The following is a 113,017-nucleotide window of genomic DNA, read 5'->3' as shown; positions in this document are numbered from 1 at the left end:
GACCCGCGGAGCCCGCAGTCGCTGACCCACCGGCTCGGCGCCAGGTTCAACGCCAGCGTCTCCGCGGCCCGGGTCGCCGAACTGCTCGCGGAGTGGGGCGAGGCCGGCCTCCTCTACGAGGACGCCAACCGGTACGTCCACGTCGTGCCCCTGGGCACCAACGCGGAGCTGACCCGTCTCGGCGGCTGCGCCCCGGACCTGACCCGGGACTTCGCCCGGGCCCCCGGCCCCGCCTACGAGGACGCCTCGTGATCGCCGCCCGCAAGCCGGTGATCGACCTCTGGCGGGACTACCGTGACCACGCGCGGACGCTCCCGGGCATGCACCTCGGCAGCGTCGCCGTCGCCGACGCCGCCGTGGACGCGGCGCACACCGCTCGCGAGCTGTACCGCACGGGCGTGCGCAGGGCCGAGTTCAGCACCCTGGTGGACCTGTCTGCCGCCGCCGAGCCGATCTGCGCCGTACGGATCCTGGACCTGGTCCGGGAGCTGACCGCCTGGGGCGTCGTCGTCGACTGGCGCGTGCGCCTGCCCGCCGCGGGGTCGTGCCGGTCCGGCCCGTCGGCGTTCACGCTCAGCCATCTCTACCCGCCGTCCGGGATCGAGGGACCGGACGACGCGGCGGAACTCCGCTCCGCCTGGGCCGAGGGCTTCTTCCTCGGCAAGTGCCTCGTCCGCAACGGCCCCGGCTTCCTGGAGATCCGCGACCACCGGGCCGGTGTGCTGAACCGGATCGTGATCGACGAACCGGACTACCTCGCCGGGGTGGAGGCGGTCCGGTCGGCCCCGACGGCCGACGGCGTCGCCCCTCACGTCCGGGCCGATCTCGCGGCGGAGTCCCTCCTGGTCGGCGTCGGCGACCTCTGGTGGTGGGCACCGCACCGCCCGCACCGCTGGCCGCAGCCGCCCTTCCGGGTCTGACCCGCCGCCGACCGGGCCCCCCGCTTACGCGGGCTCAGAACACGGGCAGGGCGGCCAGCGTCGTGCCGTCCATGAGGAACACGCGGTTCGCGTCCCCCGTGATCCAGTAGCGCTCAGGGTTCTTGATGATGCGGAAGACCCACGGCGTCCGGTTCTCGGCCGACAGGTCGACGACGTTGATGCCTGCCTCCGTCCTGTTGACGGTGACCGACCACAGGCCGTTGCCCTGGACGACGAGCGGGCTGGGCGGGTCGCATTCGAGGAGGCCCCCGAAGTTCCAGTCCGTTCCCCGGCCGGTCCGGAGGTCCAGGCGGAGGGGGAGCGTCAGAACCGTCGCGTACACGTGGTCGCCGTGGATGGTCGGCGGGCCCCAGAAGACCGGGGCGCCGTTCGGCGGCTTGGGGTTCTCGGCCGTCCAGAGCTCCTTGCCGTCGACGACGTCGACGACGGTGAGGTTCTTGCCGGTCACGCACAGGGTGCGGCCCGACACGGCGACTTTGGCCCGGCCGTTGGCGGACTGCTTGCGGCGGTCCCATGCCGTGCGGCCGTCGGTCGTGTCGAGGGCGACGACGGTCCCGTCCGCCGCCGTGACGACGAGCCGGCCCTGGGCCGCCAGGCCACGGGAGGCGGCCTCCTTGCCGAGGTCCGCGTCGACGGAGGCGGTCCAGCGGATCTTGGCATCGGACCGGCCGATGCTGCGCACCCGGCCCTGCTTGGTGATCACATAGACGGCCTCGTCGTCCGCGGCCAGGAGGGAGGCGGCCTCGGCGGGAGCCGTCCACTTCGGCTCGCCGGTCGAGGCGACGAAGGTCACGAGGGTGCCGTCGCGGTCGGCTGCCGCCACCAGCCGGTCGGAGAGGGACAGGTAGCGGTGGGCGGCCACGACCTTCCCGGCCGACCACCGCAGGGTGCCGTCGGTGACGCTGCGCGCCTCGATGCCGCCCTTCGGCGCGCCGACGATGACGACGTCCCGCACGGGCAGGGGCGCGGGCGCGTCGGCCGAGACGGCCGAGGAGACGCTCCAGAGCGGCTCGGGTGTTTCGCCGAGCACGTAGTCGCCCTTCTTCGCGTCCAGGACCGCGGCCGTCGGGGTCGGCACGGCGGGCGGGATGTCGAAGGGACCGGGCCGGCTCGCCAGGCCCCACCAGGCCGCGGCGCCACCGCCGACCGCCAGCACGGATCCGCCGACCGCCAGGCCCGTCAGCAGGCGGCGCCGGGAGACGGGGCGCGGTGCGACCGCGCCCGGCACGGTGGTCAGCCGGTGCAGGCCGTGCTCCCGGGCCGTGATGTCCTGCGCGATCGCTCCGTGGCGCCAGGCACGTTCGGCTCCGAGGGGCGGGGCGGAGGACCGGACGAGCTGGTCCGGCAGCGGCCGCGACGCCGGGTCCTTGGCGAGGCACGGGCCGATCAACGGCTGCAGCGCGGGCGGTACGCGGTCCAGGCGCGGCTCGCCGTGGACGACCTCGTACTGCACGGCTGCGACGTGCGAACCCTCGTACGCGTGCCGTCCGCTCGCCGCGTACACCAGGACCGCGCCCAGGGAGAAGACGTCGGCCGGCGGTCCGACGCGCTGCCCGAGCACCTGCTCGGGCGCGCCGTAGCCCGGGGTGACCGGGACCTGGCCGGTGGCGGTGAGGGTGAGGCCGTGTTCGGGGCGGGCGATGCCGAAGTCGATGACGCGCGGGCCCGTCGCGGTGAGCACGATGTTGGCGGGCTTAAGGTCCCGGTGGACGAGGCCGGCGCCGTGGATGTCGCGCAGCGCCCCGGCGAGCGCCGCCGCCAGGGCCCGGACGGCAGGCTCGTCCAGCGGTCCGTGGGAGCGTACGGCGTCGGCGAGGGTCGGCCCGGTCAGGAACTCGGTGGCGATCCACGGCCGCCCGCCCTCCGTCCGGGCGTCCAGGACGCGGGCCACGGACCCGCCGCCGACCGCCTGGGCCATCAGGGCCTCGCGGACGAACCGCGCGGTGAGGTTCGGGTCGTGCGCCAGGTGGGGGTGCAGCACCTTCACCGCGGCGGCGTGCCCCTCGCCGTCCTGGCCGACGTAGACCTTGCCCATGCCTCCTTCGCCGAGGACGGCGAGGATGCGGTACGGGCCCAGTCGGATCGGGTCTCCGGATTCCAGGGGCTTCATGGGGTGCGAGGCTTTCTGTGAGCTCAGGCGAGGGGGTACGCGGCGACGTATTCGCCGCCGATGGCGATGAGCCGCTTGGCGGCCGGGTCGGCGAAGTACCGCGCCCTGGCGGCTTTGAAGGGCCGGCTGAGGGCGCCGGTCCGGATGTCGGCGGCCACCAGCGCGGACGAAGCCCCGTCGTAGGCGTACACGTACGAGATCCCCACCGCGGGCGGGGCGGCGAGGTCCTCGGCCCTGACCGTGCGGGTCTTCTCCGCCCATCGCAGGGTGCCGTTCGCGGCGTCGAGCGCGACCATGCCGCGGTTCTCCTCGACCGCGTACACCACGCCGTCCTTGACGGCCGGCGGGCCGAACCGCGCCGTCGGGGTCTGTCCCGCGAAACGCCAGGCCGCCTTGCCGTCGGCGAGGCCCAGCGCCACGAGTTCACCCGCCGACGGGTAGACGTGCCGGTCGTCCACGGCCAGGTGGGCCCGGTTCAGGACCGGCTGCGGGCTCTGGAGCGGCTTGTCCCACAGGGCCCGGCCCGTCAGGGCGTCGTGCACGACGAGGCGCGGCTCCCGCTCCGCGGACTGCTGGACGAGGACCAGGTGCCCGCCCACGGCCCGGGCGGACAGGAAGTGCAGGTGCGGGGACCCGGCGGGGCGGGCGGGCAGCGGGACCTCCCAGAGCTTTGCACCGGACCGGGTGTCCACCTTCAGCAGGAACCACGTCTGGTCCTTGCCGAAGCCGTCGCGGGTGTGGGTGCCGCGGCCTCCCACCAGGTAGACGGCGTCGCCGGTGGCGCAGAGCAGCTGGGTTCCGTAGAGGATCGCCCGCAGGTCCTTGAGCACGCTGAAGGGCGGGTCGGGCTTCCCGGTGGCCGGGTCGACCGTGGAGACGCCGAGCGGCTCGGCCTCGTCGAGGGTGTAGTCGGCGGCGTAGATCTTCGTGCCGTCGGTGGCGGTGCGGCGCATGAAGTAGACCGAAGGGTCGGGCCACTTGGCCGCTCCCGTCGCGGGGTCCAGACCCTTGACGCCGTACTCGCCGACGACGAGGAGACCGTCCAGGGTGAGCGGGGCGGGCGGGATGAGCGGGTCGGCGTAGCTGACGGGCTCCTGCCAGAGCAGGTCCCAGGCGGGTGCCCCCGCAGTGGTGGCGGGCGGTTTGGGGGCGGCGGGGTCCTGGCGGCCGAGCCAGGCCCGGGCGCCGGCGCCGGCCGCTGCCGCCCCGAGTACGCAACTCCCGCCGAGCGCGAGCAGCCGGCGGCGGGAAATACCGGAGGGCGATGGGGGAGGTGACTGGCCGCTGCTCGGGAGGGTCGCGGCGAGGGCGTGCTCCGGCGGGGCGGGCAGGCGGTGGGGCGCGTCGTTCCAGACGCCGCCGACGCGGCGGGCGATCTCCCGGAGGAGGGGCTCGGGGAGGTGGGCGGCGAAGCCGTCCCGCCCGGGGTGCAGGGCAGCGGCGAGTTCGCCGGTGGTGGGGCGGCCGGCGGGGTCCTTGTCGAGGCAGCGGGTCAGGACCGGCAGGAGGGCCGGCGGGACTCCGGTGAGGTCGGGGTCGGCGTGGCGGACGCGGTACATGAGGTCGGCGTGGCCGCCGCTGCCGAAGGGGCCGTGGCCGGTGGCCGCGTAGGTGAGGACGCCGGCGAGGGCGAAGACGTCGCCCGCGGAGGTGTGTTCGAGGCCGGTGGCCTGCTCGGGGGACATGAAGGCGGGCGTGCCGGCGGCGGTGCCGGTACGGGTGAGGCGGTCGTCGCCGAGGGCGCGGGCGATCCCGAAGTCGATGACCTTGGGACCCTCGGCGGTGATCATGACGTTGGAGGGCTTGAGGTCGCGGTGGACGACGTCCGAGGCGTGCAGCTGGGCCAGCGCCGCGCACAGCAGGGCACCCAGGGCGCGTACCGCGGGCTCGGGCAGCGGTCCCGCGACGGAGACGGCCTCGTCGAGGGGCGGGCCGAGGACGTACTCGGTGGCCAGCCAGGGGGTTTCGGCGAGCGGATCGGCGTCGAAGACACGGGCGCCGTGGACGGGGCCGATGACGCGGGCCGCGTCGACTTCGAGGCGGAAGCGGGTGCGGACGGCGGGATCGGTGGCGATGTGGGCGTGCATCGTCTTCAGCGCCGCCGTGCGGCCGGTGGCCGATCGGGCGAGGTAGACGGTGCCCATGCCGCCGCTGCCCAGGCGGGCGAGGAGGCGGTAGCCGCCGAGCGCGTGCGGGTCGTCGTGCGTCAGCGGGGTGACTGCGGTGTGCATCAGAGGGTGGTCCGGGAGGCGGGAACGGGGAGTTCGGCGGCGAGGAGCCCCGCCGACTGGCGTGCGAGGGCGACGACGACCGGTGCCGGCAGGGGCATCGGACCGGTCGGGTCGGGGTGGGTGAGGAGCTGGTGCGCTTGCGGACGCCGGGCGGGGTCGCGGGAGAGGCAGGCCGTGACCGGCTCGCGGAGGAAGGCGGGGAGTTCGTCACGTTCGGGAACGGTGTGGCCGGTCGCGGCGTAGGCCAGTACCGCCCCCAGCGCGTACATGTCGCCCGGCGGGCGGGGGCGGCCGCCGGCCGCCTGCTCCGGGGCGAGACTGCCGGAGTCGAGGCCCGGCAGGCCGCTGCGCTGCCCGCCGTCGGGAGCCGCGGCCCGTACGGCGCCGAAGCAGCTCAGGCGGGGGCCGTCGGTGGTGAGCAGCACGGCGGCGGGGGACAGGCCGGCGTGCGCGACGCCCTGCGCGTGCGCGGTGGCCAGCGTCCGGGCGAGGGCCGCGACCAGGGCCCGTACGACCGGCCCGGGCAGCGGCCCGCCGTGGGCGCGCAGGGCGGCGGGCAGCGAGAGGGCGGGGACGTACGGGGCCGTGCACCAGGGCAGCTCGGCGGCGCCGCCGCCGACCTCGTCGGCCGCCAGGAACCCCGGTATCGAGAGCCGGCGCGCCCCCTCCGCCTCGATGGCCCAGCGGGTCGGGTCGGTGTCGGGGCGGGGAAGCCGGGCGAGAAGGGTACGGCCGTCCCCGTCGGCACTGCGGACGACGACCCGCCGCTCGGCAGCGGTGGTTTCCGGCTCGGCGTCGAGCCGCGCCAGAGCGATGTACGACCCGACCCGCAGGGGGTCGCCATGACGCAGCGCTTCCATGCGCGATCCCTCCCCGTGTGTGTCGATCTCCGGCCACCCTACTCAGGCCCCCGGGCGGGCCTACGTGGGGAACCCGCCGCACCAGGCGTGTTCGATCAGGCATTTCGGGACGAAGGGCGACTCGACGCCGAACGGCAGTTTCCCGTCGTAGGCCAGGCATGCCATGGCGGGCGGCCCCAACACGACCGCGCCCTCGATGTCCTGCGTGCGATCCCCGGTCAGCGTCCAGTAGCCCTTGTGGAGGTTCAGCGCCTCCAGGCGGTCGTCTTCCGGTGGATCGGCGCCCGTAGAAGCACCGCGAACCACGCTCCGCTGTCCGTTCGTCCGAGCTTCCTGGCTCTGGCTACGTCGGGAACTCGCCCACCCAGTCGCGGGTGAGGAGATGGTGGGGAAGGTATCCCGATTCCACGTTGATGGGTATTCCGCCATCGTGTGCGTGGCAGGCGAGGGCCAGAGGCGCCAGAGCAAGGTGTCCGTCGGGCTTCTCTGCTCGCTTTTCGTCGACGGTCCAGTAGGCCTTGTGGAGTTCGAGTGACTGTACGAGGAACTCGTTGAAGCCGTCCGGGTCGTTGGTAATCAGCAGGTAGAAGAGGTTGACGGGCGGTGCCAGCACGGTCTGGAGCAGGCCGTGCGGGGTGAGGGTGGCGGCGTCCGGCTGTGACATCTCGACGGCGAGGGTGAGTTTCTCCACCAGGTCGGAGCCCTGAAGCCAGTAGGTCTGGAGAGCGTCCACCCAATGCCGGACGAAGATGTCGTAGCCGCTGGACGCGATGCGGTTGAGTGGAACCTCCGCAAGTGCGTTCAGCCGTTCCCGATCGCGGCACACCATGGCGATCCAGAAGGTGGTCAGCCACGTGCCCAGGTCGGCGAAGCTCGCCGGGCCCTGGGCCGGCAGTGTGCGCATCTCACGGTTGATCCGACACTCCACGGTGCCTTCATCCGCGCACACGGTGGCGAACACGGCAGACCCGAGCTGCAGCGTGTTGACCACGGCCTCCCATGTCTCCAGCCGCTCCGCGGTCGGATCCACCGTGCAGCGCGCCCCGAGGTGCAGGAGCGCGTCGTTGAACACCATGGGGAGTGAATTCGGGTACTCCTCCAGCTCGTCGATGTCCCGAGCCAGGCTCACCCAGAGACGCTCGGCCCACTCCTCTTCCGTGGCAGCCGGGGTGAAATGCCGACTCACGGTCACGCGTCGAACTCGCCGCGCCAGGCGAAGTCGAGGAGGGCCTCGGGGAGGTAGTCCGTCCGGGTCTCGATCGGGATGCCGTTGGCCTTGGCCAGGCAGGCCATCGCCAGCGGGGCGATGGCCACGACACCCAGGATGTTGCGCGCACGGTCCTCGTCGGCGGTCCAGTACTCCTTGTGCCACCGGACGGCGTCGGCCAGCGCCTCGTTGAAGCCGGCGGCGTCGTTGCGCAGGTACCGGTAGAGCATCATGATCGGCGGGTACCGGAGCTTGCCCATCTCCTCTGCGTCGATGACGCGTGCCTGGTCGGGAGCGCTCAGGTCCACGGCGCGCACCAGGTGCGTGCGCAGGTCGTCACGGCGGAGCCAGAAGCTCTGGAGGGTCTCCACCCAGGCGTAGGTGTACTCGTCCAGGGCTCCGCCGAAGTCGCGCAGCAGGGACACGGGCACCCGGGCCAGCATGTCGAGGCGGGCTGCTTCACGGGTGATGACGGCGAGGTAGAAGGCGTCGAGCCAGGTGTCCGCGTGAAGGTAGGTCTGCGGTCCGGTGGTGGCGAGGTGGCGCTCCTCCTGGCGGATCTTGCAGGTGACCGTCTCCCGTTCGGGATCGGTGGCGGCGAAGACGGCCGAGTGGACCTGCATGGCCAGCAGCCAGGATTCCCACGTCTCCAGCATGACGGAACCGGGGTCCCCCACGGTGCGGACGAGGGCGACGTTCAGCGACTCCATGACGGCATCCGACCTGGAGCTGTGCGAGGTCTCGATCCCCTCCAGGGCTTGGGACAGCGACTCCTCCATGACGGGAACCACCGCCGCCATCTTGTCCTTGCGATAGTCCTGGCGAGGCACGATCACGGACGGTGTCTCCTTTGTCATATCTTGAAGAATTCGAGGACGGCCCCAGCGTACTTATTGCCGCCGTCCGTGGCCTTGACCATGCCGTACTCGAGGTTTCCGTTGTCCAGGGCCGTCTTGAGTTCCGTGGCAAGTTCCGCGTTCGTCCACACCTTGCCCGCGGCATCGGTCACTTCCAGGTCCGGCCGGCGCTTCATCTCGGCGATGATCGTCCGCAGGTACGGCTCGGTTCCCTGCTTGACCATGAAGCCCTTGGCCGGACCGAAGCCCTTGCGCCAGAGGAGACTGGACGAGGGCGCCTTCGCCTCGATGACCATCAGCTTGCCGTCCGGGCGGCGGTACAGCTGGTCGAACATGTTGGCGCCGTTGGGCGTCTTGGGCAGCGGCTGCTCCACCGAGCCGGGGAACCTCTCCGGGACCACGTGCAGCCGTGCCGCCTCCTCGCCCAGGCGTTCCGAGAACGAGGTGTTGTTGGAGGTGCCCTCGCCCCATCGCTCGGTCATGCGCGTGTCGAAACGCTCCTGCGCCTTGGCCAGTTCGGCCAGCGTATCGGCGGTGGGAGCGGTCTTGTGCGCACGCTCGGCGTTGGCGAGGTCCACCGAGACCTTGCGGTCCCGGGCGACGTCGTCGAGGTGGTCGATGGCGGGGTGGTTCTCGTCGCGGACGAGCGGGTCCTTGCCGAACTTGGTCTCGGAGCCGGCGGACGGGAGACTGTTCTTGGAGATCCAGGCCCCGTCGCTGTCCTTGGCCAGGATGGGCAGCTCGACCCCGTCGATCTTGGTCTGGACGCTGTGACGATGCCCGTCCACCCGGTAGTACTGCTCGAACCACGCCTTGTCGTCATTGGCCTTCTGGACGAACTCGTCCTGCTTGGCCTTGACCTGCTCGGGGGTCAGCTGCTGCCCGGACGTGGGGGGCGTCGGCCCGCCGTCCTGACCGCCGCCCGGGGACGTTCCGTCGCCCGCTCCGCGGGCCGCGTCGTCGCCCAGCTGCGGGATGTCGTCGAAGCCGTTGGGACCGCGACCGCCCAGCGGATCGTGGGTGCCGCCCGTGCCGCCCGGGCCGTCGCTGTGGGTGGCTCCGGAGCCCGGGCCGTCCGCGTGGGTGCCGGCCGTGGACGGGGAGTCCGGGCGGGTGCCGCCGGGGTTGTTGAGGTCGTTGCGCGGCATGTTGTCCGGGGCGTGGCCGCCCTGGGTGTGGTCGCCCGCGTGGCCGCCGGGGGTTGTGTCGGCGCCGCCTCGGCCGCCCACGCCGGCCAGCTCGTGTTCCGGGACCCTGACCGGGGTGGTGTCGACGCCGCGCGGGCCGTTGTCGATCGCGTGGACCGGGTCGGAGATGTCGGAGCCGAGGCGGACGGCGTCGTCGCCTCCGCGGCCGCCGACGCCGGCCAGTTCGCGTTCGGGGACCTTGACCGTGGCGGGGGAGTCGACCTTCGGGGCGTCGGTCCGCGGGACGTCCGCGCCCGCGTCCGGCTTGCCCGTCGGGGCGTCCTTGACGGACTGGTCCAGGGAGCCGTCCGCCTTGAAGATGTTGCCGTCGGGGTCCATGAACTTCGGCGGGCCGTCCACCGGGAGCTTGACCGTGCCCGGCGGGAAGGTCGTGGTGCCCTCGGGGAGCTTGATGTTGCCGTCGGGGAGTTTGATCGCGCCGTCCGGGACGGCCGAGCCCGACGGGAGGTGGATCGCGCCGTCGGGGAGGTGGATGGCTCCCTCGGGGAGGGAAACCGCGCCGTCCAGGTTGATGTTCGGGACTTCGACCTTGCCCATGCCCCTCAGGCCGGCCATCACGTCGCCGATCTTCGAGAAGCCCGCGCCCGCGCCCTTGAAGATGTACGTCATCGGGTCGATCGCATGGCCGGCCTTGCCCGCGAACGACAGGGTCTTGGCGACCGCGCCCGCCTTGCCGGCGCCGGAGACGGCGCCGCCCGCGCCGCCGGTGAAGATCGTGGTCACGACGTTGAAGGTGACCGCACCCGCCGCGCGGGACGGGTTCGAGCCCCACTGGTCCCAGGCCAGGAGCGCCTTGCCCGTCTCCTTCATCGCCGTACGCGAATCCCGCAGCCACGAGGGCAGTTTGTCGTCCGGCGCGGCGAGGAAGAGGGGGCCGACGCCCGGGATCGTCGAGATCGCCAGGCCGGTGCCCAGCTTGGCCAGGCCCGTCCAGGACTGCTTGAACACGTCCCAGCCCTGCAGGCCGACCAGGCCGCCCAGGCCCTTGAGGGTGCCCCAGACGCCGTCGACGACGATGCCCTTGCCGAATTCCCAGGCGTGCTCCCACACCTGCCACGCGGGGATGGACTCCTCCACCGCGTCGCCCCACGGCAGGGACTTGGCCTGCTTCATCGCCTCGGCGTCGTAGCCGTACATGTCCTTGGCGTTGGAGCCGTCGTTCACCCGCAGCGGCTTGCCGCCCACCAGTGCGACGATCTTCGCGTAGGCCGCCCGTTCCACTTCCTGGAACTCGGCCCACACCTCGGCGATCTCGTTGCGGCGATCGAGGTTCTCGTCGATCAGGTCGCCGTCTTCACGCCACTTGTCGTCCTTGTCCGTCTTCTCGCGGAACGCTTGCGCTTCCCGCTTGAGGTTCTCCAGCTTCTTGACGATGGGCGCGGCGTCGCGGGAGTACGTGCCGAGTGCGCCGGCGATCGTGCACATGTCGGAGCTGAGCTTCAGGCCGAGGTCGGAGACGGGCTTCGTCGTCGCGAAGAGCTGGTCCGCCTCCGGCGCCTGGTAGAACGCCTGCAGGCCGCCGAAGCTCGTGTGGACGTCCGACGCCTTCGTCGAGACCGTGGCCCCGCCCGACGAGATCGCCTTCACCTTCTCGTCCAGCGTCGGCAGATGGCCCGTGAAGACCGGCACCTCGGCCGGGTCGACCGGCGCGTTCCCGCTCACTTCTTGGCCCCCGTCTTCTCACGCAGGATGTCGAGGTTCACGGACCTGGCCGCGTCCTGGGCGGCCTTGGCCTGGTCCAGGTCGCCCTCCAGGTACTCGTTCGTCGCCGCCACCGCGCCGAGGATGCACGCCTCGATCCGCTCGGCCATCGACTTGAACTCGGGCTTGCGCGCCGTCAGGTACTCGCCCAGCGCGGCCGCCACCGGGCCCATCGCCTTCTGGGACAGGGGCGGCGCTCCCACGGGCACCGGGCCCTGCAGCTTCGTCTCCGCCTGCGAGCCCGGGACGGCCGTCCCCGCGGCCTGGGCCGCCTCCGACATGGCTGTGAGCAGCGCGTTCAGGGCCTTCTCCAGCTCCCCGGCGTTCCCGCCGACGGTCTTCAAGTGGCCCTGCACACCCTGCGGCTTGATGTCCCATGACGTCATGGACGACCCACCCCCGTGAACCCGACTTCCCTACTGACCCGCCGACCCGCTGCCCCGCTGACCCGTAGAAACGATCCTGCTCAGCCGATGTTGTCGACCGCTGCCTTCGCGCGCTGCAGCGTCTGGCGCGCCGTCGCGTCGTTCTTCTCCAGCGTCGTGTTCAGCAGCTGGATGATGTTCTTGACCTCCTGCGAGGCGTTCTTCCAGCGCAGTTCCTTGGCGTGGTAGTCGTCCGCCACGCCGTCCGCCGCGAAGTCCGACATCGCCGCCGCCACCTGCGCCTCACGCGCGGCGATCACCTGCTCCAGCTGGCCGATCACGCCCTTGATCCCGCCCTGCACCTCCGTCGAGGCGCCCACGTCGTACGCACGACGGTCCGTCCCACCACTCGACATGCCAACCACACTCCCCGTTGAAGTTGAAGAAAGAAGAAGACCCGGAACCCCGCGGGCTCAGCGGCCGCGGAAGCGGGCGGCGTCGAAGTTCGCCGAGCCCTGCGTCTGACGGGCGTTCTCGCCCTGCTCCTGGTCACCCGACCCGAACGCCTGCTCCATGCCCGACTGGCCGCCCAGGATCGCCGCCAGCGAAGCGTTCAGCTCCTTCGCGATCCCGTCCGCCCGCAGCTTGAACGAGTCGAACGCGACCTTGCCCTGCCCCTGGAACTTGCCCTCCAGCGGCTGCGCCGCAGCCACCAGCTGCTTGACCAGCGACCCCAGGTCGGTATTCGAGTTACGCGACCCCGACATCAGGTTCGTCAGAACCTGAGTCCCCATGTCGAACTTCATGCCACACTCCCCCGCACTCTCGAGCGATCAACAATCAGCCATCAGTATGACCAGTTCTATCAACATACATCGCACCTGCAACTAGCAACGAGCCAGTTGTGACTCACTCATGACAAACCGCCAGGCATCTTCACGAGCCCTTCAGATGCCCCGTCAGCCGCTCGAAGACCGCCCACCCCGTCAGGTCCGACGGGTCCCCCGGCAGGGGGTAGTAGTACCCGGGGCGGGACTTGGGCCCCAGCCGCACCGGCGGTTCGGCCAGCGGCGTGTGCCGGGCCCGGTCGTCCGGCATGCCGCGCACCTCCTCGGCACCCAGTACGAAGGCCAGCGGCACCCCCGGCCCCTCGAAGCGCGGCGGTACCAGCAGATCACGCCGGGCTTTGCGGAGCTGTACGAGCATCGACTGGAGGCGGTGGCGGGTGACGAGGGCCTCCGCGACGCGCGGGAGGGCGTCCAGCGGCGGCTCCTCGCCGTCGCCGTAGCCGAGCGCCATCGTCACGGTCTCCTCGACGCCCGCCTTCGTACGGCTGATCCGCACCGTGGCCAGTCCCGGCCGCTCCGGGCTGCCGACGACCACGAACCACGTCGGCTCGGGGGCCCGCGCGAACGCCACGTCCGTCAGCCGGCCGGGCGACCAGGGGAGGTTGGCGGGCTCGGCCGTGCCCCACCCGGCCGGCGGGGCGCCCGTCAGCTCGCGCCACGCCGTCTCCAGGGCCCCGCCGAGGACCAGCCGGTCGTCCGCGGGGTGGATGGTGCGGAAGGTGAGGGCCAGCTGCCGTTCGCCCGTGTTCACCGCCTCCTTGTACGCGGCCGCGACCGGTGTCCGCGGGTCCTCCTCGGTGGCGTCCGGTGACACGAGCGTGGCGAACATGCCCTCCTGCCAGCGCAGCACCGCGCCCGAGAGGCCGTCGTAGTAGCCGTCCCGCTGGTCCTGCACGACCCACCGCGAGGGCCAGTCCGGCATGTTGGCGAGCACCGCCGGGGACAGCACCGTCCCGGGCGGGGTGACGATCTGCAGGCCCCGCTCGGCCGCGGCGGCGGCCCGGAAGGCGTCGGAGAGCCAGGCCGTCATCGAGACGACCGGGCGGTCCATGATGACCACGGCGACGTTGCGGGTGAGCACGTCGACGGCGGGCTGCGCCGCGGCGGGTGTCGGGGCCACGCTGATCCCGTCGCTCTCCACCACCGCCACCGACCGCGCCGCCTCCGGCGGCCAGGCGCTCCCCCCGGCCAGCGAGGACAGGCGGGCCGCGAAGGTGCCCGCGAGGCGTTCGGCCTCGGGTACGCCCGTGGTGGCGCGGGCCTCGGTCCACCAGTAGGGGACGCGCGGCGGGGTGGCGCCGAGCAGCCGCTCCGCCTCACCCTCGACCTGTACGAGCAGGGGAGCCTCGACCGAGACGAGCGGCCGCCCCTGTTCGTCGCAGAGCTGGATGACCGCTCCCTCGCCGGCGGTGTCCACCAGCTTGTCGGGGCCGCCGGAGAGCAGACCCGCGAGCACCGTCCAGGGGGCGGGCATCTGCTGGGTCAGGGCTACGACGTCCTTGGTCATGTGGTCCTGCCGCCTTTCACTCGGGTGCGTACACGGTCTGGATCAGCCGGTTGGACTGGCCCCTGCGGACGAGGACGCCCCGGCCGGCCGGCTGCTGGGAGGCGTACACCCCCGGGAACAGCTGGCCCTCGCTCCGGTCGCCCGCCATGACGACCGCCGAGGCCCCCGATTCGCGCAGGCCCTGCACCAGCGGCTCGTACATTCCGCGCGAAGCGCCCGCGACGCGGCGCGTCAGGACGAAGTGCAGGCCGATGTCCGCCGCCGACGGGATGTAGGGGACGAACGGGGCCAGCGGCGACTGTCCCGCGGTGGTCAGCACGTCGTAGTCGTCGACGAGGACCACGATCCGCGGCCCGCCGCCCCAGCTGCCCGGCTCCAGGTCCTCCAGCGGGACGCTGTCGTCGGGCATCCGCCGCTCCAGCTCGGTGGCGATGCCCGCGGCCAGCCCCGCGCACATCTTGGCGTTGTAGGCGTAGCCGCCGTTGAACTCCTCCGGGACCACGCCGCGCAGGCTGCGCCGCGGGTCCATGATGGCGAAGACCAGTTCGTCCTCGCCGTAGCGCTCGATGAGACCGCCGGCGATGGTCTTCAGCAGGTTGGTCTTGCCGCACTCGCTGTCGCCCATGACCAGCAGGTGCTGGTCGTGGTGGAAGAGGTCGAGGAGCACGGGCGCCAGCGCGCTCTGGTCGAGGCCGATCGGCACCCGCTTCGGCTCGGCTACCGGGCCCGGCAGCAGGTGCGGCTCCAGCACGTGCGGCAGTACCCGCACCGGCTGCGCGGCGTCGCCGCTCCAGGTGGCGCGGATCATACGGGCCGTGCGCTCCAGGACGGAGCCCAGCTCCGAGGTGTCGGTGAGTCCGTCGGTGCGGGGCAGCGCCACCTGCGCGAACAGCTTGCCGTCGGTGAGGACGCGGCCCGGCTCGTCGGGCGCGAGGGTCTCGGCGAGTTTGCGCTCGATGCTGGACTCGCTGGGGTCGTTGAGGCGCAGCTCGACCCGGGTGCCGAAGTTCGACTGGACGGCGATGCGGACGTCGTTCCAGCGGAGCATGCCCGCGACGACGTGGATGCCGTAGCCGCCGCCGCGCTTGAGGATGTCGACGACGGCGTCGTCGAGGTCCTCGAAGTCGTCGCGCAGCGCGCCGAAGCCGTCGATGACGAGGACGATCTCGGCGGAGGCCAGCTGCGGCAGCCGGCCGGCCGCGTGCAGGGTGCGCAGCTGCTCCACGGAGTCGATGCCGTGCTCGCGGAAGAGGTCCTCGCGCAGGGCGAGCATGGTGCGCACCTCTTCGACGGTGCGGGCCGCGCGCTCGCGGTCGGCGCGTCCCGCGATCCCGCCCACGTGCGGCAGGCCCGACAGGGCCTGGAGGCCGCCGCCGACCAGGTCGAGGCCGTACACGCCGACCTCCTGCGGGGTGTGGGTCAGCGCGAGCGAGAGGACCAGGGTCCGCAGCAGGGTGGTCTTGCCGGACTGCGGGCCGCCGATGACGGCGGCGTGGCCGCCCGCGACGGTGAGGTCGAGGTACCAGCGGCCCTGCCACTGCTTCGTCGGGTCGTCGAGCAGGCCGAGCGGCACCGCGAGCCGGTCGCGGCGCTTGGCGAGCTGCATTCCGCGCACGCCCACGTCGAGGGGGCCGGCGACGGAGTCCAGGGAGATCGCGTCGGGCAGCGGCGGCAGCCAGATGCGGCGCACCGGACCGGCGGCGTGCTGCAGCTGCTCGACGATGACGCCCATCTCGGTGGGACCGGTCTCGCGCCGGCGCGACGAGGGTTCCTGGCCGCCGGTGCCCTCCTTCTCGGACGGGGAGTTGAAGGCCCCGTACTCCAGGGCGAGCGGGCCGCTGTCCTCGTCCTCGGCGCGCTGTACGGGGCCCCGGTAGGCGCCGGAGACGTAGCTCGCCTTGAAGCGTTCGTAGTGGCTGGTGTCGACCTTGAGGTAGCCGAAACCGGGCAGCGGCGGGAGGTGGAAGGCGTCGGTGGTGTCCAGGACGGTGCGGGACTCGTCGGCGGAGAAGGTGCGCAGGCCCAGCCGGTACGAGAGGTAGGTGTCCAGGCCCTTGAGCTTGCCGCCCTCGATGCGCTGGCTGGACAGCAGCAGGTGGACGCCGATGGACCGGCCGATGCGGCCGATGGACAGGAACAGGTCGATGAAGTCCGGCTTGGCGGTGAGGAGTTCGCCGAACTCGTCGATGACGACGAACAGGTGCGGGAGCGGGTCCAGGTCGGGCCGGCGGTCGGCGCGCAGCGCGGCGTAGTCACCGATGTCGGCGACGTTGCCGGCGTCCTTGAGGACCTGCTGGCGGCGCTTGACCTCGCCGGCCAGCGAGGCGTGGACGCGCTCGACGAGCCCGGCCTGGTTCTCCAGGTTGGTGATGACGCCGGCGACGTGCGGGAGGTCGGCGAACGGTGCGAAGGTCGCACCGCCCTTGTAGTCGACGAGGACCAGGGCGAGGTCCTCCGGCGGGTGCGTGGCCACCAGGGCGAGCACGAGGGTGCGCAGCAGCTCGGACTTTCCGGAACCGGTCGCGCCGACGCACAGGCCGTGCGGGCCCATGCCCAGCTCGGAGGACTCCTTGAGGTCCAGCAGTACGGGCTCGCGGGCGTCGCTGATGCCGATGGGCACGCGCAGGAAGGCGCGTTCGCCGCGCGGGGCCCACAGGCTCGCCAGGTCCAGGCGGGCCACGTCGTCGATGCCGAGCAGGTCGGCGAAGTCGACGGGCCCGGACAGCGGGGCGTCGATGAGGGACTCGGCGGACAGGCGCAGCGGGGCGAGCATCCGGGCGAGTCCCTCGGCGAAGGGGATGCCCACCTCGTCGACGGTGCCGTGGGCGCTGATGGGCTCGTCCTGGCGCAGGTCCTCGATGAGGACCTGGTCGCCGTCGACGGTGATGCGTACGCCGACGTGCCCGGGCTCCTGGATGCGCTGTTCCAGCAGGTGCAGGACGGTGACGCCCATCTCGCGCAGGCCGACCGCGTCGTCGGGGCGCGGCAGTTCGACGGCGTCCTCGCCGTGTCCGTCGGTCACGACGAGCAGCCGGGACGTCATGGACAGGGCGTCCTTGCCGGACAGCCCGCGGCGCACTTCTGCGGCGTAGGAGGCCCGGCGGCGCAGCTCGGGGCCGATCTGCCGGGCGAGCTGGTCCGCGGAGGGGGCGATGCGGCGGGCGGCGACGGGGCCGTCCAGCTGCTCGGTGTCGAGGAGGTGCGGCATCCACTTGGCCCACTCCCAGTCGGGGAGCCGGTCGCCGGGCACGGCCAGTGCGATCGCCACGTCGTCGGGGGCGTGCATGGCGGCGGCCTGGACCAGCAGGGCGCGGGCGACGCGCAGGCAGTCCTCGCGGGGGCCGATGACGCTGACGTTGCCCACGCGGTCGAGCGGCACGGTGAGCGGGAGTTCGGTGCCGTTGCGGAAACGGGCGGTGAGCGCCGAGGCCTCGTTGAGCATGAAGCGGTCGGGCGGCGTGAGGACGGAGGAGCCCTGCTGGCCGATCTGGAGGTCGCGTACGGGCATCTCGCCGGTGCCGACCCGCACGCGCAGGAAGTCCCCGTCGGCCCGGCGGCGCTCCCACAGCCGGGCCGGGTCGCGGACGATGTCGTACAGGGCGTGCGGCGGCGGGTTGAGCACGTCGGCGTGCTCGCCGCGTTCGCGTTCCTCGGCGGATAGCTCCTCGCGCAGGTCCTCCAGGTAGGCGAGGTAGGCCTCGCGCTGGGTGCGGCGCGTGCGCTGGGCCTTGCCGCGCTGCGAGAAGACGAGCGCGACCGAGCCGACGATGGTGACGACGAGGATCAGTGCGCCGAGCGCGGCGAACTGGCTGTTGCGGACGACCGTCATCATCACGACGGACGACATGACGCCGGCCACGGGCAGCAGCGACATCGCGATGCTGCCCGCTTTCCCCTCGGGGAGGTTGGGCGGGGCCTCGATGGTGCGTGCGGCGGGCGGCGCCGGGGGCCTGACGGTCCGCGCCGGGCGGTGGATCAGTCGGGTACTCATCGTCAGTGGCGCTTCTGGGAGAGCTGGAAGACGTCCGCGGCGAGCCGGGCGGCGGTCTGCCGGGTCGAGTGGGCGAGCAGTTCGGTGCGGATGCGGCCGCCGTCCGCGAGGTGGCGGTCGTAGGGCAGGACGTGGACGCTCGGCCCGGCCGCCGCCAGGGTGCGGACCGCGTCGGCGAGGTCGACTCCGCAGTGCGGCGACTGCTCCGTGATGACGACGGAGGTGCCGGCCAGCATGTGCGGGGGCAGGCCCTGCATCCACTGCAGGACCGCGTACGTGCTGCTGACGCCGTCCAGGGTGGCGGGGGTGGCCAGGACGCGGGCCTGGGCGGCGGACAGGGCGACGCGGGCGACCTCGGCGGGGAGCGTCTCGCAGTCGACGACGGTCACGCCGAAGTAGCGGCGCAGCGCGACCATGGCCCGTTCGTAGGAGGGGGTGTCGAGCATCGCGCCGATCTGGCCCTGGCTGCCGGGCAGCAGCCAGGCGTTGTCCCGGAGCTGGACGAGGTAGCCGGTGATGTCGAGCAGCGACATCTGGGGCTCGACGATGCCGGCGACGTCGCCGGTGGTCCAGCGCAGGGTCTCGGCGCCGAGCCGGATCGGCAGGGAGCCGAGGGCCGGGTCGGCCTCGACGAAGAGGACGGGGTCCTGCCGGTAGTGCGCGTACGTGGTGCCGAGCAGGGCGGCGACCGTGGACTTGCCGGCGCCGCCGCGGATGGAGGTGACGGCGATCTGGCGGCCGGTGGTGACGGGCTGCTGGAGCAGTTCGGCGGCCCGGGTGGCTTCGGCGACCTCGCGGGCGGCCGACGAGGAAACGGTTCTCCGTACGGCGCGCAGGACGCGGGCGGTGAAGGGCTCGCCGTGCCGGGGCTTGCGGCCGGCTCCGGAGAGCTGCCGGTCCACGGCGGGCTTGGAGTCGGGGGTACGGGCCCGCTGCCCGTGGCCTGCGGCGGCGTACGCGGCATGCGGCTGCTGCTGCTGGGGCTGCTGCGGCTGGGCTTGGGCCTGGGCCTGGGCCTGGGGGTGCGGGTACGGCCGGGCCTGCGGCGGGAGGCTGCCCTGGGGGCCGGCGGGCGCTGGGGCGGCCGTGCCCGCCCCGGGGTGCGGGTGCCCGTACGCGGGAGCCTGGCCGGGAACCTGCCCGCCGGGGCCGGCCGCCGGCCGCTGCCCCGCACCGGCGCCCTGCGGCCCGGCCTGCGACCCGGGGCCCGCGCCCTGCGACCCGGCGCCCGGGCCCTGTGCGGCGCCCGGCTGCGCCGCGCCCTGGAGGTCGCGCAGGACGTCGCCCTGCCAGTTCTCTGCGTTCGGCATGTCTGCCCCTGCCCCTCTTCCTCAGAACTTGTTGAGCAGCTGCCCGTACACGCCGAACACCCCGACGGCGAGCGGGAAGAGCCCCACCATGCCCACCGACTCGACGAGGTCGGCCGTGCGCCGCAGCCGGACCTGCACGTGGTCCGGCGGCTGCACCGCGAGGGCGAGCAGCGGCAGCAGCGCGGCCACGACCAGCACGGCGAGCGGACCGGCGCCGCCGTCGTGCCCGGTCCACAGCATCACCAGGCGTACGACGAGCAGGGCCGCGGCGGCGATCAGCGCCACGACCTCGGCCACCAGCGGGAACGCGCGCGCCCTCGACAGCAGTACGACGGCGACCAGCGACGGCAGCGCGACCGTCCACACGGAGGGCTTCTCGGCGAGCGTCAGCAGCCAGCCGGCGGCCGCCGCGGAGATCGCGGTGACGATCGTGGCGAGGGCGAGCCCGCGGTGCGTGGCGGCGAGGGCGTTGCCCACCTCGTGGCGGCTGACGGAGGCGCCGCCGGAGCGGCGGTCGTCCAGGGCCGTGAGCCCGGAGGCCATCAGGGCGAGCCGCGGCAGCAGGCCGAGCAGCACCACGGAGACGAGGGCCATGACCGCGCCGAGCCGGGCCGGGTCGTCCTGGACGGCGGCGACGGCCTCCCACAGGGCGGTGATCACGGCGGTGGCCACGGCTCCGAAGAGCCCGCCGCGGCCGAGCGGCGAGAAGTGGCCGAGCAGTGCCAGTGTCAGGACGAGTGCGCCGGCGACGGCGGCGAGCCGCGCGGTGCCCGGCCAGTCGTGGGCGTCCGCGGCGGTCCACGCGGTGAGGACGCCCAGGCCGCCGGAGGCGAGCAGGAGCGCCGTCGCGAGGCCCCGGTTGCCCTGGCCGATCCGCGAGACGAGGGCGCCGGCCGCCATCAGGACCAGCGTGACGGCGGCCAGGCCGCCGGCCAGTGCTCCGAGTGCGAACTCGTGCCGGGCGAGCAGGGCGGCGGTCACCGTGAAGGCGACGGTCGCCACGCCCGCGCTGCCCCGCCGGGCGGCGGGACGCCAGCGCCAGGCCTGGAGGTCGAGGTCGTCCGAGACCAGGTCGGTGACGTCGTGGACGACGGGGGCGGGCGGTGCGGAGTGGCTCCTGACCAGGCGCAGGACGGCGCCGTCGGCTATGCCGGCCGTCGCGAGCGTGCTGTCGTGCGGCAGCGCGGAACCGTCCGGCGCGATCAGCTGACGGGTCAGCGGCCGGGACGCGGCCCGGTCGTCGAGCAGCTGGAGTATGTCCGGGAGCAGTTGGCCGATCGGGGTGTCGGACGGCAGGACCATGTCGGCACGGCGCCGCTCGCCGATCAGGGTCACCCGGCTGAGTTGCGCCCGGGAAGTCGTTGCTGTGCTCACCACTTGCGGGAACCTATCATCGCGGGTTTGCGACCTTTCGGGGCCAAGGGGGACATGGCGCTGCTGCCGGACCGTGAACTCTCCCGGATCTGCACGCCTGATGCTTCTTCCTCTACGACTGCACCGGTCCCGGCGACTGGGCCGAGTGCGAGGGCGTCGGCTGTGACGTCTTCTTCGGTGGTTTCGGGGACTTCGACGCGGACGGGCTCACCGGAGCGGACGGCTGCCGCGATGTCGTGGGCTGCCCGTACGGCTGCAACTGCCCCTGCTGTTGCTGTTGCTGCTTCTGCTGTTCGGCCTTCTGCTTCGCGAGGGTGTGCTGGACGAAGGACCAGCCGACGCAACCCGCGCACAGGACGGCCGCGATGGCGATGCCCGCGAACAGCTTTCCCAGCCGCTCGTCCGCCGTGCGCCGCGCCCGCTGGGCGCCGAAGAGCAGGGCGTCCCTCATCCTGCGGCGGCGTACCGCCACCGACTCCAGAAGCTGGCTGTCGTAGTCCCGTGCCATCTGTCGTCCGTCGCCCCAGTCCCGGCTCGTCGAGCGCCCGCCACCGCTCCAGGGCGCGGCTCCTGAGCGTGCGCCATGCCGAGCCCCCGTGTTTTGCCTCTGCAACATAGAGCATGTGTGCGGATCGAGCACATCCGGACCGGGGAGTGAACCGGGCACGCTGCCGGCCCGGCCCGTGACCGGGCACTGAGGGGCGCTGAGGCGCACCGACCGGGCGGCACCGGCGGCCACCGGCGGCAACGTCCGTCGTAGCGTGGGCGCTTCGAGGCGGCGCGCCACACACACCCCAGGGAGAGCACATGACCGGTCAGGCGGCACAGCAGGTCGAGCAGTCCATCCAGGACGGTCCGGACGTCGTGGTCCGCACGGCGGGCGAGGCGGACGTCGAGACGGCGGCCGCGCTGTTCCGCGGTTACCTCGACTTCTACGAGGTCGACATCGAGGACGCCGACGCCCCGCGGGCGTTCCTGGCGGAGCGGATCGCGAAGGACGAGTCGCTGGTCCTGCTCGCCGACGTGGCCGGCGCCGGTACCGTCGGCTTCGCGCAGGTCTACCGCGCCTTCTCCTCCCTGTCGTTGACGACCGCCTGGATCCTGAACGACCTCTACGTCGCCCCCTCCGGCCGCCGTACCGGCGCCGGCCGGGCGCTGCTGCGCGAGGTGCTGCGCCGGGCCCGCGCCGCCGGGGTGGCGGGCGTCCAGCTGGAGACCGCGTACGGCAACAGGGTCGCGCAGGGGCTCTACGAGGCGGAGGGCTTCGTCCGAGAGGAGTTCCACGTCTACTTCCACGACTTGGGCGGCGTGACTTCGACCGAGGGGTGAAACATTCCCGTACGGCCGTCGCGTCAATGGAGTGGGACGGACGCGAGGGGGAGTGGATGCGACAGGGTCGCAGGGACGGGTTCCGTGAATTCGAGGCGGGCCGGTCGGGGCACCTGTACCGATCGGCCTGTCTGCTGGCGAGCGGGGACACCCATCTCGCGGAGGACCTGGTGCAGGAGACCCTGGGCCGGATGTACCTGCACTGGGGCCGGATCGCCCGTGTGGACAATCCGGCGGCGTACGCGCAGACGGTGCTGGTGCGGGCCTACCTCACGCACCGGCGCCGCCGGTCGGCGGGGGAGCGCCCGGTCGGGCGGTTCCCCGACACGGGGGCCGTGGCGACGGGCGGCGGCGATCCGGCGCTGCGGATGACCCTGCTGGAGGTGCTGGGGCGGCTGGCGCCCAAGGACCGGGCGGTGCTGGTGCTGCGCTACTGGGAGGACCGCAGCGTCGAGGAGACCGCCGACGCCATGAACGTCAGCTCGGCGGCGGTGCGTACGCGCACCTCCCGGGCGCTGGCCCGGCTGCGGGAGGAGCTGGGCGGCAGCCTCGGCGCCTTCGCGGAACTCTGAGGGCGCCGAAGGCGCCGAACCCTGCACGCCCCTGCACGCCCCCTGCACCGCCCACCCCCACCCTTGAAGCGGAAGGTCTAGTTCCTCATGCCCTTTGAAGATGATCTCGGTGCGGCCCTCCGGCAGGCGGGGGACGGCTTCACGGCCGACCGGCACGCGCTGGTGAACGCCGGCGAGGAGCGCGGCCGGCGCCTGGTGGCGCGCCGCCGGGCCGCGGTGGTCGGCGGATCCGTGCTGGCCCTGGCCCTGACAGCGACGGCCGGCGCCTACGCCGGCGGCCTCCTCGGCGGCGCGGGCGGCGCGGACGGCGTCGCGGTCGCCGCGGCGCCGACGCAGGACGGTGGTTCGGGCACGGACGGTGCGCCCGACGCGGGTGCCGGGAACCCGAGGGTCGGCAGCGGCGCGGTCACCGGGGAGCAGATGATCGCCCATCTGAAAGCCGCCTTGGCGGGCGGGCAGTTGACCGCCGCGACGGGACGCGGCACGGACAGCGACAGGGGTCCGGCGGCCTCCGGCGTGTACGACGACGGGAAGGGCAAGGCGGCCGTCGGCGTCGCCCTCTCCCGGGTGGACCCCGACGGCAGCCACGCCGGCCAGCTCACCCAGTGCGGGGACAAGAACCTCCAGGGCTACGACGACTGCCGGACCGAGAAGCTGCCGGACGGTTCGAAGCTGCTGATCCACAAGGGGTACGAGTACGCCGACCGCCGGGTGGACACCAAGTGCTGGCGGGCCGTGCTCGTGACCCCGCAGGGCTTCATGGTGGCCGTCTCGGAGTGGAACTCCCCGGCGGAGAAGGGCGCGGGCATCACGCGGCCCGACCCGCCGCTGGGCAGTGAGCAGCTGAAGGCTCTGGCCACCTCGCCGGCATGGCTCACGGCGCTCAACGACCTGCCGGCCGCCGAGCGGGAGCCGGTCCGGCAGGGTGGCGAATCGGGCGCGGCGCTCAAGGACCGCAACGCCGGCGACGCCCTGGAGTCGCTGCTGGCGCCGTTCGGGATCCCGATCGCGTCCAAGGGCGGGCAGGAGGAGTACGGCTACGCCGTGCTCGACGACGGCAAGGGCAAGTCCCTGGTCCAGCTCAACGTCTCCAAGGGCGAGAGCACCTCGGGCTTCGCGGGCGCCGACGTCACCGTTCTGCCCGACGGCACCAGGGTCAAGGTCACTCAGGGTCCCGGCGAGAAGGGCAGGGGCGTGGCCCAGTGGACCGTGGCCACCCTGCGCGAGAACGGCGTCCGCGTGACGGTCTCCGCCTTCAACGCCGCCAACCAGAGCGGCGCCGCCACCCGCGAGACGCCCGTGCTCACGCTGGACCAGCTGAAGCAGATCGCACTCGCGCCGGGCTGGAACCGTGACCGCAACTAAGGGCTGTCCCGTAATCCCCGGCGGGCGCACGACGACAGCCACGGCACCTCGCCGCGTTGTCGGAACGCCCGCATACGCCCAGTATCAGCACGCTCCTGCGCCTTGCGATGCACCGCATCTGACGCCGTGCGCTGATCCACCGGGGACTACGGGACAGCCCTTTGGGGTCAGGCTCCCTCGGGAGTGATCAGGCAGAAGGGATGGCCGACGGGGTCCTCGTAGACGCGGTAGCCGATCGGCTTGTCCGAACCGTCCAGCAGCGTCGCACCGAGGGCGAGCACCTGGGCCTCAGCCGTATCGAGGTCCGTGACCAGCACGTCGATGTGCATCTGCTGAGGACGCGCGGAATCCGTCCACCGAGGCGCGCGAAAGTCGTCCACCCGCTGGAAGAGGACCACCGGTGCGCCCGCCGCGTTCTGAAGCACGACGAAGTCGCCCGTGTCCGCCCGCCGCGAGAGCGACAGCAGCTTCTCGTAGAAGCCGGCGAGCTCATCCGGGTCGGGGCAGTCGATGACCACGGTGTACAGGTGTCCGATCATCCGGCTCACTTTGCCACTGTCCGCGAGCGGGCCGAACGGCAGGTGCCCGGCCCGAAGTTGAAGAACAAGAGGCCTGGCTGCGGGAGGAGTCACTTGGCGTCGGCGTAGCACTCCACGACCGCCGTCGTGAACGGGAACCGGACCGGGGTGTCGCCGAAGGCGATCCGGCCGGCCCGGTCGCCGGCGGCGCGGATCGCCTCCACGACGGCGTCGGCCTCCTCGGCCGGGCAGTGCACCATCACCTCGTCGTGCTGGAAGAACACCAGCTCCGCGCGCATCCCGGCGGTCGCCTGCCGCAGGGCCGCGAGCATCAGCAGGGCCCAGTCGGCGGCGCTGCCCTGGACGACGAAGTTGCGGGTGAACCGGCCGCGGGCCCGGGTGTTGGTGGAGGCGTAGCTCGGGGTCCAGCCGTCCTCCCGGTCCCGGGAGGTCCCGGCCTCGCCCTCGGGCTCGCTGCCGCCGGGGTCGACGCCCCCGTCGCCGGCTTCGTAGCCCTCGCCGGAGCCGGCGGGCGGCGGGCAGGTGCGGCCCAGCCAGGTGCGTACGAGCCGGCCCTCCTCCCCGGCCTTCGCCGCGTCGTCCACGTACGCCACGGCCCGGGGGAAGCGGCGGCGCAGCGCGGCCAGGTTCTTCAGGCCGTCCCCGGAGGTCTGCCCGTAGACGGCGCCGAGCACGGCGATCTTGGCCTTGTCGCGGTCGCCGGAGAAGCCCTGGCGGGAGACGGCCGTGTAGAGGTCCTCGGGCCGGCCGGCCACCTCCATGAAGGCGGGGTCGCGTGAGATCGCGGCGAGCACGCGCGGTTCCATCTGGTCGGCGTCGGCGACGACGAGCCGCCAGCCCGGGTCGGCCACGACGGCCCGGCGGATCACCTTCGGGATCTGCAGGGCCCCGCCGCCGTTGGTGACCCAGCGGCCGGTGAGCGTGCCGCCGGGAATGAACTCCGGGCGGAACCGGCCTGCGTGGACCCAGTCGCCGAGCCAGCTCCAGCCGTGGGCGGTGTAGATCCGGTACAGCTTCTTGTACTCGATCAACGGCTCGACGGCGGGGTGGTCCAGCTCCTGGATCTCCCAGCGGCGGGTGGACTTCAGCTTGATCCCGTCCTTGGCGAAGGCCTTGATGACCTCCGCGGGCAGGTCGGGGCGTACGCGTCGGCCGAAGGCGGCCGAGACGCGGTCGGCCAGCTCGGCGAGGCGCCGGGGCTCCCCGCCGCCCGCGTACCGCTCGCCGAGCAGCTCGGCCAGCAGGGCGCGGTGCACGTCGGCCCGCCAGGGCAGGCCGGCCCGGTTCATCTCGGCGGCGACGAGGAAGGCCGCGGACTCGGCGGCGACGAGCAGCCGCATCCGGTCGGGGTGCGCGGTCGCGTCGAGCCGCCCCGCCTGGTCGGCGTGGACGGCGAGCAGGGCGTCGAGGGAGAGCGGGGCGGGCTGCGGGTCGAAGAGCGAGTCCTGGGCGCGCGGGTCCGCCGCGCGCTGGGGCGGATCGGGCGGCACGGGGGCGTTGTTCAGCCGCGCCCAGGCGGCGGCGGCCGAGCGGGGCTCGCCGGAGCGGCCCTCGTGGCCGAGGAGCAGCAGCTCGGCGTCCTCGATGTCGTGGCACCGCTCGACGCGGACGCCGGCCGCGAGCAGGCGCGGGTACACGGCGGCGGTGGACCGCCAGACCCAGCGGGTGCCGGCCGGGGCACGGCGGATCGCCTCGGCGGGATCACGGACGCGGAGCGGGGCCGCGTCCGCCCGGGCCGCGTCCGCGGGGTGCACGGGGGCGGCGTGCCACCACCCGTCGCCGTCCTCGGCGAGGGCCCACCGGGGAGTGCGGTCGCTCATGGGTGCGAGTGTCCCACCGGGGTCCGACAGTGGCGCCGCGCCGGGCCGGCCCCCGCTCCGCGCCTCGGGTGCCGGCGGCCGTGCGGTCTTGGCGCCGGCCTCCGGGGCCGGCCGCGGGGAGCGGCCCGGCGCGCACCGCCCGCGGAGCGAGGCCGCCCGCCGGGCAGGGGACGCGAAGGCGGACATGCCAAGCTGAGAGGTGTGAAAGACCTTTCCGAGACCGTCGACCGAGCCTTCGCCGCAGCCCTCTACGCCCAGGACGACGCCGGGCTGGACACCGGGGCCTCGCTGCTCGTCGCCGATTCCCGGAGCTGGCCCGGGGTGGGCCGCGAGCTGCTGGCGCGCGGGGAGGCCTACGTACGGCAGGGCTGGGAGCGGGGCTGGCGGCCGGCCGACGTGCTCCGGCTGGTCCGCCGGGACCTCGACGAGCGGCACCTGCGGATCACCGGGGACCTGATCGCCGCCGAAGGGCGCCGCTACGCCCGGCTCCCGGAGCGCTGGAGCACCGCCGAGGTGTGGTGGAAGAGCGACGAGGAGTACGCCGACGGGCTCGCGCAGCGGGAGCGGGCCGACCGGTTCACGCTGGCGACCGCCTTCCTGGAGGTCCTGCGGCTGCTGATCCGGCTGCCCTCCGTCGAGCCCGTGGGTCCGCTGCCCGGCGACCCGGTCGACGCCCTCGCGGAGCACGCCCACATCGAACCGCGCATGCTGGCCCGCATCCGGGCCCTGCTCGCCAAGGCCGAGGCGACCACCTACCCGGAGGAGGCCGAGGCGCTGAGTGCCAAGGCCCAGGAGCTGATGGCCCGGCACACCGTGGACGAGGCCCTGCTGGCCGCGCGCGGAGGCGGCCCGGCGCGGGTGCCGGCGGCCTGCCGGATCGGTGTAGAGCCCCCGTACGAGGAGGCGAAGGCGGTCCTGCTCGACGCGGTGGCCACCGCCAACCGCTGCCGGGCGGTGTGGAACAGCGGCTTCCAGTTCTCCACGGTGGTCGGCTTCGAGAGCGACCTGGAGGCGGTGGAGCTGCTCTACACCTCGCTCCTGGTGCAGGGGACGGCCGCGATGACCCGCGCCGAGGCCGCGCAGCGGTCGGGCGGACGCAAGCGGACCAAGACCTTCCGGCAGTCGTTCCTGCTGGCCTACGCCAGCCGGCTCGGCCACCGGCTCGCCGCGACCGCCGAGCACACGGCGACCGAGGCCCCGGACAACCTCCCGGCCCTGGTGGCGCGCGACGTGGCGGTCACCTCCCGGGCCGAGGAGATGTTCCCGCGGACCACCACGACCCGGCTGCGCGGCGCCACCGACCACGCGGGCTGGGAGGACGGCACGGCGGCCGCGGACCGGGCCCACATGGGCGGCCGCCGCCGCCCGCTCCCCAAGTCCTAGCGGTGCGCGAGCGCCCCGTTCTGCGGTGGGGCGGCGTCAGGGGGCCGTACCGGCGGATTCGGTGTGGGCGGTGTGGACGGAGCGGGGGACCGGGCCGGCGGGGCAGCCGGCCTCGCTGCGACGCGGTCCCGGACGCCCTCCGGCCCTGGGGGCGGACCTGTCTGTGATCACCGGAACACCCCGCGTGCACGTGCATCTGCGCATGCAGCAGGGAGTGAACACAGCTATGATCCGGTGGAGTTGACATCTGCACTATCGGGGGCTTCCTGTGGACCACGCGTACAACGGGATGGCAGCTGCAGAACTCGCTTCCTTGTTTGAGCTGACGTGGCAGAAGAGCAGACACAGCAACTCGCAGGGTTCCTGCGTGGAGTTCGCGAAGCTGCCCGGAGGCGACGTCGCCATGCGCAATTCGCGCTTCCCGGACGGTCCGGCGCTCGTCTACACGCCGGCCGAGATACAAGCCCTGCTCCTGGGCGTCAAGGACGGCGAGTTCGATCACCTGATCGGCTGACGGAACAGCGCATTCATCAAGCCATGCACGTGCACTGGCCGGGACTGATCGCAGTGATCGGTCCCGGCCAGTGGTCGTGTACGGGTGGCTCAGTCGTGGAGCAGGAACAGCGCCCAGACCACCTTGCCGGTCAGCCGCCCCGCGAGCGGGTGCCAGCCCCAGCCGTCGCTGTACGAGTCCACCAGGAACAGCCCGCGCCCGGACTCCAGGTCGAAGTTCTCCTCGGTCCGCTCCGGCGAGAACGCCCCGCCGGGCCGGTCCTCGCTGGGGTCGCGCACCGCGCACACCAATCGGGTGCTCCACCGCATCAGGTGCAGCCGTACCGGCGGCTCCGGCTCGGCGTCCGGCCCCCGCGACTCGTCCGGCAGGGCGTGCCGCAGCGCGTTGGTGACGAGCTCGGAGACGACCAGGGCGACATCGTCGAAGCGGCCGTCGAGGCCCCACTGGGTGAGCGTCGAGCGGGTGAAAGTGCGCGCGCCCCGCACCGCGTCGAACCGCGCGGGCAGAGCGCATGAGGCGGACCCGGAGACAGCCGTGGGGTCGACCGGGGGAAGCCCCTGCCGTAACGGCTCGAGCATGGTCGATCCATTCGTCCCCATGCGAGGCACTCCCGGGATTCGCGGACGAAGCGGTGGCTTGTGTCCAAAGAGAACTGCGGGGTGGGTCCCGCGCCGGCGCGAAGAGCACGCAGGTGCGCGGGGACCATCGTTCCGAATGCTCGGGCCGGATGCAAGGGCAGATGCACGTGCACGCGCCGGACCTGTCCGCTCACGTGACGGTTCTTGCTCATTTCTTCCTACGCATACTTACGGACTTCTTTCCCCGGAGAAGGGATTCCGTTACAGAACGAGTACGACCCGATGCGTTTTGGTGGCAGACTGCGGCCCCTGGGGTACGGGGGCCCCTGGACGCCGCGCACACCACGCGCACGCCAATGCGATGGGGAGGGCAGTACTAGTGACCGCAGAAGCAAGCGGTTCTGTGGTGCGCCGCATCCTCCTGGGCTCCCAGCTCAGGCGACTCCGAGAATCCCGCGGCATCACCCGTGAGGCGGCCGGCTACTCGATCCGCGCATCCGAATCGAAGATCAGCCGCTTGGAGTTGGGAAGGGTGAGCTTCAAGGCAAGGGACGTGGAGGACCTCCTCACGCTCTACGGGGTCACGGACAGCGCCGAGCGCGAGTCCCTCCTGGGGCTGGTCCGCGAGGCCAACGCGACCGGGTGGTGGCACAGTTACGGTGACGTGCTGCCGGGCTGGTTCCAGACCTACATCGGGCTGGAGGGCGCCGCGTCGCTCATCCGGATCTACGAGGTGCAGTTCGTCCACGGCCTGCTGCAGACCGAGGCCTACGCCCACGCCGTCGTCAGCCGCGGCATGCCCGGCGCCACCGCCGCCGAGATCGACCGCCGCGTCGCGCTGCGCCTGGAGCGGCAGAAGGTGCTCGTGTCCGAGAGCGCCCCCGTCTTCCACGCCGTCCTCGACGAGGCCGCGCTGCGCCGCCCGTACGGCGACCGCAACGTCATGCGCGGCCAGTTGGAGCACCTCATCGAGGTCTCGCAGCGGCCCAACGTGCAGCTCCAGGTAATGCCCTTCTCCTTCGGCGGGCACGCGGGCGAGAGCGGAGCCTTCACCCTGCTGCGCTTCCCCGAGTCCGACCTGCAGGACATCGTCTATCTGGAACAGCTCACCAGTGCCCTCTACCTGGACAAGGACGAGGAAGTGGGGCAGTACGGGCGGGCGATGGAGCGGCTCCAGGCCGACTGCCCCGACCCCGACCGGACCCGGGATCTTCTTCGCGGCCTACTCCAACTGTCTTGATCCGCACGTAGTATGACGTCTGATCAGTGCATGATGACCGATCGGTCTCCGGTGCAGCGCACGGGTGCGCGCTCGCAGTAAGGGATGGCATGTCCATATTCAGCGACCTCGCTCACCAGTACATCGACGGCGAATGGCTGGCCGGCAACGGTTCATGGGACATCATCGACGTCAACCCGTACAACGGGGAGAAGCTCGCGGCCATCACCGTGGCCACCGTCGAGCAGGTGGACCAGGCGTACCGCGGCGCCGAGCGCGCCCAGCGGGCCTGGGCCGCCACCAGCCCGTACATCAGACGCGCGGTCCTGGAGCGCGCCCTGCGGATCACCGAGGAGCGCGAGAAGGAGATCGTCGAGGCGATGATCGACGAGCTCGGCGGGACCCGTCCCAAGGCCGAGTACGAGGTCCGCCTCGCGATGGAGTTCATCCGGGAGTCGCTCCAGCTGGCCGTCCGCCCCGAAGGGCGGATCCTGCCCTCGCCGGTCGAGGGCAAGGAGAACCGGGTCCAGCGGCTGCCCGTCGGCGTCGTCACCGTGATAAGCCCCTTCAACTTCCCCTTCCTGGTCACGTTGAAGTCCGTCGCCCCGGCCCTGGCGCTGGGCAACGCGGTGGTCGTCAAGCCCAACCAGAACGCCCCCGTCGTCGGCGGCGGCGTCATCGCCAAGATCTTCGAGGACGCCGGGCTGCCCGCCGGCCTGCTGAACGTCCTCGTCACCGACATCGCCGAGATAGGCGACGCGCTCCTGACGCACCCCGTCCCCAAGGTCATCTCCTTCGCGGGATCGGACCGCGTCGGCCGGCACGTCGGCGCGATCGCCGCCCGCCACTTCAAGCGCACGGTCCTGGAGCTCAGCGGCAACAGCGCGCTCGTCGTCCTCGACGACGCCGACCTCGACTACGCGGTGGACGCGGCCGTCTTCAGCCGCTTCGTCTACCAGGGCCAGGTCTGCATGGCCGCGAACCGGATCCTCGTCGACGCCTCCGTCGCGGAGGAGTTCACCGAGAAGTTCACCGCGCGCGTGCGCGCCCTGAAGACCGGCGACCCGCACGAGGCCGACACCCACATCGGACCGCTGATCAACTCCTTCCAGGCCGACGCCCTGACCGCGCTCGTGGACCAGGCCGTGGAATCCGGTGCGCAGGCGCTCGTACGGGGGTCTACGCGCGGCAACCTGGTCGAGCCGACCGTGCTCGCCGGGATCCCCGAGGACTCCCCGCTGCTGGGCCAGGAGATCTTCGGCCCCGTCGCGCTGCTGGTGGTCTTCGACGGCGAGGACGAGGCCGTACGGCTGGCCAACGCGACCCCCTACGGGCTCAGCGGCGCCGTGCACACCCGGGACGTCGAGCGGGGCGTGCGCTTCGCCCAGCGGATCGAGACGGGGATGATCCACGTCAACGACTCCACGATCGGGGACGAACCGCTGGCCGCGTTCGGCGGGGAGAAGGCCTCGGGCCTGGGCAGGCTGAACGGCGAGGCCACGGTCGAGGCGTTCACCACGCAGAAGTGGATCTCCGTGCAGCACGGGCGGACGGCGTTCCCTTTCTAGGTCACCAGGCGGTGTCCGGCGGATCAGGATCGGACAGCCCCTAGACTCGGCCGGGCGTAGGCAGCCGCCCGGGGGAGAACGAGTTGAGCAACATACCGGAGACCGGCCGGACCCCTCGGGTCCAGAACCGGCTCGTCGTCATCCAGGTCGTGGTCTTCTCCCTGCTGCTCACGCTGGGCGGACGGCTCTGGTACCTCCAGATCCGCAACGGCCAGGAGTACACGGACGAGGCGAAGAACAACCACGTCCAGCAGGTGGTCCAGCCGGCCGTGCGCGGCTCGATCCTCGACTCGCGCGGGGTTCCGCTCGCCGACAACGCCACCCACCTGGTGGTCTCCGCGAGCCGTACCGAGCTGCTGAAGATGAAGGACAAGGGCAAGTCCGTGCTGACCCGGCTCGCCGGGGTGCTGGGCATGGACCCGCAGGAGGTCGTCGACAAGGTCCGCCTCTGCGACTCCCAGACCAAGCAGCCCTGCTGGAACGGCTCGCCCTACCAGCCGATCCCGGTCAGTGACGAGGCGACCACGGAGCAGGCCCTGCAGATCCGCGAGCACCCCGAGGACTTCCCGGGCATCACGGCCGAGGCGACAGCGCTGCGCCGCTACGCGGCCCCCGACCAGGCCAACACCTCCCAGGTGCTGGGCTACCTCTCGCCGGTCACCGACGAGGAGATCGCCAAGGCGAAGAAGTCCGACTCCCCCTACCTGCGCTCCGACCAGGTGGGCCGTTCCGGCCTGGAGCGCACGTACGACAAGGAGCTGCGCGGCAAGGCCGGCATCACCCGCTACGAGGTGGACAACCTCGGCCGGGTCATCGGGCAGGGCCAGACCGACCCGGCGCAGCCCGGCTCGAACATCGTGACCTCGATCGACTCCCGCGTGCAGGCGGTCGCCGAGCGGGAGCTGAACAACGCGATGATCGACGCCCGCAAGGTCCACGACAAGAACACCGGCCGCAACTACGAGGCCGACTCGGGCGCGGTCGTGGTGATGGAGACCAAGACGGGCCGGATCGTCGCGATGGCCTCGAACCCGACCTACGACCCCAACGCCTGGGTGGGCGGCATCTCCGCGAAGGACTACGCCTCCCTCACGGACAAGGAGTCCAACTACCCGCTGCTGAACCGCGCGATCCAGGGACAGGCGGCGCCCGGCTCCATCTTCAAGGTGGTCACCTCGACCGCCGCGGTCAACGCGGGCTATCCCTTCAACAACCGCTACCCCTGCCCCAGCTCGTACTCGGTGGGCAACCAGACCTTCACGAACTTCGAGTCACAGGGCCACGGCGACATCACCATCGGCCGGGCCCTGGAGGTGTCCTGCGACACGGTCTACTACCTGATCGCCGACCAGGAGTGGAAGAAGGACGGGGGCATCAAGCCGAAGAAGGACCCGAACGACTGGTTCCTCAAGACGGCCCACGAGTTCGGCCTGGGCAAGCGCACCGGCATCGACCTGCCCAACGAGGTGCCCGGCCGGGTCCCCGACCGCAAGTGGAAGCAGGACTTCTTCGACGCCAACAAGGACGCCTGGTGCCGGGACGGCAAGAAGAACGGCAGCTTCGCCGAGAAGATCGCCTACGAGAACTGCCGCCAGGGCAACCAGCTGCGCGAGGGTGACGCGATCAACTACTCGATCGGGCAGGGAGACACCCTCGTCACCCCGCTCCAGATGACGTCCGTCTACGCGGCCATCGCCAACGGCGGCACCCTGCACCAGCCGAGCGTCGGCAAGGCGATCGTCAGTGCCGACGGGACGTCGGTGAAGGAGATCGCCCCCAAGGAGCAGGGCAAGCTCCCGATGGACGCCAAGACGCGCGACAACATCGACAAGGCCCTCGCCGGCGTGGCCACCGACGGCAGCGCCGCCTGGCGCTTCGGCGGCTGGCCGCAGAAGCAGATCCCGATGCACGCCAAGACCGGCACGGCCGAGGTCCAGGGCAAGCAGACCACCTCGTGGTTCGCCTCCTACACCGAGGACTACGCGATCGTCATGACGATCTCCCAGGGCGGCACCGGCTCCGGCGCCTCCGGACCGGCCGTCCGCAAGATCTACGAGGCGATGTACGGGCTCGACCCGACGGGCAGGCAGGACCTCTCCAAGGCCCTGCTCCCGAAGCCGGCCACGGCGCTGCCCGCGATTCGGCCGGACGAGGAGAACGCGTCGAACCGAGCCGGGAATTAGGACAGCATCTGACCGCAAGGCTCCGTAGCGTGTGGGTTGTCGGGGGAGAGGCCCCCGGCAACACCACGCAGAGGCGGTCCGGTCATGGCCCAGATTTCCACCGAGGTCCTCGGCGACGAGCGCGGCACGCTCCTCGCCTTCGTCGAGTCCCAGCGCGCGGCGATCCGCGAGACCCTCCTCGGGCTCGACGAGGAGCAGGCGGCGAGCCGCCCGAGCGTCAGCGAACTCAGCCTGTCCGGGGTGCTCAAGCACGTGGCCGAGTGCGAACTGGCCTGGCTGCGCATGGCCCAGCAGCGGCCCAACGAGCTCCAGCGCACCGAGGAGGACCGCAGCGAGTCCTTCCGGCTCGTGGACGGCGAGTCCGTGGCCTCGGTCCTGGCCTTCTGGGACGGGATCCGGCAGGAGACGGAGGCCTTCGTCGCGGCGGTGCCGAGCCTGGACGTCACCTTCCCGCTGCCGCCCGCGCCCTGGTTCCCGCAGGACGGCAAGGTCTCCATCCGCTGGATGCTGCTGCACCTGGTGGAGGAGTTCGCCCGGCACGCGGGCCACGCGGACATCGTCCGCGAGTCCATCGACGGCACCAAGGCCATGGGCTAAGGGCTGTCCCGTAATCCCCGGTGGATCAGCGCACGGCGTCAGATGCGGTGCATCGCAAGGCGGAGGAGCGTCCTGATACTGGGCGTATCCGGGCGTTCCGACAACGCGGCGAGGTGCCGTAGCTGTCGTCGTGCGCCCGCCGGGGATTACGGGACAGCCCTTAGGGGGTGTCCGGCGGATCAGGGCAGGGGCTTAGCCTGGCCCCATGTCAGCGATCCGGCTTCTTGTCCTCGGCGCGGTCCGCCAGCACGGGCGGGCCCACGGGTACCAGGTGCGCAACGACCTGGAGTACTGGGGCGCCCACGAGTGGTCGAACACCAAGCCGGGATCCATCTACCACGCGCTGAAGCAGATGGCGAAGCAGGGCGTCCTGCACGCCCACGAGGTGGCGCCGAGCGCGGCGGGCGGACCGCCGCGCACCGAGTACGAAGTGACGGACGCCGGCCGTGAGGAGTACTTCAGGCTGCTGCGCGGGGCGCTCTCGGCGTACGACCAGAAGACGGACGTGCTGTCGGCGGCGATCGGATTCATGGTCGACCTGCCGAGGGACGAGGTGCTGGCGCTCCTGCGGGAGCGGCTGGCGAAGCTGGCGGGCTGGCGGTCGTCGGTGACCGACTACTACACGCCGGAGGGCGGCCCGGAGGCGCTGGGACACATCGGCGAGATCATGCACATGTGGGTCCACTCCGCCGATGCCGAGGCGGAGTGGACGCGGGGGCTGATCGCCCGGGTCGAGGGGGGCGCGTACTCCTTCGCGGGCGAGGGCGGCGAGCCCTTCGTGGGGGTCCTGGCGGAGGGCCAGGAGAACCCCTACCTCTAATCAAGTTTGACTAGCCCGTGAGGGGGCACTACCTTTGCGGCTCGTGGTAATCAAATTTGACTAGTGAGGGGAGTGGCTTTGCGATCTCCGTCGAAGGCGTCCACAAGCGGTACGGCGACAAGCAGGCCCTGGCCGGGCTCGACCTGGACGTGGCGCGCGGCACCGTGCACGCCGTGCTCGGCCCCAACGGCGCCGGCAAGACCACGGCCGTGCGGATCATGAGCACCCTGCTCCGGCACGACGAGGGGACGGTCCGGGTGGCGGGCCACGACGTGGCCGCGGACCCGGCGGCCGTGCGCTCCCGCATCGGCCTGCTCGGCCAGCACGCGGCGCTCGACGAGGAACTGGCCGGGCGGCAGAACCTGGAGATGTTCGGCCGCCTCCACCACCTCGGCGCGCGCCGGGCCGGGCGGCGCGCCGACGAGCTCCTGGAGCGCTTCGGCCTCGCGGACACCGGCCGCAAGGCGGTGAAGCAGTACAGCGGCGGAATGCGGCGCCGGCTCGACCTCGCCGCCTCCCTGATCACGGACCCGGAGGTGCTGTTCCTGGACGAGCCGACCACCGGCCTCGACCCGCGCGGCCGCGCCGAGGTGTGGAGCGCCGTCCGCTCGCTGGTGGGCGGCGGCACGACCGTCCTGCTCACCACGCAGTACCTGGAGGAGGCCGACCAGCTGGCCGACCGCATCGCCCTCGTCGACGGGGGCCGGGTCGCGGCCGAGGGCACGGCCGACGAACTGAAGGCCCTGGTCGGCGCGGACCGGATCGTCGTGGTCCTGCGGGACGCGGCCCACCTGGCCCAGGCGGCGCGGCTGCTGCCCGAGCCGGCCGTCGACCCCGACACCCTGACCCTGAGCTTCCCGGTCCAGGACCGGATGGCGGGTCTCGCCCGGACCCTGCGGACGCTGGAGGAGGCGGGCGTCGAGGCGGCCGACCTGGCCGTCCGGCGCCCCACGCTGGACGAGGTGTTCCTGCACCTGACCGACCGCGAGGAGGTGGCCGCGTGAGCGCGGTCTGGGTGGTCTCGGACTCCTGGACGATGACCCGGCGAGAGCTGGCGCACTGGGCGCGGCAGCCCGTGCAGATGGTCGTCGGCCTGGTCTTCCCCGTGATGATGCTGCTGATGTTCGGCTTCCTGGTGGGCGGCGGCCGCGGGATCGACGGCGAGTACGTCGAGTTCCTCGTGCCGGGGATGCTCGCCCTGACCATGGCCTTCGGGCTGGAGGCCACCATGACGGCCGTCACCCAGGACCTGAACAAGGGGGTGATCGACCGCTTCCGCGCCATGCCGATGTCCTCCTCGGCGGTCCTGGTGGGCCGCAGCACCGCCGACATGCTCCAGTCGGCGGTGGGCCTGCTGGTCCTGGCCGCGGTCGGGCTGCTGCTCGGCTGGCGCTGGCACGGCGGCGCGGCGGCGGCGCTGCTCGCCTTCGGGCTGCTCCTGCTGCTGCGCTTCGCGATGCTGTGGATCGGGATCTGGCTCGGCATGGTCGCCGGCCGACCGGAGCTGGTCCAGGCGGTGCAGATCCTGGTGTGGCCGGTGGGCTTCCTGTCCAACGCGTTCGCCACGCCGGAGTCGATGCCGGGTTGGCTGGGCGTGGTGGTGGAATGGAACCCGCTCTCGGCGACGGCCACCGCCGTCCGCGACCTGTTCGGCAACCCGGCCGCGGCGCCCCCCTCGTGGGCCGCCGACCACGCGGGCCTGCTGGCGGTCGCCTGGCCGCTCCTGCTGCTCGCGGTCTTCTTCCCGCTGGCGGTGGGCCGCTACCGGGGGCTGAGCAAGTAGCCCGCGAAAGCGGGGTCTGGGCAAGCAGCCCGCGAAAGAGGACTTGCACCTCACGCGGCGTGAGGAACCACAGTGAAGGGCGTACCCGAGCAGAGGAGGGAAGAAATGGGCTACTCCGTGGGCCAGGTCGCCGGTTTCGCCGGGGTCACGGTGCGCACCCTGCACCACTACGACGAGATCGGGCTGCTCTCCCCGGGCGGCCGCAGCCACGCGGGACACCGGCGGTACGACGACGCCGACCTGGACCGGCTGCAGCGGATCCTGTTCTACCGGGAGCTCGGCTTCCCCCTCGAAGAGGTCGCGGTCCTGCTGGACGACCCGCGATCGGATCCCCAGGAGCATCTGCGCCGGCAGCATGCCCTGCTGACCGACCGGATCGCCCGGCTCCAGCAGATGGCCAAGGCCGTTGAGCACGCCATGGAGGCGAAGAAGATGGGCATCAACCTCACGCCCGAGGAGAAGTTCGAGGTCTTCGGGGACGTGGACCCCGAGAGCTACGCGCAGGAGGTCGAGGAGCGCTGGGGCGACACCGAGGCGTACGCCGAGTCCCAGCGCCGCGCGGCCTCGTACACGAAGGACGACTGGCAGCGGATCCAGGACGAGTCCGCCGAGTGGGGCCGCCGGTACGCGGCGGCCATGGAGGCCGGCGAACCCGCCGACGGCGAGGCCGCGATGGACCTGGCCGAGGAGCACCGCCTGCACATCCACAAGTGGTTCTACGACTGTCCGTACGAGATGCACACGTGCCTCGGTGAGATGTACGTGGCGGACGAGCGGTTCACGGCGTTCTACGACGCGGTGAAGCCGGGCATGGCCGTACACCTGCGGGATGCGATCTTCGCGAACGGCGTGCGCAAGGCGTAGGCGGAAAGTCACGTACGCGACCCCCGCCGGTACCTGGAACCGGGCGGGGGTCGTGTGCGTTGATAATTGAAACCGTCCCCACCCTGCCTTCCCCCCGATCCAGGAGAGCCCGGAACCCGTGTATACGCTTGCGCTCGGCCCTGAGTGGCTGTCCCCGGACTACCTGATCTCGCACTTCGGCCTGATCGGCATCCTGGTCATCGTCTTCGCCGAGTCGGGTCTCTTCGCCTTCCTGCCCGGCGACTCCCTGCTCTTCACCGCGGGCCTGCTGGTCGCGGACGGGCAGTACATCAAGCAGCCGCTGTGGCTGGTCTGCACCCTGATCGTCGCCGCGGCGATCATCGGCGACCAGGTCGGCTACATGATCGGCAAGTTCTTCGGGCCGAAGCTCTTCAACCGTCCGAACTCCAAGCTCTTCAAGCGGGAGAACCTGGACAAGGCGCACGAGTTCATGGACAAGCACGGCCCCAAGGCCATCGTGCTCGCCCGCTTCGTGCCGATCATCCGCACCTTCGCCCCGATGGTCGCGGGCGCCGGCACGATGAAGTACCGCACCTTCCTGACCTACAACATCATCGGTGGCATCGGGTGGGGCGCGGGCGTCACCGTCGCGGGCTACTGGCTCGGCCAGATCGAGTTCATCAAGACGAACGTCGAGGCGATCCTCGTCGGCATCGTCCTCCTCTCCGTCATCCCGGTGATCTTCGAGGTGCTGAAGGCCCGCAAGGAGAACAGGGCGAACGCCGGCCAGGCACCCGACGCGGTCGCCGCCGGCGACGGCAGCGGCCCGCAGTCCCCGGGCCAGCGCGGCCGCCACGCCAAGCGCTGATCCGGCCACGCCGGAGTCACCGCGTACGCCCCCGCATGCGGGGGCGTACGCGTGTCCGGGCGCCGGTCAGAAGCCCCGGGTCCGCTTCGCCGCCCGGCGCTTGGCGGCGCTCGCGGCGCCGGGGATGCGCATGAACAGACGTGAGGCCTCCGAGCCCAGGTTGACCCCGATGGCGATGGCCAGTGCGATGGCCGCGGCGTTCACCAGCGAGCCCAGGCCCTCGTTCAGCCGGTTCTCGGCGATCAGCAGCAGCCCGTAGTACGTCGCCGAGCCGGGCAGCAGCGGGCCGATGGCGGCCGTCACGTACGGCAGGGCGGAGGCGAAGCGGTAGCGGGAGAAGAGCTGTCCGAAGAGGCCCACCAGTCCCGCCGCGACGCACGTGGACGGCACCGGTGGGATCCCGCCCGCGTAGTGCAGCGCCCCGAAGGTCACCCACGCCACTCCGCCGTTGAGGGTCACGATCCACACCGTGGAGCGCTCCTGCTGGAGCAGGATCGCGAAGGTGAAGACCAGCACCATGGAGGCCGCGATCTGGATCAGCGGCCGCTGCTGGATCTGGAGCACCTCTTCCGGCCGCGGCGAGGCGTCGAACTGCAGCCCGACGTAGAGCACCACCAGTACGCCCATGATGATGCCGATGAAGAGGTACATGACCTCCAGGAGCCGGGCCGAAGCGGTGATGTAGTAGCCGGTCAGACCGTCCTGCACGGCCGCGACCAGGGCTCGTCCCGGCAGCAGCGCGAACAGCCCGCCGGTGATCACCGCGGAGGCCTTGACGTCGATCCCCGTCATGTTCAGCGCCACCCCGATGGCGGCGGGCGGCATCGCCGCCACCACGAACTGGTAGAACTCGGGAAGCCCGCGCCCGGCGCACAGCCAGGCCAGCCGGTCACCGAGGACGGCCCCGATCGCGGCGGCGAAGAAGACGAGGACCCCACCGCCGACGAGGGTGGAGGCGGCCCCCGCGAGCAACCCGGCGGAGGCGGTGAGCATCCAGCCCGGGTACGGGTGCCGGTTGCGGCGGATCTCGGCGAGGCGGCGGTAGGCCTCCTCCAGCGACACGTCGATCTCGTGCGCGCTGATGTCGTCCACGAGGCGGAACACCGCCGCCAGCCGGTTGTAATCGGTGCCCCGGCGCCGCACGGTCCGGTTGGCCGACACGGGGTCGCCCACCAGCGAGGGGTGGTGGGTGATCGACAGCATGGTGAAGGTGACGGTCGGCTCGCAGCGGTCCAGCCCGTACGAGCGGGCCACCGCGAACATCGCGGCCTCCACGTCCTCGGCGCCCTCGCCGCCGGCGAGCAGCAGCTCGCCGATGCGCAGCGTCAGGTCGAGCACACGGCCCACGGCGGGGCCGGCCTCGCTCTGCCGCTGGACCAGCTCCGGTACGGGCCGGATGTCGACCGGCATGCGCAGCATCGTGCGCATGCGGTCCTGCCAGGGCGATTCCGTCATCCGCACGACGGGGAAGCCCTGCCCCGGGGTGTACGCGGGCGGGGAATGCGCGGCCCGATAGGTGGCGGGGGCGGCGAAGGCCGACCCCTCGGGCTCCGGCCGCACCGGCTCGGCGCCCGCCGGAAGAGCGAATTCCGAGGTGGGCTGGTCCTCCTCCGGGGATTCCGGCCCGACCCCCGGCGGCGGCGTGAAGGCGCTGTGCGCCTCGTCGGACAGGGGCTTCCTGTCTTCTGCCCCGTCGGCCTGCGCCACGCGTCCTCCAGTCCGTGATCACCCGGAGCATCAGTATGCGGAATCGTTTCCTCCCTCCGCATACCCAGCCCGGCCGCACCGCCCGGGAACACGACGGCGGGCGGCACCCCCAAGGGATGCCGCCCGCCATGTCACAGGGGCGCGGGGGCAGACCCCCGGCCCGTCACCGCCGCCGAGCCTGAGCTCAGTGGTGGCCGCCCTGCGCCTCCAGGCGCTTGTACGAGGCCTCGATCTCGGCCTCGGCCTCGGTGCGGCCGACCCAGTTCGCGCCCTCGACGGACTTGCCCGGCTCCAGGTCCTTGTAGACCTCGAAGAAGTGCTGGATCTCCAGGCGGTCGAACTCGGACACGTGGTGGATGTCGCGCAGGTGCTCCACACGCGGGTCGGAGGCCGGCACGCACAGGAGCTTGTCGTCGCCGCCCGCCTCGTCCGTCATGCGGAACATGCCGATGGCGCGGCACTTGATCAGGCAGCCCGGGAAGGTCGGCTCGTCAAGGATGACCAGCGCGTCCAGCGGGTCGCCGTCCTCGCCGAGGGTGTTCTCGACGAAGCCGTAGTCGGCCGGGTAGCTGGTCGAGGTGAAGAGGCGACGGTCCAGACGGATCCGGCCGGTCTCGTGGTCCACCTCGTACTTGTTCCGCGAACCCTTGGGGATCTCGATGGTGACGTCGAACTCCACGTCCTGCTCCTCCATGATCAGCTTCATTGCTTCGAGACGGCATTGATTCAACTGCGTGCGCGTCCGGCCCAGCCCTGTCGGGTGGGGTGCCATGCTCGCGGCAAGACGCAGTGGTTAAGTGTCCCTCACGCATATGTGTGATCGCGAAAGGGGCTGGTCCGAGGTGCCATTGGTCAAGACGTGGCAGCTCACCGCGGGTGCGGCCGTCGCCGGCCTCGCCCTGTCGGTGGCAGCGGTGGCCGCCGCCGGTCCGTGGGACTCCGGCCAGCGTAAGGCCGAGCGGGACGCAGCCGCCTCCTGGGGCCTTACGGGTGGCGCAGATCACGGTGGAGCGGCCGGCTCCGGGCCCCTCCCGCAGGCCGCGCCCAGCGCCCCGGGCGTACTGGGAGCCGTCGGCCCCGGCGTACCGCGGGGGCAGGCCGCCGCGGCCGGACCCGCGGACGGGCTCGCCGCCCGGCTGCGGCCGCTGCTGGCCGACCCGGCGCTCGGCACCGTCCGTACCGCCTCCGTCGTGGACACCGCCACAGGACAGGTGCTCTTCGAGTCCGGCGCGCGCGAGGCGATGACCCCCGCCTCCACCGTCAAGATCGCCACCGCGGCGGCCGCGCTGGCCGCGCTCGGGCCCGAGCACCGGATCAGGACCACCGTCGTGCCCGGCACCACCTCCGGACAGATCGTCCTGGTCGGCGGCGGCGACCCCTCCCTCACCGCGAAGAAGAAGAGCCCCGCCGGATCCGGCGGCAGCCTCGTCGCCCTGGCCGCGGACGCCGCCCAGGCACTCAAGGCCGCCGGCACCGACACCGTCACCCTCGGGTACGACGACAGCCTCTACACCGGCCCCGTCCGGCACCCGATCGGCGTCAACCCCAACATCGCCCCCGTGACCGCCCTGGCGGCCGACGAGGGCCGCCCCGACGACTCCACGTCCGGGCCCGTGGACCGCACCGACGACCCCGCCAGGGCCGCCGCCCGCGCCTTCCGCACCCTCCTGGCGGAACGCGGCATCAAGGTCGGCGCGGAACCGGTTCGGGCCAAGGCCGCCGCCGGCGCCCAGCCGCTGGCCGTCACCCAGTCCACCCCGGTGGCCGGGCTCGTCGAACGGATGCTGACCAACAGCGACAACGACATCGCCGAGGCCCTCGCCCGCCAGACCGCCCTCGCCTCCGGACAGCCCGCCGGCTTCGAGGGCGCCGAGAAGGCCGTCACCGCCCGGCTCGCCGGCCTCGGCGTCGACGTGAGCGGCTCCCGCTTCGCCGACGGCAGCGGCCTGAACCGCGCCGACAAGGTCAGCGCCGGCCTGCTGACCGGCCTGCTCGCCAAGGCTGCCGACCCCCACCACCCCGAGCTGCGGCCCGTCCTCACCGGGCTCCCCGTCGCCGGCTTCACCGGCACCCTGCGCGCCCGCAACGCCGGCACCTCACCGGCCGCCGGGCTGGTCCGCGCCAAGACCGGCACCCTCACCGGAGTGAACTCCCTGGCCGGCACCGTCGTCGATTCCACGGGCAGGCTCCTCGCCTTCGCCTTCCTCACGGCGAACAGCCCCGGCCCCGAGGGCGCCGAGAAGGGCCTCGACAAGCTGGCCGCGGCCGTCGCGGCCGCTCCGTAGGGGGTCCGCAGGAGGGCTCGCCCACGTACGGTTGACGCATGACGAGCATCAGTGGTGCGGAGATGGTCGACTGGAACCTCGCGGTGGCGACCGCGACCCGGCTGGTGCGACCCGGCCCGGAGGTGACCCGGGACGAGGCGCGGGCCGTCGTCGCCGAACTGCGCGGGCACGCCAGGACCTCGGAACGGCACGTGCGCGAGTTCACCCGGATGATCCCCGACGGCGCCGCCGTCCCCGACACCCCCGTCCTGGTCGTCGACCGGGCCGGCTGGGTCAAGGCCAACGTCGCCGGCTTCCGGGAGCTGCTCACGCCGCTCCTCGGCAAGATGCAGGAGCGCCGCGCCGGCGCCCCGGGCGGAGCCGTACTCGGCGCGGTCGGCGGCAAGGTCACCGGCGTCGAGCTGGGCATGCTGCTGAGCTTCCTGGCCTCCAGGGTCCTGGGGCAGTACGAGACCTTCGCGCCCGTCTCCCGCGACCTGCCGGCCTCCGCGTCGGGCGGCCGGCTGCTGCTCGTCGCCCCGAACATCGTCCACGTGGAGCGCGAGCTGGAGGTGGCCCCGCACGACTTCCGGCTGTGGGTCTGCCTGCACGAGGAGACGCACCGTACCCAGTTCACGGCCGTCCCGTGGCTGCGCGCCCACCTCGAAGGCGAAATCCAGACGTTTCTGGGTGCCACCGAAATCGACCCGATGACGGTCCTGGAGCGCATCCGGGAGGCCGCCCAGTCCTTCGCCGGCGCCCGCCCGGACGCCGAGCACGGGGACGAGGGCCGCTCCCTCGTCGAACTCGTGCAGACCCCCGAGCAGCGCGAGATCCTCGCCCGCCTCACCGCCGTCATGTCCCTGCTGGAGGGGCACGCCGACTTCGTCATGGACGGCGTCGGCCCCCAGGTGGTGCCCTCGGTCGCCGAGATCCGCGAGAAGTTCCAGCAGCGCCGCGCCAGCGGAGCGGGCCGCCTCGACGCCGCCCTGCGCAAACTGCTCGGCCTCGACGCGAAGCTGCGCCAGTACCGCGACGGCGAGCGCTTCGTGCGCGCCGTCGTGGGCCAGGTCGGCATGGAGGGCTTCAACCGGATCTGGACCTCGCCGAACACGCTGCCCACCAAGGCGGAGATCGACCGGCCCGCGGACTGGGTGGCCCGGGTCCACGGCAAGGGGAGCGAGGGGGGCGGAGAGGACCGGCAGGGGTGATTTCGGGGAGCACGGGCCCGCCCCGCACCGCCGGGGCGGCTCCACGGCGCGCCCCGCCGCTTCCCTCCCGTTCACCCGCGCCACACGTGACGGAGAGGCCTAAACATGTCTCCCTGGGGGAAGCAGCATCACCCGTCCGAGGGACCGTGAGCCGTATAAGGGCGTGCGATGCTCGGGGAACGGCTCGGTTCTGTCACCATCGACGCACTCTGAGTGACAACCTCCCGTTCCGCGGGGGCAGCCGGGCAAGCACCTCCCAGCACACCACCCCGAAGCCTCCGAGGCATCCGAACTCCATCGAAGGGCACCGGACATGGGTCCCCATCCTGCGGTCGCGGCGATACGCCTGGCGGTCCGCCGCGTACTCCACGACGTCCTCACCGAGCTCACCGACCGCCCCCGGACCCCGTCCGGAGCCGTCCCCTGCGCCGACCCTCGCACCGGCGCGGGCACCCCGCCACTCGTGCTCGTCGCCTGCTCCGGCGGCGCCGACTCCATGGCCCTCGCCTCGGCCCTCGCCTTCGAGGCCCCCAAACTCGGCATCCGGGCCGGCGGCATCACCGTCGACCACGGACTGCAGGACGGCTCCGACCAGCGCGCCGCCGAGGTGGTCACCCGCATGACCGCACTCGGCCTCGACCCGGTGGAGTCCGTCGCCGTGCGCGTCGGCCGTGGCGGCGGTCCCGAGGCAGCCGCCCGCGACGCCCGCTACGGCGCCCTGGACGAGGCCGCCGACCGCCTCGGCGCCGCCGCCGTGCTGCTCGGCCACACCCGGGACGATCAAGCGGAAACCGTCCTGCTGGGCCTTGCCCGCGGATCCGGCATCCGCTCGCTCTCCGGCATGCCGGAAGTCTCCCAGGGCCCCGGCGGCCCCGGCCGCAGCCACCGCTACCGCCGCCCCTTCCTCCAGGTCGACCGGCAGACCGCCCGCAAGGCGTGCATGGTCCAGTCCCTGGCCGTCTGGGACGACCCGCACAACATGGACCCGGCCTACACCCGCTCCCGCCTGCGCCACGAGGGACTGCCCGCCCTGGAGAAGGCGCTGGGGAAGGGCGTCGTCGAGGCCCTCGCCCGCACCGCCCAGCTCTCCCGTGACGACGCCGACGCCCTGGACGCCTGGGCCGCCGAGGCGGAGGGCGGCGTACGCGACGAGGACGGCCGCCTGGAGTGCGCCAAGCTGTACGCCCTGCCCCCGGCCGTCCGCCGCCGGGTGCTGCGCAGGGCCGTCGTCGCCGCGGGCTCTCCCGCGGGCTCCCTCTTCGCCCGCCACATCGAGGAAGTCGACCGCCTCATCACCGGATGGCGCGGCCAGGGCGCCATCAACCTGCCCGGCCGGGTGGAGGCCCAGCGGCAGGGTGGCAGACTTGTCATCCGGCAGGGCTGATTGGTGCTGAAACACGGCTGAGTCCTCCGGGGGCCACCCCGGAGCCCCGGCCGACAACGAAAGTGATGCGGGTGGACGAGAAGGACATGGGCAGCGACCTCCAGTCGGTGCTCATCACCAAGGAAGAGATCGACGCGAAGCTGGCCGAGCTGGCCGCGAAGATCGACGCGGAGTACGCGGGCAAGGACCTGCTCATCGTCGGCGTGCTCAAGGGCGCCGTCATGGTGATGGCGGACCTGGCACGCGCCTTGTCCACCCCGCTCACCATGGACTGGATGGCGGTGTCCTCGTACGGCGCCGGGACCCAGTCCTCGGGTGTGGTGCGGATCCTCAAGGACCTGGACACCGACATCAAGGACAAGCACGTCCTGATCGTCGAGGACATCATCGACTCCGGTCTGACGCTGTCCTGGCTGCTGTCGAACCTCGGCTCCCGCCAGCCGGCCTCCCTGGAGGTCGTCACGCTGCTGCGCAAGCCCGAGGCCGCGAAGGTCGCGATCGACGTGAAGTGGGTCGGCTTCGACATCCCCAACGAGTTCGTCGTGGGCTACGGCCTCGACTACGCGGAGAAGTACCGCAACCTGCCGTTCGTCGGCACGCTCGCCCCGCACGTCTACGGCGGCTGACCCCGCCCCGCCCCCGGGAATCCGCGGCGCCGCCGGGGAACCTGGGGGCGATTCCCGCCGTTGGAGCAGGGGAAGGCGGGTCTGTCAGCCGTCCCACGGGCCGCGGGTGACAATTCAGGGGTACATTCCGAAGAACAGTCTTTACTCACACAGCAGCATTTACCTACGGGCAGGAGGGACGGGGCGCCTGGCGCCCCGTATGGATGGACGTGAAGCGATACTTCCGTGGGCCGGTCATGTGGATCGTGCTGGCCGTCCTCGCCGTGGTCGTGTTGATGAATGTCGTCGGCTCCGGCGGCGGCTACAAGTCGGTGGACACCAGCGAGGTCATCAAGGCGATCAACACTGGCCAGGTGGAGACAGCCAAGCTGACCACCGGCGACAGCCAGATGATCAAGATTGAGCTCAAGCAGGGCGAGAAGCTCGGCAAGCACGACGGCACCAAGTTCCAGGCCAACTACATCGGGGATCAGGGCGTCCAGCTCGCCCAGAGCCTCCAGACCAAGTACGACGCCGGTCAGATCCCGGACGGATACTCCGTCACGCCGGACAAGACCAGCCCGTTCCTGAGCGTGCTGCTCTCGCTCCTGCCCTTCGTCCTCATCGTCGTCGTCTTCCTGTTCCTGATGAACCAGATGCAGGGCGGCGGCTCCCGAGTCATGAACTTCGGGAAGTCCAAGGCCAAGCTCATCACCAAGGACACCCCGAAGACGACGTTCGCCGACGTCGCGGGCTCGGACGAGGCCGTCGAGGAACTCCACGAGATCAAGGAGTTCCTCCAGGAGCCGGCGAAGTTCCAGGCCGTCGGCGCCAAGATCCCCAAGGGCGTGCTGCTCTACGGCCCGCCCGGCACCGGAAAGACCCTGCTCGCGCGCGCCGTCGCGGGCGAGGCCGGTGTTCCCTTCTACTCGATCTCCGGTTCCGACTTCGTCGAGATGTTCGTCGGTGTCGGTGCCTCGCGTGTCCGCGACCTGTTCGAGCAGGCCAAGGCCAACGCGCCGGCGATCGTCTTCGTCGACGAGATCGACGCCGTCGGCCGGCACCGCGGTGCGGGCCTCGGCGGCGGCCACGACGAGCGCGAGCAGACCCTCAACCAGCTGCTCGTCGAGATGGACGGCTTCGACGTGAAGGGCGGCGTCATCCTGATCGCCGCCACGAACCGCCCCGACATCCTCGACCCGGCGCTGCTGCGCCCGGGCCGCTTCGACCGGCAGATCGCGGTCGACCGCCCGGACATGCAGGGCCGTCTGGAGATCCTCAAGGTCCACCAGAAGGGCAAGCCGGTCGCCCCGGACGTCGACCTGGGCGCCGTCGCCCGCCGCACGCCCGGCTTCACCGGTGCCGATCTCTCCAACGTCCTGAACGAGGCCGCGCTCCTCACGGCCCGCTCGGACAAGAAGCTGATCGACAACCACTCGCTGGACGAGGCGATCGACCGCGTCGTGGCGGGCCCGCAGAAGCGGACCCGGATCATGTCGGACCGGGAGAAGAAGATCACCGCGTACCACGAGGGCGGACACGCCCTGGTCGCGGCGGCTTCCCCGAACTCCGACCCGGTCCACAAGATCACGATTCTGTCCCGCGGCCGGGCCCTGGGTTACACCATGGTCCTGCCCGACGAGGACAAGTACTCGACCACGCGCAACGAGATGCTCGACCAGCTCGCGTACATGCTGGGCGGGCGCGCGGCCGAGGAGCTGGTCTTCCACGACCCGACCACGGGCGCGGCGAACGACATCGAGAAGGCGACCGCCACGGCGCGGGCCATGGTCACGCAGTACGGCATGACCGAGCGTCTGGGTGCGATCAAGTTCGGCGGCGACAACACCGAGCCGTTCCTGGGGCGCGAGATGGCGCACCCGCGGGACTACTCGGAAGAGGTCGCGGCGCTGGTCGACGAAGAGGTCAAGAAGCTCATCGAGACCGCGCACAACGAGGCCTGGGAGATCCTCGTCGAGAACCGTGACGTCCTCGACAACCTGGTCCTCGCGCTGCTGGAGAAGGAGACGCTGGGCAAGCAGGAGATCGCCGAGATCTTCTCGACCATCGTCAAGCGTCCGGCGCGCCCCGCGTGGACCGGTTCCGCCCGTCGCACCCCCTCCACCCGCCCGCCGGTGCTCTCCCCCAAGGAGCTGCAGCTGACGAACGCGGCGAACGGCACGTCGGCCTCCGTCGCGCCGGTCTCCACGGAGAAGGGCATCGAGGTGGCTCCGGAGGACCGCCCGGAGTAAGGGCGGGTCGACCCACCCGGAATGGAAGCCGCGCCCCCCAGGTTCTAGCCTGGGGGGCGCGGCACATTTGTACGACCGCGTGTGTGCGGACAGGAACGAGGAAGACATGACCGACCCAGTGACCTTGACCGGTGACGAGGGCACGATCGGCGAGTTCGACGAGAAGCGCGCCGAGGCGGCGATCCGAGAGCTCCTGTTCGCGGTCGGCGAGGACCCGGACCGAGAGGGCCTCCTGGAGACCCCGGCGCGCGTGGCGCGCGCCTACCGGGAGATATTCGCCGGCCTGTACCAGAAGCCGGAGGAGGTCCTGACGACGACGTTCGACCTCGGTCACGACGAGATGGTCCTCGTGAAGGACATCGAGGTCATGAGCTCGTGTGAGCATCATCTGGTCCCGTTCCACGGTGTCGCGCACGTCGGCTACATCCCGTCCACCGACGGCAAGATCACTGGCCTGTCGAAGCTGGCCCGCCTCGTGGACGTGTACGCCCGCCGCCCCCAGGTGCAAGAGCGCCTGACCACGCAGATCGCGGACTCCCTGATGGAGATCCTGGACCCGCGCGGGGTCATCGTGGTCATCGAGTGCGAGCACATGTGCATGACCATGCGCGGGGTCCGCAAGCCCGGCGCGAAGACCATCACCTCGGCCGTCCGCGGCCAGCTCCGCGACCCCGCCACGCGCGCCGAGGCCATGTCCCTGATCATGGCCCGCTAGCCGGATCGCCGGATCCGCCCGACCACGTCCTCGATCAGAGCATTGAGCTGATCAGGGGCGGGACGGGCGGGCTGCCGAGCAAGCAGATCGTGAACGGGGTCGCCGGTGCCGCCCAGGCGAGACCCCCGCGGGGGCGACACCGACTTCCTGGTGCGCGGGCACCTCGTCCGGGCATCCAGCCGGCGGTCACGCCCGAGCGGCCGGGGGCTCCGGGGCGGGGTCCTCGTCCTCGGGGAGTTTCAGGACGCGCTCCAGGAAGAGGGCTGCGGCGATGACCGCGATGCCCGCGAGGACCGAGAAGCCGGCGTACCAGGCCTGGTCGCGGCGGGCGGCGACGTCGAGGGAGTCGGTCAGCAGGAAGACGCCCACGCCGCCGTACATGCCCGCCACCAGCGCGGCCACCAGGGCGCTGGCCTGCCCGAAGACCACCGCGCGGGCCGCCATCAGCGGCTCCACGCCCTTGGCGCCCGGCCGGCGTTCCCGCTGGGCCTTCAGCCGGGCCTTCAACGACAGCGCCGTGGCCAGCAGCACCACCGCGATGGCCCCCAGGACGATCGGCGCGGCCAGCGGAACGCCCGGCAGGGTGCCGTACGCGTTCCACAGCCGGGCGCCGGCCCAGGACAGGACCCCGGCGACCACGAAGATGCCTGCCAGGATCCCCGGCCTCAGTTGCTTCACTTGCCCGTTCCCCACTTTCAGCGAGTAGCCGTGAACAGGCTACTAACGACTACTCGGGGAGGTGGAGTTCCAGGTCGGGGCGCGGCGTGACGCCGCTCAGGCCGATTCCGGCCAGGAGGGCGGACACCGGACCGCGGCCCGGGAGCTGGGCCTCGGGGTCGATGTCGTGCCAGGGGGCCAGCACGAAGGCACGCTGGTGGGCGCGCGGGTGCGGGAGGGTGAGGACCGGGTCGTCGCAGACGCGGTCGGCGTACGCGATGATGTCGACGTCGATCGTGCGGGGGCCCCAGCGCTCCTCGCGGACGCGGTCGAACGCCTCCTCGATGGCGTGCCCGCGCTCCAGCAGGGAGGACGGGGGCAGGGTGGTCTTCACCGCGATGACCGCGTTGAGGTACGAGGGCTGGGAGCCGGGCTCGACGCCCCACGGCTCGGTCTCGTAGACGGGGGAGACGGCTTTGACCCGCAGGCCGGGGGTGTCGCCGAGGGCGTCGATGGCGCCTTGGAGGGTCTCCAGGCGGTTGCCGAGGTTCGCGCCGAGCGCGATGACGGCCCATTTGGGGTTGGACAGGGTCACGTCCGCCGCGTCGACCGCCTCGACGACGGAGGCGGGTACCGGCTGGACGGTGGGGTCGCTCTGAGCGTTCAGTCCGTTGTTCATGCGCGGCTCCGGGTGATCGTGATGGTCACGTCGTCGAAGGGGACGGTGATGGGCGCGTCCGGCTTGTGGACGACGACCTCCACCTGCGCCACCGCTTCGTGCTTCAGGCACTGCTGGGCGATCCGCTCGGCCAGGGTCTCGATCAGGTCGACGGGCTCGCCCTGGACCACGTCGACGACCTCCTCGGCGACCACCCCGTAGTGCACGGTCTTCGCCAGGTCGTCCCCGGCCGCCGCGGGGCGGGTGTCCAGGTGCAGCACGAGGTCGACGATGAAGGTTTGGCCTTCCTCGCGTTCCCGGGGGAAGACGCCGTGGTGCCCGCGAGCCTTGAGGCCGCGCAGCGCGACACGATCCACGCGAATCACTCCTGCTTTCGTAGGTGCTTCCGGCCTCGGGGCTCCCCGTGGCCATGGGCCTGCGCCGAGTGCGGTCGGCGTCGTCCGACTTCGAATTTACCTGCGAAACAGTCCGGCCCCCGCCGTAGGGGTCAGGAGGCGTCGTCCTCGTCGTCCTCGTCGGACTCCGTGAGCACGGGAGAACCGTGGTGGGACCACAGGCGCCATCCCTCGGATGTGCGTCGGAACACATTCGTGGCGACGACCAGCTGGCCGACGAGCGGGCCGAGCTCCCCGCCGTCCTCGGCGGGGCCGCCGCTGAGGATGTTCTCCGTGCAGGTCACCAGTGCCGTGTCGCCTATGACGGCCACCTTGGTGTCGGTCAGGAAGAACTGGATGTACTCGGTGTGGGACATGATCAGCGCGTACGAGCGCAGTACCTCCCCGCGGCCGGAGAGCACCGGCCAGCCGGGGTGCACGCAGGAGATCTCGTCCTCCAGCCACAGCGCCGACAGAGCGTCGAAGTCCCCCCGCTCCATTGCCTCGTAGAAGGCCGTGTTGACCTCTTCGACCGCTTCGATGTCGGTTCTGCTCACTGGGCTCCTTGTCGGTCGTTGAGGATCACAGAGCCCCTTCCACGGCGCGGGCCACCCGAACCGCGTCGGCCGTCGCCCGTACCTCGTGGACCCGTACGGCCCAGGCGCCCTGGTGGGCGGCGATCGCGGAGACGGCGGCCGTGGCGGCGTCCCGTTCGCGGGCCGGCGGCGGGGTGGCGTCCGTCCCGCCGGCCAGGACCCGGCCGAGGAAACGCTTCCGCGAGGCGGCGACCAGCAGCGGGAAGCCGAGGGCGCGCAGGTCCCCCATGTGTGCGACCAGCGCCAGGTCGTGCTCGGCGTTCTTGGCGAAGCCGAGGCCGGGGTCGACCAGGAGCCGCTCGGGGGCGATGCCGCCGGCGACGACCGCGTCGATCCGGGCCCGCAGCTCGGAGGTGACCTCGGCCACGACGTCGTCGTAGACGGCGAGGCTGTTCATGCCGGCGCTGAAACCGCGCCAGTGCATCACCACGAAGGGCACCTCGGCCGCGGCGACGGCCGGGACCATGCCGGGGTCGGCGAGGCCGCCGCTGACGTCGTTGACCAGGGCGGCGCCGGCGTCGACGGCCCGGGCGGCGACGGCGGCGCGCATCGTGTCGACGGAGACGGTGACGCCCTCGGACGCCAGACCGCGCACGACGGGGACGACCCGGCGCAGCTCCTCGTCCTCGTCGACGCGGGAGGCGCCGGGGCGGGTGGACTCGCCGCCGACGTCGACGAGGTCGGCGCCCTGGGCGACGAGGTCGAGGCCGCGCTTGACGGCGGCGGTGGTGTCGAACCAGCGGCCGCCGTCGGAGAAGGAGTCAGGGGTCACGTTGACGACGCCCATGACCGCGCAGCGGTCCCATTCCGGCAGACCTGCGACCCGGCCCCTGCCGGTGGCTCCGCGCTTGGTGTTCATGGCTCCAGGGTAGGGCTGCCCCGCCTGCCCCCACCCCGGGGCACTGCCCCCGGCCCAGTCCGGGCACTGCCCAGGCCCAGTCCGGGCACTGCCCAGGCCCAGTCCGGGGACTGCCGCCGGCCCGCCCCGGCACTGCCCCGGCCCTCCCCCGGGCGCCGCCGCCCGGGACGGCTCGCGGCCGGGGCCGGGCACGGCGAAGGCCCGGACGGGGAACCTGCCGGGCCTTCGGGTGTCGCGTCGCGGGGCGGTCGGGGGCTACGCGGCCTGGACCTCGCGCTCGGGCTGCTTCGCGACGGGCGCCATCAGGTTGTGCGAGCAGGTACGGACCGGCTTGGGACGGCGGCGGCTCGCGAAGAGCCGCGGCAGGGCCAGCGTGACGAAGCCCTCGGCCTGCATCGCGGCGAAGCCGATGCGGGGCAGGTCGCGGGTGGTGCGGAAGACCACGAAGCGCGGCTCCCAGCGCGGGCGGAACTTCGCGTTGAACTTGTACAGCGACTCGATCTGGAACCAGCGGGAGAGGAAGACCAGCAGGCTGCGCCACATCCGCAGCACGGGCCCGGCGCCGATCTTCTCGCCGCGGGCCAGCGCCGAGCGGAACATCGCGAAGTTCAGCGAGACCCGCTCGATGCCCAGCGAGGGGGCGGCCTCCAGGGAGGCGACGATCAGCAGCTCGTTCATGCCCGGGTCGGCGCCGCGGTCACGGCGCATCAGCTCCAGCGACATGCCGTCCTTGCCCCACGGTACGAAGTGCTGGATGGCCTTCAGGTCGCCGAAGGGGCTGGTGTCGCCCTCTTCCACGCGGTGCGCGGTGGCGATGAAGCAGTCGCCGTCGCCCGGGTCGCCGACCCGGCCCAGCGCCATCGAGAAGCCGCGCTCGGTGTCGGTGCCGCGCCAGGCCTCGGCGGCGCCGCGGACCTGCTCCAGCTCCTCCTCGGTGAGTTCGCTGACCCGGCGGACCTTGGTGGTGTAGCCGTTGCGCTCGATGCGCTTCACCATCTGGCGGACATTGCGCATGGCGCGGCCCGAGAGGGAGAAGTCTTTGACATCGACAATCGCCTCGTCACCCAGCTCCAGGGCGTCCAGGCCGGTCTCGCGGGTCCAGACCTCGCCACCGGTCTCGCTGCAGCCCATCACGGCCGGGGTCCAGGAGTGGGCCTTGGCCTCCTCCATGAACCGCTCGATAGCGCCCGGCCACGCCTCGACGTCGCCGATGGGGTCGCCCGAGGCGAGCATCACGCCGGAGACGACGCGGTAGGTGACGGCGGCCTTGCCGCTGGGGGAGAAGACGACGGCCTTGTCGCGGCGGAGCGCGAAGTGGCCGAGGGAGTCGCGGCCGCCGTGCTTGGCGAGCAGCTCGCGCAGCTTGCCCTCGTCGTCGACGGTGAGCCGGGCGGCCGGGTGCTCGGGGCGGAAGGCCAGGTAGATGGTGGTGAGGGCGGTCAGCATGCCGAGCGCGCCGAGGGAGTAGCCGACGGTCCAGGACACCCGGCCTGCGTAGTCGACGGGGCCCTCGAAGCCGAAGAGGCCGTAGACGACGTGTGTGATCTGCTCGTACAGTCCGGGGTTGCCGACGACCTTGCCCGGGTGGACGTTGACGATGACCAGTCCGAGGCCGATGGAGCCGGCGCTCATCAGGACGAAGTTCGCGAGGGCCTTCCAGCGGCTGCGCGGGTCCGGCAGCGCCTTGAACTCACCCTGGTGGCGCAGGAGGAGCGCGAGGAGCACCGCCGCGATGACCACGCCGATGACCGAGTGGCGGTAGGTGAACTGCGCCGCCGCGCCCGCGGGCAGCAGGACGACGGCGGCCCGCCAGGCGCGCCGCTTGTGCCGCTTGAGGCCGTGGGCGAGCAGCAGGAGCAGCACGCCCGCGCTGATGGAGAGGGCGGCCGCGAACGGGCCGAGGGAGCCCGGCAGCACCTCGGTGACCGCGTGGATCCGGCTGTGCCGGAAACGCGGGAAGACGCCCGCCGCGATGTCCAGAAGGCCGACGATCATGACGGCCGTACCTACCAGGCCGGGCACCGACTCCGGCTGTGGGCCTCGGAGGATTCGGCGGACCCTGCTCGGAACCTGTCCCGACTTATCGCCATCTATCCTGCTAGACATCGCTTCCCGTTGCTCCGCGAGAGATCATGTGGCCGAAGGCCGCGACAGCCTCCGGTGTGTGGTGCGTCCCTTAGGACGACATCGACGGACAGCGGGTTCACTCTTCCGTCGGAAATTTCCAGTCCTGCCATCAGAAAGTCGACTGACTGCTCATGGGTCTCACCAGTAATACGGTCCTGGCGCTGGCCGTCCTCGCCGGTGTGCTGCTGTTCGCGGCCACCATCTGGTTCTGGCCGAAGCTCTCGGGCCGCACCTGGCGTGCGTTCGCCGGCCGTATCGGGCTCCTGCTGGCGACCCAGCTGGCGCTGTTCTCGGCGGTGGGTCTCGCGGCCAACAAGTCGTTCCTCTTCTACGGTTCCTGGGCCGACCTGTTCGGCCGGGAGACGTCGATGGGCAAGGTCGTCGACCACTCGATGAGCAGCAAGGACATCAAGGTCGTCGACAAGCAGAAGCTGGACGTCCCCGGTGGTGCCAAGCCCCAGGTGGGCGGTCAGATCCTGAAGGTTGCCATATCGGGGCAGAAGTCGAAGATAACGAGCCCCGGCTACGTGTGGCTCCCGCCGGAGTACTTCCAGCCGCAGCACAAGGACGAGAACTTCCCCGCGTCCATCGTCCTGACGGGCTACCCGGGCACCGCCGAGAACCTGATCAAAGGGCTCGACTACCCGATGAAGGCCTTCAGCCTGTCCAAGGCGGGCAAGATGAAGCCGATGATCCTGGTCATGCTGCGCCCGACCGTGGCGCCGCCGCGCGACACCGAGTGCGTCGACATACCCGGCGGCCCGCAGACCGAGACCTTCTTCGGGGTGGACCTCCCGCAGGCCATCCAGGACACCTTCCGGGTAGGCAAGAAGCCCGAGAACATGGGCTTCATCGGCAATTCCACGGGTGGTTACTGCGCCCTGAAGATCGCCGCGCACTACCCGCAGACCTTCGGTGCCGCCGCCGGGCTGTCCGCGTACTACGACGCTCCTGACGACCCGACGACCGGTGACCTCTTCCACGGGGACGAGAAGCTGAAGAAGCGCGCGGACATCCTGCACGTCATGGAGCACAAGAAGCCGGCCGGTACGTCCTTCCTCGTCACCAGCAGCGAGAAGGGCGAGCCGAACCTCGCGGACACCAAGAAGTTCATCAAGAAGGTGCAGGGCCCGGACCGGGTCTCCTCCATCATCCTCGACAGCGGTGGCCACAACTTCAACACGTGGCGCCGTGAGATCCCGCCGATGCTGGTGTGGATGAGCGGCCGCATCCAGGCCTGACGGCCGGGCGGTACGGCAGCGGGAAGGGGCCCGACCCTGAGGTCGGGCCCCTTCTCATGCCTCCTGCAACTCGGCCCGGCGCAGCGCCCGGTGGATGTCCTGGGGGGTGAGTACGCCGGCCAGCTCGCCGGTGTCCGGGTCCGTGACGGCGATCCGCCCCGAGTCCTCCTGGAGCAGTGCGGCGAGCGCCTCGCGCAGCGTCGCGCCCAGCCGGACCGACACCGGCGGCGCCGTCGCCGTCCCGTCCGGCGGCGTCAGGTCGGCGGCCCCGACCGTGGTGACGGCGAGCCGCTTGAGCCCCCGGTCGGCGCCGACGAAGGAGGCCACGTACGGGGTGGCGGGCGCGCCGAGCACCGCCGCCGGGCGGGCGAACTGCTCGATGCTGCCCGTTCCGTAGACGGCGATGCGGTCGCCGAGCCGGATGGCCTCCTCCAGGTCGTGGGTGACCAGCAGGATCGTCTTGCGCACGGTCTTCTGCAGGGTCAGGAACTCGTTCTGGAGCCGCTCGCGGACCACCGGGTCCACCGCGCCGAAGGGTTCGTCCATCAGCAGCACCGGCGGGTCGGCGGCGAGCGCGCGGGCCACGCCGACGCGCTGGCGCTGCCCGCCCGACAGCTGCTCCGGGTACCGGCCGCCGTACACCGACGGGTCCAGCCCCACCAGTTCGAGCAGCTCGGCCGCCCGGGCGCGGGCCGCCGCCTTGGGGGTGCCGATCAGCTGCGGCACGGTCGCGGTGTTCTCCAGCACGGTCTTGTGCGGGAAGAGCCCGACCTGCTGGATGACGTACCCGATCCGGCGGCGCAGTTCGACCGGGTCGGCGGCCGCGATGTCCTCGCCGCCCAGCAGGATCCGGCCGGACGTCGGGTCGATGAGCCGGTTGACCATCTTCATGGTGGTCGTCTTGCCGCAGCCGGACGGTCCGACCAGCGTGACCAGCTCTCCTTCCGCCACCTCGAAGGACAGGTCCTCGACGGCCGTCGTCCCGTCGGGGTAGCGCTTGGTCACATGCTCGAATCGGATCACGGACCCATCTTTCCCCACGGGCGTCGTCCGAATGTGAAGGGCGTGTTGCCCTCTGCGAAAGATTCCGGCCATCGGGACCGGCGGGGGTTAGGGTCGTCCAAGGGCAGTTGATCGAGCATACGTACGTTTCGTGACGGGGGGTGAGGTGCATGCCGGCGCAGAACTGCCTGGTGGCGAACGACTGGATCTGCTGGGACTACGTCACCTCCCGTTCTCAGGAACTCACCGACGCCACCGTCGAACACGTGTGGATCACCGGTGCGTCCGTCCTGATCGGCCTGGTCGTGTCCGTGCCGCTGGCCCTGCTGGCCCGCCGCGGCCGGCGCTGGTCGGCGCCCGTGCTCACCTTCACCACCCTGCTCTACACCGTTCCCTCGCTGGCCATGTTCTCCCTGCTGCTGCCCGTCTTCGGGCTGTCGGCGGCGCTGGTCGTGACCGGCCTGGTGCTCTACTCGCTGACCATCCTGGTCCGCAACGCGATGGCCGGCCTGGAAGCCGTCCCCGAGGAGGTCCGGGAGGCCGCGCGCGGCATGGGCTACGGCCCCGGGCGGCTGCTGTGGCAGGTGGAACTGCCGCTGGCGCTGCCCGCGCTGCTCGCGGGCGTACGGATCGCCACGGTCTCGACGATCGCGCTGACCACGGTCGGCTCCATCGTCGGCAAGGGCGGCCTCGGCAACCTCATCGCCCCCGCGGTGAACAGCTCCTTCAAGGCGCAGGTGCTCACCGCATCGGTGCTGTGCGTCCTGCTCGCGCTCGTCGCGGACCTGCTGCTGCTCGGCCTGCAGCGGCTGCTCACGCCGTGGACCCGGGCCGGCGCCCGCCCGGCCGCCCCCGCGAAGGGGGCCTGACGGCATGGGCGTGGCGGCAGGGGCCTGGGACTGGCTCGCGGACGGCGCCAACTGGTCCGGGGAGAGCGGCGTCTGGCACCGGCTCGGCGAGCACGCCTACGTCAGCGGGCTCGCGCTGGCGATCGCCTGTGCGGTCGCGCTGCCGGTCGGCCTGTACCTCGGCCACCTCGGCCGGGGCGGCACCCTCGCGGTGAACGTCTCCAACGTCGGACGGGCGGTCCCGGTCTTCGCGGTGCTGGCGCTCTTCATGGTCTCCCCGCTGCGCAACGCGGGACATCTGCCGACCGTCGCCGCCCTCGTGCTGTTCGCCGTCCCGCCCCTGCTGACGAACGCGTACGTCGGCATGCGCGAGGTGGACCGCTCGGTCGTGGAGGCCGCCCGCGGGATGGGCATGTCCGGCGGGCAGCTCTTCTGGCGGGTGGAACTGCCGCTCGCGCGCGGCCTGGTGATGACCGGTCTGCGCTCGGGCGCCGTGCAGGTCATCGCCACGGCCACGATCGCCGCCATGGTCGGCCAGGGCGGCCTGGGCCGGATCATCACCGCCGGTTTCAACACCTACAACACCCCGCAGGTCGTCGCCGGAGCCCTGCTCGTGGCCGCCCTGGCCCTGCTGGTGGAGGGCGTGCTGGTGGCGGCGGACCGGCTGCTGCGCCGGGCCGGCGCCCACCGCTGATTCCCGTCCCCCTTCCTTCTCTTCCCTCGAACGGAGCAACTCCATGACCAAGACCACGCGCGTCCTCGGCGCGTCCCTGGGCGCGCTGGCCCTGACGGTGTCGCTGGCCGCGTGCGGCGGTGACAGCCTGGAGAAGAGCAAGGACGGCGGCTCCTCCTCCCCGGCCGCCGACGGCAAGGGCAGCCTGGTGATCGGCGCGGCCGGGTTCACCGAGTCCAACGTGCTGGCGGAGCTGTACGCGCAGGTCCTGAAGGACGCGGGCTACAGCACCTCCGTCAAGACGGTCAACAACCGGGAGCTGTACGAGCCCTCGCTGGAGAAGGGCGAGATCGACCTCGTCCCGGAGTACGCCGCCACGCTCGCGGAGTTCCTCAACGCCAAGGTGAACGGGCCGAAGGCGCCCGAGGAGAAGCCGGTCGCCTCCAGCGACGTCGCGGCGACGGTGGCGGGCCTGGAGAAGCTCGCGGCCCCGCTCGGACTGAAGGTGCTGCCGGCGGGCGCCGCGGTCGACCAGAACGCATTCGCGGTGACCAGGGAATTCGCCGAGAAGAACAACCTCAAGACCCTTTCCGATCTTGGAAAGTCGGGGCTGAAGGTGAAGATCGCGGCCGGTGACGAATGCGCCGTCCGACCCTTCTGCGGCCCGGGGCTGGCGAAGACATACGGAATTCAGGTTTCCGGTGTCGACCCGAAGGGCGTCGGCACCCCGCAGGCCAAGCAGGCCGTCAAGGACGGCGTCGACCAGCTGGTGCTCACCACGACCACGGACGCCACCCTCGACAGCTTCGGCCTGGTCCTGCTGGAGGACGACAAGAAGCTCCAGAACGCGGACAACGTCCTCCCGGTGGTCAACGCCAAGGACGCCGGAGCACCCGAGGTCGCGGCCACCCTCGACAAGCTGACCAAGGTCCTCACGACCGCCGATCTGGTCGACCTGAACCGGAAGGTGGACGCCGAGCGCGCCAAGCCCGCCGACGTCGCCAAGGGCTACCTGGAGTCGAAGGGCCTTGTGAAGAAGTAGTGCCTACGGGTTGGTGGAGGAATGTGGGGTAACCGCCCGGGAACAGATTGCCGGGTGGGTATCCCACACGACCTCTACTCCCTGTAAATTTCAGGCCATGCCCCGAGGACGCCACCGCAATCCCGAACCGCTGCACCGGCTGCTCACTCCGTCGGCCGTCGCCGCCGTCTCCGTCGCCAGCGCCGGATCGGCCTGGCTGCTGGCCGGCCCCGAAGACGCGACGGCGCTGAGGCTGCTCGTGGCCCTCGCCGCGGCCGCCGGGATCGCCGGCGCCGTCATGATGCGCTCCTGGGACCGCGCCGCGGGCCGCCGGGTCGCGGAACTGGCCCGTGAGCGGGTCAAGGACGAGTGGCGGACCGACGAGCGGATAGCCGAGCTGGAGTCCGACCTCGAAGAGGCCCGGATGCTGCGGGCCAGGCTCGACGCCAAGCTGCGCGCCAAGCGCGTCGAACTGGCGGGCCTGCGGGGCGAGCACGCGGCCCTGCTGCGCCGGTACGCGACGGCCGAGACCGAGCGCGCCAGCGCCCTGGAGAAGCGCCGTCTGCTGGCCATCGAGGCCTCCGCCGCCCCGGCGCCGAAGGACACCAAGCAGCTCCCGGCCGTCACCGAGGAGCGCACCTCGGCGGGCGCGCCCACCTCCGTCGGCTACGCCCGGGCCCATGCGGCCATGGCCGCGCTGGCCCGCAAGGCGCAGGAGCGGTCCCTGCCCAGGGCGCGGGCCGTGGGCGAGCTGCCCACGGCGCCGCCGGCCACCGCCGGCTCCGTCCCGGCCCGCCGTCCGGCGGCCGCCGTGGCCCCGTACGCGGCCCAGCGGCGTACGGCCTCCCGCGTCGAGGGCGGCTTCGACTTCTTCGGCACCAAGAACTCGGCGCAGGCACGCGCGGCGATCGAGGCGGTCCAGAACGAGGACCTGGCCGACGTGGTGGGGGCCGAGGCCCTCGCCGTCCACAAGGCGGAGTCCGCCCAGGAGACGGCCGAGCCGGAGTTCAAGCCGCCGACCGAGGAGACTCGCGCGGTGGGCCAGGTCATCGACCTGACGGCCCACGACGAGACCGAGCCGATCGACGTGGTCCGTCTGCGCACCGCGATCTCGTAGAGGCCTGGGGCCTTCTCAGAAGAGCGGCAGCTGCCCGGGGAATTCGGGCAGGACGAAGCCGTCCAGCGTCGGAGCGGCGGCGCCGAGCACCACCCGGGCCCGGGAACCGGGGCAGGACACCAGGTCCGCGCGGTCCCGCGGGGCGGGAGGGTCGTGGCGGGCGATACGGCCCGCGGTGACGGCGCAGTCGCGGCCGCAGACGGGGCAGGCCCGGCGGGGGGAGTGGGACATGCCGCCAAGTCTGCCCTGTCGTACCGACAATCAGTCCCGCACGACCTCCGCGGTCCGCCGCTCGGCCAGCCAGGTCTCGTGCGTCCGCTCCACCCGGGCCCACAGGGCGGCCCGGTCGGCGGGGGTCAGGTCGCCCGTGGCCCGGCCGAAGCCCTCCAGGGTCTCGAAGAGGTCCTGCGGCCCGGTCAGCACCCGCTCGTCGGTCTGCTTCCCGCGCTCCGTGCGGATCAGGACCTTGCCGCGCAGGCCGTCCGTGCCCTCCGCGTCGCGCCGGAACACCGCGAAGGTCCGCACGAACGGCGACTCCGCGTCGGTGGACAGCCACGCGTGCATCGCTTCGAAGTCGGCCGTCCGCGCCGGGGCGTCGCGGAAGTTCATCCGCCGCGCGCCCCCGGACGAGGGGAAGAAGGACCAGCCGGGGCCCTCGCCCTCCAGCGGGTCCAGCCGTGCCAGTGAGTAGGAGAAACCATTCTGCTCGTATGTGCCCGCGCGCAGCGGCAGCGGATCGTACGGGCCCATGTCCCCGAGCCCGGCGTCCACCCAGTACTCCGCGCCCTCGACGCGGACGGTCAGGACGAGGTGGTCGCCCCGGACCGCGCGCGACGCCGCGTCGGCGCTGACGGCGCCCACGTGGCGGGTCACGTCGTAGCCCAGGGCTTCGAGGAGCGCCCCGAACGCCCCGTTGAGGTGGAAGCAGTAGCCGCCCCGGCCGGCGGCGAACCGCCGCACCGACAGCTCGGGGTCGATGCCCGGCGGCCGGCCGAGCTGGATGTCGACGTTCTCGTAGGGGATGCGCTCCAGGTGCGCGCGCTGGAGCGCGAACAGCCCGGCGGCACTGGGCGCGCCGGGGTCGGTGACGCCGAGGCGGCGCAGGTAGCCGTCGAAGAAGTCTGGGATCATCCGGCCAGGCTAAGGGCTGTCGGGACGGCCCTCAGGGGCTGTCCGGCGGCTACTCCCTGTGAATTTCGGCTACTTGTCGATGTCGCCGACCACGAAGAACAGCGAGCCCAGGATCGCCACCATGTCCGCGACCAGCTGCCCCGGCAGCAGTACGGCCAGCGCCTGGATGTTGTTGTAGGAGGCACTGCGCAGCTTCAGCCGGTACGGGGTCTTCTCGCCCTTCGAGACCAGGTAGTAGCCGTTGATGCCCAGGGGGTTCTCGGTCCAGGCGTAGGTGTGGCCCTCGGGCGCCTTCAGGACCTTGGGCAGGCGCTGGTTGACCGGGCCCGGCGGGAGGCCGTCCATCCGGTCCAGGCAGGCCACGGCGAGGTCGAGGGAGTTGTGGGTCTGCTCCAGCAGGCACTCGAAGCGGGCCAGGCAGTCGCCCTCGGTGCGGGTGACCACCTTCAGGACGTCCTGGAGCTCGCCGTAGGCCAGGTACGGCTCGTCGCGGCGCAGGTCGAAGTCGACGCCGGAGGCGCGGGCGATCGGGCCGGAGACCCCGTACGCGTGCACCGCCCCGGCGGACAGGACCCCGACGCCGCGGGTGCGGCCGCGGAAGATCTCGTTGCCGTGGACCAGCTTGTCGTAGACGTCCATCCGGGTGCGGACGTCGGCGATCGCGGCGCGGGCCCGGCCGAGCCAGCCGGCCGGGAGGTCCTCCTTGAGGCCGCCGACGCGGTTGAACATGTAGTGCATGCGGCCGCCGGAGATCTCCTCCATGACGGCCTGGAGCTCCTCGCGCTCGCGGAACGCGTGGAAGATCGGCGTGATACCGCCCAGTTCGAGCGGGTACGAGCCGAGGAACATCAGGTGGTTCAGGACCCGGTTCAGTTCGGCGAGCAGCGTCCGCATCCACACGGCCCGCTCGGGGACCTCCATGCCGAGCATCCGCTCGACCGCCATGACCACACCGAGCTCGTTGGAGAACGCGGACAGCCAGTCGTGGCGGTTCGCGAGCATCACGATCTGCCGGTAGTCACGGGCCTCGAAGAGCTTCTCGGCGCCGCGGTGCATGTAGCCGACCACCGGCTCGGCGCCGGCGATCCGCTCGCCGTCCAGGACGAGGCGCAGGCGCAGAACGCCGTGCGTGGAAGGGTGCTGGGGGCCGATGTTGAGCACCATGTCGGTGCTCTCCGCCGCGCCGCCGATGCCGACCGTGGTCTCCGTCATGCGGGCATTGTCTCAGCCCTACGCTGGGGGGATGGATACGGGGACGAAGGGTGAGACGGACGGCCTGCGGTGGGTGGGACTGCCCGGTGGGCTGCTCACCATGCGGCGGACGCTGCTCGTGGGCTGGGCCTGCCTGCTCGCGGTGGCGACCGGGCTGCTGCTCGGGCTGCTCGTGGGTCCGCAGTGGGCGGCGGCCGGGGCGTTCTGGCTCGCCGCGGGGGTCTGGGGCTGGGTGCTCCTCGGCCGGAACTGGCGGTCCTGGCGGTACGCGGAGCGCGCCGACGACCTGCTGATCAGCCGGGGAGTGCTGTGGCGGGAGCAGACCGTGGTCCCGTACGGCCGGATGCAGCTGGTCGAAGTCACGTCGGGCCCGGTGGAGAGGCGCTTCGGCCTGGCCTCCCTCCAGCTGCACACGGCGGCGGCGGCCACCGACGCCCGGATCCCCGGGCTGGCGCCGGCCGAGGCGGAGCGCCTGCGCGACCGGCTCGCCGCCCTCGGCGAGGCAAGGTCGGCGGGCCTGTGACCTCCGGTCGGGCGGGCGACGAGCCGGTGGCCTCCGGCCCGGGGGGCGATGAGCCGGTGGCCTCCGGTCGGGTGGGCGATGAGCCGGTGACTTCCGGGCGGGTGTGTGACGGGCCTGTGGTCTCTGGTCGGGTGGGCGACGAACCTGGAGCCCCCGGTCCGGGGGGTAACGAGCCGATGACCTCCGGTCGGGTGGGCGACGGGCCCGTGGTCTCTGGTCAGGTGGGTGACGGGCCGGTGGCCTCCGGTCGGGCGGGCGACGAGCCGGTGGCCTCCGGCCCGGGGGGCGATGAACCGGTGGCCTCCGGTCGGGTGGGGGACGGGCCTGTGGTCTCCGGTCCGGAGGGCGGCGGGCCGGTGGTCTCCGGTGCGGCTGGAGGCGAGCCGGGTGGTCCGGCGGGCGGGGATCCGGTCCGGACCGGCGCGCCGGGCGGCGCCGCGGGGGAGCCGGCCGGGCGGGCCGTGACCGAGCGCCGGTTGCACCCCTTCACTCCGTTGCGCCGTGCCTGGGTGCCGATCGCCGCGACCGTCGGCGTCCTCGCCCAGCAGGGCGACCGGGCGGCGCGCTGGGTGGCGGACCTGTCCACGCTCCTGCGGCTGGTGACGCTGGCCGGGGTGGTGCTGATGTTCGGCGTGTACGGGTTCCTGAGCTGGTGGTTCACCCACTACGCGGTGACCGACACCGAACTGCGCATCCGCACCGGGCTGCTCTTCCGCCGCACCGCGCACATCCGGCTGGACCGGCTCCAGGCCGTGGACGTCACCCGGCCGCTGCTGGCCCGGCTGACCGGTGTCGCCAGCCTGCGGCTCGACGTGATCGGCACTGAGGAGAAGGACCGGCTGGCCTTCCTCGGCGAGCAGGAGGCCGTCGCCCTGCGCGCCGAGCTCCTGGCCCGCGCCGCCGGCTTCGCCCCCGAGGAGGCGGTGCGCCTCGGCGAGGCCCCGCAGCGCGAACTGCTGCGGGTGACCCCGCGCGAACTCGCCGTGTCGCTGGCGCTCAGCCTCGGCGTCTTGGCGGCGCTGGCCGGCGGGATCGTCGCCCCGTTCGTCGTGTGGTGGTTCAGCTCCAGCCCGTGGGTGGCCCTCGCCACCCTGCTCCCGATGCTGGGCGCGGTCTGGGCGGGCACCGTCGGCCGCTTCCTCACCGAGTACGACTGGCGGGTCGCCGAGTCCCCGGACGGGCTGCGCCTGGACCACGGGATGCTGGACCGGGCCCACGAGACCGTGCCGCCGGGGCGCGTGCAGACCGTACGGATCGTGGAGCCGCTGCTGTGGCGGCGCAGTGACCGGGTCCGGGTGGAGCTGGCGGTGGCCGGGTCGAAGAACGAGGTCCTGGTGCCGGTGGCCTCGCGGGCCGCCGCGTACGCCGTGATCGCCCGGGTCCTGCCCGGGGTGGACCTGGCGGGCCTGTCCTTCTCCGGTTCCCCGGACACCGGTTCGCGCTGGGTGGTCCCGGTGTGGTGGAAGGGCTACGCCCTGGCCGTCTCCCCGGAGGTGTTCGCCGCCCGGCACGGCCGCCTGTGCCGCCGTACGGAGATCGTTCCGCACGCCAAGGTGCAGAGCGTCCGGTTCACCCAGGGGCCCTGGGCCCGGGCCCGCGGTGTCGCCGACGTGCACGTGGACACCGGCGCGAACGGCACGGTCACCGCCCGGCTGCGGGAGGCCTCCGCGGCCGCGCGGCTCCTGCACGAGCAGGCCGCCCGCTCGCACACCTCCCGCGCGTCGGCCCGCCCGGACCGCTGGATGACCGAGTCCGGCCCCGAGGAGTGAGTCCGCCACGTCCCCGGGCCCACGCCCGCGCCCGCGTCAGCGTCAACGAAGTCTTGACAAGATGATCATGTCAAGGTTTCCTTGACGCATGTTGATCTTGCGATCGAAGGGCCACCGGGACCCCTTTCCCGCCACCCCCTCCATGGCCGCCGCCCTGCCGCTCGGCGTGGCTCTGCCCGCCCTGAGCGTGATGTTCGGCGACCGGCTCGGCACCCCCGCCACCCTCGCCCTGGTCCTCGTGGGCCTCGTGATCATCGCCTGCACGGCCGGACTGGCCGCCCGGGCGGCGGACCTCGACGAGCGGGCGCGCCGCGACGAAGCGGTCCTCGACGCCCTCGAACCCCTCGCCGGACTGCGCCGATGAGCGACGGACCGCTGGTCGAGCCGGTGGAGATGGACCGCATCCGGGAAGGGATCGCCGCGGCCGTCCTCGGCGCCCCCGAGGGGCTGGCCGAATCGCTCGAACACGACCCCCACGGGTACCTGCGCCTGGTGGACGCCTCGCGCGTCGGCGCCGAGGAGGCGAGCCGGCTGCTGCGGGAGGCCGTGCACGGCGCCAGGGCCGCCGGCCACAGCTGGGACGCGGTGGGCCGCGTCCTGGGCGTGAGCCGCCAGGCCGCCCAGCAGCGCTTCGCGGGCAAGGCGGCGGGCGGCGCGAGCCCGTCGGTGCCGCCCGTCGGGGGAGCGGACGCCCCCGGGCGCCGGACCCTCGGCGGCCTGACCGCCTTCAACGAGATGGCCGCCCTGGAGGAGGCCGGCCGCGACGGCTGGCACGTGGTGGGCTACGGCCCCTTCTTCCACGAGGTGGAGGCCTCCGACCACCCCTGGGAGCACTGCCGGGTGACGCTCCCGTTCGCCGCGCGGCACCGGCTGTTGGAATCGGAAGGATGGATCCCGGTCGGTGCGGGCTGGTTCCCCTGGCGCTACTACAAGCGGCCCCTCAACCCGGGCGGCTGAGGGGCTCCGCCGAAGCGGTCCGGACCCGGCCGGTCCGGCCGGACCCGGCGGACCCGCCGGACCGGCCCGACGAGTGCGGCGGGGGTCGGCTATCCGGCCCCGCCGCCCGCGCGGACCAGGCCCGTCTCGTACGCCAGGACCACGACCTGGACCCGGTCGCGCAGCCCCAGCTTGGTCAGGATGCGGCCCACGTGGGTCTTCACCGTCGCCTCCGACAGCACCAACCGCGCCGCGATCTCGCCGTTCGAGAGCCCCTGCGCGACGAGCAGCATGACCTCGCGCTCGCGTTCCGTCAGCCGCTCGATCTCCTTGTTCTCCGGCTTCTGCGTCGTCGTCGGCAGCATCGGCGCGAAGCGGTCCAGCAGGCGCCGCGTCGTGGACGGCGCCACCACCGCGTCCCCGCTGTGCACCGAGCGGATGGCGCCCAGCAGTTCGGCCGGCGGCACGTCCTTCAGCATGAAGCCGCTGGCCCCCGCCTTCAGGCCGGAGAAGGCGTACTCGTCCAGGTCGAAGGTGGTCAGGATGATCACCTTCGGGTGCTCCTCGGGCCGGCAGATCCGCCGCGTCGCCTCGACGCCGTCCAGCCTGGGCATGCGGACGTCCATCAGCACCACGTCCACCTTCGTGGCCCGCAGCACCTCCAGCGCCTCCAGGCCGTCACCCGCCTCGGCGACCACCTCCATGTCCGGCTGGGCGGCGAGCACCATCCGGAAGCCGGTGCGCAGCAGGACCTGGTCGTCGACCAGCATCACTCGGATGGACATCAGTTACCTCGTCCTCGTCATATCTTCTTCAGGGGAAGCAGTGCGCTGATCCGGAAGCCGCCACCGGGCCGCGGCCCCGCGTCCAGGGTTCCGCCGACCATACCGATCCGCTCGCGCATGCCGATCAGCCCGTGTCCGGCGCCGTCCGCGCCGCCGTCCTCGTACAGCTCGTGTGCCGCGCCCCGGCCGTCGTCCTCGACCAGCAGACCGAGCCCGTCATCGAAGTAGACCAGCCGGACGCTGGCCTTCGCGTCGGGGCCGCCGTGCTTGCGGGTGTTGGTGAGGGCCTCCTGCACGATCCGGTACGCCGTCAGCTCGACGCCGCTGGGCAGCTGCCGCGGGGCGCCCTCGACCTCGAAGTCCACCGTGAGACCGGCCGCCCGTACCTGTTCGACGAGGACCTCGATCTGCTCGACGTCGGGCTGCGGCACGTAGTCCTCGGACTCCTGCGGCTCGCCCGTGCGCAGGACGCCGAGCAGGCGGCGCATCTCGGCGAGGGCCTGGCGGCCGGTGCCCGAGATGGTCTGGAGGGCCTCCTTGGCCTGCTCGGGCGCCGCGTCCATGACGTAGGCGGCCCCGTCCGCCTGGACCACCATCACCGAGACGTTGTGCGCGACGACGTCGTGCAGCTCGCGGGCGATCCGGGCGCGCTCGGCGGCCACGGCCACCTTCGACTGGGCCTCGCGCTCCTTCTCCAGCCGCTGGTTGCGCTCGACCAGCTGGGCGTAATAGGCCCGCCGGGTGCGCAGGGAGTCTCCCAGCACCCAGGCCAGGGCGAAGGGGACGATCATGAAGACGGCGAAGAGGACGTTGTCGACGTCGTTGGTGCCCTTGTCCACGCCGTACCGCAGGAAGTAGAGCGGCGCGGCCGCCAGCCCCCAGCCCAGGGCGGTGCGCGAGACCCAGCGGGGGACCTCGCTCGCGGCGATCGTGTAGAGGATCACGAACATGGCGATGTCGTAGAACCCCGCGACGATTCCCGCGGCCAGCTGGAGCAGGCCCGCTGCGAGGGTGAGCCAGAACATCGCCTGCGGCCACTTGCGGCGCAGGGCCAGGGCCGTGCTCAGCGCGAGCACGACGGGGACCGCGGCGATCTTGAGGGGCCGGCTGATGTCGGGCTCGCCCACGACGTTCAGCATCGAGACCCCGAAGAAGAGCACAGCCCAGAAGCTGTCGACGCCCGTCGGGTGTCTGCGGAGGAAGTCGTAGAGGCGCTGCACGTAACCCAGAGTAGGGAACGGTGATAGGTGCTGGAGTCAACCAGAGGTCCGAACCTGACACCGGGGACATACTCCCCAAGGTGGAGGGTGAGCATAGCCTTCGGTGATGAGCACTTCTGGTGGACCCACCGCTGCGGTCCGGTGGCGCAGCGCGATGGAAGCCGCGCTGTACGGGCCCGGCGGTTTCTACGTGCGCTCCGGTGGTCCGGGGCCGGCCGGCCACTTCCGTACCTCCGTGCACGCCTCCGCCCTGTACGCGGGGGCCGTGGCCCGGCTGCTGCGCCGGGTGGACGCCGAGCTCGGGCACCCGCGGCGACTCGACCTCGTGGACGTGGGGGCCGGGCGGGCGGAGCTGCTGGCCGGGGTGCTCGCCGCGCTGGATACGGAGACGGCCGCGCGGGTGCGCCCGTACGCCGTGGAACGGGCGGAGCGGCCCCGCGGGCTCGACCCGCGGATCCGCTGGACCGCGCAGCCGCCCGAGGGCGTGACGGGGCTGCTGTTCGCCAACGAATGGCTGGACAACGTCCCCCTGGACGTCGCCGAGGACGGGCACTACGTCCTGGTCTCGCCGGACGGTACGGAGAGCCGGGGCGGCCCGCTGGAGGACGCCGACCGGGCCTGGCTGGAGCGGTGGTGGCCGGGCGGAGGCCGCGCGGAGATCGGCCGGACGCGCGACGAGGCGTGGGCGGCGGCCACCCGCACCCTGGAGCGGGGCCTGGCGGTGGCGGTGGACTACGCCCACACCCGGGAGGCCCGGCCCCCGTACGGCACCATGACGGGATTCCGGGACGGCCGGGAGGTCCCGCCGGTCCCGGACGGGTCCTGCGACGTCACCGCCCACGTGGCGCTGGACTCCTGCGCCGGGCCGGATTCGGTCCTGCTGACGCAGCGCGAGGCCTTGACCGACCTCGGGGTCTCGGGCGACAGGCCCCCGCTGGCCCTGGCCTCCTCGGACCCGGCTGCCTACGTCAGGGCGCTGGCCTCGGCCGGTGAGGCGGCGGAGCTGACCTCCCGGGCCGGTCTGGGCGCCTTCGGCTGGCTGGTCCAGCCGGTCGGCATCCCGCCCTGGCCGAAGCCGTAACCGGAGCCGCAACCGGATCCGAAGCCGGAGCCGCAACCGGATCCGAAGCCGGAGCCGGAGCCGTGACCGGAGCGGAATCGCGGTGCGCGGTCCGCGCCACGCGGGAGGGGCCGGACCCCCAGGGAATCCGGCCCCTCCTCATGACACCGTGCTACCGCCCGGAGCGGCTCACTGGTCCACCTCGTCGTGGCCCGTGTGCAGGCCGCCGCCACCGCCGCTGCCGCCGGGGGTCGGCGTCGACACGACCGGCTTCGACAGCGGGGCGAGGTCGTGGGCGTAGTGGCCGACCGCGTCCGCGATGACGTCGACGTTGATGTCGAGCGCCTTGTGGTCGATGTTGGTGATGTCGTCACCCTCGCCGTGGTAGTTCACGTCGTAGGCGACACCGGCCTGGCCGCCGAACTTCGCGGCCTCCTCGGCCGTCTTGATGCCCTCGGCGCCGGTGAAGGTGCCGCCGGACGGGATGCCCACCTCGATGAACGGGCCGTAGTCCGAGCGGCCGGAGAAGTCCGTGCCCGCGTGCGGGATCTTCTTCGAGTCGAGGAAGTCGGTGATCCCCTTCTCCAGCTGGGCGGAGCCCTCCGGGCCGGGGCCCGAGCCGACGCCGTCCGAGTCGTCGCCGTCGTAGACGAAGTACGCGGCGTTCGGCGAGCCGATCATGTCGAAGTTCAGGTAGAGCTTGATCTGCTTCTTCTGCGCGTCCGTCAGGCCGGCGACGTACGCCTCGGAGCCGAGCAGGCCGAACTCCTCCGCCGACCACCAGGCGAACTTGACCTTGTTCTTGACCTTCTTCTGCTCGCTCGCGAGCCGCTGGGCGACCTGGAGGATGCCGGCCGAGCCGGAGCCGTTGTCGTTGATGCCCGGGCCGGCCGCGACCGAGTCGAGGTGCGCGCCGAGGAAGACGGTGTTGTTCTCGTCGCCGCCCCTGGTCTCGGCGATGACGTTGAAGGTCTTGCGGTTCTCGCGCAGCTCACGGATGTCAAGGGTGACCTCGACCGGGCCGGCGGCGGCCTCGGCGGCCAGCTTCTCGCCGTCCGCCTGGGTGATGCCGCCGGTGGGGACCTTGCCCGCGGCGGGGTCCCCTATGGTGCCGTTCAGGGCGCCCGCGGTGTTGTTGTAGATGATCGCGCCGACCGCGCCGGCCGCGGCCGCGTTCTGCTGCTTGACCGCGAAGGTGCAGCCGCCGCGCTTGACCAGGGCGATCTTGCCCGTGAAGGCGCCGGCGGCGAAGTCGCCCGGCTCGCAGCCGTTGGTCCCGTCCGCGTCGACCGGGGCGACGGCGACCGGGGCCGTCACGCCGCCCTCGGGGGAGTTGGCCGTGTAGGTCATCAGGTGGATCGGTACGTCGCGCCCGCTCGCACCGTTCACCGTCAGCTTCTCTTCGATGGTCTCGACGAAGACGAAGTCGAACTCGTTGCGGGTGACCTGGTAGCCGGCCGCCTTCATCACGGCCTCGATGTACTTGGCCGACTGCTCGTGCCCCTTCGAACCGGCCGCCCGGTTGCCGTTGTTGTAGTCGGCGATCGACTGCAGGACCTTGAGGTGGTTGAAGGCGCCCTTGCCGGTCGCGTCCTTGACCAGTTTGCGGGCCAGCGCGTCGCCCTTGGCGGCGTCGCTCTGCGGGCTCCCGGTGGCACCGGCCGGTCCGGCGAGCAGCAGGGGCGAGACGAGGGCCGCGGCTGCCAGGGCGGCGGTTGCTGCGGCTATACGGCGTGAGGGCATGGAGGTCCTTCCACGACAAAGGCGAGCAGGGCAGGCGAAAGACGGGCACGACGGGGCGGAGCGGGGCACGGCGCGGCGGAACGCGACGGGCCGGACTTGCGGAGGCGGTGCGCGGTACGTGGGGGAACAGTGAGCGCACGTTAGACAGCAAGTGGCCATCATGGCCAGAGTTTTCACTGATTTCGGTTTATGAATTCCGTATATCGGTGAGTCTGGGCCGGTGGGATCCGGCCAGCCGCACGCCCGTTGCCGCTACCGGAGGATGCCCTCGATGAAGTCGGAGCCGATGCGGGCGACGGCGGTCAGATCCAACTCGTGCTGGGCATAACGGCCTTGCCTTCGCGTATGCATCAGACCGGCCTTTTTCAGGACGGCCAGATGCCGCGACACCTCCGGCGCGGTGATCCCGTACACGGTCGCCAGTTCGCTCGTCGTGTACGGCGCGCGGGCCAGGCTCCGGCACAGCATCATCCGCATCGGGTGCGCCAGTGCCTCCATCCGCCGCTGGAGCAGCTCCACCGAGCCCGGCCCGGAGGCCGGCTCGGGGGTACCGAGCGGATAGTGGACCACCGGCCGCCAGTCCGGTGCGTGCAGCACCAGCAGATGCGGCCAGCCGAAGTTGGTCGGCACGAAGACGAGGCCGCTGCCTATGCGCGGATCGGTGGCCGTCGTCGTGCCGTGGACCATCTTGTCGGCGGTGATGGTGGTGAGGCCCTCGTCGACGCTCAGGGCCGTCGAGACGTCCTTCAGCGCGGCCGGCAGGCCCTTGCGGCGCAGCAGCTCCGCCTTGTGCCGGGCGTCGGCGCTCTGCCCCGGCTCCAGGCGCTTCCAGGTCTCGGCGAAGAACGCCTCGTCGCAGTCCTCCAGGAGCCGCCGCAGCCACACCCGTACGGCCGCGGGGTCGTCCAGCAGCCGCACGGAGAAGTCCAGCTGGCGCGGGCCGCGGGCGGCGGCCGCCTCCAGCGCCTTGGCCCGGGCCGCCGGGTCCTTCAGCGGCGAGGGCACGCCGCCCTCGTTGTAGAGCGCCAGCCAGCAGTGCTCAAGGGCCGCTCCCACGAACCGCTCGTCGTCCAGCCGGTCCAGTACGTCGAGCTCCTCGGCCAGCGTCGCCGCCGGCCGCCCGGCCTCCCCGGGGATCCCGGCGAAGGGCATGAAGATGTCGGAGAAGGAGCTGCGCCACATGAACTCGGCCTCCAGCAGACGGTCCGCGAGACACGGATCGAGCGAGGCCGAGGTGGCGGTGGTCCATGAGGTGAGCCGCGGGTGGTGCCCCGGCTGCGAGAGCGCGTGCAGGGCCATGCAGAGCTCCGCGAGCGGTGAGGGCGCGAAGGTGATCCGCTCGTGGGGGAGCCCGGCGATGTCGATGGTGACGCTCATCGGGCCATTCTGTCCGTTCCCGCACGTCGGGAACGTCCGGTCCGGCCTTCCGGCACCGCCGTACGGGTGGCGGCGCGGGCCCCGGCGCGGCGGCCGGACGAGTGATCACGACCGGCGGACGGCCACCCGGCGACCACCCGCGACCACCCCGCGACCACCCCGCGGGCGCCCTGCCGGCCGCCCTCCGGCCCGCCCCGCGGGCGCTTCCCGGCCGAACAGTTGACGGGGAACGTCAACCGTCGTGCGCGGCGGGGCCGACGGGGTGAGGGTGGATGCATGACAGCGATAGAGCAGTACCTCATCGACACCTACCGCGCCTCCCAGCACGGCGACCGCATGCCCCCGCCGCCCGGCCGGGACGACGTCGCCGTCGTCCGCGCGGCCCGCTCCTACCAGCAGTTCCGGGCCGTCGTGGACGGCGGCGAGGCCCGCCGCCCCTGGAGAGCCGCCCTGCGCCGGATGCTGACCCGCCCGCGTCCGTGCTGACGCCCGGCACGCAGGCCCGGGCCCGGGCCGCGGCCGCGCGGTCCGGATCCCGCCCGTGACGGGAGGGGCCGGACCGGGACCGCCTACTCGAAGTTCGGCGCGTTGCGCTGGTACACCAGCCGCAGGCCGATCAGCGTCAGCCACGGCTCGTGGTCGTCGATCACCGACGACTCGCCCAGCACCATCGGGGCCAGGCCGCCCGTGGCGATGACGCGGACGTCGTCCGGATCGCCGTTCGGCCCGGCCAGCTCCTTGGCCATCCGGGCCACGACCCCGTCGACCTGGCCCGCGAAACCGTAGATGACGCCCGACTGCATCGCCTCGACCGTCGACTTGCCGATCACGTGCCGCGGCCGGGCCAGCTCGATCTTGCGCAGCTGGGCGCCCCGTACGCCGAGCGCCTCCATCGAGATCTCTATCCCCGGCGAGATCACCCCGCCGACGTACTCGCCCTTCGCGGACACCGCGTCGAAGGTGGTCGCCGTACCGAAGTCGACCACGATCGCCGGGCCCCCGTAGAGCTCGACCGCCGCGACCGCGTTGATGATGCGGTCCGCCCCGACCTCCTTGGGGTTGTCCATCAGGATCGGCACGCCCGTCTTGATGCCGGGCTCCACCAGTACCGCCGGCACGTCGCCGTAGTAGCGCCGGGTGACCTCGCGCAGCTCGTGCAGGACCGACGGCACCGTCGAGCAGATCGCGATGCCGTGGATCCCGTCGCCGAGCTCGCTGCCGAGCATCGGGTGCATGCCCATCAGGCCCTGCATCAGCACGGCCATCTCGTCGGCCGTGCGCCGGGGGTCGGTCGAGATCCGCCAGTGCTCGACGATCTCGTCACCGTCGAACAGGCCCAGGACCGTCTGGGTGTTGCCTACGTCGATGGTGAGGAGCACCGGTTACACCGCCTCGCGCAGATCGAGACCGATGTCCAGGATCGGCGAGGAGTGCGTCAGCCCGCCGACCGCCAGGTAGTCCACGCCGGTCTCCGCGTACGCCCGCGCGGTGTCCAGGGTCAGCCGGCCCGAGGACTCCAGCACCGCGCGGCCGGCCACCAGCGTGACGGCCTCCTCGGTCTCCGGGACGGTGAAGTTGTCCAGCAGGATCAGGTCGGCGCCCGCGTCCAGGACCTCGCGGACCTGGTGCATCGTGTCGACCTCGACCTCGATCGGGACCTCCGGGAAGGCCTCGCGCACCGCGTTGAAGGCCTGCGCGACACCGCCCGCGGCGACCACGTGGTTGTCCTTCACCAGCGCCGCGTCCGACAGCGACATGCGGTGGTTGACGCCGCCGCCGCAGCGGACCGCGTACTTCTCCAGCGAGCGCAGGCCCGGCGTGGTCTTGCGGGTGTCGCGCACCTTGGCCTTGGTGCCCTCCAGGACGTCCGCCCAGCGGCGGGTGGCCGTCGCGATGCCGGAGAGCCGGCACAGGATGTTCAGCGCGCTGCGCTCGGCCGTCAGCAGGTCGCGGGTACGGGCGCGGACCGACAGCAGCACCTCGCCGGCCTTGACGGTGTCGCCGTCCTCCGCGTGCCGCTCCACCTCGAAGGCCTCCGTGCAGACCACGGAGAACACCGCCTCGGCGATGCGCAGGCCCGCCACGACGCCGTCCTCGCGGGCGACGAAGTCGGCGATGGCCTCGGCGTCCTCGGGGACCGTGGCCACGGTGGTGACGTCCACGCCGCCGTCGAGGTCCTCGGAGAGCGCCATGTGGGCGATGTCCTCGACCTCGATCGGATCCAGGCCCGCGTCCGCGAGCAACTGGGCCAGTGCCGGGTCGAGGCCGCTCTCCTCGCCGTCGCCGCAGGCGCAGTCGTCGCCGCAGCCGCCGTCGTTCTGGTCGATGAGGGGAAGTTCGGGGGTGCTCACGGTCACTGCTCCAGGCTCGGGGTGCTCAGGGGGTGCACGGACGGGAAGTCCGCGGAGTCGGTGGGTACGACGACCAGGGCCCGCCTCTCGGTGGCCGAGAGCCGGACCACCAGGTGGCGGCGCCACCGGGCATCGTCCCGGTCGGGGTGGTCCTCGCGCCAGTGGCAGCCGCGGGTCTCCTCGCGGCGCTGCGCGGCGGCGACCAGGACCCGCGCCACGCACAGCAGGTTCGTGGCCTCCCAGGTGTCCACACCCGGCTCGGCGGTCTTGCCGTGCGCTTCGAGTTCGTTCAGGGCGGTCGCGTACAGCCCTTCCAGGGCCTCGGACGCCGCGGCCAGCGACGCGGCGGAGCGGAGCACGCCCGCGCCGTCCGTCATGATCCGCTGGACCTCGTACCGGGCCCCGGCGGGCTGCAGCGGACCGGTCGAGGGGACCGGCACGCCGGGGCCGTTGCCGCCGTACTCCTGCGCGGTGATGTCCTCGGCGATCCGCTCGGCGAAGACCAGGCCCTCCAGCAGGGAGTTGGAGGCGAGCCGGTTCGCGCCGTGCACGCCCGTGCACGCGACCTCGCCGCAGGCGTACAGGCCGGGGACGGTGGTGCGCCCCTGCAGATCGGTCCGGACACCGCCGGAGGCGTAGTGCGCGGCGGGCGCCACCGGGATCGGCTGCGTCACCGGGTCGATGCCGTGCGCGCGGCAGGCGGCCAGGATCGTCGGGAAGCGCTGCTCCCACATCTCGGCGCCGAAGTGCCGGGCGTCCAGGTACATGTGCTGCGCGCCCTGCTCCTGCATGCGGCGCATGATGCCCTTGGCGACGATGTCGCGCGGAGCCAGCTCGGCGAGCTCGTGCTGTCCGGTCATGAAGCGGACGCCGTCGGCGTCGACGAGGTACGCGCCCTCGCCCCGCACCGCCTCCGACACCAGCGGCTGCTGCCCCTCGGCGTCCGGGCCGAGGAAGAGCACCGTCGGGTGGAACTGCACGAACTCCAGGTCGGAGACCTCAGCTCCGGCGCGCAGCGCGAGCGCCACGCCGTCGCCGGTGGACACCGAGGGGTTCGTCGTCGCGGAGAAGACCTGACCCATGCCGCCGGTCGCGAGGATCACGGCGGGCGCGTGGACGGCGCCGACGCCGTCGTGCTGCCCCTCGCCCATGACGTGCAGCGTGACCCCGGCCGTACGGCCCTGCGCGTCCTGGAGGAGGTCGAGTACGAGTGCGTTCTCCACGGTCTCTATGCCCGCGGCGTGCACGGCCTCGACCAGCGCCCGCGAGATCTCGGCACCGGTGGCGTCGCCGCCCGCGTGCGCGATCCGCCGGCGGTGGTGGCCGCCCTCCCGGGTCAGCTCTATCTCGCCGGTCTCGGCGGAGGTGTCGAAGACCGCGCCGGTGTCGATCAGCCGCCGTACCGCGTCCGGGCCTTCGGTGACGAGCAGCCGGACGGCCTCCTCGTCGCACAGGCCGGCGCCCGCGACCAGGGTGTCGTCGAGGTGCTGCTCGGGGGTGTCGCCGTCGCCGAGGGCCGCGGCGATGCCGCCCTGGGCCCAGCGGGTGGAGCCGTCGTCGAGGCGGGCCTTGGTGACCACGACCGTACGGCGGCCCGCGGCCGCGCAGCGCAGCGCGGCGGTCAGGCCCGCCACGCCGGATCCGACGACCACGACATCGGCGTCGAGGGACCAGCCGGGCGCCGGCGCGTGCAGCCGTATGCCCGTGCTGCCGGCGGGGCCTCTGCCAGGGGTGCTCACGAGTGTGCTCCGAATTCCAATGGGATGTTGTCGATCAGCCGGGTCGTGCCCACCTTCGCGGCGACGGCCAGCACGGCCTGCCCGGTGAAGTCGGGACCGATCTCGGTGAAGTCCTTCGGGTCCACCAGCGCCAGGTAGTCCAGCACGAGCGGCGGCTCCGAACGGGCCGCGTCCGCCAGGACGTGGCCCGCCGCGGCCCGGACCGCGTCCGGCAGGCCCGCGCAGGCCGCCGAGACGGCGTGCGCGTCCGCCGAGGCGCGGATCTCGCCCAGCCTGGCCAGGGCTGTGGCCCGCTGGTCGGTGGCCGGGGCGGCCTCGGCGCGGGCCCGCAGCGCCGCCTGCGCGGCGAGCCGGTCGCGCCCCGCGAAGAGGGCGCGCGACAGCGACAGCGCCGTCTGCCGGTCCGTGGGGGAGAGGTAGCGGTTGCGGGACGACAGCGCCAGGCCGTCCTCCTCGCGGACGGTCGGTACGCCGACCACCTCGACGGGGAAGTTCAGGTCGGTCACCATCCGCCGGATCAGGGCCAGTTGCTGCGCGTCCTTCTGGCCGAAGAGGGCCAGGTCGGGACGGGTCAGGTGGAGCAGCTTGGCGACGACGGTCAGCATCCCGTCGAAGTGGCCGGGCCGGGCGGCGCCTTCGAGGCGCTCGCCCATCGGGCCGGCGGAGATCCGCACCTGCGGGTCCCCGCCCGGGTAGACCTCGTCGACGGCGGGGGCGAACACCGCGTCGGCGCCCGCCGCTTCGGCGACCGCCACGTCCGCGTCGAGGGTGCGCGGATACCGGTCCAGGTCCTCGCCCGCCCCGAACTGCAGCGGGTTGACGAAGACGGTGACGACGACCTGGCCCTCGGGCCCGGCCAGTTCACGGGCGGCCCGGACCAGGGTGGCGTGGCCCTCGTGCAGGGCGCCCATGGTCATCACCACGGCCCGCCGTCCGGTGCGCGGCAGCTTGTGCAGCTCATCGGCGGTGTGCAGCAGCAGCTCGGTCACTGATCGCCCCCGTCAGGGTCCGTGTCGGCGAGTACGCCGAGCAGGTCCTCGGCGAGTTCGGGTTTGAGCAGACCGTGCGCGAGGGCCCGGTCGGCGGTGGTGCGGGCCATGGCCAGGTATCCCGCGACCGTGCCCGGCGCGTGCCGGCGCAGCTCCGCGACGTGCGCGGCGACCGTCCCGGCGTCCCCGCGTGCCACCGGCCCGGTCAGGGCCGCGTCCCCGGAGCGCAGGGCGTTGTCGAGGGCCGCGCCGAGCAGCGGGCCGAGCATCCGGTCGGGGTGCCCGACCCCGGCCTTGCGCAGCAGCTCCAGGGACTGGGCGACGAGCGTGACCAGGTGGTTCGCACCGAGGGCCAGGGCCGCGTGGTACAGCGCGCGGTTCTCCTCCGCGATCCACTCGGGTTCCCCGCCCATCTCGATGACCAGGGCCTCCGCGGCCAGCCGCAGCTCGCCGGGGGCGGTGACGCCGAAGGAGCAGCCGGCCAGCCGCTGTACGTCGACCTCGGTACCGGTGAAGGTCATCGCGGGGTGCAGGGCCAGCGGCAGGGCGCCCGCGCGGCGCGCCGGGTCGAGTACGGCGGTCCCGTACCGGCCGGAGGTGTGCACGAGGAGCTGGCCGGGGCGGATCGCCCCGGTCTCCGCGAGCCCCTCCACGAGCGACGGCAGCGCGTCGTCGGGGACGGTCAGCAGGACCAGGTCGGCCAGTTCCAGGACCTGCCCGGGCGGCACCAGCGGTACGTCGGGCAGCATCCGCGCGGCACGGCGCACGGAGGCGTCGGACACTCCGGACACGGCGACCGGGCGGTGGCCCGCCTGCTGGAGCGCACGGGCCAGCGCCGGGCCGACGCGGCCCGCCCCGACGACGCCGACGGCGAGCCGGGCGGGGCGTGGCTGCTGTGAATGATTCACGCGGGGAATGCCTTCCGTTCCAGTCCGCGGGGGTACCGGACGATACGCCGCCATGCTAGCCCGTGGGGGTCTTGGCCGGTCGGGGACGAGGGGCGAGGATCAGGGGTCATGAGCGACGGCAACGAGGAAACGGAACGTACGGCGCGGCTCGTGGCGGCCTGGCGGGCGGCGGGACGGACCCTGACGCGCAGCCCGCGCGAAGCCACGGTCGGCGAGTCGCTGGCGCGGCTCGCCGAGGCCCCGTACGACATGGACGCGCCCGGCGACATCTACGGCGACGGGATCGTCGCCGAGGTGGAGCGGCGCGTCGCGGAACTGCTCGGGACGCAGGACGCGGCGTTCTTCCCCAGCGGGACGATGGCGCAGCAGATCGCCCTGCGCTGCTGGGCGGGCCGGACCGGCAACCCGGTCGTGGCGCTGCACCCGATGAGCCACCCGGAGATGTGGGAGGGCGACGCCCTGTCGACGGTCTCCGGGCTGCGGGTGGTCCACCCGACCACCGAGGCGCGCCAGCCGACGCCGGAGGAGGTCGGGGACGTCGGGGAGCCGTTCGGCACGCTGATGCTGGAGCTTCCGCTGCGTGAGGCCGGATTCCTGCTGCCCACGTGGGAGGAGCTTCAGGCGCTGGTGGAGGCGGGCCGCGAGCGGGAGGCGGCGATCCACTTCGACGGCGCCCGGCTGTGGGAGTCCACCGTCCACTTCGGCCGTCCGCTGCCGGAGATCGCCGGGCTCGCCGACTCCGTGTACGTCTCGTTCTACAAGTCGCTCGGCGGTCTGAGCGGAGCGGCCCTGGCCGGGTCGCGGGAGTTCGTGGAGGAGACCAGGGTCTGGCGCCACCGCTACGGGGGCCAGATCTTCCGGCAGTTCCCGCAGGCCCTGTCCGCGCTGGCCGGACTGGAACGGGAACTGCCGCGGCTGCCGTCGTACGTGGCCCAGGCGCGGATGGTGGCCGGGGCGCTGCGCGAGGCGCTGGCGAAGTCCGGCGTCCCGTGGTCGCGCGTCCACCCCGAGGAACCGCACACGCACCAGTTCCAGGTGTGGCTGCCCTACGAGCCGGACCGGCTGACGGACGCGGGCCTGCGGCAGGCGGAGGAGACGGGCACGGTCTTCTTCCGCCGCTGGTCGGCCGGGGGGCCGCCGGGCCTCGCGGTGACCGAGCTGGACATCACGGAGCCGGGCCTGTCCTGGAGCGAATCCGACGTCCACGACGCGGTTGCGGCCTTCGTGGCCCGCATCTGACGCCGCCCCGGGCGGGGCCGGAAACGGCCCCGCCCGGGGCCCGCCGGCGCGGACCCGCAGGCCCCCGCCGAACAGTGCTCGTACGCCCGCCGGCCTGCGCACGGCCGGCTGCGCCGTGTACCACCCGCACCCCCGCGGGGAAGCGGCGAAACGCCGAATTGCGCGAAAGTCGCCGGTGCGGACCGGCCACGGAGTTACCGTCCCTTGACCGCAATTACCGGCCACCGTGCCCGGAGGAGACACCATGACCGCTCAGCCCGCGTGGCGGAAGTCCTCGTTCTGCGGCGACGGCGACGCCTGCGTCTACGTCGCCGTCAGCCCCGGAGCCCTCGTGAAGGTCGCCGACCGGGTCGACCCCGCCCACCTGGTCCTCGCCACCACCCAGGCCGCCTGGGCGGACTTCCTGAACGCGGTCAAGCAGACCGGCTGAGCGGGGCCCGCGCCGCGCCGCACCCACCCCTCCTGAGGGGATTTTGTCCGATTAGCGCGTATCTTCGGCCCCATGCCCACGCCCTACGGATCCCGCGGCGGCATGGCGTTCAGCGCCGCCGAGCTGCACGTGCTCAGGCGTTCGCTCGCCCACGCCCTTCAGTCCTCCTCGGCGCCCCTGGCGGCCGAGGAGGTCCAGGACTGCCTGCGCCTGGCGCAGTCGGTGGACGAAGCGGCCCGGGAGGCGGGCCGGCTCAGAGCCTTCCTCCTGGACGATCTGGCCCGCTACCGCAGCGCCCTGCCCGGCAGCCTGTCCGGCTACCTGGAACTGCTCCGGGAAGCCCTCGCCGCGGGCTACGAGCCGGCTCCCGACGACCTCGCCGCCCTGCGCGCGCTCCGCGCCAACCCGGCCGCCGCCGCGCTGCTGGAGGGGGCCCGGGCCGTCGCGGAGCGCTCCGTGCGGCGCCGCCTGACGGCGAACCCCGCGCCCCGGACCCGACGGCTGACCCTGGCGGGCGCCCGGGAGGAGCCGCCGCGGCCGGCGCCCGCGCCCAAGGAGCGCCCGCGCCCCGAGCGGCCGGTGCCGACGCCCGGTGAGGTCTTCCCGCCGCGCCGCAAGCCCACCCCGCCCCCGGCGTCCGGGCTCGCCGTCGTGTGAACGCGCCCGGGCCGTTAGGACCGGCCCGGATCCGCTTGGCTACGCTGGGGGGCATGGACTACGTCTCCGCGCTCGTGCCCCCCTTCGTGATGGCCGCGTTCTTCATCGCCCTCGTCGTGACGATCGTGAAGAGCCAGGGCGGCTCCAACAAGGCCAAGGAGGACGCGGCGGTCGACGCCGTGATCGCCCGGGCGGAGGCCGCCCGCCAGCAGCAGAACTAGGCCGGGGTGCCCGCGGGCATCTCGCGCGGGTGCGCGGCCGTACGGGCCGTGCGCCCGATTTCGTTGCGCGTTGCCGGGTGAATAGTCGGGCAATTCCGCACAGACCGCACTATCGTGCTGTTGTGCCTCGCCCCTTGGGAGAACTCGAAGACGCCGTCATGACGCGGGTGTGGCAGTGGAACCGCCCGGTCACCGTTCGGGAAGTCCTGGAAGACCTCCAGCAGGAACGGTCCATCGCGTACACCACGGTCATGACCGTTATGGACAATCTCCATCAGAAGGGCTGGGTCCGCCGGGAAGCCGAAGGCCGTGCCTATCGATATACGGCGGTCTCCACCCGCGCCGCCTACTCGGCCGCACTGATGAACGAAGCCTGGTCGACGAGCGACAACCCCGCCGCCGCTCTCGTCGCGTTCTTCGGCATGATGTCCGCGGAACAGCGCGATGCGCTCCGCGACGCCGTCCGGGTCGTCCAGTACGACGACGAGTCCGTCGCCGACGCCCCCGCGGAACCCCGCGGTGAACCCCGCGCGGAAGCGCCCGCGGAACCTCCTTCCACGCCTTCCGGCGAACCTTCCCCCGCACCCTCCCGGGAACACTCCCCGGAACCCTCCCCGGAACCTTCCGCGGCACCGGAAGCCGAAGGGCGGACCGCCGGGCACCCGGGGCCGCCGGGGCGATAGCGTCCGCAGCCATGGGAGAGTTTTCCTCTGCACACGCAGAAACAGTGACGATCCGCCGTGCCCGCACACGCGATGTTCCCGCGCTGCGCCGCCTCCTCGACCAGTACGTGCAGCAGCGGATCCTGCTCGACAAAGCACCCGTCGTCCTTTACGAGGACATCCAGGAGTTCTGGGTCGCGGAACGCGACTCCGACTCACAGGTGGTGGGCTGCGGTGCACTCCACGTGATGTGGGAAGACCTCGCCGAAGTGCGCACTCTCGCCGTCGACCGCGACTTGAAGGGCGCCGGCGTCGGCCACCAGGTGCTCCAGCAGTTGTTGAGCACCGCCCGCACGCTCGGCGTGAGCCGGGTTTTCTGCCTGACCTTCGAAGTCGAGTTCTTCGCGAAGCACGGCTTCGTCGAGATCGGCGAGACCCCGGTCGACACCGATGTCTACATGGAGCTCTTGCGTTCCTATGACGAGGGCGTCGCCGAGTTCCTCGGTCTCGAACGAGTGAAGCCCAACACCTTGGGCAACAGTCGGATGCTTCTGCACCTCTGATCGATGGCCTCAGCTTTTCCGGCGCTCCGCGCACCTGTGGCCTATGTCCGAATCGCGCACGTTTCCCGCCTCGTTGCGGTCTCGAACCTCTCCCGGGGGGTTTGTGTTTTCCAGGCAAAAGCGGTTTCCTTTCCGCGTACTGCTTTTCGATGAAAGGAAATCCCGGTGGCACAGAAGGTTCAGGTCCTTCTTGTCGACGACCTCGACGGTGGCGAGGCGGACGAGACGGTGACGTTCGCTCTGGATGGCAAGACCTACGAGATCGACCTCACCACCGCCAACGCTGAAAAGCTCCGCGGTCTGCTCGACCCGTACACCAAGGGCGGCCGCCGCACCGGTGGCCGTGCCACCGCGGCCCGCGCCAAGGGCCGCGCCGCCGCGGCGACCGGCAACCCGGACACCGCCGAGATCCGCGCGTGGGCCAAGGAGAACGGCTACAACGTGAACGACCGCGGCCGCGTCCCGGCCGAGATCCGCGAGGCCTACGAGAAGGCCAAGGGCTGACGGACCCCGTTCGTACGCCGCCCCAGCCGCGCCCGGTGGCATTCCGTCGCCGCCGCGGCGACCAGGCGTACGAGGTCGGGCCCGCGAGCGGCCCCTGCGGCCCGCCCGGGACCGGGCAGGGCCGGCAGCAGCGCCTCACACCCCTGCTCGGGGGGTCGCAGCCACACGGCGGCCCCCCGAGGGCTTCCTCCGGGGGGCAGCCCCGGTGGAGCCGGGGCGGTGATCCGCCCGCCCGCACCCAGGGCGGCCAGATCCAGGGCGACCCCGCCCCACTCCAGCCAGTCGAGCAGCCCGTCGAGCTCCTCTGCGCTCCCCGGGGCCACCAGGAACCGCATCCGGCGCCCCATCACGGCCACCGGACCCGTGGCGACCGGCCGGCGCAACAGCGCCGTCCCAGCGTCCGACGGCAGCTCCAGCACGTCGAATCCGATCCCGGTCACGAGCTGGACCGGCGGCCCGCCCGTGACGGTCCAGCCGAGCACCCTCCCGTACCAGGCGGCGTACGCGTCCTCCTCGGGCGCGACGCGGGGCGGCGGGACGGTCGGCAGGACGGTTGCGGCCATACCCGGAGCAACTGCGGAATCGCGCCGGGGTTACGGTGGACGTCACCTTCCGCACTCGAAGATGTGCGGAACGTAAACGCCCAAGGGGTCGGAGTCCCACATTCGAGACGGAACCCTGTTCGCCCTCAGCGGAGGGAACCGGCGCCACCGGCATGGAGTGTCAGCCCTTACGGGTAAGACATTCCTAGTGGATCGGGGCGACACGCTGATTTGACCGGCTTCCGTTCGCCGTCGGCGTACACGCATGACGGGTATCTGCCTGGCCTGCGGGAACATCGTCTCGCACCATCGAGTTGGAGCAGTTGTCGGCTCTTCAAGCCGGTTTTCCCGCTGATGCAGGGGTGAGCCGTGGACGGATGTCGGCAGTTGGAATGAGCTGTCCCGCCCCACGGGACTAGCATGCGGAAGGACAGGGCGGGGACCGACCCCGAACTGCCCGACCGCTCTGAGGAGCGATAAACGATGTTCGAGAGGTTCACCGACCGCGCGCGGCGGGTTGTCGTCCTGGCTCAGGAAGAAGCCCGGATGCTCAACCACAACTACATCGGCACCGAGCACATCCTCCTGGGCTTGATCCACGAGGGTGAGGGTGTCGCCGCTAAGGCCCTGGAGAGCCTCGGGATTTCGCTCGAGGCTGTTCGCCAGCAGGTTGAGGAGATCATCGGTCAGGGGCAGCAGGCCCCGTCCGGCCACATCCCCTTCACCCCGCGGGCGAAGAAGGTCCTGGAGCTTTCGCTCCGAGAGGCCCTCCAGCTCGGCCACAACTACATCGGCACCGAGCACATCCTGCTCGGCCTGATCCGCGAGGGCGAGGGTGTCGCCGCCCAGGTCCTCGTGAAGCTGGGCGCCGATCTCAACCGAGTCCGGCAGCAGGTCATCCAGCTGCTCTCCGGCTACACCGGCGGGGGCAAGGAGTCGGCCACGGCCGGCGGCCCGGCCGAGGGCACGCCCTCGACCTCGCTCGTCCTGGACCAGTTCGGCCGCAACCTCACCCAGGCGGCCCGCGAATCCAAGCTCGACCCGGTCATCGGGCGCGAGAAGGAGATCGAGCGGGTCATGCAGGTGCTGTCCCGCCGTACCAAGAACAACCCGGTCCTCATCGGCGAGCCCGGCGTCGGCAAGACCGCCGTCGTCGAGGGCCTGGCGCAGGCGATCGTCAAGGGCGAGGTCCCCGAGACCCTCAAGGACAAGCACCTCTACACGCTTGACCTCGGCGCCCTGGTCGCCGGTTCCCGCTACCGCGGTGACTTCGAGGAGCGCCTGAAGAAGGTGCTCAAGGAGATCCGCACCCGCGGCGACATCATCCTGTTCATCGACGAGCTCCACACCCTCGTGGGTGCGGGTGCCGCCGAGGGCGCGATCGACGCCGCCAGCATCCTCAAGCCCATGCTGGCCCGTGGTGAGCTCCAGACCATCGGTGCCACGACGCTCGACGAGTACCGCAAGCACCTCGAGAAGGACGCGGCCCTCGAGCGCCGCTTCCAGCCGATCCAGGTGGCGGAGCCTTCCCTCCCCCACACGATCGAGATCCTCAAGGGCCTGCGCGACCGCTACGAGGCCCACCACCGCGTCTCCATCACGGACGAGGCCCTCGTCCAGGCGGCGACGCTGGCCGACCGGTACATCTCGGACCGCTTCCTCCCGGACAAGGCGATCGACCTGATCGACGAGGCCGGCTCCCGGATGCGCATCCGCCGGATGACCGCGCCGCCGGACCTCCGCGAGTTCGACGAGAAGATCGCGGCCGTCCGCCGGGACAAGGAGTCGGCCATCGACTCCCAGGACTTCGAGAAGGCGGCTTCTCTCCGCGACAAGGAGAAGCAGCTGCTGGCGTCGAAGACCAAGCGCGAGAAGGAATGGAAGGCCGGCGACATGGACGTCGTCGCCGAGGTCGACGGCGAGCTCATCGCCGAGGTCCTCGCGACCGCGACCGGCATTCCCGTCTTCAAGCTCACCGAGGAGGAGTCCTCGCGACTGCTCCGCATGGAGGACGAGCTCCACCGTCGGGTCATCGGCCAGAAGGACGCCATCAAGGCGCTCTCCCAGGCGATCCGCCGTACCCGTGCGGGTCTGAAGGACCCCAAGCGCCCGGGTGGCTCGTTCATCTTCGCCGGCCCGTCCGGTGTCGGTAAGACCGAGCTCTCCAAGACGCTCGCCGAATTCCTCTTCGGCGACGAGGACGCGCTGATCTCCCTCGACATGTCGGAGTTCAGCGAGAAGCACACGGTTTCCCGCCTCTTCGGTTCGCCCCCCGGTTACGTGGGCTACGAAGAGGGCGGCCAGCTCACCGAGAAGGTGCGCCGCAAGCCGTTCTCCGTCGTCCTCTTCGACGAGGTCGAGAAGGCCCACCCGGATATCTTCAATTCCCTTCTCCAGATCCTGGAGGACGGTCGCCTGACCGACTCCCAGGGCCGGGTCGTGGACTTCAAGAACACGGTCATCATCATGACGACCAACCTGGGCACCCGGGACATCTCGAAGGGTTTCAACCTGGGCTTCGCGGCTCAGGGCGACACCAAGACCGGCTACGACCGGATGAAGGCGAAGGTCAACGAAGAGCTCAAGCAGCACTTCCGGCCCGAGTTCCTCAACCGTGTGGACGACACGGTCGTCTTCCACCAGCTCACCGAGGAAGACATCATCCAGATCGTCGACCTGATGATCGCGAAGGTGGACGAGCGCCTGAAGGACCGCGACATGGGCATCGAGCTGAGCGGCGACGCCAAGCTCCTGCTCGCCAAGCGCGGCTACGACCCGATCCTGGGTGCCCGGCCGCTGCGCCGGACCATCCAGCGCGAGATCGAGGACATCCTGTCGGAGAAGATCCTCTTCGGCGAGCTGCGCCCCGGTCACATCGTGGTCGTCGGCAAGGAGGGTGAGGGCGAGGAAGCCAAGTTCACCTTCCGCGGCGAGGAGAAGTCGGCGCTGCCCGACCTCCCCCCGATCGAGGCCACGGGCTCCGGCCCGGACCTGTCGAAGGGCGCGTAGGCGCGACTGAGCGGTAAAAGGGGCGGCCCCGGGACTCCACGTCCCGGGGCCGCCCCTTTGTCCTGCCCGTCAGCCGGTCACCTCACCGCGGGGCAGGAACCGGCGGTGCCGGGTGAGGGCCTCGTCGGCGGACAGGGCGTACGGGCAGGCGCCCGGTCCGACAGCGGCCGCGCCCGCGGCCCGGGTGTCGGGCGCTGCCCGGACATTGGGCTCCGGCAGCGGGCGGGAGACCTCCAGCGACACGTAGGCGGTGTCCAGGGGCCAGCGCGTGGAGTCGGGGGGCAGGTCCAGGCCGAAGATGGTCAGGCCGCTGTGGCGGCGGGCCAGGTAGGGCGAGGTCGCCCAGGGCGTGGAGGGTCGCCGCGAGCGCCGCCGCCACGCCGGCTTCCTCGCCGAGCGGGAGCGGCCGCTCGCCCGGGCCCGCAGGGCGTCGCGGACCAGGCGGTCGGCCGGCTTGCGAAGGTCCGCCGCGTCGAGGCCGCGCTTCTCGCGCCAGGCCACATAGGAGGAGAGCCGCAACGGGCGGTTCACCAGGCCGGCGCCCGCTCCTTCCCCCCTGTAAGAGCTTCCTGACGAGGGGCCAAGACCCCCGAGGCCAGCCTGATCCCCACCACGCATGCGTCCACGAGGTCGGGGCGTAGCGCCGGTCACATTGGAAGGGGTCTCAACCCGGCGGCCCGGGCCGGTGGCCGGTGACAAGCCACACAGGATAAATCGGACATACTAGGGGGTTTCGTAGATCGAGCAGCCCCTGTCGAGGGGTCTTAGCCCCAGGTGGATCCCGTCAACGGGGCACGTCACCCCGGCACGGCTACGAGCCCCGGTAGTAAACGGGGACGTTTGGGGAAGTCCGGGCATTCGGGTTACCAAAGATGAGCCAACCCGGCACATGGCTGAGCGTGCCGGGTCACTTCATGCCCGAGACGGGCGTGATCGCCCATATCCCCGGCCCCGGAGGTCTGCTCTATGTCCGCGAAGCGCGTCATCACCCGTTCTACCCGTATCACCGTCGGCGCAACCCTCGGTGCTGTGCTGGCTCTCGGGGCCGGGACGACCGCCGCCTTCGCCGACGCCCCGCAGACGGCTCCCGCCGCCACCGCCGACGTCGCCGCTGCGGCGAAGAAGAAGGCCGGCCTCTGGGACAAGCCGCTGGAGAAGTACACGCTGTCCGCGACCTTCGGCAAGGGCGGCAGCATGTGGGCCCGCAAGCACTCCGGCCAGGACTTCGCCGTCCCGGTCGGCACCCCGGTCAAGGCCGCCGCCGCCGGCGTCGTCGTCAAGGCCGGCCCGAACGGTGGCGGCGACGGCCCCGCCTACGGCAACGCCATCGTGATCAAGCACGCGAACAACACGTACTCGCAGTACGCGCACCTGTCGAAGATCAAGGTCAAGGTCGGCCAGAAGGTCTCCGTCAAGCAGCGCATCGCCCTGTCCGGCAACACCGGCAACTCCAGCGGCCCGCACCTGCACTTCGAGATCCGCACCACCCCGAACTACGGCTCGGCCCTCAACCCGGTGGCCTTCCTGCGCACCAACGGCGTCAGCATCTGACCTGCGCCACACGCACCGTCACCGACGCCGACCGGCCCCCGTGGCCGGTCGGCGTCGTCGTGTCCGGCCGAGGCCGTCGTGTCCGGTCGGGGCCGTCCCGTCCGGTCGGGTCAGATCGGGTCGGTCAGGTCAGCAGCCAGGCGTGGGCCGGCTTCGGCGCCGGGCCGAGCTTGCCCTCCTTGTACGCGGCGGCCTGCTCCGCCGAGAAGGCCGCGTTGTAGATCTTGATGTTGTGCAGCGCGCCCTGCCACGGGCCCGTCCAGATGTTGTGGTGCTTGGACCGGCCGAGCTGGAGCGGGCCGGGAGCCTGCCAGATGGCCGGAACCTCGGTCTCACCGGCCTTCTTGCCGTCCACGTAGAGGGCGATGTTCTTCCTCTCCGCGTCGTACGTGGCCATCACCAGGGTCGGTGTCTTGAGGATGGTGAGCCCCTCGGCGGCGACGGTCTTCGTGGTCGCCGCGGCGCCCTTGTCGCCCGTCTGCACCCGGAAGATCCACGCCTGCTTGCCGTTCACCTCGTTCACGCCGAGCTCGAACGAGAAGGACTCCCCGTCGCCCTGGCTCATGACGATCCGCGAGCCCTTGGTGGCGGAGCTGTAGGCGCGCGCCGTGATCGTGAAGCTCTTGGTGACGTCGACGACGGGCTCGGCGGACTGCCCCCACGAGTTCCCGTTGCCCTTGCCGACGACCTGGAAGCGCTTGCCCAGCGGGCCGACCTTGAGGTCGGGGCCCAGCCGGATGCCCGTGGAGCCGTAGCTGTCGCGCAGCAGGGTGTCGTCACCCGCGACGGTGGCCGTGTAGGCCGCCGGCGACTTCGAGTCCTCCGGTTCCGGTGAGGCGGACGCCGAGGGCTGGGCGTTCGTCCCCTCCGGGCCGTCGCCGTCGCCGGCCAGCAGGAAGAACGTCCCACCACCGGCCAGCAGCGCCAGTACGGTCACCCCGCCGACCAGCGCCCACCGCTTCTTCTTGCGTCGTGCGGCCTCGGAACGGTCGGCCATGGCCTCCCAGTCCGGCTGCTCCGACGCGCCGGGTATGTCCGGACCGGCCAGCCGCGTGAAGCCCGGCTGGGCCGGGGCCGGGGCGGGCGCCGGCTGCCACGGCTGCCCTTGCGCGTCCTGCTGGTACGGGTTCGGCTGCTGCCCGGACTGCGGATAGCCGTAGCCGCCGCCTCCGGACGGGTAGCCGTAACCGCTCTGGGCGGGCGGTCCCGGCGGGAACCCGTATCCGCCGCTGCCGTGGGCGGGCTCGTGCTGCGGGCTGCTCGGGGGATTCGTGCCGTCGGTCATGGCACGGAGCCTAAGACACGCACCCGTGCGCGGGCACGGCCCGGTCCCCGTCCGTCAGCCCTGAGGCGGCTTCAGTACCGGGAAGCTGCCCGTCGCCGTCGGCGCGTGCTCCGGCAGCCACAGCACCGCGACCGCCCCGGCCGCCGCGCCGACGGGCGCGCCCGCCGCCGTCGGCGAGCGGTCCAGGACACCGGGAGCCGCCACGTTGCGGAAGGTCAACCGGGCGCCCAGCACACGCGCCTGGCCCTCCGCGATGGTCAGCCCCAGCCCGTGCCCCACACCCGCGCGGTCCGTCGACCCGGTACGGAACCGGCTCGGCCCCTCGCGCAGCAGCGCCTCGGGGAAACCCGGCCCGTGGTCGCGGACCCGTACGACCCGGCCCTCGACGTCGACCTGGATCGGCGGCTGCCCGTACCGGGCGGCGTTGGCGAGCAGGTTGCCCAGGATCCGCTCCAGCCGCCGCGGATCGGTGCTCACGACCTCGTCCGCGACGATCCGTACGGTCGCCTCCGGCATCAGCACCCTCACGCGCCGGCTCACGAACTCGCCCAGTGCCACGTCCTGGAGCTCCGCCCGCTCCGAGGCGCTGTCCAGCCGGGCCACCTCCAGCACGTCCTCGACGAGGGCGCGCAGCGCCTGCGCCCGGTCCCGGACCAGCTCCGTCGGCCGCCCCGGGGGCAGCAGTTCCGCGGCGGTGAGCAGGCCCGTCACCGGGGTCCGCAGCTCGTGCGCGATGTCCGCGGTCACCCGCTGCTCGGCCTCCAGCCGCTGCTGGAGGGCATCGGCCATGGCGTCCACGGCCCGCGCGAGATCGTCCGTCTCGTCACGGACGACACCGCCGACCGCGTCCCGCACCCTTACGTCGGGATCGCCGTGGGCGACCCGCTGCGCGGCGGCGGCCGCCTTGCGCAGCCGGCGCGAGATCTGCCCGCCGATGAGGACGCCGAGCGCCGATCCGCCGATGACGGCGGCGAGTCCGCCGACGACGAGGGCCCGGTCGAGGTCCGGGAGCAGATCGGCGCTCTCCCGGAACGGCGTGTGCAGCGAGAGCACCTGCCCGTTGCCGAGCGGTACGGCGGCCCACACCTCGGGCACGCCGTGCGGCCGCTCCTGGATATAGGTGCCGCGCCGGCCCGACTGCGCCTTCTGCCTCAGTTCCGCGGGCAGTTCGGGATCGTTGACCTTGGCCCCCATGGAGGGCTTGCGCCCGGCGTCGGCATTGCGGGAGATGAACTGCACGCGCTCCAGCTGGACTTCGCGCGCGCTCCCCAGCATCGACACGCGGGCAGCGCTGTGCACCACCAGACTCAGCGCGATCGTGACGAGGGCGCCCACGGCTGCGATGGCGAGTGTGATCTTCCAGCGGATCCCCGTGCGGAGGGTGAACCGTCTCATGCCTTGAGTTTGTATCCGAAGCCTCGGACCGTTTCGATCCGGTCCTGTCCGATCTTGGTGCGCAGGCGCTGGACGTGGACGTCCACGACGCGGGTGTCGCCGCCCCAGTCGTAATCCCAGACCCGCTCCAGGAGCCGGTCGCGGGACAGCACGGTGCCGGGTGCGGAGGAGAACTCGAGCAGCAGCCGCATCTCGGTCGGCGTCAGGGCCACGTTGGCACCCGATCTGCGGACCTCCATGCCCTCGGTGTCCACCTCCAGGTCGCCGAAGGACAGCACGCCGCGCTCGGCGTCCGGGCCGTCGTCGAGGGCGCCACCAGCGCCGTTCTGGGGGCCGCCGGAGTGGTCGAAGCGGCGCAGCACGGCGCGGATCCGGGCGACGAGCACCGAGCCGTCGAAGGGCTTGGTGACGTAGTCGTCGGCGCCCGCCTCCAGGCCCAGCACCACGTCGATGCTGTCGGCGCGCGCCGACAGCATGATCACGGGGACGGTGGACTCGTCGCGGATGCGGCGGCACAGGCTCACGCCGTCCATGCCCGGGACCATCACGTCCAGCAGGGCGATGTCGGGCCGGCGCGCGCGGAAGGACTCCAGGCCGGACAAGCCGTCGGGCATGGCCGTGACCACGAACCCGTCGCGCTCCAGCGCCAGGGTCGTGGCCTCACGGATGACGTCGTCGTCCTCCACGAACAGGACATGGGTCTCGGCCATGCGCAAGCCTCGCCTCGTTCTTCTTGCTCAGTGCTCAGTTCTTCTGACTCGTGGCCGGGGCCGGCTGGGCGCCGCCGTCGACCACGTTGCTGTACTCCGAGTGCACCCGGTCCTGCTCGGTGAACTTCTCCCCGTTCCAGCGGTACGTGATCACGTCCTCGCCCGACGGATAGGCGAGCGCGTCGCTCTTTCCGTAGACCTGCTTCGTGACCACCAGGTCGCCCCGGTCGATCTCCGCGTAGACGGGTGGCCGCTCGTCCGCGAACACATTCTCGTACTCGGCGCCGTCCGCCCGGTACACGTAGGTGCCGCGGCCCAGGGCGTCGGCGCAGGACAGGACGTTCACGACGATGTCTGCGACCGGGCCGCCGGTGACCTTCCCGTAGCTCACGTCCACCGGGTACTCCTTGCCCGTGCAGGGCTTGAGGTCCCGCTTGACGTCGGTGCTGACCTTGGGGTCCGCCATGAGCAGCCTGACCGGGTCCACCTTCTTCAGGGGCGTGCCGGACGGGGAGGCCGACGCCGAGTCGCCGTCGGCCGGGGACGAGCCGGGCGGCGCGGTCCTGGCGACGGTGTCGGTGCGGGCGGGGCCGCCGTCACGCAGGCCGGTCCCGCCGGTCGCGCAGCCGACCGCGAACACGGCAGTGCCGACGAGGACGATCGTCCCCGCCGACACCAGCACCAGATTGCCCCGACCCCCGAATACGGACCGACCGCCGAATACGGGGGGAGAGCTCCTGCCGTTCAGATCTTGGCCGTTCAGGCCGCGCACCGCTCACGCCCCTCGTACCGCATGGTGTGGTCACCGCGCTCCAGCGCACGCATGTCCAGGTCTCGGCTCTCCAGCTCCTGCCGGAGGCGGGCCAGGGCGCGGTGCAGAGTGCTCTTCACGGTTCCCGCCGACATCCCGAGCGCCGCGGCCGTCTCCTCGGTGCTCATCTGCTCCCAGTGTCGCAGGACGACCACACTGCGCTGCTTGGGCGCGAGCACCTTGAGGATGTCCATCAGCAGGGCGCGGTCGGCGCGCTGGTCGGAGCCGTCCTCGACGGACGCGTCGGGGAGCTGCTCGGTGGGGACCTCTTCGAGCTTGCGGGCGCGCCACCACTCGGTACGGGTGTTGATCATGACCCGGCGGAGGTAGGCGTCGGCCAGGGACTTGTCGGCGATGCCGTCCCACCGGCCGTACGTGCGCACGAGGGCCGTCTGGAGGAGGTCCTGGGCGTCGGTGGGGTCCGGGACCAGGCGTCGGGCACTGCGCAGGAGGGCGTCCTGCCGGGTGCGTACGTACTCCTCGAACCCGAGTACCTCGCCATGCGCCTGCACCATTTCAGACCGCCTCCGTTCCCGTCCGACCGCTCCACCGCTGGCTTACGGGGACGACGGTACGGAGGGGTTGTCACGGGCCTGTGCGAGCAAGCCTTCGGTGGGAGCACGGACACCCATAGGTTGTGTAACAGCGCCCGTGAGCTGGGGTTTGGCGGCCACAAGCGGAATCCCTGACTCAGCTTCAGGTGCGGCTACGGGCGGTTCCCGACCGGTGCACGGTCCGTTCCCCACCCGCCCCGGCCGGACCCCGGACCGGGCCCGCGGCCTGCCACCGCGGCCTGCTGTCGCGGCCTGCCGGTCACGCCCCGGGCCGGGTCTGCGGCAGCCGGTAGAGGCCGCCGTCGAGGGGCTCCACCAGCCCGTCCGAGACCAGCCCGTCGAGGGCGCGCGCCCGCTGCACCGGTTCGTTCCACACCGTGTCGAGCACGGCCTGCGGAACGGGCCCCACCGCCTCCCGCAGGACGGCCAGGAGCTTGCCGCGCACCTGCCGGTCGGTCCCCGCGTACGTCTGTCCGCGCCGCGGCGGGCCGTCGTGCGCCGGCTTCCCCGCCAGCCGCCACGCGCACAGCCCGGCCACCGGGCAGCGGACGCAGTCCGGGCTCTTGGCGGTGCACACGAGCGCGCCGAGCTCCATCGAGGCCGCCGCCCAGCGCGCCGCGGTGGACTCGTCCTCGGGCAGCAGCTCGCGCGCCAGACGCCGCTCGGCGGCCGTTGTCGCGTTCGGCGGGTACTCGACACCGGTGGCGGCGCGCGCGAAGACCCGCCGGACGTTGGTGTCGAGGACGGCGTGCCGCTGCCCGTACGCGAACGAGGCCACCGCCGCGGCGGTGTACTCGCCCACCCCGGGCAGCGCGAGGAGCTGCGCGTGCTCGTGCGGTACGTCGCCCCCGTGGCGCTCCGTTATCGCGGCGGCCGCACCGTGCAGCCGCAGGGCCCGGCGCGGGTAGCCGAGCCGCCCCCAGGCCCGTACGGCCTCGCCGGGGGCCTCGGCGGCCAGGTCGGCGGGGCTGGGCCAGCGGGCGATCCACTGCTCGTAGACCGGCAGGACCCGGCTGACCGGGGTCTGCTGGAGCATGAACTCGCTGACCATGACGCCCCAGGGGCCGGCCTCGGGGCGGCGCCAGGGCAGGTCGCGGGCGTGCTGCTCGAACCACGCGATGACGGGGGAGTGCAGCGCGTGGGAGGGGCCGGCGGACGCGCCGGCGGTCAGGTCGCGGGACACGTCGGGGGAGGAAGCGGGGGATGCAGTCATGGCATACGGCATCCTGGCACGTTTCGGACCCCGGAGCCCGACTTGCCGTCCGGACCGGGCCCGCGGGAGAAGCCGAAGGCGTCCATGGTCACCGAACGTACATAAACCGGATTAATCTCCATGTCAGCCCTTTGGCCGGTTCTCACCGCCTCCGCTTCGGCCCGCAGGATGATCATCGGCAAATCGAGTGCGATGCGCGGCATGTGGGGCACTGATCGGGCCGCGAACTCTCGTAAAGTTCCCTCCGTGGGATCTCTGCGCAATCCGGTCGGGCCGCTCCCCTCCTCCATCTACTGGCGACGGAGGGCTGTGCTGGCGTCCGTCGTCGCGCTCCTCGCGCTCCTCGCCGTATGGACCGTCAGCTCCGGTGGGGGGAAGACGAGTACGAACGGAAAGGGCGAGGGCCGTCCCGACCCCGTCACCTCGATCACTCCAGGCCCGTCCGGCACGGGCCCCGCCATCAGCGCGGCGCCCGGCGGGCGCCCCGAGTCCGGCGGCGGGACCAGCGGGTCCGAGGGCGGCTCCGGCGGCGGCGCGGGCAAGAACGGCGAACCGGGCACCGGCGCGGGCGCGGGCGGGGGTTCGGGCTCCGCCGGCAGCGGCGGCGCGGGCGGTCCGGCGGCGGTCCCCGCGGACTCCCCGCTCCCCACGTGCGCGGCGAGCGCGCTGCAGTGGGAGGTCAAGAGCGCGAAGAACGAGTACGAGGCGAACGAGAAGCCCCGCCTCGAACTGATCGCCCGCAACACCTCCGGAACCACCTGCAAGGTCGATCTCGGCCCGAAGCAGGCGGTCCTGACCATCCTTCAGGCGAGTAACAACAAGGCGGTGTGGTCCTCGGCGGACTGCCCGACTGGCCCGGGCAACGCCTTCTTCCGCCTCCCGGCGCAGGGCGAGACCAAGCATGCGCTGGACTGGGACCGCAGGTTCAGTGCGGCCGACCAGTGCCAGTCGCCTCCGGCGGGGTCGGCCGCTCCGGACACCTACGTCGTCGAGGTCAAGTCCCCCGGCATGCCGGTCGCCCGGACCTCATTCGTCCTCAAGCAGGACTGACGTCCGGGCCGGCGGCCTCGGCAGCGGCCGAGCCCCCAGGCAGCGGCGCGCGCACTCCCCAGCCCCGCCCCGCCGGGGTTCGAGACGCGGGGTGGAGCCCCAGGAGCGGCGCGCGCGCCCAACGGGCAACGGACCCGAGACGGGTCGGCCGAGCAGAGCCGCAGGCTAGACGTACCGCTCCAGGATCGACGACTCCGCCAGCCGTGACAGCCCCTCGCGGACGCTCCGCGCACGCGCCTCGCCCACGCCGTCCACCGTCTGCAGGTCGTCGACGCTCGCGGCGAGCAGCTTCTGCAGGCCGCCGAAGTGCTCCACCAGCCGCTCGATGATCGCGCCCGGCAGCCGCGGTACCTTCGCCAGCAGCCGGTAGCCGCGGGGCGACACCGCCGAGTCCAGCGTCTCGGGCGAGCCGGTGTACCCCAGCGCCCGCGCCACGATGGGCAGTTCCAGCAGCTCCGGGTGGGTCAGCGCGTCCAGTTCCGCCAGCGCCTCGTCCACCGTGCGGGAACGCTTCGCCGTCGGCTCGGGCACGTAGTCCCGGATGACCAGCTCCCGCTCCTGCTCGATCCCCACCGTCAGCTCGTCCAGCTGGAGGGACAGCAGTCGCCCGTCCGTGCCCAGTTCGACCACGTACTCGGCGATCTCGGTCGCGATACGGCGGACCATTTCCAGCCGCTGCCCGACCGCCGTCACGTCGCGCACCGTGACCAGGTCCTCGATCTCCAGCGCCGACAGCGTGCCGGCGACCTCGTCGAGGCGGAGCTTGTACCGCTCCAGCGTGGCCAGCGCCTGGTTCGCGCGCGACAGGATCGCCCCGGACTCCTCCAGGACCCGCCGCTCCCCGTCCACGTACAGGGCGATCAGCCGCATCGACTGCGACACGGACACCACCGGGAAGCCGCACTGCTTGGAGACGCGGTCGGCCGTGCGGTGCCGCGTGCCCGTCTCCTCCGTGGGGATCGACGCGTCCGGCACCAGCTGCACGCCGGCCCGCAGGATCTTGGTGAGGTCCTTGTCGAGGATGAGCGCGCCGTCGAGCTTGCACAGCTCGCGCAGCCTGGTCGCGGTGAACTCCACGTCCAGGACGAAGCCGCCCGTACACATCGCCTCGACGGCCTTGTCCATGCCGAGGACGATGAGGCCGCCGGTGTTGCCCCGGACGATCCGCTCAAGGCCGTCGCGCAGTGGCTGACCAGGTGCGACCGCGCTCAGCGAGGCGCGCATGAGCGCGTCGTGCTTGGAGCTCGCGCCGGACTTCCCGGGTGCTGATGCCCCGTCCTTGGCTGCCACTGCACTCCTCCGGTCGCGGGTTGCGCCGCCCAGCGCGGGGGCACGAGGACGTGCGTACGGCCGGGCGGACCAGCACAAAGTCTACCGGCGCGCGCTGCGGCCCCGCCGTGGCTTGGCCAGGTACCGCCCGGCGGCGGCCCGTACGGACCCCCTGACCAGCGCGGCGACCGGTCGGTCGGCCGGGTCGATCATGACGGGTCGCTCGGTTCGATCATGGTCGGAGGCGGCGCGCCCGGAGCGGGGCCTACTCGGCGGCCGCCGCCCGCTCCTTGGCCGGTGTACGGGAGCGCCCGCGCGGCAGAACCCGTAGCGCGTCGCCCATGTCGGCGACCTCGGTGACCTTCATCCCGGGCGGCACCTTGCCCGGGTCCGCCGGCACCAGCGCGTGCGTGAAGCCCAGCCGGTGTGCCTCCGCCAGCCGCCGCTGCACGCCCGTCACCCGCCGCACCTCGCCGGCCAGGCCGACCTCGCCGATGGCCACCAGGTTCTTCGGGAGCGGGACGTCACTGGCGGCGGAGGCCAGCGCGAGCGCGATCGCCAGGTCCGCGGCGGGCTCGGTGAGCTTCACCCCGCCCACGGTGGCGCTGTAGATGTCGCGCTTGCCGAGGGCCGTGATCCGGCCGCGCTGCTCCAGTACCGCCAGCATCATCGAGACGCGCGAGGTCTCCAGGCCGGAGGTGGTCCGCCGGGGGGAGGGGATCTGCGAGTCCACGGTCAGCGCCTGCACCTCGGCGACCAGCGGCCGCTTCCCCTCCAGGGTCACGGTCAGGCAGGTCCCCGGAACGGCCTCGGCGCGCCGGGTCAGGAACAGTCCGCTCGGGTCGGCGAGCCCGGTGATCCCCTCGTCGTGCAGCTCGAAGCAGCCGACCTCGTCGGTCGCTCCGTACCGGTTCTTCACGCCGCGCACGAGCCGCAGCCGCGCGTGCCGGTCGCCCTCGAAGCTCAGCACCACGTCGACGAGGTGCTCCAGCAGGCGGGGACCGGCGATGGCGCCGTCCTTGGTGACGTGGCCCACCAGGAGGGTGGCCATGCCCCGCTCCTTGGAGGCCCTGATCAGCGCGCCCGCCACCTCGCGCACCTGGGCCATGCCGCCGGGTGCGCCGTCGATCTCGGGGGAGGCGACGGTCTGTACGGAGTCCAGCACCAGAAGGGACGGCTTCACGGCGTCGAGGTGCCCGAGCACCGCCGACAGGTCGGTCTCGGCGGCGAGGTACAGGTGGTCGCTCAGCGCCTTGATGCGGTCGGCCCGCAGCCGCACCTGGCTCGCCGATTCCTCACCTGTGACGTACAGCGTGCGGTGCGCGTCGCTGGAGGCCTTCGCGGCGACGTCCAGCAGCAGCGTCGACTTGCCCACGCCGGGCTCGCCGGCCAGCAGCACGACGGCGCCGGGCACGAGCCCGCCGCCCAGGACGCGGTCCAGCTCGTCCACACCGGTGCTGCGCGCGGTCGCCGTCCGCCCGTCGACCTGGGCGATCGGCAGTGCGGCGGTCGAGACCCGGCCGGCCGCGGTGGTCCGTACGGCGGGCGCCCCCATCTCCTCGACGGTGCCCCAGGCCTGGCACTCGGGGCACCGGCCGAGCCACTTGGCCGTCGTCCAGCCGCATTCGGTGCAGCGGTAGGACGGACGGTCCTTGGCGGATGAACGAGCAGTGCGGGCAGCCATGGCGCCCACGGTAGCCGCCCGCACCGACAGCCCGGGCCGCGGTGCGGGCCCGGCCGTCCCCGGCGCCGGGACGGCCGGGGGCGCCCCCGGCGGCGGGACCGCCCACGTCAGGCCCGCCGTCAGTGTGTCAACGATCTGTTCACCCATAAGGGCTAAAACCGGGGAAGGCTTCCAGGGCGCCACCGGCGCGCCGCCTACGGTCGCCAGGTGAACAGCAGCGACCAGGCACCACCCTCACCGCGCACCGGCGCACACCGGGCGCACGGGCGCACGCACCAAGAAGAGGAGCCGCCGCGCCCCTTCCGGCACGAGCCGTATCTCGACGGCCTGTTCACCTACTGCCTGTCGGTCCTGTGCGATCACGACACCGCGACCGACGTGCTCGGCGACGTCCTCGCCGTGGCCGAGCGGCATCCCGGCCGCTGCCCCGACGAGGGCGACAGACGGGCCTGGCTCTACGCGCTCGCCCGCTGGGGCTGCCTGCGCCGCTTGGCCGAGCAGCGGCGCGTAAGTCAGGGAGCGCATTCCGCTCGGCGTGCGCCGGAGCACACCGCGCGCGACAGTGCGCCGGGGGGCGCAGCGGATGACGTCCCGGCCGTGGACGCCCGTCGGCAGATCGACGTCAGTGCCTACCGCCGCACCGAGCTGGCCCGTCTGGCGTGGCCGGAGGCCGCGGGGACCACGCCCGCGCAGCGCGAGGCACTCGAACTCGCCGTCCGCCACCGCCTCGGCGTCCCCGAACTCGCCGCCGTCCTGGGCACACCCGCCGCCGCCGCCCGGGAGCTCCTGACCGGTGCCGCCTGCGAGGTGGAGCGCACCCGCGCCGCCCTCGCCGTCGTCGAGACCGGCAGCTGCCCCAGCGTCTCCCAGCTCACCGGCCGCGACGCGGACGGCAACGGCGGCGACGGCGACGTGCTGCTGTCCAGCACCCTGCGCGCCGAACTCGTCCGCCACGTCGACGACTGCCCCCGGTGCCGGCGCGTCGCCGAACGGGTGGGCGCCGCCGCCCCCTGGCCGGGCTCGGGCGGCGTCAACACCGCCGCACTGCCCCTCGTGCCCGCCCCCCGCACCGCGGTCCACGCGGCGATGCTCCGCTCCGGCCGGGGCCGCGGCCCCGGCCCGCGCTTCGACCGCACCGGCTTCCCGATGGACCCCAAGGACCGCGCCGCCCGCCGCGACCGGCTGCGGGCCCGCGCCGTGACCACCACCGTCGTGGCCACCGTCGTCGCGGCCCCGGTCCTGGCGCTGTGGGCCTCGTACCGCGGCGAGCACGGCACCGGCGACTCCGTCGGCAACGGCTCCACCCGTATCTCCGCGAGCGAGACCGAGCTGCCGACCGCCCGGATCGACGGCCGCCCGCTCACCGCCTACGAGAACACCGGGAACGCCACCGGCACCACCAGCGGCCCCGGCTTCGCCGAGAGCAGCGACTCCTCCGACGTCTCCGTCGAGGTGATCAGCACCGGCCCGCCCGCGACCCCCGACCACGCCGGCGCCCGCGGCCACCTCTCCGTGGCCGCGTCCTCGCGGGGCGCACTCACCCTGCTCACCCTCACCGCCTCGGGCGGCGCCCCGGTGGACTGGCGGCTCTGGTCCGACGCGCCCTGGCTGCGCGCGAGCCGCACCGCGGGCACGCTCGCGCCCGGAGAATCGGTCACCCTACGCATCGCAGTGGATGCCGAGGCGCAGCCCGTAGGCGCCTGGACCGCCCGGGTCGGGGTCGACCCGACGGGTGCGGTGGTCTCCATCCGCGGCCGCGGCCGGCCCGCCTCGACGCCGACCCCGCAGCCGGAGCCGACGCAGCCCGCGAGCCCGTCGCCGACGCCGGACCAGACGCAGGGGCCGGCACCGACGCCCGCGCCGACGGAGCCGACGATCCCGCCGCCGTCCCCGACGCCCGCGCCGTCCCCGACGGACGGCACAGGCGGAACGGCTTCCCCGGCGCCCGACCCCGCACCGTCGGGACCCGCGGGCGGCTGACGTCGTAGCGCCGGGATCCGCGGGGAGCCGACGTCGTACCGTCGGGACCCGCGGGCGGCCGACGTCGCAGCGCCGACGGCTCCGCTCCGTCTACGGAGCCGGGTCCGCGGGGTGCGGAGCCATCGGCAGCAGCGACGCCAGCCGGGCCTCGCACAGCTGCACCAGCGCCTCGTACCCCTCCTTGCCCATCAGCTCCGTCAGCTCGGCGCGGTACGACACGTACACCGGGTCCCCGGCGCCGTGCGCGGACGTCGCCGACGTGCACCACCAGTGCAGGTCGTGGCCGCCGGGGCCCCAGCCGCGACGGTCGTACTCGCCGATCGACACCTGCAGCACCCGGGTGTCGTCGGGCCGGTCGATCCAGTCGTACGTCCGGCGGATCGGCAGCTGCCAGCAGACGTCCGGCTTGGTCTCCAGCGGCTCCCGGCCCTCCCTCAGGGCGAGGATGTGGAGCGAGCAGCCGGCCCCGGCGGGGAAGCCGGGCCGGTTCAGGAAGATGCACGCGCCGTCCCAGCGGCGGGTCTGCTTCTCCCCGTCGTCGTCGTTCTGCGTCCACCCGCTCTCGCTGCCGACGTCGTGGAACTGCCACAGCTCGGGCGTCAGCCGGGCCACGTTCTGCGCGACGCGCTTCTCGTCGTCCTCGTCGGAGAAGTGCGCGCCGAGCGTGCAGCAGCCGTCCGAAGCCCGGCCCGCCTGGATGCCCTGGCAGCCGCTGCCGAAGATGCAGGTCCAGCGGGAGGTGAGCCAGGTCAGGTCACAGCGGAAGACCTGCTCGTCGTCGGCGGGGTCGGGGAACTCCACCCAGGCCCGGGGGAAGTCCAGCCCCTTCTCGTCAGCCACGGCCTTGCCCTTCCCGGCCTTGCCGCCCTTGGCGCTGCCCGTGCTCTTGATCGGGTTCTTGATCGGGTTCTTGCCTGAGTCCTTGCCCGTGTCCTTCTGCGACCGGGTCTTGTTGGCCTTCTTCGTATGTGGCACAAACCCAAGCCTAAGCGCCCCTTACTCAACCCCCGAGTGTTCCTCGCAGTAGCGTTTCCCCCTATGAGACTCGGTGTCCTTGATGTGGGTTCGAATACGGTCCATCTGCTGGTGGTGGACGCGCACCCCGGTGCGCGCCCGCAGCCCGCGCACTCGCACAAGGTGGAGATAAGGCTGGCGGAGCTCCTCGACGACGCCGGCGCCGTCACCCCCGCGGGCGTCGAGCGGCTCCTCTCGGTCGTCAACGAAGCGGTACAGGCCGCCGAGGACAAGGGCTGCGAGGACGTCCTGCCCTTCGCGACCAGCGCGGTGCGCGAGGCCACGAACGCGGACGAGGTCCTGGCCCGGGTCAAGGCCGAGACCGGCGTCGACCTGCCGGTGCTGAGCGGCGAGGACGAGGCGCGGCTCACTTTCCTCGCCGCCCGCCGCTGGTTCGGCTGGTCCGCCGGGAAGCTGCTGCTCCTGGACATCGGCGGCGGCTCCCTGGAGATCGCGTACGGCATCGACGAGGACCCGGACGCGGCCGTTTCGCTCCCGCTGGGCGCGGGCCGCCTCACCGCGGGCTGGCTGCCGGGCGACCCGCCGGACGCCGTCGACGTCCGGGCGCTGCGGCGGCACGTGCGGACGGAGATCGCCCGGACGGTCCGCGAGTTCAGCCGCTTCGGGGCCCCGGACCACGTGGTGGCGACGTCGAAGACGTTCAAGCAGCTGGCCCGCATCGCGGGCGCGGCCCGCTCGGCCGACGGCCTGTACGTGCAGCGCGACCTCGGCCGCAAGGCCCTGGAGGAATGGGTGCCGCGCCTGGCCGCGATGACGACGGCCCAGCGCTCCACCCTCCCGGGAGTCTCGGAGGGCCGGGCGAACCAGCTCCTGGCGGGCGCGCTGGTGGCCGAGGCCACGATGGACCTCTTCGGCGTCGACGAGCTGGAGATCTGCCCCTGGGCCCTGCGCGAGGGCGTCATCCTCCGCCGCCTGGACCACCTCCCGACCCCGGCGCCGGCGTAGGGGGTACGGGGGGCTTCGCGCGCGGGGCGGTGCGTGTCCGCGCGTGTACGGGTACACGCGCACTCGGCGCCTTCAGCCCCGCGGCTCCACCGCTCTCGGTCGGTGGCTGCCCACCCGCCCCCGGCGGCGGCGGGGCGGATGCCGGTCGTCTGCCGGGCGGGGGCTTCGGTGGGTCGGTCTGCCGGGGCGGTGTCGTAGACGGGCCGGGGGTTTCCCGTCAGTCCCATCGTCTCTCCGTGTCGGGCCGGTCCCTCAAGGGCGCTCCCTTCGGTCGCGTCTTGAAACCCGTTCCCGCTCCGCTCCGAGGTCCTGAGCGGACGGTAGGGGCCGCCACCGACAAGGCTGTCGGTGGCGACTGGCAGGCTGGTGACCATGAGTCACAACATCTCGTACTCGACGGCGGACAAGGCCGACGTGCTGGCCTACCTCGGCAGCAAGGGCGATCTGACGGCGGATCAGCTGCGCCGGCTGGAGATCATGCGCAGGAACGCCCGGGCTTACCAGGACGGTCTCGACCGTCAGGGTGTGGAGTGGGGACTGTCCATTCCCGACGCCCTTGAGCACCTCATCGCCGGGCACACCGACTCGGACGCGGACTGCGCCGGCAACGCGTACACCACCGCCCTGCAGTTCGTCATCGACTGCAACTCCTCGGACGACTCCCACCTGGGCACCTACTCCATGCCCAGCACCTTCTTCGGCCTGGTCGACGAGGAGATGCGCCGCCTCGGCGTGCCCGCCGACCTGCTGCCGCACGGGTTCCTCTACGGCGGGCCGCCCGACGAGTTCCCGTCCATCCCCTGGTCGGTGGACGGTTACCCGGCCATCGGGCATCTGCCGCTCGCGAAGACCAGGGAGGCGGCGGACGCGTACCGGGCCGTCCTGGGCCGGATGGACCCGGACTTCCACTACGACGTGCAGGAGCTCATCGACAAGCTCGACGTCGAGCACGAGGAGTGGGAGCGCGCGACGAGGGACCTCGACTGGTACACCCAGGACACGCTCTTCTTCCGGCTCGTCTGACGGCCGGAACCGGGCCCACGTGGCGGCCGTCACGTACCGGGCGGGCGCGGGCCCCGTACCCTGTCCCCGTGGCAGAACCCGTCCGCATCCCCACCGCGAAGGTCGCCCTGTCCACCGCCTCCGTCTATCCGGAGTCCACGGCGACCGCCTTCGAGATCGCCGCACGCCTCGGATACGACGGCGTCGAGGTGATGGTGTGGACGGATCCGGTCAGCCAGGACATCGACGCGCTGCGCCGCCTGTCGGACCAGCACCAGGTGCCGATCCTCGCCGTCCACGCGCCCTGCCTGCTGATCACCCAGCGGGTGTGGTCCACCGATCCGTGGGTCAAGCTCCAGCGCGCCCGGTCGGCGGCCGAGAAGCTCGGCGCGTCCACGGTCGTCGTGCATCCGCCGTTCCGGTGGCAGCGCCAGTACGCGCGCGACTTCGTCTCCGGTATCTGGCGGATGGCCGAGGAGACCGACGTCCGGTTCGCCGTGGAGAACATGTATCCCTGGCGGTACCGTGACCGCGAGATGCTCGCCTACGCCCCCGAGTGGGACGTGACGAAGGACGACTACCGGCACTTCACCGTCGACCTGTCGCACACCGCGACGGCCCGCACGGACGCGACCGCGATGATCGACCGGATGGGGGAGCGGCTCGCCCACGTGCACCTCGCCGACGGGAACGGATCGGCGAAGGACGAGCACCTGGTGCCGGGGCGCGGTACGCAGCCCTGCGCCGAACTGCTGGAACGCCTCGCCCGGAGCTCCTTCGACGGCCACGTGGTGATCGAGGTCAACACGCGGCGTGCGATGTCCTCCGCCGAGCGCGAGGCCGACCTCGCCGAGGCGCTGGCCTTCACCCGCCTGCACCTGGCCACCGCCGGGCGCGACCGGGCCCGCCGGCCGTGACCGGGGAGAGCACGCCGCGCCGCCGGGGCCCTGGGCGGCCCCGCCAGGACGAGGCCGAGGGGGGTCCGGGCACCCAGGAGCGCATCCGGCTCGCCGCCCGTGAGGTCTTCGCGGAGCGCGGCTACGACAAGACGTCCGTGCGCGGCATCGCGAAGGTCGCCGGCGTGGACCCGGCGCTGGTACACCACTACTTCGGCAGCAAGGACGACCTGTTCGCCGCGGCCATCGAGATGAGCATGGAGCCGGCCCTGGTGGTCCCGGCCGTCATCGGCGAGGGGCCCGACGGCATCGGCGAGCGCCTCGCCCGCTACTTCCTCGGGGTCTGGGAGAACCCGGTCACCCGGGCCCCGCTGCTCGCCGTGATCCGGTCCGCCCTCACGCACGAGGCAGCCGCGAAGGTGCTGCGCGGGCTGGTGCTGCGCCGGGTCCTGGAGCGCGTCGCCGCCGACCTGGACGTGCCCGATCCGACCTTCCGCGCCGAGCTCGCCGCCTCCCACATGGTCGGCATCGCGATCCTGCGCTACGTCCTGCGGGTCGAGCCCCTCGCGTCCGCGGACCCGGAGGACATCGTGGCCCTCGTGGCCCCTACGCTTCAGCGGTACCTGACCGAGGACTGAGCCGCCCGTCCCGCCATGCGGACACACCGTCCGGATCGCGGGCGGTGGGCGTAGCCTCGTAGCTGAGCCATATCCGCAGTCGCGGCTGACCGTACAGCCAGCCGTTCTCATGGGGAGTGAACCGCATGCCCGAGCTGAGGTCCCGCACCGTCACCCACGGCCGCAACATGGCGGGTGCCCGCGCCCTGATGCGCGCGTCGGGCGTAGCGAGCGAGGACATCGGCAAGCCGATCATCGCGGTCGCCAACTCCTTCACCGAGTTCGTCCCCGGTCACACGCACCTGGCGCCCGTCGGCCGGATCGTCTCCGACGCCATCCGCGCGGCCGGTGCGATCCCCCGCGAGTTCAACACGATCGCCGTCGACGACGGCATCGCGATGGGCCACGGCGGCATGCTCTACTCCCTGCCGTCCCGCGACCTGATCGCGGACAGCGTGGAGTACATGGTCGAGGCACACTGCGCCGACGCCCTGATCTGCATCTCCAACTGCGACAAGATCACCCCCGGCATGCTGATGGCCGCCATGCGCCTCAACATCCCGGCCGTGTTCGTCTCCGGCGGCCCGATGGAGGCCGGCCAGGCCATCCTCGTCGACGGCACCGTCCGCAAGCTGGACCTGATCGACGCCATGGTGGACGCCTCCAACGAGAACGTCTCCGACGAGGACGTGCTCCGCATCGAGGAGAACGCCTGTCCCACCTGCGGTTCGTGTTCCGGCATGTTCACCGCCAACTCGATGAACTGCCTCGCCGAGGCCATCGGCCTGGCCCTCCCGGGCAACGGCTCGGTCCTCGCCACGCACACCGCCCGCCGCGCCCTGTACGAGGACGCCGGCCGCACGGTCGTGGAGATCACCAAGCGGTACTACGGGGACGGCGACGAGTCCGTGCTGCCCCGCAACATCGCCACCCGCGAGGCCTTCGAGAACGCCATGGCCCTCGACATCGCCATGGGCGGCTCCACCAACACGATCCTGCACCTGCTGGCCGCCGCGCAGGAGGCGGGCCTGGAGTACGACCTCAAGGACATCGACGCCGTCTCGCGCCGCGTCCCCTGCCTGGCCAAGGTCGCCCCGAACGTCGCGCCCGGCGGCACGTACTACATGGAGGACGTGCACCGCGCCGGCGGCATCCCCGCCATCCTCGGCGAACTGCACCGCGGCGGGCTCCTCAACAAGGACGTGACGACCGTCCACTCCGCGGGCCTGGAGGACTGGCTGGCGCAGTGGGACGCCCGCTCCGGCACGGCGAGCGACACGGCGATGGAGCTGTGGCACGCGGCCCCCGGCTGCAAGCGCTCCGCGAGCGCCTTCTCCCAGTCCGAGCGCTGGGACACCCTCGACCTCGACGCCGAGGGCGGCTGCATCCGCTCCGTGCAGCACGCGTACTCCAAGGACGGCGGCCTGGCCGTCCTGCGCGGCAACATCGCCGTCGACGGCTGCGTCGTGAAGACGGCCGGCGTCGACGAGTCGATCTGGACCTTCGAGGGCCCGGCGGTCGTCTGCGAGTCGCAGGACGAGGCCGTGGACAAGATCCTGCGCAAGGAGGTCAAGGCGGGCGACGTCGTCGTCATCCGCTACGAGGGCCCGCGCGGCGGCCCCGGCATGCAGGAGATGCTCTACCCGACGTCCTTCCTCAAGGGTCGTGGCCTCGGCAAGGTCTGCGCGCTGGTGACGGACGGCCGCTTCTCCGGCGGCACCTCCGGCCTGTCCATCGGCCACGCCTCCCCGGAGGCGGCGTCCGGCGGCGACATCGCCGTCGTCGAGGACGGCGACCGCATCCGCATCGACATCCCGAACCGGTCCATCGAGATCCTCGTCGACGACGCCACCCTGGCGGCCCGCCACGAGGCCCTCGGCGGCGTCTACGCCCCGAAGAACCGCGAGCGCAAGGTCTCCGCGGCCCTGCGCGCCTACGCCGCGATGGCCACCAGCGCCGACAAGGGCGCGGTCCGCGACGTCACCCGGCTGGGCTGACCCGGCCCCCTGCGGCAGCGACGACCGCGCCGGTGCGGGGGCGCCCGCGTTTCACCCCGGCGCCCCCGCTCTCACCACCGGGCCGGATCGCCCGCTCTCACCACCGGGCCGGATCGCCCGCGTCCACCGCGAACACCGAGCCGTCGGGCGCACCCGCGAACACCCGCCCGCCCCCGGCCACCGGCGCGGGCAGCGTCGACGCGTACGTGTTCTTGCCGTCGGCCATCCGCGGCCTGGTCTGGCCCGCCGGCCGGCCGTCGGCGGCGTCGACGGCCAGCAGCCGGCCGTCCGGCGCCGTCAGGAGGACCCGGCCGCCGGCGAGCACCGGGCGTGAGGCCACCGTCACGCCCGTCTCCAGCCGCCACCGCTCCTTCTCGGCCCCGACCGCGACCAGCGCACCGGAGGTCCCGAACAGGTACGTGACCCCGTCCCGGTCCACCGCCGCCTCCGCGTCATACAGCGGCGCCGTGAGCCGCACCCGCTGTGCCGTGTGCGCCGCGAGATCGGCGCGCACGACGGCGGTGGTCCGGCCGGACGCGTCGACCTCCATCAGGTACAGGCCGCCCTGCGCCGCCCCGACCGGCCGCAGCCGCCCCGCCGTACGGAACTGCCGGCCGACGGTCCCGGTCGCCGGATCGACCGCGGCGAGCTGTGTGGAACCGCCGCCGTCGGGCGTCGCCGCGTACAGCTCGGGCGCGCCGCCTCCCTCCGGCCCGCCGCCGGTCCACCACACGGAGCCGACCCCGCCGATCTGCCGGGTCCAGCGCGTCGTCCCGGCGGCCGCGTCCAGTGCGCTGATGCTGCCGTGGGTGCCCACCAACAGCACCTGCGCGCCCGCGGCCACCGCCTGCGAACCGGCGGGGAGCCTGTGCCGCCAGCGCTCGGCCCCCGTGGCGGGGTCCAGTGCCTGGAGCGTCTCGCTGCCCGGCACCACGACGAGGACCCGTCCGCCGGCGTGCAGGGGCGCGCCCGCGGTCGCCGCCCCCTTCGCAGGGGCGGTCGCGGACGCCTCCACACTCCACACCGCGCTGCCGTCCGCGGGGTCCAGCCGGGCCGCGGCGAGGCCCGGTCCGGCGCAGTACAGGGCCTCCGCCTGCCAGGAGCAGGCGCCGATCCGGCTGCCCGTACCGGGCTTGCCCAGCGGGACCGACCAGGGAGTGAAGGCCTTCGCCGGCGCCGGATCCGACTTTCCCGCGATCTGGGCGGGCGACGACCCGGCGGCCGGCCCGAAGCGCAGGTAGCCGCCTACGGCGCCCCCCGCGAGCAGCAGCCCGACCCCGGCCGCGACGGCGAGGCGCCCCGGCCGCCGGCGCGGGGCCCGGGGCTCCGGCCCGGCGGGGGCCCGCTCCCTGCGGTGGGTGAGCAGCTCGGCGCTGTCGGGCCGGCGCGGCCGGGGGATGAAGGCCTGGGTGTCCTCGGAGGTCGGGTACGCGACCGCCCGCATCTCGGCGATCAGCTCCGCGGCGGTGGGCCGCTCCTGCGGATCCTTGGCCAGACACCGTTCGACGAGCGGTACGAGCCCGCGCGGCAGCCCGGTCAGATCGGGCTCGCTGTGCACCACCTGGTACGCCACCAGGTAGTGGCTGTCGGAGTCGAAGGGCCCGCGGCCCGTCGCCGCGTGCACGAGCACAGCGCCCAGGGCGAAGACGTCCGCTGCGGTTCCCACCTCGCGGGGCCGCTGGAACTGCTCGGGCGCCATGAACGGCGGCGTCCCGATCAGCTTCCCGGTCTCGGTCCGCAGGTCGCTGTCCGCCGGCCGCGAGATCCCGAAGTCGATGACGCGCACGCCGTCGGGCGCCATGAGCACGTTGCTCGGCTTGAGGTCCCGGTGGACCACGCCCGCCCGGTGGATGTCCCGCAGCGCCTCCGCCAGGCCGGCGGCGAGCCGGGTCAGCTCGGTGCGGTCCAGCACCCGCTCCCGTACCCGCTCGGCGAGCGTCGGCGCGTCGATGAACAGGGTGGCCATCCAAGGCCGTTCGGCATCGGGGTCGGCGTCCACGACGGGTGCGGTGAACGCCCCGCTCACCCTGCGCGCGGCCGCGACCTCCTGCCGGAAGCGGGCCCGGAACTCCGGGTCCACCGCGTGCTCGGCATGCACGATCTTGACGGCGAGTTTCAGCCCCGAGCCGGACGTGGCGAGGTGGACGACGCCCATCCCTCCGGAGCCGAGCACCGATTCGAGCCGGTACTGCCCGGCGTACTCCGGAAAGCCCGCGTAGTCGTCCGCGCGCAGCGAATGCACCGCTCACCACCCCCGCCGGAGCCTAGTCGATGACCCTTACGCATCTCCAAGGTCCTGCTACCCTGCGCGAGTTGCGCACGGCAACGCCCATGGGGGGAGATTTCGCATGTCGGTGGAGAACGATTCGAGCCAAGTCCAGAGCGTGGTTTCCGGCTCCGGCTACCCGTCCTACCCGGTCGCTCCCGGCTACCGGCTGAACGTCCGCAGCGGTCCCGGCACGAACCACTCGGTGATCGACGTCCTGCCGCTCGGCGCGACCGTCACGCTGCGCTGCCAGACCGAGGGCACCACGGTGTCCGGACCGTACGGCACGACCGACATCTGGGACTGCATCGGCAACGGCCGGTTCGTCTCCGACGCGTATGTGCGGACCGGCAGCGACGGCTTCGTGGTCACGCACTGCGGCTGACCGCCGGTCCCGGCGGAACCGGTCCGTACGTCGCGTACGACCCGTCTGACACGTGAGACACACCCGGCCCGACCGGCCCGGCGGGGGGATAATCGCTGCTGTGAGCGACGACCAGCGAGACCAGACCCCCGCCGAGCAGGCTGCCGGCGCGGCTGCCCCGGCCCGCGCGGCCTCGGCCGCCGCCGCGTCCGCCTCCGGCTCCGCCTCCGCGCCTACGGTCCCGACCGGCCCGCAGCCCGAGCCGATCCGGTACTTCGGCACCACCTGGCTGAACCACGAGAGCGGCTACGGCCTGCGCCGCGCCGCCCTCGCCGTCGGCTCCCTGGCCACGGCCACCGCCGCCGCCGTGCTGCTCCGCCTCTCCTACGAGGGCCTGGAGATCGGCAACGTCGGCCCCTTCCTCAGCATCTCCGTCGTCGTCCTCTTCGCGATCGCCAGCTCCATCGCCTTCATGAAGACCTGGGACTCCTACAACCGGCGCCCGGCACCGTCCTCCGACGAGGCCGCCCTCAAGGGCCTCAAGACGATCGGTTTCATCGGTTCCCTCATCGCCTACTCACTGCGCTGCCTGGTCGAGGCCCCCGGCGAGAAACTCCGCCGCGCCGAGTACGAGCGCGCCCTGGCCGACTACGGGCGCCGCCGCAGCACCCGTACGGGGAACCCGGCCGCCCGCCGCCCCAAGCGCAAGAAGTAGGCCGCAGGCCGGCGGGGGCCTTCCGCACCCCGCCCGGCTCCCCGGTGATTGACGCCCGGCACCGCCAGGAGCATTATTCATCACATGATGAATAAGAAGCCCGGTGAAGCACCGGCCGCCGCCGTGCACGCCCATGGCCTCACCGTCCGCCGCGGCACCGGCCGCACCCCGCGCACCGTCATCGACGACATCGCCTTCGACGTCCCCCGCGGCCGCATCACCGGCCTCCTCGGCCCTTCCGGCTGCGGCAAATCCACCCTCCTGCGCGCCATCGTGGGCACCCAGGCGCACGTCACCGGCACCCTCGACGTCCTCGGCCACCCCGCCGGCCACCCCGACCTGCGCTCCCGCATCGGCTACGTCACCCAGGCACCCTCCGTCTACGACGACCTCACCGTCCGCCAGAACCTCGACTACTTCGCCGCGGTCCTCGCCCCCGGCCGGGCCGCCGCCGCCCGCCGCACCGACGCCGTGGACCGCGCCATCACCGACGTCGACCTCACCAGCCGCGCAGGCGCCCTCGCCGGCAACCTCTCCGGCGGCCAGCGCAGCCGCGTCTCGCTCGCCGTAGCCCTGCTCGGCACCCCCGAACTGCTGGTCCTCGACGAACCCACCGTCGGACTCGACCCCGTCCTGCGCCGCGACCTGTGGAACCTCTTCCACGACATCGCCGCCACCCGCGGCGCCACGATCCTCGTCTCCTCCCACGTCATGGACGAAGCAGAGCGCTGCCACGACCTGCTCCTCATGCGCGAAGGCCGCATCCTCGCCCAGGACACCCCCGACGCCCTGCGCACCCGCACCCGCTCCGCCACCGTCGAGGAGGGCTTCCTCCGCCTCGTCGACCAGGCCGGCGCCCTTCCCGTCCAGCAGCAGACCCGATGAACACCGCCCGCACCGCCGCCACCGCCGCCCGCGTCCTGCGCCAGCTCCGCCACGACCCGCGCTCCATCGCCCTCATGGTCCTGGTGCCCGTCCTGATGCTCACCCTGCTGCGCTTCGTCTTCGACGGCAGCCCCCGCACCTTCGACAGCATCGGCGCGTCACTCCTCGGGATCTTCCCCCTCATCACCATGTTCCTGGTGACCTCCATCGCCACCCTGCGCGAACGCACCTCCGGAACCCTCGAACGCCTCCTCGCCATGCCCCTGGGCAAGGGCGACCTCATCGCCGGCTACGCCCTCGCCTTCGGCGCCGTCGCCGTCGTCCAGTCCCTCCTCGCCACCGGCCTCGCCCTCTGGGTCCTCGGGCTCGACGTCGTCGGCTCCCCCTGGCTGCTCCTCCTCGTCGCGCTCCTCGACGCCCTCCTCGGCACCGCCCTCGGCCTCTTCGTCTCGGCCTTCGCGGCCTCCGAATTCCAGGCAGTCCAGTTCATGCCGGCGGTGATCTTCCCCCAGCTGCTCCTCTGCGGCCTCTTCGCGGCCCGCGACACCATGCACCCCGTACTCGAAGGCATCTCCGACGTCCTGCCCATGTCCTACGCCGTCGACGGCATGACCCAGGTCCTCACCCACACCGACATGACCGCCGACTTCGTCCGCGACGCCGTGATCGTCGCCGCCTGCGCCCTGCTCGTACTCGCCCTCGGCGCCGCCACCCTCCGCCGCCGGACCCCCTGACCGCACTGCGGACACCGCGGCCCCGCTCCCCACCCGGGTGCAAGGATGAGGACGCGTACGCGTACGCCTACGCAGCCCAGGCGGAAGAACAGTTCGGCGAGGTGAATCGGGCATGACCCAGACAGTCGCAGTCCTCGGTACCGGCAAGATCGGCGAGGCCCTGCTCAGCGGAATGATCCGCGGCGGCTGGCCCGCCTCCAAGCTCCTCGTCACCGCGCGCCGCAGCGAGCGGGCCGAGGAGCTCCGCACCCGCTACGGCGTCGAGGCCGTCTCCAACGCCGAGGCCGCCAAGCGCGCCGACACCCTGATCCTCACCGTCAAACCCCAGGACATGGCCAAGCTCCTCGACGAGCTCGCCCCGCACGTCCCCGCCGACCGGCTGGTCATCAGCGGCGCAGCCGGAGTCCCCACCTCCTTCTTCGAAGAGCGCCTCAGCCCCGGCACCCCCGTCGTACGCGTCATGACGAACACCCCCGCCCTCGTCGACGAGGCCATGTCCGTCATCTCCGCCGGCAGCCACGCCACCGCCGAGCACCTCGCCCACACCGAGGAGATCTTCGGCGGCGTCGGCAAGACCCTGCGCGTCCCCGAGTCCCAGCAGGACGCGGCCACCGCCCTTTCCGGCTCCGGACCGGCGTACTTCTACTTCCTCGTCGAAGCCATGACCGACGCCGGCATCCTCCTCGGCCTGCCCCGCGCCCAGGCCCATGACCTCATCGTCCAGGCCGCCATCGGCGCGGCGGTGATGCTCCGCGACAGCGGCGAACACCCCGTCAAGCTCCGCGAGGCCGTCACCTCCCCCGCCGGCACGACCATCAACGCGATCGTCGAGTTGGAGAAGCACGGCGTACGCGCCGCCCTGATCGCCGCCCTCGAAGCCGCCCGCGACCGCAGCCGCGAGCTCGCCTCCGGCAACAGCTGAACCACCGGTACGGGCCCCGCCGCGGCGGGGCCCGTACCCGTCGTACCCCCGGCTACGGCGCGAGCAGCCCGATCGCCTCGTACGCCCGGTCCACCACGGGCCGCGCCAGCTCCCTGGCCCGCGCCGCGCCCTCCCGCAACGCCTTGTCCACCTGCGCGGGATCGGCCGCCAGCTCCGCGTGCCGCTCCTGCAACGGCCGCAGCAGCTCGACCACCGCGTCGGCGACGTCCCGCTTCAGCGCCCCGTACCCGTCGTACCCGTCCGCCAGGACGGCCGGATCACCGCCGGTGCACGCCGCCAGGACGTCCAGCAGGTTCGCCACCCCGGGCCGTGCCTGCCGGTCGTAGACCACCCCACCCTCCCCGCTGTCGGTGACGGCCCGCATCACCTTCTTGCGCACCACCCCGGGCTCGTCGAGCAGATAGACGATCCCCGAACCGTTCGCGTGCGACTTGCCCATCTTCGACGTCGGATCCTGCAGGTCCATGACCCGCGCGGCCACCGACGGAAGGGTGGCCCTGGGAACGGTGAAGGTGTGCCCGTAGCGCTGGTTGAAGCGCACCGCCAGGTCCCGGGTCAGCTCGACGTGCTGCCGCTGGTCCTCGCCGACCGGCACCTCCCCGGCCCCGTACGCCAGGATGTCCGCGGCCATCAGCACCGGATAGGTGAGCAGGGAGAGCCGCACGCCCTCGCCGGACGCCTGCGCCTTCGCAGCCTTCTCCTTGTACTGGATCATCCGCCGCAGCTCCCCGTCGGTCGCCGTGCACTCCAGCAGGTAGGCGAGCCGCGTGTGCTCGTCGACGTGGCTCTGTACGAAGAGGGTGCAGCGCTGGGGCTCCAGCCCGGCGGCCATCAGCAGCGTCGCCGCCTGCCGGCTCAGCCTCCGTACGCGCGCCGGCTCGTGCTCCACGGTCAACGCGTGCAGGTCGACGACGCAGAACAGGGCGTCGTCGGGCTCCTGGTGGGCCGCGACCCACTGCCGGACCGCACCCAGGTAGTTCCCCAGGGTCATGTGACCGGTCGGCTTGATCCCGCTGAAGATCCTCGTCATGTCCTGCTCTCCCTGTGAATGCGTGAGTGGAGTCGGGTCACCGTCTCGGGCGGCCGGGCCACTCCCCGGAGGGAGAAAACAGAAACGGCCGCCGGGGCGGCGGCCGTGAGCGCATGCGTGCTCGCGTGGAAGGTCGGCCGCCGTCAGGCGGCCCACCAGCGAAGGCTGAGCGTGAGCGCATGCGTAGTCATGGGAGCCAGCGTAGACCTCCGGGGATGAGGACGGGGTGACTTTCGCTGGCCCCGCGCGGCGGCGTTCAGCAGGGGTTGACACGGGTGTGCCCGGTCCGTAAGGTTCTTCGAGTTGTCCGACGTGAGCGCCGACCCCGGTCGGTCCCCGGACAGCCATTCCGCACCACACATTCGAACGAACGACGCACTTTGTCGTCTCGTTTTCATGCGTATTTGCGAATGAGGAATCCGTGTCCGAGGACGCCGTCGCCGATTAGGTTCGGGGACGAGGAATCCGCTACTGTCTCACTCGCCGCAAGGGCCGACAGCCCAAGCGGCACAACCCGCTGACCGGGAGTCAGGCCCGAAAGGATCTGATAGAGTCGGCACCGCCGGAAAGGGAAACGCGAAAGCGGGAACCTGGAAAGCGCCGAGGAAATCGGACACGAAAGAGTCTGATAGAGTCGGAAACGCAAGACAGCAGAACGAAAGCCCGGAGGAAAGCCCGCGAGGGTGAGTACGAAGGAAGCGTCCGTTCCTT

Annotated in this window: 105 protein-coding genes and 1 pseudogene (1 of these 106 cut by a window edge); 54 read left to right on the top strand and 52 right to left on the bottom strand. The window is 72.3% G+C overall.

Going from position 1 to position 113,017, the window contains the following annotated elements; translation table 11 throughout:
- Window positions 1–252, top strand: the 3' end of a protein-coding gene (locus tag ACZ3X1_RS08055) for a RiPP maturation radical SAM C-methyltransferase (RefSeq protein WP_356810228.1). It extends 1,662 nt beyond the left edge of the window; the window shows 252 of its 1,914 coding nt (coding positions 1,663–1,914); the start codon falls outside the window, past its left edge; the stop codon is at window positions 250–252.
- A complete protein-coding gene (locus ACZ3X1_RS08050; protein WP_467277769.1) occupies window positions 249–920 on the top strand; it encodes a DUF5825 family protein in 672 nt (223 codons plus the stop codon). Before ACZ3X1_RS08055 ends, ACZ3X1_RS08050 begins: the two co-directional genes overlap by 4 nt.
- Before the next feature lie 34 nt (window positions 921–954).
- On the opposite strand, the gene ACZ3X1_RS08045 is transcribed toward ACZ3X1_RS08050, so the two are convergent.
- The 15 genes from ACZ3X1_RS08045 to ACZ3X1_RS07975 form a co-directional block, all read right to left on the bottom strand.
- Window positions 955–3,051 carry a protein kinase domain-containing protein gene (locus ACZ3X1_RS08045; RefSeq protein ID WP_467277767.1) on the bottom strand — a complete coding sequence of 699 codons (2,097 nt, stop codon included), beginning with the start codon at window positions 3,049–3,051 and terminating at the stop codon, window positions 955–957.
- A 23-nt stretch (window positions 3,052–3,074) separates the two neighbouring features.
- Window positions 3,075–5,282, bottom strand: a complete 2,208-nt coding sequence (locus tag ACZ3X1_RS08040; protein WP_467277765.1) for a protein kinase domain-containing protein — start codon at window positions 5,280–5,282, stop codon at window positions 3,075–3,077.
- Window positions 5,282–6,142: a protein kinase family protein gene (locus ACZ3X1_RS08035; RefSeq protein WP_467277762.1), complete on the bottom strand. Its 861-nt coding sequence runs from the start codon at window positions 6,140–6,142 to the stop codon at window positions 5,282–5,284. Before ACZ3X1_RS08035 ends, ACZ3X1_RS08040 begins: the two co-directional genes overlap by 1 nt.
- A gap of 60 nt (window positions 6,143–6,202) precedes the next feature.
- Window positions 6,203–6,448, bottom strand: coding sequence for an Imm49 family immunity protein (locus ACZ3X1_RS08030; RefSeq protein ID WP_467277759.1), 246 nt, complete (start codon window positions 6,446–6,448; stop codon window positions 6,203–6,205).
- A 37-nt stretch (window positions 6,449–6,485) separates the two neighbouring features.
- Window positions 6,486–7,271: an immunity 49 family protein gene (locus ACZ3X1_RS08025; RefSeq protein WP_467277757.1), complete on the bottom strand. Its 786-nt coding sequence runs from the start codon at window positions 7,269–7,271 to the stop codon at window positions 6,486–6,488.
- A 59-nt stretch (window positions 7,272–7,330) separates the two neighbouring features.
- On the bottom strand, window positions 7,331–8,185 hold the full coding sequence (locus tag ACZ3X1_RS08020) for an immunity 49 family protein (protein WP_356810221.1): 855 nt from the start codon (window positions 8,183–8,185) through the stop codon (window positions 7,331–7,333).
- A gap of 17 nt (window positions 8,186–8,202) precedes the next feature.
- Entirely contained in the window at window positions 8,203–11,076 is a 2,874-nt protein-coding gene (locus tag ACZ3X1_RS08015; protein ID WP_467277755.1) for a hypothetical protein, read from the bottom strand.
- Window positions 11,073–11,501 (bottom strand): DUF6507 family protein, encoded by a 429-nt coding sequence (locus ACZ3X1_RS08010; RefSeq protein WP_356810219.1) that lies wholly within the window; start codon window positions 11,499–11,501, stop codon window positions 11,073–11,075. The genes ACZ3X1_RS08015 and ACZ3X1_RS08010 overlap by 4 nt, the downstream gene beginning before the upstream one ends.
- A gap of 80 nt (window positions 11,502–11,581) precedes the next feature.
- Window positions 11,582–11,896, bottom strand: a complete 315-nt coding sequence (locus ACZ3X1_RS08005) for a pore-forming ESAT-6 family protein (protein WP_356810218.1) — start codon at window positions 11,894–11,896, stop codon at window positions 11,582–11,584.
- Between the two features lie 57 nt (window positions 11,897–11,953).
- Entirely contained in the window at window positions 11,954–12,286 is a 333-nt protein-coding gene (locus ACZ3X1_RS08000) for a hypothetical protein (protein WP_356810217.1), read from the bottom strand.
- A gap of 130 nt (window positions 12,287–12,416) precedes the next feature.
- Window positions 12,417–13,835: a DUF6177 family protein gene (locus ACZ3X1_RS07995; protein ID WP_467277752.1), complete on the bottom strand. Its 1,419-nt coding sequence runs from the start codon at window positions 13,833–13,835 to the stop codon at window positions 12,417–12,419.
- 16 nt (window positions 13,836–13,851) lie between these two features.
- The gene (eccCa, locus tag ACZ3X1_RS07990; protein ID WP_467277750.1) at window positions 13,852–17,826 is read right to left on the bottom strand and encodes a type VII secretion protein EccCa; all 3,975 of its coding nucleotides are present in this window, start codon (window positions 17,824–17,826) and stop codon (window positions 13,852–13,854) included.
- Window positions 17,827–17,828: 2 nt separating this feature from the next.
- Entirely contained in the window at window positions 17,829–19,136 is a 1,308-nt protein-coding gene (locus ACZ3X1_RS07985) for a MinD/ParA family ATP-binding protein (RefSeq protein WP_467277748.1), read from the bottom strand.
- Between the two features lie 21 nt (window positions 19,137–19,157).
- The gene (eccD, locus tag ACZ3X1_RS07980; protein WP_391706556.1) at window positions 19,158–20,513 is read right to left on the bottom strand and encodes a type VII secretion integral membrane protein EccD; all 1,356 of its coding nucleotides are present in this window, start codon (window positions 20,511–20,513) and stop codon (window positions 19,158–19,160) included.
- A gap of 109 nt (window positions 20,514–20,622) precedes the next feature.
- Window positions 20,623–21,018, bottom strand: coding sequence for a hypothetical protein (locus tag ACZ3X1_RS07975; protein ID WP_390079922.1), 396 nt, complete (start codon window positions 21,016–21,018; stop codon window positions 20,623–20,625).
- Between the two features lie 299 nt (window positions 21,019–21,317).
- On the opposite strand from ACZ3X1_RS07975, the gene ACZ3X1_RS07970 reads away from it, so the two are divergent.
- The 3 genes from ACZ3X1_RS07970 to ACZ3X1_RS07960 all read left to right on the top strand — a co-directional run bounded on the left by ACZ3X1_RS07970 (window position 21,318) and on the right by ACZ3X1_RS07960 (window position 23,776).
- Window positions 21,318–21,839 (top strand): GNAT family N-acetyltransferase, encoded by a 522-nt coding sequence (locus ACZ3X1_RS07970; protein WP_467277744.1) that lies wholly within the window; start codon window positions 21,318–21,320, stop codon window positions 21,837–21,839.
- A gap of 56 nt (window positions 21,840–21,895) precedes the next feature.
- Window positions 21,896–22,411, top strand: coding sequence for a SigE family RNA polymerase sigma factor (locus ACZ3X1_RS07965; RefSeq protein WP_467277741.1), 516 nt, complete (start codon window positions 21,896–21,898; stop codon window positions 22,409–22,411).
- A gap of 87 nt (window positions 22,412–22,498) precedes the next feature.
- Window positions 22,499–23,776, top strand: coding sequence for a hypothetical protein (locus ACZ3X1_RS07960; protein WP_467277739.1), 1,278 nt, complete (start codon window positions 22,499–22,501; stop codon window positions 23,774–23,776).
- Between the two features lie 167 nt (window positions 23,777–23,943).
- On the opposite strand, the gene ACZ3X1_RS07955 is transcribed toward ACZ3X1_RS07960, so the two are convergent.
- A complete protein-coding gene (locus ACZ3X1_RS07955) occupies window positions 23,944–24,315 on the bottom strand; it encodes a VOC family protein (RefSeq protein ID WP_356810209.1) in 372 nt (123 codons plus the stop codon).
- An 89-nt stretch (window positions 24,316–24,404) separates the two neighbouring features.
- On the bottom strand, window positions 24,405–26,135 hold the full coding sequence (locus ACZ3X1_RS07950) for a bifunctional 3'-5' exonuclease/DNA polymerase (RefSeq protein ID WP_467277735.1): 1,731 nt from the start codon (window positions 26,133–26,135) through the stop codon (window positions 24,405–24,407).
- 201 nt (window positions 26,136–26,336) lie between these two features.
- Between ACZ3X1_RS07950 and ACZ3X1_RS07945 the strand changes: the two genes are divergently transcribed.
- The gene (locus ACZ3X1_RS07945) at window positions 26,337–27,518 is read left to right on the top strand and encodes a DUF2786 domain-containing protein (RefSeq protein ID WP_390079930.1); all 1,182 of its coding nucleotides are present in this window, start codon (window positions 26,337–26,339) and stop codon (window positions 27,516–27,518) included.
- A 268-nt stretch (window positions 27,519–27,786) separates the two neighbouring features.
- Window positions 27,787–28,032 (top strand): DUF397 domain-containing protein, encoded by a 246-nt coding sequence (locus tag ACZ3X1_RS07940; RefSeq protein WP_350989850.1) that lies wholly within the window; start codon window positions 27,787–27,789, stop codon window positions 28,030–28,032.
- An 89-nt stretch (window positions 28,033–28,121) separates the two neighbouring features.
- Here ACZ3X1_RS07940 and ACZ3X1_RS07935 read toward each other — a convergent pair whose 3' ends face one another.
- Window positions 28,122–28,610, bottom strand: a complete 489-nt coding sequence (locus ACZ3X1_RS07935) for an ATP-binding protein (protein ID WP_390079932.1) — start codon at window positions 28,608–28,610, stop codon at window positions 28,122–28,124.
- A gap of 361 nt (window positions 28,611–28,971) precedes the next feature.
- On the opposite strand from ACZ3X1_RS07935, the gene ACZ3X1_RS07930 reads away from it, so the two are divergent.
- The 9 genes and pseudogenes from ACZ3X1_RS07930 to ACZ3X1_RS07890 all read left to right on the top strand — a co-directional run bounded on the left by ACZ3X1_RS07930 (window position 28,972) and on the right by ACZ3X1_RS07890 (window position 38,473).
- Window positions 28,972–29,850 carry a helix-turn-helix domain-containing protein gene (locus ACZ3X1_RS07930; protein WP_356810205.1) on the top strand — a complete coding sequence of 293 codons (879 nt, stop codon included), beginning with the start codon at window positions 28,972–28,974 and terminating at the stop codon, window positions 29,848–29,850.
- An 89-nt stretch (window positions 29,851–29,939) separates the two neighbouring features.
- Window positions 29,940–31,397 carry an aldehyde dehydrogenase family protein gene (locus ACZ3X1_RS07925; protein WP_467277729.1) on the top strand — a complete coding sequence of 486 codons (1,458 nt, stop codon included), beginning with the start codon at window positions 29,940–29,942 and terminating at the stop codon, window positions 31,395–31,397.
- 83 nt (window positions 31,398–31,480) lie between these two features.
- Window positions 31,481–33,547 (top strand): annotated as a pseudogene (gene mrdA, locus ACZ3X1_RS07920) (penicillin-binding protein 2); the annotation flags it as partial.
- 117 nt (window positions 33,548–33,664) lie between these two features.
- The gene (locus ACZ3X1_RS07915; RefSeq protein WP_356810203.1) at window positions 33,665–34,177 is read left to right on the top strand and encodes a DinB family protein; all 513 of its coding nucleotides are present in this window, start codon (window positions 33,665–33,667) and stop codon (window positions 34,175–34,177) included.
- 205 nt (window positions 34,178–34,382) lie between these two features.
- Window positions 34,383–34,997 carry a PadR family transcriptional regulator gene (locus ACZ3X1_RS07910; protein WP_467277726.1) on the top strand — a complete coding sequence of 205 codons (615 nt, stop codon included), beginning with the start codon at window positions 34,383–34,385 and terminating at the stop codon, window positions 34,995–34,997.
- Between the two features lie 56 nt (window positions 34,998–35,053).
- Window positions 35,054–36,001, top strand: a complete 948-nt coding sequence (locus ACZ3X1_RS07905; RefSeq protein ID WP_467277723.1) for an ATP-binding cassette domain-containing protein — start codon at window positions 35,054–35,056, stop codon at window positions 35,999–36,001.
- 32 nt (window positions 36,002–36,033) lie between these two features.
- Window positions 36,034–36,780, top strand: a complete 747-nt coding sequence (locus ACZ3X1_RS07900; protein WP_356810271.1) for an ABC transporter permease — start codon at window positions 36,034–36,036, stop codon at window positions 36,778–36,780.
- Window positions 36,781–36,885: 105 nt separating this feature from the next.
- Complete coding sequence (locus ACZ3X1_RS07895; RefSeq protein ID WP_356810200.1) at window positions 36,886–37,644, top strand: MerR family transcriptional regulator; 759 nt, start codon at window positions 36,886–36,888, stop codon at window positions 37,642–37,644.
- Window positions 37,645–37,762: 118 nt separating this feature from the next.
- Window positions 37,763–38,473: a VTT domain-containing protein gene (locus ACZ3X1_RS07890; RefSeq protein ID WP_356810199.1), complete on the top strand. Its 711-nt coding sequence runs from the start codon at window positions 37,763–37,765 to the stop codon at window positions 38,471–38,473.
- 66 nt (window positions 38,474–38,539) lie between these two features.
- Here ACZ3X1_RS07890 and ACZ3X1_RS07885 read toward each other — a convergent pair whose 3' ends face one another.
- Together ACZ3X1_RS07885 and ACZ3X1_RS07880 are read right to left on the bottom strand one after the other, a co-directional pair.
- The gene (locus ACZ3X1_RS07885) at window positions 38,540–40,180 is read right to left on the bottom strand and encodes a threonine/serine exporter family protein (RefSeq protein WP_356810198.1); all 1,641 of its coding nucleotides are present in this window, start codon (window positions 40,178–40,180) and stop codon (window positions 38,540–38,542) included.
- Window positions 40,181–40,364: 184 nt separating this feature from the next.
- Window positions 40,365–40,859, bottom strand: a complete 495-nt coding sequence (locus tag ACZ3X1_RS07880; protein WP_008742522.1) for an inorganic diphosphatase — start codon at window positions 40,857–40,859, stop codon at window positions 40,365–40,367.
- A 163-nt stretch (window positions 40,860–41,022) separates the two neighbouring features.
- Between ACZ3X1_RS07880 and dacB the strand changes: the two genes are divergently transcribed.
- From dacB to folE, 6 genes are all read left to right on the top strand, one after another.
- Entirely contained in the window at window positions 41,023–42,465 is a 1,443-nt protein-coding gene (dacB, locus tag ACZ3X1_RS07875; protein ID WP_362626775.1) for a D-alanyl-D-alanine carboxypeptidase/D-alanyl-D-alanine endopeptidase, read from the top strand.
- Window positions 42,466–42,503: 38 nt separating this feature from the next.
- Complete coding sequence (locus ACZ3X1_RS07870; protein WP_362626772.1) at window positions 42,504–43,655, top strand: zinc-dependent metalloprotease; 1,152 nt, start codon at window positions 42,504–42,506, stop codon at window positions 43,653–43,655.
- A 313-nt stretch (window positions 43,656–43,968) separates the two neighbouring features.
- Window positions 43,969–45,039: a tRNA lysidine(34) synthetase TilS gene (gene tilS, locus ACZ3X1_RS07865; protein WP_467277713.1), complete on the top strand. Its 1,071-nt coding sequence runs from the start codon at window positions 43,969–43,971 to the stop codon at window positions 45,037–45,039.
- Window positions 45,040–45,104: 65 nt separating this feature from the next.
- Window positions 45,105–45,665 carry a hypoxanthine phosphoribosyltransferase gene (hpt, locus tag ACZ3X1_RS07860; protein ID WP_030228417.1) on the top strand — a complete coding sequence of 187 codons (561 nt, stop codon included), beginning with the start codon at window positions 45,105–45,107 and terminating at the stop codon, window positions 45,663–45,665.
- A 203-nt stretch (window positions 45,666–45,868) separates the two neighbouring features.
- On the top strand, window positions 45,869–47,896 hold the full coding sequence (ftsH, locus tag ACZ3X1_RS07855) for an ATP-dependent zinc metalloprotease FtsH (protein WP_356810194.1): 2,028 nt from the start codon (window positions 45,869–45,871) through the stop codon (window positions 47,894–47,896).
- 106 nt (window positions 47,897–48,002) lie between these two features.
- Window positions 48,003–48,611, top strand: a complete 609-nt coding sequence (folE, locus tag ACZ3X1_RS07850) for a GTP cyclohydrolase I FolE (RefSeq protein ID WP_356810193.1) — start codon at window positions 48,003–48,005, stop codon at window positions 48,609–48,611.
- A 186-nt stretch (window positions 48,612–48,797) separates the two neighbouring features.
- Here folE and ACZ3X1_RS07845 read toward each other — a convergent pair whose 3' ends face one another.
- From ACZ3X1_RS07845 to ACZ3X1_RS07820, 6 genes are all read right to left on the bottom strand, one after another.
- Window positions 48,798–49,289, bottom strand: coding sequence for a DUF3180 domain-containing protein (locus tag ACZ3X1_RS07845; RefSeq protein WP_356810192.1), 492 nt, complete (start codon window positions 49,287–49,289; stop codon window positions 48,798–48,800).
- 49 nt (window positions 49,290–49,338) lie between these two features.
- Window positions 49,339–49,947 carry a 2-amino-4-hydroxy-6-hydroxymethyldihydropteridine diphosphokinase gene (folK, locus tag ACZ3X1_RS07840; protein WP_356810191.1) on the bottom strand — a complete coding sequence of 203 codons (609 nt, stop codon included), beginning with the start codon at window positions 49,945–49,947 and terminating at the stop codon, window positions 49,339–49,341.
- Window positions 49,944–50,303, bottom strand: a complete 360-nt coding sequence (folB, locus tag ACZ3X1_RS07835) for a dihydroneopterin aldolase (protein WP_030010912.1) — start codon at window positions 50,301–50,303, stop codon at window positions 49,944–49,946. Before folB ends, folK begins: the two co-directional genes overlap by 4 nt.
- Before the next feature lie 131 nt (window positions 50,304–50,434).
- Window positions 50,435–50,878 carry a nuclear transport factor 2 family protein gene (locus tag ACZ3X1_RS07830; RefSeq protein WP_362626756.1) on the bottom strand — a complete coding sequence of 148 codons (444 nt, stop codon included), beginning with the start codon at window positions 50,876–50,878 and terminating at the stop codon, window positions 50,435–50,437.
- A 25-nt stretch (window positions 50,879–50,903) separates the two neighbouring features.
- Window positions 50,904–51,776: a dihydropteroate synthase gene (gene folP / locus ACZ3X1_RS07825; protein ID WP_356810189.1), complete on the bottom strand. Its 873-nt coding sequence runs from the start codon at window positions 51,774–51,776 to the stop codon at window positions 50,904–50,906.
- 255 nt (window positions 51,777–52,031) lie between these two features.
- Entirely contained in the window at window positions 52,032–53,882 is a 1,851-nt protein-coding gene (locus ACZ3X1_RS07820) for a phosphatidylglycerol lysyltransferase domain-containing protein (RefSeq protein ID WP_356810188.1), read from the bottom strand.
- 152 nt (window positions 53,883–54,034) lie between these two features.
- On the opposite strand from ACZ3X1_RS07820, the gene ACZ3X1_RS07815 reads away from it, so the two are divergent.
- Window positions 54,035–55,144, top strand: a complete 1,110-nt coding sequence (locus ACZ3X1_RS07815; protein WP_467277698.1) for an alpha/beta hydrolase — start codon at window positions 54,035–54,037, stop codon at window positions 55,142–55,144.
- 54 nt (window positions 55,145–55,198) lie between these two features.
- On the opposite strand, the gene ACZ3X1_RS07810 is transcribed toward ACZ3X1_RS07815, so the two are convergent.
- Window positions 55,199–56,167: an ABC transporter ATP-binding protein gene (locus ACZ3X1_RS07810; protein ID WP_356810186.1), complete on the bottom strand. Its 969-nt coding sequence runs from the start codon at window positions 56,165–56,167 to the stop codon at window positions 55,199–55,201.
- Between the two features lie 149 nt (window positions 56,168–56,316).
- Between ACZ3X1_RS07810 and ACZ3X1_RS07805 the strand changes: the two genes are divergently transcribed.
- The 4 genes from ACZ3X1_RS07805 to ACZ3X1_RS07790 all read left to right on the top strand — a co-directional run bounded on the left by ACZ3X1_RS07805 (window position 56,317) and on the right by ACZ3X1_RS07790 (window position 59,805).
- Window positions 56,317–57,015: an ABC transporter permease gene (locus ACZ3X1_RS07805; protein WP_356810185.1), complete on the top strand. Its 699-nt coding sequence runs from the start codon at window positions 56,317–56,319 to the stop codon at window positions 57,013–57,015.
- A gap of 4 nt (window positions 57,016–57,019) precedes the next feature.
- Window positions 57,020–57,688, top strand: coding sequence for an ABC transporter permease (locus ACZ3X1_RS07800; RefSeq protein WP_356810184.1), 669 nt, complete (start codon window positions 57,020–57,022; stop codon window positions 57,686–57,688).
- Between the two features lie 43 nt (window positions 57,689–57,731).
- On the top strand, window positions 57,732–58,709 hold the full coding sequence (locus ACZ3X1_RS07795; protein WP_467277693.1) for an ABC transporter substrate-binding protein: 978 nt from the start codon (window positions 57,732–57,734) through the stop codon (window positions 58,707–58,709).
- Between the two features lie 97 nt (window positions 58,710–58,806).
- The gene (locus ACZ3X1_RS07790) at window positions 58,807–59,805 is read left to right on the top strand and encodes a hypothetical protein (protein WP_356810182.1); all 999 of its coding nucleotides are present in this window, start codon (window positions 58,807–58,809) and stop codon (window positions 59,803–59,805) included.
- Between the two features lie 15 nt (window positions 59,806–59,820).
- On the opposite strand, the gene ACZ3X1_RS07785 is transcribed toward ACZ3X1_RS07790, so the two are convergent.
- The 3 genes from ACZ3X1_RS07785 to ACZ3X1_RS07775 form a co-directional block, all read right to left on the bottom strand.
- Complete coding sequence (locus ACZ3X1_RS07785) at window positions 59,821–60,036, bottom strand: hypothetical protein (protein WP_030656464.1); 216 nt, start codon at window positions 60,034–60,036, stop codon at window positions 59,821–59,823.
- A 30-nt stretch (window positions 60,037–60,066) separates the two neighbouring features.
- Entirely contained in the window at window positions 60,067–60,936 is an 870-nt protein-coding gene (locus ACZ3X1_RS07780) for an arylamine N-acetyltransferase family protein (protein ID WP_356810181.1), read from the bottom strand.
- Window positions 60,937–61,005: 69 nt separating this feature from the next.
- Complete coding sequence (locus tag ACZ3X1_RS07775) at window positions 61,006–62,148, bottom strand: NADH-quinone oxidoreductase subunit D (protein WP_356810180.1); 1,143 nt, start codon at window positions 62,146–62,148, stop codon at window positions 61,006–61,008.
- 31 nt (window positions 62,149–62,179) lie between these two features.
- Between ACZ3X1_RS07775 and ACZ3X1_RS07770 the strand changes: the two genes are divergently transcribed.
- The 4 genes from ACZ3X1_RS07770 (at window position 62,180) to ACZ3X1_RS07755 (ending at window position 65,397) form a co-directional block, all read left to right on the top strand.
- Window positions 62,180–62,671 carry a PH domain-containing protein gene (locus ACZ3X1_RS07770; protein ID WP_356810179.1) on the top strand — a complete coding sequence of 164 codons (492 nt, stop codon included), beginning with the start codon at window positions 62,180–62,182 and terminating at the stop codon, window positions 62,669–62,671.
- A 326-nt stretch (window positions 62,672–62,997) separates the two neighbouring features.
- Window positions 62,998–64,440: a PH domain-containing protein gene (locus ACZ3X1_RS07765; RefSeq protein ID WP_467277687.1), complete on the top strand. Its 1,443-nt coding sequence runs from the start codon at window positions 62,998–63,000 to the stop codon at window positions 64,438–64,440.
- Window positions 64,441–64,528: 88 nt separating this feature from the next.
- The gene (locus tag ACZ3X1_RS07760) at window positions 64,529–64,804 is read left to right on the top strand and encodes a hypothetical protein (protein ID WP_467277685.1); all 276 of its coding nucleotides are present in this window, start codon (window positions 64,529–64,531) and stop codon (window positions 64,802–64,804) included.
- Window positions 64,801–65,397, top strand: coding sequence for a hypothetical protein (locus ACZ3X1_RS07755; protein WP_356810177.1), 597 nt, complete (start codon window positions 64,801–64,803; stop codon window positions 65,395–65,397). The genes ACZ3X1_RS07760 and ACZ3X1_RS07755 overlap by 4 nt, the downstream gene beginning before the upstream one ends.
- Before the next feature lie 89 nt (window positions 65,398–65,486).
- Here ACZ3X1_RS07755 and ACZ3X1_RS07750 read toward each other — a convergent pair whose 3' ends face one another.
- Together ACZ3X1_RS07750 and ACZ3X1_RS07745 are read right to left on the bottom strand one after the other, a co-directional pair.
- Window positions 65,487–66,161: a response regulator transcription factor gene (locus ACZ3X1_RS07750; protein WP_356810176.1), complete on the bottom strand. Its 675-nt coding sequence runs from the start codon at window positions 66,159–66,161 to the stop codon at window positions 65,487–65,489.
- A 17-nt stretch (window positions 66,162–66,178) separates the two neighbouring features.
- Complete coding sequence (locus ACZ3X1_RS07745) at window positions 66,179–67,381, bottom strand: sensor histidine kinase (protein ID WP_467277681.1); 1,203 nt, start codon at window positions 67,379–67,381, stop codon at window positions 66,179–66,181.
- Between the two features lie 106 nt (window positions 67,382–67,487).
- Between ACZ3X1_RS07745 and ACZ3X1_RS07740 the strand changes: the two genes are divergently transcribed.
- Window positions 67,488–68,462 (top strand): SAM-dependent methyltransferase, encoded by a 975-nt coding sequence (locus ACZ3X1_RS07740; RefSeq protein WP_356810174.1) that lies wholly within the window; start codon window positions 67,488–67,490, stop codon window positions 68,460–68,462.
- 168 nt (window positions 68,463–68,630) lie between these two features.
- Here ACZ3X1_RS07740 and ACZ3X1_RS07735 read toward each other — a convergent pair whose 3' ends face one another.
- Both ACZ3X1_RS07735 and ACZ3X1_RS07730 read right to left on the bottom strand, forming a co-directional pair.
- Window positions 68,631–70,184 (bottom strand): M28 family metallopeptidase, encoded by a 1,554-nt coding sequence (locus ACZ3X1_RS07735; protein ID WP_362626726.1) that lies wholly within the window; start codon window positions 70,182–70,184, stop codon window positions 68,631–68,633.
- A gap of 252 nt (window positions 70,185–70,436) precedes the next feature.
- A complete protein-coding gene (locus tag ACZ3X1_RS07730; protein ID WP_356810172.1) occupies window positions 70,437–71,561 on the bottom strand; it encodes a DUF5937 family protein in 1,125 nt (374 codons plus the stop codon).
- A 276-nt stretch (window positions 71,562–71,837) separates the two neighbouring features.
- Between ACZ3X1_RS07730 and ACZ3X1_RS07725 the strand changes: the two genes are divergently transcribed.
- Window positions 71,838–72,047, top strand: coding sequence for a hypothetical protein (locus ACZ3X1_RS07725; RefSeq protein ID WP_356810171.1), 210 nt, complete (start codon window positions 71,838–71,840; stop codon window positions 72,045–72,047).
- Between the two features lie 83 nt (window positions 72,048–72,130).
- On the opposite strand, the gene ACZ3X1_RS07720 is transcribed toward ACZ3X1_RS07725, so the two are convergent.
- Genes ACZ3X1_RS07720 through ACZ3X1_RS07700 form a run of 5 tightly spaced genes read right to left on the bottom strand, consistent with a single transcriptional unit; the run spans window position 72,131 to window position 77,548 of the window.
- Window positions 72,131–72,940 (bottom strand): type III pantothenate kinase, encoded by an 810-nt coding sequence (locus ACZ3X1_RS07720; RefSeq protein ID WP_030961766.1) that lies wholly within the window; start codon window positions 72,938–72,940, stop codon window positions 72,131–72,133.
- A 3-nt stretch (window positions 72,941–72,943) separates the two neighbouring features.
- A complete protein-coding gene (gene nadC, locus ACZ3X1_RS07715; protein WP_356810269.1) occupies window positions 72,944–73,912 on the bottom strand; it encodes a carboxylating nicotinate-nucleotide diphosphorylase in 969 nt (322 codons plus the stop codon).
- Between the two features lie 2 nt (window positions 73,913–73,914).
- Complete coding sequence (locus tag ACZ3X1_RS07710) at window positions 73,915–75,651, bottom strand: L-aspartate oxidase (protein WP_356810170.1); 1,737 nt, start codon at window positions 75,649–75,651, stop codon at window positions 73,915–73,917.
- The gene (gene panC / locus ACZ3X1_RS07705; RefSeq protein ID WP_356810169.1) at window positions 75,648–76,640 is read right to left on the bottom strand and encodes a pantoate--beta-alanine ligase; all 993 of its coding nucleotides are present in this window, start codon (window positions 76,638–76,640) and stop codon (window positions 75,648–75,650) included. The genes ACZ3X1_RS07710 and panC overlap by 4 nt, the downstream gene beginning before the upstream one ends.
- The gene (locus ACZ3X1_RS07700) at window positions 76,637–77,548 is read right to left on the bottom strand and encodes a Rossmann-like and DUF2520 domain-containing protein (protein WP_362626718.1); all 912 of its coding nucleotides are present in this window, start codon (window positions 77,546–77,548) and stop codon (window positions 76,637–76,639) included. Before ACZ3X1_RS07700 ends, panC begins: the two co-directional genes overlap by 4 nt.
- Window positions 77,549–77,656: 108 nt before the next feature.
- On the opposite strand from ACZ3X1_RS07700, the gene ACZ3X1_RS07695 reads away from it, so the two are divergent.
- The 7 genes from ACZ3X1_RS07695 to ACZ3X1_RS07665 all read left to right on the top strand — a co-directional run bounded on the left by ACZ3X1_RS07695 (window position 77,657) and on the right by ACZ3X1_RS07665 (window position 81,824).
- A complete protein-coding gene (locus ACZ3X1_RS07695; protein ID WP_467277674.1) occupies window positions 77,657–78,787 on the top strand; it encodes a threonine aldolase family protein in 1,131 nt (376 codons plus the stop codon).
- A gap of 244 nt (window positions 78,788–79,031) precedes the next feature.
- Window positions 79,032–79,217: a DUF397 domain-containing protein gene (locus tag ACZ3X1_RS07690; RefSeq protein WP_356810166.1), complete on the top strand. Its 186-nt coding sequence runs from the start codon at window positions 79,032–79,034 to the stop codon at window positions 79,215–79,217.
- Window positions 79,218–79,289: 72 nt separating this feature from the next.
- The gene (locus tag ACZ3X1_RS07685) at window positions 79,290–79,874 is read left to right on the top strand and encodes a hypothetical protein (protein ID WP_356810165.1); all 585 of its coding nucleotides are present in this window, start codon (window positions 79,290–79,292) and stop codon (window positions 79,872–79,874) included.
- A 53-nt stretch (window positions 79,875–79,927) separates the two neighbouring features.
- Window positions 79,928–80,095 (top strand): hypothetical protein, encoded by a 168-nt coding sequence (locus tag ACZ3X1_RS07680; protein WP_030763779.1) that lies wholly within the window; start codon window positions 79,928–79,930, stop codon window positions 80,093–80,095.
- A 122-nt stretch (window positions 80,096–80,217) separates the two neighbouring features.
- Window positions 80,218–80,778 (top strand): BlaI/MecI/CopY family transcriptional regulator, encoded by a 561-nt coding sequence (locus ACZ3X1_RS07675; protein WP_467277668.1) that lies wholly within the window; start codon window positions 80,218–80,220, stop codon window positions 80,776–80,778.
- Window positions 80,779–80,789: 11 nt separating this feature from the next.
- A complete protein-coding gene (locus ACZ3X1_RS07670) occupies window positions 80,790–81,320 on the top strand; it encodes an amino-acid N-acetyltransferase (protein ID WP_030656423.1) in 531 nt (176 codons plus the stop codon).
- A gap of 165 nt (window positions 81,321–81,485) precedes the next feature.
- Complete coding sequence (locus tag ACZ3X1_RS07665) at window positions 81,486–81,824, top strand: histone-like nucleoid-structuring protein Lsr2 (RefSeq protein WP_030656421.1); 339 nt, start codon at window positions 81,486–81,488, stop codon at window positions 81,822–81,824.
- Here ACZ3X1_RS07665 and ACZ3X1_RS07660 read toward each other — a convergent pair.
- Entirely contained in the window at window positions 81,803–82,387 is a 585-nt protein-coding gene (locus ACZ3X1_RS07660; protein ID WP_467277664.1) for an SCO3374 family protein, read from the bottom strand. The two genes, ACZ3X1_RS07665 and ACZ3X1_RS07660, sit on opposite strands and share 22 nt — an antisense overlap.
- Before the next feature lie 462 nt (window positions 82,388–82,849).
- Between ACZ3X1_RS07660 and ACZ3X1_RS07655 the strand changes: the two genes are divergently transcribed.
- Window positions 82,850–85,375: an ATP-dependent Clp protease ATP-binding subunit gene (locus ACZ3X1_RS07655; RefSeq protein ID WP_356810162.1), complete on the top strand. Its 2,526-nt coding sequence runs from the start codon at window positions 82,850–82,852 to the stop codon at window positions 85,373–85,375.
- 69 nt (window positions 85,376–85,444) lie between these two features.
- Here the strand turns inward: ACZ3X1_RS07655 and ACZ3X1_RS07650 are convergent, their stop codons facing one another.
- Window positions 85,445–85,906: a hypothetical protein gene (locus ACZ3X1_RS07650; RefSeq protein ID WP_467277661.1), complete on the bottom strand. Its 462-nt coding sequence runs from the start codon at window positions 85,904–85,906 to the stop codon at window positions 85,445–85,447.
- Between the two features lie 435 nt (window positions 85,907–86,341).
- Here ACZ3X1_RS07650 and ACZ3X1_RS07645 point away from each other — a divergent pair, with 435 nt between their 5' ends.
- A complete protein-coding gene (locus tag ACZ3X1_RS07645) occupies window positions 86,342–86,926 on the top strand; it encodes a M23 family metallopeptidase (RefSeq protein ID WP_356810160.1) in 585 nt (194 codons plus the stop codon).
- Window positions 86,927–87,050: 124 nt separating this feature from the next.
- Here the strand turns inward: ACZ3X1_RS07645 and ACZ3X1_RS07640 are convergent, their stop codons facing one another.
- The 6 genes from ACZ3X1_RS07640 to ACZ3X1_RS07615 form a co-directional block, all read right to left on the bottom strand.
- Entirely contained in the window at window positions 87,051–88,211 is a 1,161-nt protein-coding gene (locus tag ACZ3X1_RS07640) for a LamG-like jellyroll fold domain-containing protein (RefSeq protein ID WP_467277658.1), read from the bottom strand.
- A gap of 54 nt (window positions 88,212–88,265) precedes the next feature.
- Window positions 88,266–89,606, bottom strand: a complete 1,341-nt coding sequence (gene cseC / locus ACZ3X1_RS07635; protein WP_467277655.1) for a two-component system sensor histidine kinase CseC — start codon at window positions 89,604–89,606, stop codon at window positions 88,266–88,268.
- Window positions 89,603–90,316 carry a two-component system response regulator CseB gene (gene cseB, locus ACZ3X1_RS07630; protein ID WP_356810157.1) on the bottom strand — a complete coding sequence of 238 codons (714 nt, stop codon included), beginning with the start codon at window positions 90,314–90,316 and terminating at the stop codon, window positions 89,603–89,605. The genes cseC and cseB overlap by 4 nt, the downstream gene beginning before the upstream one ends.
- Window positions 90,317–90,350: 34 nt before the next feature.
- Entirely contained in the window at window positions 90,351–90,992 is a 642-nt protein-coding gene (locus ACZ3X1_RS07625; protein WP_362626692.1) for a hypothetical protein, read from the bottom strand.
- 83 nt (window positions 90,993–91,075) lie between these two features.
- Complete coding sequence (locus ACZ3X1_RS07620) at window positions 91,076–91,642, bottom strand: SigE family RNA polymerase sigma factor (protein ID WP_030027405.1); 567 nt, start codon at window positions 91,640–91,642, stop codon at window positions 91,076–91,078.
- Between the two features lie 298 nt (window positions 91,643–91,940).
- The gene (locus tag ACZ3X1_RS07615; protein WP_467277651.1) at window positions 91,941–92,894 is read right to left on the bottom strand and encodes an HhH-GPD family protein; all 954 of its coding nucleotides are present in this window, start codon (window positions 92,892–92,894) and stop codon (window positions 91,941–91,943) included.
- 246 nt (window positions 92,895–93,140) lie between these two features.
- On the opposite strand from ACZ3X1_RS07615, the gene ACZ3X1_RS07610 reads away from it, so the two are divergent.
- On the top strand, window positions 93,141–93,944 hold the full coding sequence (locus ACZ3X1_RS07610; protein ID WP_467277649.1) for a hypothetical protein: 804 nt from the start codon (window positions 93,141–93,143) through the stop codon (window positions 93,942–93,944).
- A 165-nt stretch (window positions 93,945–94,109) separates the two neighbouring features.
- Here the strand turns inward: ACZ3X1_RS07610 and disA are convergent, their stop codons facing one another.
- Both disA and radA read right to left on the bottom strand, forming a co-directional pair.
- Entirely contained in the window at window positions 94,110–95,234 is a 1,125-nt protein-coding gene (gene disA, locus ACZ3X1_RS07605; protein ID WP_356810152.1) for a DNA integrity scanning diadenylate cyclase DisA, read from the bottom strand.
- Between the two features lie 244 nt (window positions 95,235–95,478).
- Window positions 95,479–96,897 (bottom strand): DNA repair protein RadA, encoded by a 1,419-nt coding sequence (radA, locus tag ACZ3X1_RS07600; protein WP_326475372.1) that lies wholly within the window; start codon window positions 96,895–96,897, stop codon window positions 95,479–95,481.
- 207 nt (window positions 96,898–97,104) lie between these two features.
- Here radA and ACZ3X1_RS07595 point away from each other — a divergent pair, with 207 nt between their 5' ends.
- Complete coding sequence (locus ACZ3X1_RS07595; protein WP_467277645.1) at window positions 97,105–98,877, top strand: BACON domain-containing protein; 1,773 nt, start codon at window positions 97,105–97,107, stop codon at window positions 98,875–98,877.
- Between the two features lie 90 nt (window positions 98,878–98,967).
- Here the strand turns inward: ACZ3X1_RS07595 and ACZ3X1_RS07590 are convergent, their stop codons facing one another.
- Window positions 98,968–99,768: a DUF3109 family protein gene (locus ACZ3X1_RS07590; protein WP_356815494.1), complete on the bottom strand. Its 801-nt coding sequence runs from the start codon at window positions 99,766–99,768 to the stop codon at window positions 98,968–98,970.
- A 147-nt stretch (window positions 99,769–99,915) separates the two neighbouring features.
- On the opposite strand from ACZ3X1_RS07590, the gene ACZ3X1_RS07585 reads away from it, so the two are divergent.
- The 5 genes from ACZ3X1_RS07585 (at window position 99,916) to ilvD (ending at window position 105,369) form a co-directional block, all read left to right on the top strand.
- A complete protein-coding gene (locus ACZ3X1_RS07585) occupies window positions 99,916–100,857 on the top strand; it encodes a Ppx/GppA family phosphatase (RefSeq protein WP_467277643.1) in 942 nt (313 codons plus the stop codon).
- Window positions 100,858–101,229: 372 nt separating this feature from the next.
- Entirely contained in the window at window positions 101,230–101,880 is a 651-nt protein-coding gene (locus tag ACZ3X1_RS07580; protein WP_467277642.1) for a DUF7691 family protein, read from the top strand.
- A gap of 68 nt (window positions 101,881–101,948) precedes the next feature.
- Window positions 101,949–102,776, top strand: a complete 828-nt coding sequence (locus tag ACZ3X1_RS07575) for a sugar phosphate isomerase/epimerase family protein (RefSeq protein ID WP_030656380.1) — start codon at window positions 101,949–101,951, stop codon at window positions 102,774–102,776.
- On the top strand, window positions 102,773–103,393 hold the full coding sequence (locus ACZ3X1_RS07570) for a TetR/AcrR family transcriptional regulator (protein WP_356815488.1): 621 nt from the start codon (window positions 102,773–102,775) through the stop codon (window positions 103,391–103,393). The genes ACZ3X1_RS07575 and ACZ3X1_RS07570 overlap by 4 nt, the downstream gene beginning before the upstream one ends.
- 125 nt (window positions 103,394–103,518) lie before the next feature.
- Window positions 103,519–105,369: a dihydroxy-acid dehydratase gene (gene ilvD, locus ACZ3X1_RS07565; protein WP_356815487.1), complete on the top strand. Its 1,851-nt coding sequence runs from the start codon at window positions 103,519–103,521 to the stop codon at window positions 105,367–105,369.
- A gap of 97 nt (window positions 105,370–105,466) precedes the next feature.
- On the opposite strand, the gene ACZ3X1_RS07560 is transcribed toward ilvD, so the two are convergent.
- The gene (locus ACZ3X1_RS07560; RefSeq protein WP_467277639.1) at window positions 105,467–107,611 is read right to left on the bottom strand and encodes a serine/threonine-protein kinase; all 2,145 of its coding nucleotides are present in this window, start codon (window positions 107,609–107,611) and stop codon (window positions 105,467–105,469) included.
- Window positions 107,612–107,717: 106 nt separating this feature from the next.
- Between ACZ3X1_RS07560 and ACZ3X1_RS07555 the strand changes: the two genes are divergently transcribed.
- The 5 genes from ACZ3X1_RS07555 (at window position 107,718) to proC (ending at window position 111,255) form a co-directional block, all read left to right on the top strand.
- A complete protein-coding gene (locus ACZ3X1_RS07555; protein ID WP_356815483.1) occupies window positions 107,718–108,020 on the top strand; it encodes an SH3 domain-containing protein in 303 nt (100 codons plus the stop codon).
- Window positions 108,021–108,120: 100 nt separating this feature from the next.
- On the top strand, window positions 108,121–108,714 hold the full coding sequence (locus ACZ3X1_RS07550) for a hypothetical protein (protein WP_467277636.1): 594 nt from the start codon (window positions 108,121–108,123) through the stop codon (window positions 108,712–108,714).
- An 84-nt stretch (window positions 108,715–108,798) separates the two neighbouring features.
- Entirely contained in the window at window positions 108,799–109,599 is an 801-nt protein-coding gene (locus tag ACZ3X1_RS07545; protein WP_467277634.1) for an ABC transporter ATP-binding protein, read from the top strand.
- Window positions 109,596–110,333 carry an ABC transporter permease gene (locus ACZ3X1_RS07540; RefSeq protein WP_362626652.1) on the top strand — a complete coding sequence of 246 codons (738 nt, stop codon included), beginning with the start codon at window positions 109,596–109,598 and terminating at the stop codon, window positions 110,331–110,333. Before ACZ3X1_RS07545 ends, ACZ3X1_RS07540 begins: the two co-directional genes overlap by 4 nt.
- Before the next feature lie 112 nt (window positions 110,334–110,445).
- Complete coding sequence (gene proC, locus ACZ3X1_RS07535) at window positions 110,446–111,255, top strand: pyrroline-5-carboxylate reductase (protein ID WP_356815480.1); 810 nt, start codon at window positions 110,446–110,448, stop codon at window positions 111,253–111,255.
- Between the two features lie 52 nt (window positions 111,256–111,307).
- On the opposite strand, the gene trpS is transcribed toward proC, so the two are convergent.
- On the bottom strand, window positions 111,308–112,306 hold the full coding sequence (gene trpS / locus ACZ3X1_RS07530) for a tryptophan--tRNA ligase (RefSeq protein WP_467277628.1): 999 nt from the start codon (window positions 112,304–112,306) through the stop codon (window positions 111,308–111,310).
- Window positions 112,307–113,017 lie beyond the last annotated feature (711 nt).

Source organism: Streptomyces sp. NPDC023541, assembly GCF_055559995.1.
This window is presented reverse-complemented; position numbering and strand designations above follow the sequence as displayed.

Coding starts and splice junctions, on each gene's coding strand:
- ACZ3X1_RS08045 (WP_467277767.1), bottom strand. CDS start 3,051: ATGAAGCCCCTGGAATCCGGAGACCCGATCCGACTGGGCCCGTACCGC.
- ACZ3X1_RS08040 (WP_467277765.1), bottom strand. CDS start 5,282: ATGCACACCGCAGTCACCCCGCTGACGCACGACGACCCGCACGCGCTC.
- ACZ3X1_RS08035 (WP_467277762.1), bottom strand. CDS start 6,142: ATGGAAGCGCTGCGTCATGGCGACCCCCTGCGGGTCGGGTCGTACATC.
- ACZ3X1_RS08010 (WP_356810219.1), bottom strand. CDS start 11,501: ATGACGTCATGGGACATCAAGCCGCAGGGTGTGCAGGGCCACTTGAAG.
- ACZ3X1_RS08005 (WP_356810218.1), bottom strand. CDS start 11,896: ATGTCGAGTGGTGGGACGGACCGTCGTGCGTACGACGTGGGCGCCTCG.
- ACZ3X1_RS08000 (WP_356810217.1), bottom strand. CDS start 12,286: ATGAAGTTCGACATGGGGACTCAGGTTCTGACGAACCTGATGTCGGGG.
- ACZ3X1_RS07995 (WP_467277752.1), bottom strand. CDS start 13,835: ATGACCAAGGACGTCGTAGCCCTGACCCAGCAGATGCCCGCCCCCTGG.
- eccCa (WP_467277750.1), bottom strand. CDS start 17,826: ATGAGTACCCGACTGATCCACCGCCCGGCGCGGACCGTCAGGCCCCCG.
- ACZ3X1_RS07985 (WP_467277748.1), bottom strand. CDS start 19,136: ATGCCGAACGCAGAGAACTGGCAGGGCGACGTCCTGCGCGACCTCCAG.
- ACZ3X1_RS07975 (WP_390079922.1), bottom strand. CDS start 21,018: ATGGCACGGGACTACGACAGCCAGCTTCTGGAGTCGGTGGCGGTACGC.
- ACZ3X1_RS07970 (WP_467277744.1), top strand. CDS start 21,318: ATGACCGGTCAGGCGGCACAGCAGGTCGAGCAGTCCATCCAGGACGGT.
- ACZ3X1_RS07965 (WP_467277741.1), top strand. CDS start 21,896: ATGCGACAGGGTCGCAGGGACGGGTTCCGTGAATTCGAGGCGGGCCGG.
- ACZ3X1_RS07960 (WP_467277739.1), top strand. CDS start 22,499: ATGCCCTTTGAAGATGATCTCGGTGCGGCCCTCCGGCAGGCGGGGGAC.
- ACZ3X1_RS07955 (WP_356810209.1), bottom strand. CDS start 24,315: ATGATCGGACACCTGTACACCGTGGTCATCGACTGCCCCGACCCGGAT.
- ACZ3X1_RS07950 (WP_467277735.1), bottom strand. CDS start 26,135: ATGAGCGACCGCACTCCCCGGTGGGCCCTCGCCGAGGACGGCGACGGG.
- ACZ3X1_RS07935 (WP_390079932.1), bottom strand. CDS start 28,610: ATGCTCGAGCCGTTACGGCAGGGGCTTCCCCCGGTCGACCCCACGGCT.
- ACZ3X1_RS07930 (WP_356810205.1), top strand. CDS start 28,972: ATGGGGAGGGCAGTACTAGTGACCGCAGAAGCAAGCGGTTCTGTGGTG.
- ACZ3X1_RS07925 (WP_467277729.1), top strand. CDS start 29,940: ATGTCCATATTCAGCGACCTCGCTCACCAGTACATCGACGGCGAATGG.
- ACZ3X1_RS07915 (WP_356810203.1), top strand. CDS start 33,665: ATGGCCCAGATTTCCACCGAGGTCCTCGGCGACGAGCGCGGCACGCTC.
- ACZ3X1_RS07910 (WP_467277726.1), top strand. CDS start 34,383: ATGTCAGCGATCCGGCTTCTTGTCCTCGGCGCGGTCCGCCAGCACGGG.
- ACZ3X1_RS07900 (WP_356810271.1), top strand. CDS start 36,034: ATGACCCGGCGAGAGCTGGCGCACTGGGCGCGGCAGCCCGTGCAGATG.
- ACZ3X1_RS07895 (WP_356810200.1), top strand. CDS start 36,886: ATGGGCTACTCCGTGGGCCAGGTCGCCGGTTTCGCCGGGGTCACGGTG.
- ACZ3X1_RS07870 (WP_362626772.1), top strand. CDS start 42,504: ATGACGAGCATCAGTGGTGCGGAGATGGTCGACTGGAACCTCGCGGTG.
- tilS (WP_467277713.1), top strand. CDS start 43,969: ATGGGTCCCCATCCTGCGGTCGCGGCGATACGCCTGGCGGTCCGCCGC.
- hpt (WP_030228417.1), top strand. CDS start 45,105: ATGCGGGTGGACGAGAAGGACATGGGCAGCGACCTCCAGTCGGTGCTC.
- ftsH (WP_356810194.1), top strand. CDS start 45,869: ATGGACGTGAAGCGATACTTCCGTGGGCCGGTCATGTGGATCGTGCTG.
- folE (WP_356810193.1), top strand. CDS start 48,003: ATGACCGACCCAGTGACCTTGACCGGTGACGAGGGCACGATCGGCGAG.
- folK (WP_356810191.1), bottom strand. CDS start 49,947: ATGAACAACGGACTGAACGCTCAGAGCGACCCCACCGTCCAGCCGGTA.
- folP (WP_356810189.1), bottom strand. CDS start 51,776: ATGAACACCAAGCGCGGAGCCACCGGCAGGGGCCGGGTCGCAGGTCTG.
- ACZ3X1_RS07820 (WP_356810188.1), bottom strand. CDS start 53,882: ATGTCTAGCAGGATAGATGGCGATAAGTCGGGACAGGTTCCGAGCAGG.
- ACZ3X1_RS07815 (WP_467277698.1), top strand. CDS start 54,035: ATGGGTCTCACCAGTAATACGGTCCTGGCGCTGGCCGTCCTCGCCGGT.
- ACZ3X1_RS07805 (WP_356810185.1), top strand. CDS start 56,317: ATGCCGGCGCAGAACTGCCTGGTGGCGAACGACTGGATCTGCTGGGAC.
- ACZ3X1_RS07800 (WP_356810184.1), top strand. CDS start 57,020: ATGGGCGTGGCGGCAGGGGCCTGGGACTGGCTCGCGGACGGCGCCAAC.
- ACZ3X1_RS07795 (WP_467277693.1), top strand. CDS start 57,732: ATGACCAAGACCACGCGCGTCCTCGGCGCGTCCCTGGGCGCGCTGGCC.
- ACZ3X1_RS07790 (WP_356810182.1), top strand. CDS start 58,807: ATGCCCCGAGGACGCCACCGCAATCCCGAACCGCTGCACCGGCTGCTC.
- ACZ3X1_RS07785 (WP_030656464.1), bottom strand. CDS start 60,036: ATGTCCCACTCCCCCCGCCGGGCCTGCCCCGTCTGCGGCCGCGACTGC.
- ACZ3X1_RS07780 (WP_356810181.1), bottom strand. CDS start 60,936: ATGATCCCAGACTTCTTCGACGGCTACCTGCGCCGCCTCGGCGTCACC.
- ACZ3X1_RS07775 (WP_356810180.1), bottom strand. CDS start 62,148: ATGACGGAGACCACGGTCGGCATCGGCGGCGCGGCGGAGAGCACCGAC.
- ACZ3X1_RS07770 (WP_356810179.1), top strand. CDS start 62,180: ATGGATACGGGGACGAAGGGTGAGACGGACGGCCTGCGGTGGGTGGGA.
- ACZ3X1_RS07760 (WP_467277685.1), top strand. CDS start 64,529: ATGTTGATCTTGCGATCGAAGGGCCACCGGGACCCCTTTCCCGCCACC.
- ACZ3X1_RS07755 (WP_356810177.1), top strand. CDS start 64,801: ATGAGCGACGGACCGCTGGTCGAGCCGGTGGAGATGGACCGCATCCGG.
- ACZ3X1_RS07750 (WP_356810176.1), bottom strand. CDS start 66,161: ATGTCCATCCGAGTGATGCTGGTCGACGACCAGGTCCTGCTGCGCACC.
- ACZ3X1_RS07740 (WP_356810174.1), top strand. CDS start 67,488: ATGAGCACTTCTGGTGGACCCACCGCTGCGGTCCGGTGGCGCAGCGCG.
- ACZ3X1_RS07735 (WP_362626726.1), bottom strand. CDS start 70,184: ATGCCCTCACGCCGTATAGCCGCAGCAACCGCCGCCCTGGCAGCCGCG.
- ACZ3X1_RS07730 (WP_356810172.1), bottom strand. CDS start 71,561: ATGAGCGTCACCATCGACATCGCCGGGCTCCCCCACGAGCGGATCACC.
- ACZ3X1_RS07725 (WP_356810171.1), top strand. CDS start 71,838: ATGACAGCGATAGAGCAGTACCTCATCGACACCTACCGCGCCTCCCAG.
- ACZ3X1_RS07695 (WP_467277674.1), top strand. CDS start 77,657: ATGAGCGACGGCAACGAGGAAACGGAACGTACGGCGCGGCTCGTGGCG.
- ACZ3X1_RS07690 (WP_356810166.1), top strand. CDS start 79,032: ATGACCGCTCAGCCCGCGTGGCGGAAGTCCTCGTTCTGCGGCGACGGC.
- ACZ3X1_RS07685 (WP_356810165.1), top strand. CDS start 79,290: ATGCCCACGCCCTACGGATCCCGCGGCGGCATGGCGTTCAGCGCCGCC.
- ACZ3X1_RS07680 (WP_030763779.1), top strand. CDS start 79,928: ATGGACTACGTCTCCGCGCTCGTGCCCCCCTTCGTGATGGCCGCGTTC.
- ACZ3X1_RS07670 (WP_030656423.1), top strand. CDS start 80,790: ATGGGAGAGTTTTCCTCTGCACACGCAGAAACAGTGACGATCCGCCGT.
- ACZ3X1_RS07660 (WP_467277664.1), bottom strand. CDS start 82,387: ATGGCCGCAACCGTCCTGCCGACCGTCCCGCCGCCCCGCGTCGCGCCC.
- ACZ3X1_RS07655 (WP_356810162.1), top strand. CDS start 82,850: ATGTTCGAGAGGTTCACCGACCGCGCGCGGCGGGTTGTCGTCCTGGCT.
- ACZ3X1_RS07645 (WP_356810160.1), top strand. CDS start 86,342: ATGTCCGCGAAGCGCGTCATCACCCGTTCTACCCGTATCACCGTCGGC.
- ACZ3X1_RS07640 (WP_467277658.1), bottom strand. CDS start 88,211: ATGACCGACGGCACGAATCCCCCGAGCAGCCCGCAGCACGAGCCCGCC.
- cseC (WP_467277655.1), bottom strand. CDS start 89,606: ATGAGACGGTTCACCCTCCGCACGGGGATCCGCTGGAAGATCACACTC.
- cseB (WP_356810157.1), bottom strand. CDS start 90,316: ATGGCCGAGACCCATGTCCTGTTCGTGGAGGACGACGACGTCATCCGT.
- ACZ3X1_RS07620 (WP_030027405.1), bottom strand. CDS start 91,642: ATGGTGCAGGCGCATGGCGAGGTACTCGGGTTCGAGGAGTACGTACGC.
- ACZ3X1_RS07615 (WP_467277651.1), bottom strand. CDS start 92,894: ATGACTGCATCCCCCGCTTCCTCCCCCGACGTGTCCCGCGACCTGACC.
- radA (WP_326475372.1), bottom strand. CDS start 96,897: ATGGCTGCCCGCACTGCTCGTTCATCCGCCAAGGACCGTCCGTCCTAC.
- ACZ3X1_RS07585 (WP_467277643.1), top strand. CDS start 99,916: ATGAGACTCGGTGTCCTTGATGTGGGTTCGAATACGGTCCATCTGCTG.
- ACZ3X1_RS07580 (WP_467277642.1), top strand. CDS start 101,230: ATGAGTCACAACATCTCGTACTCGACGGCGGACAAGGCCGACGTGCTG.
- ilvD (WP_356815487.1), top strand. CDS start 103,519: ATGCCCGAGCTGAGGTCCCGCACCGTCACCCACGGCCGCAACATGGCG.
- ACZ3X1_RS07555 (WP_356815483.1), top strand. CDS start 107,718: ATGTCGGTGGAGAACGATTCGAGCCAAGTCCAGAGCGTGGTTTCCGGC.
- ACZ3X1_RS07545 (WP_467277634.1), top strand. CDS start 108,799: ATGATGAATAAGAAGCCCGGTGAAGCACCGGCCGCCGCCGTGCACGCC.
- ACZ3X1_RS07540 (WP_362626652.1), top strand. CDS start 109,596: ATGAACACCGCCCGCACCGCCGCCACCGCCGCCCGCGTCCTGCGCCAG.
- proC (WP_356815480.1), top strand. CDS start 110,446: ATGACCCAGACAGTCGCAGTCCTCGGTACCGGCAAGATCGGCGAGGCC.
- trpS (WP_467277628.1), bottom strand. CDS start 112,306: ATGACGAGGATCTTCAGCGGGATCAAGCCGACCGGTCACATGACCCTG.